Origin of the sequence: Pseudomonas orientalis (assembly GCF_002934065.1) — a bacterium.
GTDB lineage: Bacteria > Pseudomonadota > Gammaproteobacteria > Pseudomonadales > Pseudomonadaceae > Aquipseudomonas > Aquipseudomonas orientalis_A.
The window spans coordinates 2354712-2470054 of the sequence record NZ_CP018049.1 but is presented as its reverse complement, the minus strand read 5'-3'; the positions used below and the strand labels follow the sequence as shown (position 1 = coordinate 2470054).

The following is a 115343-nucleotide window of genomic DNA, read 5'->3' as shown; positions in this document are numbered from 1 at the left end:
CAGATCGAAATGGCACAGCCGGCGGTGCGTCGCCTCCCTGCTTTCGCGCACGGCGTGGCTTTGTGGCAACAGGTCATAGCAGCGATACAAAAGCCTGCCGACGTGCAGGGCGAGTTCCGGCTCCCAGCGGTCCAGGCCTGCGCGCTGTAATTCGAGGTCCAGCTGTTCCAGTTGAATCCTGCCCAGGTCAGGCTTGCCCGCCCGTATGCACAACCTGGCCAGCGCCAGTCGCCAATGAAAGCGCGCGCGGTCACTGCACGCGCTCTGCAAACCCTGCTTGAGCAGGCCCACTGCTGCCTTGAGCCCCTCCTTGCGCAAGCTCGGCATGGCCGCGTGCAAGGCGGCTTCCCAGGGTTCGCTGCCGACATCGGCGACAGCCGTGAAAGGCTCGGGTTTGTGCAGGTGGCGAATCACGTGCAGCGTGATCCACTCACAGGTCGCGGGGGCCGCAAACGGCGTACCGTCGTCAAAGCGCAATTCAGGCAGGTTCGGCAAACGTTGCAATAACAGCGCGAAGCTCATTTCCAGCTCTGTCATCGCCTGGCTCGCGTGCAAGGCTTCAAGGCATTCCCAGACCATGCGCAGGCCGTCAAACCAGAACAATGCACCCGCCAGGCTGGCCTCGAGTTCGAGCAACAGCTCGGCGTGATGGCCATGATCGAAACGATCCTGGTAACGCTTGAGCTTGTCGGAAGCCGGCGGGCGCAATGCCGTCACCCCCTCGCTGTTGGCGTCGGGATAGTTGACGAGGCTCAGCCAGGCCAGGGTGCGCCCCAGACGCAAGGCTCGCAGGTCGGTGGCATTGTGGCGCAACCACCAGCTACATAACGTTCGGGCCTGTTCCTGTAAGGCGCGCAGCGCTTTGTGAGCATCCTTTTCGTTGTTGATGGGCGATTCAGGCTTGAACAGTTGCGTGCTCGCTTGTCTGACCTGGGCAATGACGCCCGCGATGCCCGCCGGCTCCTCAGAGCCCTGGATAGCGCGAGCCAGACGCTCCGCCAGTTGACGCCGGCTCGGCAACAACAACTGGGCATCGCTGCCCAGATGCTCGTTCAACAACTCATCAAGGCGCACGAGGCGTTCATGCAGCGCCCGGAACAACGGCAACTGGTCGACAAGAGACACGTTGTGCGAGAAGAGCGAGTCGAGGCGCGCCACCAGCCAACCCAACGCGGCAGCGCGGGTGCGTGGCTTGGCGGGATACACGTGTGCCCAGTGGTGCTCACAGAGATAAACCAGCAAGACAAGACCGGCCAGCAGCCCGGGAAATGAATCACGCTGGTGCAACGCCCAGGTGAGCCAGACAGCGACGCGCAGATCCTTGGATTGCTCACGCAGCACGCGCTCACTGATCTCGCAGACCTGCTGCCAATCCGGCAGGCTCGCACCATGTATCGAGTGTGTCTTGGCGACCTCGGTTTCCAGGGTTTCAAACTCACTCGAAAAACGCACGTCGTTGCCGGCGAAATTCCCCGGCGAACAAGGGGTTCGTGCAAGTTCCTGGTAATAAGCGCAAAGCTTTTCTGAATGAACCATTTTTTGGCCGCACACAACTAAGAAGGCTGAATAGGCAAACCAGATACCGTGAAATACGTATCAGAGTGCCGCTAACCCCGCGTTCAACACGCTACGAAGTGAACAAACCTTAGCCACCTTAAAAACAACCAGCAAGCCGCAGGGCGGGACTTAAGGAATTTCCTACAACGCCCTAAAATCGTGGCCTGCGCAATGATTTGCGCACTTAATAAGCGAGAAAAGTCTTCAATTATCCGCACCTGCGCTTAATCACTCACTTACCATCACGAGCAATTAGCTGCGCACTTATGCGCAACTTCAATTACTAAAAAACCACAAAAAAACCATAACTCCCCGGCCTATTAAATTTTCCCAACTGCATCGCCTTGATTTCATTGAGGCGAGCACTTTCAGGCACGCTTTTTGTTATAGGCATTTACCCGCCCGGCAACTTTGCCGTTCGGGAGCACCTACTCAACCAGACAAGGAAACCCGTCATGCCAACACCCGCGTACCTCTCCATCACCGGTGTCAAACAAGGTTTGATCACCGCAGGTACCTTTACCCAGGACTCGGTAGGAAACATTTATCAGGAAGGCCATGAGGACCAGATTCTGGTGCAGGCGTTTGCGCATCAGGTGATCATTCCCCGGGATCCGCAATCGGGGCAGCCTACCGGCCAGCGTGCACACAAACCGCTGATGATCAGCAAGGTCTTCGACAAGTCCTCGCCCCTGCTATTCAGTGCACTGACTTCGGGAGAAGAAGTGTCGTGCCGGCTGGAATGGTTTCGTACCTCTTCGGCAGGCACCCAGGAGCACTACTTCACCGTCGAACTGGAAGGCGCGACGATTGTGGACATCCAGTCGCGCATGCCCAATTGCCAGGACCCGGACAACGCCCATTTCACCCACCTGGAGGACGTGTATTTCAGCTATCGCAAGATCGTCTGGACCCATGAAGTAGCCGGCACGTCCGGCTCTGATGACTGGCGCAATCCCGTGGCCAGCTAACAGCGGCGCAGGCGGGAACGGTCCAGGGAAGGCACCGTTCCTGCTGGGACTACACCATGGCCAGCGGGTGCTTGCGCTTGGGCGCGCCAAACACGCGATCAATGGCATCCAGGTCATGCTCGTCCAATACCAGCTTCGCAGCCGCAGCGTTTTGGCGTATGTGTTCGGGCGTCACTGCCTTGGGGATGGCAATGACACCCTCCTGACGCAAGACCCAGGCGAGGGCGACTTGCGCAGCGGTCGCCTCATGGCGGTGGGCAATCTCCTTGAGCGTCGGGCTCGCCAACAGCGCACCGCCCTGGGCAACAGGACAGTAAGCCATCAGTGGCAAATGGTGTTGTTGCCACCACGGCAACAGGTCGAATTCAATACCACGCTCTTCAATGTTGTAGAGCACCTGGTTGGTCGCACACACGGGGGATGCCAGTTCCTGCAGGTCTGCCACATCAAAATTGGAAACACCCCAACGGCCGATCTTGCCCGCTTCGCGCAAGCGCTCGAACGCCTCGACGGTTTCTTCAAGAGGGTACTGGCCGCGCCAGTGCAGCAGGTACAGATCGATGTAGTCGGTGCCCAGGCGCTGAAGGCTCGCTTCGCACGCTCGGGGCACGCCGGTGCGGCTGGCATTGTGCGGATAGACTTTGCTCACCAAAAATACCTGGTCGCGCCTGCCCTGGATGGCCTCGCCGACCACCTTTTCCGCACCGCCTTCGCCATACATTTCAGCGGTGTCGATCAGGGTCAGGCCCTCGTCGATGCCCAGTTGCAAGGCGCCCACTTCAGCGCGGTGCCGGTCCGGGTCTTCACCCATGCGCCAGGTGCCCTGGCCAATGACAGGGACGGGAACGCCGGCCAGATCGATAGTACGCATGACAACCTCCTGATGAGTTGGCGAATTAACAGTGTGGCATTGACCGGACAAAAGGGTTCAATCGCAGTATGGTTGGCCTTTGATCAATCGCCAGGAATCACTCGCAATGCTGTTTGTTGTCATGCTCGGGGGCAAGCACCCCAGGGCCCGGATCGAAGTACACGATGTGGCGTTTGCCGTGGCGGATACGCTGCAGGCCACCTACCCGCAATTGCGCGACGCCTGGTTTGGCAGCCCCAAGGGCGTGCACATCGATTCGTGGATGGCGGTCGAGGGCGTCGACGGCTGGCAGGTCCAATTCAGCCAACTGGCGCCGCACGGCGATGCGCCGCACTTGTACTTCATCAACCTCGGCGGCTATGAGGCCAACAGCTTTGGCGAGGCCCATCACTACCTGTTGCTGGTCGCGCGCGACAAACGCGAAGCCATGAGCAAGGGCAAGCAGCACCTGTTGCGTCACTGGTCCCAGGCCCACACCGACGCGGTCATGGATATCGACGATTGTCTGCCCATCGACCTGGTGGACGGCCGCTATATCCATCTGGTCAAGGGCCCGCACGCCCCCATCGTCCAGCAGAACGACTACATCGTTTTGGCCTGAAACCCGCAGGCCACGCCGTTCTTCAGCCGGTCAGGCACGCCGGTGGAACTTTGCCGGGAAATAACCGCCTGAATCCGGTAGGCTCACCGTTTTTCACTTAAGGAGTTATTTTCCATGGCCAAAGCCACCGCCCGCCACATCCTCGTTTCCACTGAAGACAAGTGCAACGAACTCAAGACCCAGATCGAAGGCGGCGCTGATTTCGCCGAAATCGCCAAAGCCAACTCCAGCTGCCCATCCAGCCGTCAAGGCGGTGACCTGGGTTCGTTCGGCCCAGGCCAGATGGTCAAGGAATTCGACAGCGTGGTCTTCAGCGCCCCGGTCAATACCGTACAAGGCCCGGTGAAAACCCAGTTCGGTTATCACCTGCTGGAAGTCACCAGCCGCCAGGACTGATCGGTCCTTGCTGATGCTGTAAACAACGGCCCGCCATTTGGTGGGCCGTTGTGCATGTGATGACTGACGACGCTTAAGCCGTTAACGTACCGCTCTCCCTTTATGTTCATCCGCGCTCAAGGCTGATAATGCGATTGGCTTTTCCAAAACTGTTCAGCATCACCCTGGTCCTGTTTATGACCGGCACCACCGTGATCGCGGCGCCACAAGCTTCCCTCACGGTGTACGGCGAGCCGGCCAAATATCCCGACGGCTTCAGCCATTTCGACTATGCCAACCCGGATGCGCCCAAAGGCGGCAGCCTGCGCCGCTCCGCCCTGGAGATCGGGCGCTTTGATCATGTTTTGCCGTATATCGACAAAGGCATCGGTGTGTCTCAGGTTGATGGCTGGCTCTACGCGCCCCTGGCCCAGCGCTCCCTGGATGAGCCCTATACCGTCTACGGCCTGGTTGCCGAAAAAATGGAGCGCGCCGACGACGGGCTGTCGCTGCGTTTCTACCTCAACCCCAAGGCGCGTTTTGCCGATGGCAAACCCATCACCGCCGAAGACGTGCGTTACAGCTTCGATTTATTGATGACCCAAGGCAGCCTGCGTTTTCGCACGCTGTTTGCCGACGTCAAGCATGTCGAAGTCGAAGGCGAGCGCCAGGTGCGTTTCGACTTTGCCAGCAATGAAAACCGCACCCTGCCCCTGGATATCGCGACCCTGCCGGTGTTTCCCGAACATTGGTGGAAGACCCGCGACTTCGCCAATGGCGGCGGCTATGAAGCGCCCCTGGGCAGTGGCCCGTACAAGGTCAGCAAGATCGACTCCGGCAGCACCATCACCTTTACCCGCGATCCCGATTGGTGGGGCAAGGACCTGCCGGTCAGCCGTGGCCTGTACAACTTCGATCACCTGAGCCTGGAATATTTTGGCGACACCGAAGTGGCGCGCCAGGTGCTGCGCGGCGGCGCCTACGATTTCAACCGAGAGTTTTCCGCCACCGGCTACTCCATCGGCTACAACGGTCCGGCCCTGGATGATGGCCGCCTGCAGCGCGCGCACCTGGCCAAGGAAATGCCGCAACCGGCCCAGGGCTATGTGTTCAATGTGCAAAAGCCGATGTTCAAGGACCGCCGCGTGCGTCAGGCCCTGGCCATGCTATGGGATTTCGAATGGGCCAACCGGCAGATGATGCGCAACCTGTACATCCGCCAGCAGAGCTTTTTCTCCAACAGCCCGCTTGCCGCTACCCAGTTACCCAGCCGGGAAGAACTGGCGATCCTTGAACCCCTGCGCGGGCAGATTCCCGATGAAGTATTCACCCAGGTGTTCAAGGCGCCTGTCACCGATGGCAGCGGCGTGATCCGCGACAAACAGCTGCAGGCCCTGGCCCTGCTGGAGCAGGCAGGCTGGAAGCCTGACGGCGACAGGCTGGTCAATGCCGAGGGCGAGCCGCTGGAATTTACCTTCCTCAATGCCCAGGCGGGTGTGGAACGTCTGCTGCTGCCGTACAAGCGCAACCTGGCGCAAATCGGTATCACCTTGAATGTCCGCCGCATCGACTCCTCCCAATACGTCAACCGCCTGATGGCACGGGATTACGACATGATTGTCACCGGCTTTCCGGTCACGGCATCGCCGGGCATGGAGTTGTACAATTTCTTCGGTTCCGCCGCCGCGTTCGATCCGGGCGCCAACAACTACATGGTGCTGCAGGATCCGGCCGTCGACAGCCTGGTCAAGGGCCTGGTCAAGGCCGACACCCAGGCGCAGATGCTCACCTACGCCCACGCGCTGGACCGGGTGCTGCAATGGAACTACCTGTGGATTCCAAACTACTACCCGCCCGGCACTTCCGCGGCGTGGTGGAACCGCTTCGGCCGACCGGCCATCGAGGCGAAAAACGATGAAGCCCTGGAAACCTGGTGGGAAGTCAGCCCGACGCCACTGACAAACGAACAGATGCGCGCCAAGCTGGAAAAACGCGGGGGCGCGCGCTGATGTTTGCCTATATCGTGCGGCGCCTGCTGCTGATCATCCCAACCCTGGTGATCATCCTGCTGGTCAATTTCGTCATCGTGCAAGCCGCGCCGGGCGGGCCGGTCGAACAAGCCATCGCCCACCTGCAAGGCATCGGCGGCGGCGGTGTCGCAGGCGCTGCAGGCGAAGGCATCAGCGGCTCGCGGGCCAGCCGCGGCCTGGACCCGAAACTGATCAAGGACATCGAAAAGCAGTACGGCTTCGACAAGCCTGCGCCGGAACGCCTGTGGCTGATGCTCAAGAGCTACGCCCGACTGGACTTCGGCAACAGCTTCTTTCGCGGCGCAACGGTGATCGACCTGATCCTGGAAAAGATGCCTGTGACCATTTCCCTCGGTTTGTGGGCCACCTTGATTACCTACCTGGTGTCGATCCCCTTGGGGATACGCAAGGCGGTGCGCCATGGCAGCAGCTTTGATGTATGGAGCAGCACCGCCATCGTGATCGGCTACGCCATGCCGGCGTTCCTGTTCGCGATGTTCCTGATCGTGGTATTTGCCGGCGGCACCTCGCTGAACTGGTTCCCGGTGCGCGGACTAGTGTCGGAGAACTTCGAAGAACTGAGCACCGTGGGCAAGATCGCCGACTACTTCTGGCACCTGGTATTACCGGTAACGGCGCTGGTGATCGGCGGGTTCGCCACCTTGACCATTCTCACCAAAAACTCGTTCCTCAACGAAATCACCCGACAGTACGTGGTGACCGCGCGCGCCAAGGGTTTGAGCGAACGCCGTGTGCTCTACGGCCATGTGTTTCGCAACGCGATGCTGCTGGTGATTTCCGGGATTCCCCAGGCGTTCATCAGCGTGTTCTTCGCCGGTTCGCTGCTGATCGAGGTAATTTTTTCCCTCGATGGCCTGGGCCGCATGAGCTATGAGGCAGCGGTGTCGCGGGATTATCCGGTGGTGTTTGGTTCACTGTTTATCTTTACCCTGTTCGGCCTCTTGATCAAACTCATCGGTGACCTCTGCTACACCCTGGTGGACCCGCGTATCGACTTTGCCGCGAGGAACGCCTGATGCTCAATCTGTCTCCCGTGGCGCGTCGGCGGTTCGAGCGTTTCAAAAAGAACCGTCGCGGCTGGTGGTCCCTGTGGCTCTTCATCGGCCTGTTTATCCTGACGTTGGGCGGCGAGTTGATCGCCAATGACAAGCCCCTGGTGCTCAGCTTCAAGAACGAGCTGTATTTCCCCGTATTCAAGCGCTACACCGAGCAGCAGTTCGGCGGGCAACTGCCGTTCCAGGCCGACTACCGCAGTGACTACGTGCAAAAGCTGATAAAGCAGGACGGCGGCTGGATGCTGTTTCCCCCCATCCCCTTCAGCGACGACACCCCCAACTACGAATTGACCCGCCCTGCCCCCAGCCCGCCGTCGACGGTGAACTGGCTGGGCACCGATGACCAGTCGCGGGATGTGCTCGCGCGAGTCATCTTCGGCGCGCGCGTGTCGATCCTGTTTGCCCTGGCGTTGACCGCGATCAGCGCAGCCATCGGCATCGCCGCCGGCGCGTTGCAGGGTTACTACGGCGGCTGGGTGGACTTGCTGGGCCAACGCATCCTGGAGGTGTGGTCGGGCCTGCCGGTGCTGTACCTGCTGATTATTCTGTCGGGGTTCGTCGAGCCGAATTTCTGGTGGCTGCTGGGGATCATGGCGCTGTTTTCCTGGCTGGCCCTGGTGGACGTAGTGCGCGCCGAGTTCCTGCGCGGGCGCAACCTGGAATACGTCAAGGCCGCACGCGCCTTGGGCCTGGGCGACGGCAAGATCATCGCCCGGCATATCCTGCCCAATGCCATGACCGCGACCTTGAGCTACCTGCCGTTCATCCTGACCGGGGCGATTTCGACCTTGAGCGCCCTGGACTTCCTCGGCTTCGGCATGCCGGCCGGCAGTGCTTCGCTGGGGGAGTTGATCGCCCAGGGCAAGCAGAACCTGCAAGCGCCGTGGCTGGGCCTGACGGCATTTTTCACCCTGGCGCTGATCCTGTCGCTGCTGGTATTTATCGGCGAGGCGTTGCGTGATGCCTTCGACCCTCGCTCATGAGTGATCGCGTATGAACCTGATTGAAATCCGTGACCTGTGCGTAGCGTTCGGCGACCAGACCGTGGTGCGCAAGGTGAGCCTGGACGTACGCCCAGGCGAATGCCTGGCGCTGGTGGGCGAGTCGGGCTCGGGCAAATCCGTGACCGCCCATTCGATCCTGCAATTGCTGCCCGAAACCGGTGCGCACAGCACAGGCTCGGTGAAGTACCGCGGCCAGGAACTGATGGGCGCGTCACCTGCGGCCCTGCAAAAGCTGCGCGGCAACCGCATTGCCATGATCTTCCAGGAGCCGATGACCTCGCTGAACCCTCTGCACACGGTCGAAAAGCAGATCGGCGAGACCCTGCTGTTGCACAAGGGCCTGGGCGGCAAGGCGGCGCAGGCGCGCATCCTCGAACTGCTCGACCTGGTGGGGATTCAGAAGCCCCGGGAACGGCTCAAGGCCTATCCCCATCAACTCTCCGGCGGCCAGCGCCAGCGGGTGATGATCGCCATGGCCCTGGCCTGCGAGCCGGAGCTGCTGATTGCCGACGAACCCACCACCGCGCTGGACGTGACCGTGCAGCGCAAGATCCTGCTGTTGCTCAAGTCCCTGCAGCAACGCCTGGGCATGTCACTGCTGCTGATCAGCCATGACCTCAACCTGGTGCGCAGCGTTGCCCAGCGGGTGTGCGTGATGCGCGCCGGGGAGATCGTCGAGCAGGCCGATTGCCAGACGCTGTTCACGTCGCCTCAACATCCTTACAGCCGCCTGCTGCTGGACGCCGAACCGTCCGGCGATGTGTTGTGCAGTGATGAGCGCGAGACGGTCTTGCAGGTCGATGACCTGACCGTGCAGTTTCGCCTCGGCGGCGGGTTGTTTCGGCCCAAGACCTACCTGCGCGCGGTGGACGGCATCAGCCTGAGCGTGCAACGGGGCAAGACCCTGGGGATTGTCGGCGAGTCCGGCTCGGGCAAGTCCACCCTCGGCCAGGCGATTCTGCGCTTGCTGGACTCCAGCGGCAGCATCCGCTTCCAGGGCCAGGCCCTCGACCCGCTCAACCATCAGCAGATGCGGCCGTGGCGCAAGCAGATGCAGGTGGTGTTCCAGGACCCCTATGGCAGCCTCAGCCCACGCATTTCGGTGCAGCAGATCATCAGCGAAGGCCTGGAAGTGCATGCCCCGTGCAGCCTCGACGCGCGCGAAGCGCAGGTGATTCAGGTGCTCAAGGATGTAGGCCTGGACCCCGCCAGCCGCCATCGCTACCCCCATGAGTTTTCCGGCGGCCAGCGGCAACGTATCGCCATTGCGCGTGCGCTGGTGCTCAAGCCGGCGCTGATGCTGCTGGATGAACCCACCTCGGCACTGGACCGTACGGTGCAAAAACAAGTGGTGGCCTTGCTGCGCGAACTGCAGGAGAAATACGGCCTGACTTACCTGTTCATCAGCCATGACCTGGCGGTGGTGCGTGCGATGGCCCACGATATGATCGTGGTCAAGGACGGCAAGGTGGTGGAGCGCGGCGCCAGTCATGATGTCTTTGAGTCGCCGCAACACCCCTACACCAAAGAATTGCTGGCCGCTGCCCACATCCCCCTGTAGGAGCGAGCTTGCTCGCGAAGAAATTGAATGCTCCAGATTCCTCCAGAAGCGCCGCATTATCGTTGACGACCTTCGCGAGCAAGCTCGCTCCTACAGGATCCCGTACCCATGAGTACCAGCCTCAAGGATTACCAACAGGTTCGTGGCCTGGCCATCCAGTCGCTGTTCGAGATCATCGAGCAGTCCAGCGAAGGCACGGTGATTGTCGATCGCGACGCGAATATCGTCTGGATGAACGAACGCTACGCCAGGCGTTTCGGGCTGCAGAGCGCCGAGCAGGCCATCGGCCAACCCTGCGAGCAGGTGATTTCCAATAGCCTGTTGCGCCAGGTGGTGCGCAATGACCGGCCGATCCTGCTGGATATCCAGGACACGCCCAAGGGCCCGCTGGTGGTGATGCGCCTGCCGATCCACGACGAAGCGGGCGCGGTGATCGGTGCGATCGGGTTTGCGTTGTTCGATGAGCTGCGCAACCTGTCGCCGCTGATCGAGCGCTACCTGAGCCTGCAGCAGGAGCTGGCGTCCACACGTTCGCTGTTGCGCTCGCGACAAAGCAAATACAACTTCGCGCACTTTATCGGCACCAGCGCCGCCAGCCTTGACGTCAAGCGCCGCGCACGACGCAGTGCGAGCGCCGAATCGCCGGTGCTGCTGCTCGGTGAAACCGGCACCGGCAAGGAACTGCTCGCCCAGGCCATACACGGCGCGTCGCCTCGCGCCCATAAAGCGTTCGTCAGCATCAACAGCGCGGCGATTCCCCACGATCTGCTCGAAGCCGAGTTTTTCGGCACCGCGCCGGGGGCGTTTACCGGCGCCGACCGCAAGGGCCGGCCGGGCAAGTTCCAGATCGCCCAGGGTGGCACGCTGTTTCTGGATGAGATCGGCGATATGCCGATGCCCCTGCAAAGCAAGTTACTGCGGGTGCTGCAGGAAAAGGAATTCGAGCCGGTGGGTTCCAACGAGATGTTGCACAGCGATGTGCGGGTGATTGCCGCCACCTCCATGGACCTGGAGGCGGCGATCAAGCGTGGCGAATTCCGCGCAGACCTGTATTACCGCCTCAATGTCCTGCCGATCCAGGTACCGCCGTTGCGTGAACGGCTGGAGGACATCCCCGCGCTGAGCGAGGCGATTCTGGAAGAACTGCGCAGCCGCCACGAGTTGAGCCCTGAAGCGCTGACACTGTTGGCCCGGCACGCCTGGCCGGGCAATATCCGCGAGCTGCGCAATGTGCTCGAGCGGGCGGCGTTGTTGAGTGATGACCTGGTGTTGAGCGCCGGGGAAATTCGTGCGGCGATTGGTACGTTCAGCCCGGTGGCACGCGGTGCGGTGGCCACGGTTGAGGGTGAGACGTTTGCGGCGGCGCGGGCGCGGTTCGACCGACAGTTGATCGGTGAGGCCTTGCAGGCGTGCGCGGGGAATGTGGTGGAGGCCGCCAAGCGGTTGGGGCTGGGGCGGTCGACGCTGTACAAGAAAATGATCGCCCTCGGACTAACTCAGTCTCCCTGAAGAGACAGCGCTCTCAATATAAAGACAACCCAATGTGGGAGGGGGCTTGCCCCCGATAGCAGTCTGTCAGCTAGAGCACATACAACTGACACACCGCCATCGGGGGCAAGCCCCCTCCCACATTTGAGCTGTGTTTGTCTCACTATTGAGACACTCTCCGAAAATTCAACGTGAAATCCAATAAATAACCTTTTATTTCAACACGTTAAATACTTGGCACACATCTCGCTATACCTTCCCCAAAGCCCCACCCCACAACAATAACAATCCGATGGAGACACACCATGAGTGTGATCATTGCCCTGGCAGCCCTGGCGCTGCTGATGCTGGCTGCCTACCGTGGCTACAGCGTCATCCTGTTTGCCCCGATCGCCGCCCTCGGCGCGGTGTTGCTCACCGACCCGTCCGCTGTCGCCCCGGCCTTTACCGGGGTGTTCATGGAGAAGATGGTCGGCTTTATCAAACTGTATTTCCCGGTGTTCCTGCTCGGTGCGGTGTTCGGCAAGCTGATCGAGCTGTCAGGCTTTTCGCGCTCGATTGTCGCCGCTGCCATTCGTGTGCTCGGCACGCGCCAGGCGATGCTGGTGATCGTTTTGGTCTGCGCCCTGCTCACCTACGGCGGTGTGTCACTGTTCGTGGTGGTGTTTGCGGTGTACCCGTTTGCCGCGGAGATGTTCCGCCAGAGCAATATCCCCAAGCGCCTTATCCCGGCCACCATCGCCCTCGGTGCGTTTTCGTTCACCATGGACGCCCTGCCCGGCACGCCGCAGATCCAGAACATCATCCCCAGCACCTTCTTCAACACCACCGCCTGGGCGGCGCCGTGGCTCGGGCTGATCGGCACGATCTTCGTGTTCTGCGCCGGCATGCTGTACCTCGCACGCCAGCGCAACAAGGCCCAGCGCGCAGGTGAAGGCTATGGCACCGAGCTGCGCAACGAACCGGAAACCGCCGAAAACCTGACCCTGCCCAACCCCTGGGTCGCGCTGTCGCCGCTGATTCTGGTGGGAGTGATGAACCTGCTGTTCACCCACTGGATCCCGCAGTGGTACGGCAAGACCCACAGCCTCAGCCTGCCCGGCATGAGCACCCCGGTGACCACCGACATCGCCAAGCTCACGGCGATCTGGGCAGTGCAGGCGGCGTTGCTGGTGGGGATTATCGTGGTGCTGGTGTTCGGCTTCGCGGCGATCAAGAACAAGCTGGCCGACGGCAGTAAAAGTGCGGTCAGCGGTGCGCTGCTCGCCGCCATGAACACCGCGTCGGAATACGGCTTTGGTGCGGTGATCGCCTCGTTGCCGGGCTTTCTGGTGTTGGCGGACTGGCTCAAGGGCATCCCCAACCCGCTGGTCAACGAAGCTATTACCGTGACCTTGCTCGCGGGGATCACCGGGTCTGCGTCCGGCGGCATGAGCATCGCCCTGGCAGCCATGTCCGAAAGCTTTATTTCAGCGGCCCATGCGGCCAATATCCCCCTTGAAGTGCTGCACCGGGTCGCGGCCATGGCCAGCGGCGGCATGGACACCCTGCCCCACAACGGCGCGGTGATCACGCTGCTGGCGGTGACCGGGCTGACTCACCGCGAAGCCTACAAGGACATTTTCGGCATCACGATCATCAAGACCCTCGCGGTGTTCGTGGTGATCGGTACTTTCTACGCCACCGGCATTGTGTGAGGTTTTCATGACGACATTGAACGGCAAGACGGCCCTGGTCACCGGCTCCACCAGCGGCATCGGCCTGGGCATTGCCCTGAGCCTGGCCAAGGCCGGCGCCAACCTGATCCTCAACGGCTTCGGCGACGCCAGCGCGGTGATCGCCCAAGTGCAGGCGTTTGGCGGCAAGGTCGGGCATCACCCGGCGGATGTCAGCGACCCGGCGCAGATCGCCGAGATGCTGGCCTATGCCGAGCGTGAGTTCGGCGGCGTCGACATTCTGGTCAATAACGCCGGCATCCAGCACGTGGCGGCGGTGGAAGACTTTCCGGTGGAGCGTTGGGACGCGATCATCGCCATCAACCTGTCATCGGTGTTCCACGCCACCCGCCTGAGCCTGCCGGGCATGAAGGCCAGGGGCTGGGGACGCATCGTCAACATTGCCTCGGTGCATGGTCAGGTAGGCTCGGTGGGCAAGGCGGCCTATGTGGCGGCCAAGCATGGGGTCATCGGCCTGACCAAAGTCGTCGGCCTGGAAACCGCCACCAGCAACGTGACGTGCAATGCCATTTGCCCAGGTTGGGTGCTGACCCCGCTGGTGCAGAAGCAGATTGATGATCGCGTGGCCAGTGGGGTGCAGCCGCAGCAGGCGCAGCAGGATCTGCTGGCGGAGAAGCAGCCGTCGCTGGAGTTTGTGACGCCGTCGCAGTTGGGCGAGTTGGTGCTGTTTTTATGCAGCGAAGCAGGCGCTCAGGTGCGGGGTGCGGCGTGGAATATCGATGGCGGCTGGCTGGCCCAATAACCCCAGACAGTGGAGATTAATGTGGGAGGGGCTTGCCCCCGATGGCAGTGGATCAGTATCACATGTGCCAGCTGAACCACCGCCATCGGGGGCAAGCCCCCTCCCACACTGGAACTCCATTGCTTGGAAGAACGTGCATAAGAACAAGAGATCTCGCTATGTCCGACATCCTCTGGCAACCCTCCCCCGAACGCATCGCCACCACGCGCATGGACCAGTTCCGACGTTTCATCAATGCTCGCCACGACATACAGCTCAGCGACTACCCCGCCCTGCACCAATGGAGCATCGACCAGCGCGCGGACTTCTGGCAGGCCATCGTGGCGTTCTTTGACGTGCACTTTCGCAGCCCGCCCAGCGCCACGCTGATTGAAGGCGATGAAATGCCCAGCGCCCAATGGTTTCCCGGCTCGACGTTGAACTTTGCAGAGCACTTGCTGCGCCGTCGCGACGATCACCCTGCCGTGGTTGCCATCAGCGAAGACGGCCAGCGCGAACAACTGAGCTACGCCGAGCTGGCCGCCCACGTCGCCGGCCTGCAAAACAGCCTGCGCGCGGCCGGGGTCGGCCTCGGTGACCGGGTGGCCGCGTGCATGCCCAACACCTGGCAAACCCTGGTCGGCATGCTCGCCACCACCAGTCTCGGGGCGATCTGGTCGTGCTCCTCACCGGACTTCGGCACCCAAGGCGTCATCGACCGATTCGGTCAGATCGAACCCAAGGTGCTGATCACCTGCGCCGGTTATCGCTATGCCGGCAAGACCCTCGACCAGAGCGCCAAGCTCAATGAAATCCTCGCGCGGCTGCCGTCCCTGGAGCAACTGATCATCGTGCCCTACGCCCGCCCGCAGGCGCAGGTCGGCGACTACCTCACCCAGGCTCGGGTCAGGCTGTGGGACGACGTCTACCAGGCCGGCGGCGAGCCCGGGTTTGTCGCGGTGCCGTTCGATCATCCGCTGTATATCCTCTATTCCAGCGGTACTACCGGCGTGCCCAAGTGCATCATTCACGGCACTGGCGGCGTGTTGCTCACCCACCTCAAGGAACACGGCCTGCACGCCGACCTGTCCCGTGAGGACTGCCTGTTCTACTACACCACCTGCGGCTGGATGATGTGGAACTGGCTGGTGTCGGTGCTGGCGATTGGCGCTACGGCGGTGCTGTATGACGGCTCTCCGTTCCACCCCGGCCCCGAGCGCTTGATCGACCTGATCGATGCGGAAAACATCACTGTGTTCGGTACCAGCCCCAAGTTCCTCGTCACCCTGGAGAAAGCCGGGCTGCAGCCACGCCTGAGTCACCAGCTGAGCAGCCTCAAGGGCCTGATTTCCACCGGGTCGCCGTTGTCGCCCCAGAGCTACGACTATGTGTACCGCGAGATCAAGGGCGAGCTGTGCCTGTCGTCCATGTCCGGCGGCACCGATATCGTCTCCTGCTTCGTGATCGGCAACCCGGTGCTGCCGGTGCGTCGTGGCGAAATGCAGTGCAAGAGCCTGGGGATGGCCATTGAAGTGTGGGACGACCAGGGCCAGCCGCTGCTCGGCGAAAAAGGCGAACTGGTGTGTACCCGGCACTTTCCGGCCATGCCCATCGGGCTGTGGAACGATCCACAGCAGCACAAACTGCGCGCGTCGTATTTCAGCCAGTTCCCCGGCGTGTGGGCCCAGGGCGACTATGCCGAGCAACGTCCCAATGGCAGCCTGCTGATCCACGGTCGCTCCGACGCAGTGCTCAACCCTGGCGGCGTGCGCATCGGCACCGCCGAGATCTATCGCCAGGTGGAAAAAGTCCCCCAGGTACTGGAAAGCCTCGCCATCTGCCAGCGCTGGCAGGACGATGTGCGCGTGGTGCTGTTTGTGCGCCTTGACCACGGTGTGCAACTGGATGAGGCGCTGGAGCAGCAGATTCGCCAGGTGATCCGTGCCAATACCACGCCGCGCCATGTGCCGGCGAAGATCCTCGCGGTCACGGACATCCCCCGCACCATCAGCGGCAAGATCGTCGAACTGGCGGTGCGCAACGTCGTGCACGGTGAGCCGGTGAAAAACACCGATGCGCTGGCCAACCCCCAGGCGCTCGAGCAATTTCGCGACCGCCCTGAGCTGGCGGGATAGATGAAAGGTTTCAGCGCTGATGCGGCGTTTTTGAAAAAATCCGAAAATGCATGCTATTTTCCGAGGTAGCCACCCGTGGTTCTCTCTAGGGATAATAGGTGTTGTCTTTTTTTCAAAGCGTCAAGCGCAGGGCTTTTTCATGAATGGAACATCCACCGGTAGCGAGGCCGCTGCACTGATCGAGCGGCTGGACTGGGCGCAAAGCCCCCTCGGTGAGGCCAATGACTGGCCGCAAAGTCTGCGCACCGCCGTGGATATCGTGGTGCATTCGCCCATGCCGATGCTGCTGCTCTGGGGCGAGCAACTCATCCAGCTCTACAACGATGGCTTCGCCCTGCTGGCCGGCAACAAGCACCCCGACGCCCTCGGCCAGCCGGTACACACCACCTGGCCGGAACTGCAGGGCTTTGCCGCGCCGATCTACGACGCGGTGCTCGGTGGCCAGGTGCGGACCTTCAGCGAGCAATGTTTCGTGCTGCAGCGCAACCAGCGCGACACTGAAATCTGGCTCGACCTGACCTACAGCCCGGTGCGCGATGAAAGCGGCCGCGTGGCCGGCATCCTGGTCACCGCCATCGAAACCAACGAGCGGCGCAGCAAAACCCTCGAACTGCAGCAGCGTTCCGAAGACAGCCTCAAGGCCCAGCACAGCACCGAGCAGCGCCTGCAGCTGGCACTGGCGGCGACCGACGCGGTGGGCACCTGGGACTGGGACATCGGCGAAGACCGCTTTATCGCCGACGCGCATTTCGCTCACTTGCATGGCGTCGACCCGAATGACGCCGGCCTGTTGCCCATCAGCGCCTACCTGCTCGGGGTGCACCCCGAAGACCGTGGCACGGTCACGCGCAGCATCAAGCACTGCATCACCCACGGCACCGAATACGCCGAGGAATACCGCCTGCAGCAAGCCGACGGGCAGGTGCGCTGGGTGTTTGCCCGGGGCCGCTGCTACAAGGACCCGCACGGACGGCCGGCGCGGTTCCTTGGCGCCGCGCTCGACCTCACCGAGCGCAAGCACACCGAACAGGCGCTGCGTCAAAGCCAGACCGAGCTGCAACTGATCATCAACGCCATGCCGGTGTTGATCGGCTACGTCGACCACGAGCAGCGCTTTCGCCTGAACAACAGTGCCTACCTCGACTGGTACGGCCAAACGCCGCAAGAGCTGTACGGCAAGACCATCCGCGAAGTCATCGGCGACGACGTCTACGCCGGACGCGCCGACAAGATCGCCGCCGCGCTCAACGGCAAGGCGTGCAGTTTCATGACCGTCACGCCGCACCGCGACGGGCGCGCGCGCCATGCCTTGATGAAGTACCTGCCGCGCTTCAGCAACGACGGCTCGGTGAACGGTTTCTACATCTTTGTGATCGATGAGACCGAACGCAAGCTTACCGAAGAAGCCCTGCGCCATCTCAATGAGAACCTCGAAGAACGCGTGGCCCAGCGCACCCAGGCACTGGCCGAGGCCAACCAGCGGCTGCAGAATGAGATGTTCGAACGCGAACGGGCCGAAGACGCCTTGCGCCACGCGCAGAAAATGGAAGCGGTGGGCCAGCTCACGGGCGGTATCGCCCACGACTTCAACAATATGCTCACCGGTATCATCGGCAGCCTGGACCTGATGCAACGCTACATTGCCGACGGCCGCAGCGAGGACATCGGCCGCTTTGCCGATGCCGCCGTGACGTCCGCCCACCGCGCCGCCGCCCTTACCCACCGGCTGCTGGCGTTCTCACGGCGCCAATCGCTGGACCGACGCCCCACCGACCCCAACCAGCTGGTGGCGTCCCTGGAGGATCTCTTTCGCCGCACCAAGGGCGCGCATATCACCCTCAACGTGCAGCTTGGCAAAGACATCTGGCCGGTGAACACCGACGCCAGCCAACTGGAAAATGCCCTGCTCAACCTGGTGATCAACGCCCGCGACGCCATGCCCGACGGCGGCGAACTGCTGATCGAAACCGCCAACAGCTATCTGGATGGCACCGATATCACCACCCTGGAGCCGGTCAAGGCCGGCGACTATGTGATGCTCGGGGTGCGCGACAACGGCAGCGGCATGGCGCCGAAAATCCTCGCCAAGGCCTTCGACCCGTTCTTCACCACCAAACCCATCGGCCAAGGCACCGGCCTGGGCTTGTCGATGATCTACGGCTTCGCCCAACAGTCCGGGGGCCATGTGACTATCCAGAGCGAGCCCGGCCAGGGCACGTGCGTGCGCCTGTACCTGCCACGTCTGCATGGCACCGCGCTGGAAAGCAGCCTGCCGGCCAGCCTGGGCGAAGCCCCGGTGGCCCTGGCCGGGGAAGCCGTGGTGGTGGTCGAGGACGACCCGGCGGTGCGCATGCTGGTGGTCAACGTACTCGACGAACTGGGCTATACCGCTCACCAGGCGGCGGATGCCCGGGCCGCGCTGCCGCTGCTGGAGTCGGACCTGCGCGTGGATTTACTGGTGACCGACGTCGGCCTGCCGGGCATGAACGGCAGGCAACTGGCGGAAATCGCCCGCCAGCATCGTCCGGGCCTGCGCGTGCTGTTTATGACCGGTTATGCCGAGAAAGCCGCTGAACGCCAGGGCTTCCTGGAGGACGGCATGGACATGGTGGCCAAGCCATTTTCCATCGACCTGCTGGCCACCAAAATCCGCAGCATGATCGGCGTCGAGGCCTGAGTTCAGGCATAATCGCGCGCCGTCGCACACCTGGTAGAGATCAATGAAAGCCCAAGCCCGCCATATCCTGGTGAAGACCAGCGAAGAAGCCGAACAGCTCAAGCAGCGCATTGCCAAGGGCGAAGCGTTTGACGTGCTGGCCAAGAAATACTCCACCTGCCCGTCGGGCAAGCGTGGCGGTGATCTGGGAGAGGTGCGGCCCGGGCAGATGGTAGGGGTGATCGATGCGGTGATCTTCAAGAAGCCGGTGAAGGTGGTGCATGGGCCGATCAAGAGCAAGTTTGGCTATCATCTGGTGCAGGTGTTTTATCGGGATTGAGGGGGTTGGCTTTACACCGCTATCGGGGGCAAGCCCCCTCCCACAGTTAACCGCGTTTTAGCTGGAAGAATGCAGTCGAATGTGGGAGGGGGCTTGCCCCCGATCCGCTACAGGCGGCCACTCACCTCGGTATCAGCGCCCCCGGCACCTGAATCACCCGACTCGCCAGCCGATGCCCCGCCAACGCCGCCGCTTGCGGCGACCCACCCTTGAGCCGCCCGGCCAGGTACGCCGCACTGAACGAATCCCCCGCCGCCGTGGTGTCCACCACCTTCTCAACCTTCAATGCCGGCACGGCAAAACGCTCCCCCGCGCAACGAATCAAACACGCATCCGCCCCGCGCTTGAGCACCACCTCGGCAATCGCTGGATAGGCTGCAAACACCTGCTCGCTGTCCTCATAGCCAAACAGCGCGCGCTCGTCATCCTCGGTCAACAAGGCGATATCCACTTCGGCCAACACCTTGCGATAAGCCTCACGCGCCGCGTCCACATCGGCCCATAGCCGTGGCCGGTAGTTGTTATCGAACACCACCTTGCCGCCCCGGCGGCGGGTTTGTACCAGGGTGTCCAGCAAGCGTGCGCGCCCAACCTCACCCAGCACCGCCAGGGTGATGCCGCTGAAATACACCAGGTCATACTCCGGCAACGCCGCCAGGATCGGCTCGGCCGCAGGCGTGGTAAAGCAATCGCGCACGGCCGCTTCGTTGCGCCAGTAGAGAAACTTGCGCTCGCCATTGGCATCGGTCTGGATGCAATACAAGCCCGGCAGGCGTCCGGGCAGGCGCTGGACCATGCCCAGGCCAATGCCCTCGGCTTGCCACTGCGCGCACATTGAGTCGCTGAAGCTGTCATCGCCCAGGGCGGTGACGTAGTCGACGCTGCCGATATCGCCCAGTTCGCGGCGCAGGTACACGGCGGTGTTCAGGGTATCGCCGCCGAAGCTCTGGTGCAGGCTGCCATCGGCGCGCTGTTGCAGTTCGATCATGCATTCGCCGATAAGGGCGATGCGCGGTTGAGTGGTCATGGCTGATTTCTCGGTGGGGCTGATGGCCTCATCGGGGGCAAGCCCCCTCCCACATTTGGAATGCATTCCCCTGTGGGAGGGGGCTTGCCCCCGATAGGCGCGACTCGGTCTAGAAGCAGGTACGCAGGGTCTCGATCACCCGCAGTTGCTCATCCACCAGGCAACCCACCTGCCACTTGTCGAAGGTCAGGCATGGATGGGACGTACCCAACGAAATGATGTCGCCAATGCGCAGTTCAATCCCCGGCGCCACGGTCATGAACGCATGCTGGTCCATCACGGCGGTCACCTGGCACGCGCTCACATCATCGCCCTCGGCCGGCACGATGCCGGCCTTGTAGCGCTTGAGCGGCACCGGCAGACCGGCGTCGTAGGCCACGTCGCGCTTGCCCAGGGCAATCACCGCAAAGCCGGGTTCGGGCAACGATTGCACATGGGCCCAGACTTCCAGCGCCGGGCGCAGGCCTTCGTCGAGGTCGCTGCGACGGTCCAGCACACAGCATTGCGCTTGCTTGTAGATGCCATGGTCGTGGGCCACGTAGCTGCCGGGACGCAGTACGCTGAGGAAGCGCCCGGCGGCATTCTGTTGCTCGAAGGATTCGGCGATCAGGTCATACCAGGCCGAACCCGACGCGGTGACGATTGGCTTGGGCAAATCAAAGTAGCCGTTGTCTTGCAGGTCCACCGCCAGGCGCAACAGGCTCGCAGCGAAGTTACGGATGCCACTGATGGCGTGCTCGCCGTGGATTACGCCTTCGTAGCCCTCGATACCGGTCAGGGCCAGCGCAGGCTGGGCCTTGATCGCCTTGGCTAGCTCGCGCACTTCGTGCTCGCTGCGGCAGCCGCATCGACCACCGACCACGCCGTACTCGATCATCACGTTCAGGCGCAGGCCGCGGGCGGCGAAGAACAGGCCCAGGTCCGCGACGTTGTCCGGATGATCGACCATGCAATGGAAGTCGAAATCCTTGTCGGCCAGCAGGTCAGCAATCAACGCCATGTTCGGCGCGCCCACCAACTGATTGGCCATCAGCACACGGCGCACGCCACCGGCATAGGCGGCGCGGGTCTGCACGGCGTTGGCCAGGGTGATGCCCCAGGCTCCGGCAGTGATCTGACGCTGGAACAAGGCGGGCATCATGCTGGTCTTGCCGTGGGGCGCCAACTGCGCGCCGCTGTTGCTGACAAAGTCCTGCATCCAGCGGATGTTGTGCTCCAGGGCTTCGCGGTGCAGCACCAGGGCCGGCAGGCTCACGTCGCGGACCAGATGGGCGCCAATGGCGGCGGCGCCCTTTTCAACGGCATTGAAGGCAGACATGGGAAATTCCTATTCGGTGATGCGCCGGGCCAGGCTGTTGGCGCTGTCGATCAGCACCCGGCGATAATCGTGGTAGTTTTTGCTCGCATCGGCCCGAGGGGCAACGATGCACAGCGTCGCGATGCTGATGCCCTGAGAATCGCGCACCGGGGCGGCAAAGCAGTGGGTAAAGGTGTCGGCCACGCTGTCGAAGGAGAAGAACCCGTCGAGGGTGGCCTGGCGGATCTGTGCCAGGAAGGTCTCCAGGGGCAGGCGCAGGCCATCCGGCAGGATGAAATCGTCGGGGTCGATCAGGTCGATGATCTGCCGGTCGCTCAAATGCCCCAGCAACAGGCGCCCGGAAGCGGTCCAGGGGATCGGCGCGTTTTCACCGATATCCGACGAAATTCGAAAATGCCGCTGGCCTTCGCGCATCAGCGCCACGGTGTACTTGCGCCCGTTGAGCAGGCACATCTGCGCGGTTTCATGGGTCTGGCTGACGATTTCCTGCAAGGCGTGGTCGGCCTCGCGCGTCAGGTCGAAGTGGCGCAGGTGCGCCTGGCCGAGAAAATACAGCTGGCGTCCGAGGTAGACGTGACCGTCCTTGCCCACGGTTTCCAGGATGCGCCGTTCGAGCAGTGAGGCGACCAATTCATAGACCGTGGACTTGGGGCTGCCGATGCCGCTGGCGATATCATTCGGGCGCAGCGGCTGGCCGACTTCCTTGAGAAAATCGAGGATATCGAACGCACGGTCCAGGCCCTTGGCGCGGCGCTTGATGGTGTCTTCGGTCATGGCGGTTCCGGTCCGGTCGAAGTTGTTGTGTACGACAAAGTTCTCCTGTGGGAGGGGGCTTGCCCCCGATAGCGGTGTATCAGTAACAGATGTATGGACTGACACACTGCAATCGGGGGCAAGCCCCCTCCCACATTTGATCTTCAGTGGGCTTTAAGAATGGGGCCAATTTAGCCCTTTTTCTTGTAGGCCACGCAATCGATCTCAACCTTGCAATCGACCATCATGTTCGCCTGCACACAGGCCCGCGCGGGGGCGTGTTCCGGGGTGAAGTATTCGCCGAACACCTTGTTGAAACTCCAGAAGTCCCGCGGGTCTTCCAGCCACACGCCGACACGCACCACGTCTTTCAATTCGTAGCCGGCCTCTTCAAGGATCGCCACCACGTTGCGCATGGTCTGGCGGGTTTGCTCGATGATCCCGCCAGTGATGATTTCGCCGTCCACCGCAGGCACCTGGCCTGAGACGTACAACCAGCCGTCCGCTTCCACTGCGCGGGCAAAAGGACGTGGCTGGCCGCCGCCGGCTGTACTGCCGGCACCGTAACGAGTAATGCTCATAAAATAGCTCCTTGATTAAAAACGAATGTTCTTGAGAAATTCCGCCAGTCGCGGCGACTGCGGGCGTTCGAAAATATCCTTGGCGCTGCCCTGCTCTTCAATGCGCCCCTGGTTCATGAACACGATCTTGTCCGACACTTCATAGGCAAAGCGCATTTCGTGGGTGACCAGCAACATGGTCATGCCCTCCTCCGCCAGTCCCTTGATCACGCTGAGCACTTCGCCTACCAGCTCCGGGTCGAGGGCCGAGGTCACTTCGTCGAACAGCATCAGGCTGGGGTTCATGGCAATCGCCCGCGCAATCGCCACGCGCTGTTGCTGGCCGCCGGACAACTGACCGGGGAAGTGATTGCGACGCTCCAGAAGTCCCACGCGGTCGAGCCATTTTTCCGCGAGCGACACGGCCTCGTCCTTAGGCATTTTCTTAACTTTCAACAAGCCCAGAGTCACGTTCTGCAAGGCGGTCAAATGCGGGAACAGGTTGAACTGCTGGAACGCCATGCCGGTCATGGCGCGGTGCTGGGCGATCACGCGCTCGGGATGGCGCACGCGCTTGCCGGCCACGTCGCTGTAGCCGATGGACTCGCCGTCCAGGGTTATCTGCCCGCCCTGGAATTCTTCCAGCAGGTTAACGCAACGCAACAGGGTGGTCTTGCCCGAACCGCTGGAGCCGATCAGGGTCACCACGTTGCCGCGCTGCAGGCTCAGGTCGACACCCTTGAGCACTTCCACTGCCCCGTATTGCTTGCGCAGGCCACGAATATTCAGCAGCGGTTCGGTTGTTTGAAGTTGATTCATGGCAAGGCCACCCGCTTTTCAATGTAGCGCCCGAATATTTCAATGGCGTAGTTGATGACAAAGAACATAAAGCCTGCGAACAGGTAGAACTCCAGGGTCATGAAGGTGCGTGCGATGACTTGCTGGGTGCTCAGCAGCAACTCGGCCACGCCGATGACCGAGAGCAGGGTCGAGGCCTTGACGATTTCCGTGGAGGAATTGACCCAGGTCGGCAGGATCTGCCGCAGCGCCTGGGGCAACAGCACGTAGCCCAGGGACTGGTAGAACGTCAGGCCAATCGCCTTGCCCGCTTCCAGTTGCCCACGGGGAATGGCCTGCAGCGCACCGCGCACGATTTCCGCGACGTGGGAGCCACAGAACAGCGTGAGCCCGACGGCGCCGGCCTGGAACGCGCTGATCTGCCAACCGAGCGCCGGCAGCATGTAGAAACACGCCAACACCAGCACAAACACCGGCGTGCCGCGAATCAGGTCGACATACAGACGAAACGGCGCACGCATCCAGAACTTGCCGTAAGTGAGCACCATCCCGGCGCAGATACCGATCAGGGTGCCGAACAGAATCGCCAGCGCCGAGCAATAGATACTGGTCTGAAACCCTGCCCACAGCGTCTCCCGGGCAATCCACAATTCATGCAGCCAACTGGGGGATTCGTACATGGAAACCCTCCTTAACGACGGATCGCCAGACGCTGTTCCAGGTAACGGAGCAGCATGGCAATGAGGTAACAGGCAGCCACGTAGAGCGCGGTCGTGACCAGCCAGGTTTCAATCACCCGGTAGCTTTCGACGTTGATCTTGCGGGCGTAATAGGTCAGCTCCGGCACCGCAATCGCAGCGGCCAGGGAGGTGTCCTTGAACAGCGAGATAAAGTTGTTCGACAGCGCCGGCAGCACGTTGCGCAGCATCACCGGCACGGTGATATAGGCGCGGATACGCCACTCACCCAGGCCGATCGCCAAGCCGGCTTCGCGCAGGCCCTTGGGAATGTTCAACAGCCCGGCGCGGAATACTTCGGTCAGATAGGCTCCGGCATACAGCGACAGGGTAATGATGAACGACGGAATTTTATCCAGGCGAATCCCCAGCGACGGCAACGCGAAATAGATCAACAGGATCAACACCAGGATCGGCGTGTTGCGCACCACCGTCACGTACACCGAAGCGAAGATGCGCAACGCGCGGTGCCTGGAGAGCATGGCAAACGCCATCAGCAGGCCGATCACGCAGCCGATCGCGATCGACAGCAAGGCCAACTGCAGACCCAGGCCGAGGCCCGCCAGCAAGGTGTCGAAATCACGCCATACGGCGGCAAAGTTCAACTGATAGTTCATGGTCGGCACTACCTGAATGGGGCGCCATCACGCGCGCCCCGATTGTTGCGGATCACTTGAATTCCACGGGAAAACCAATCGCCGGCTCCGGCAGGTCAACGCCGAACCATTGCTTGAACGAGGCCTTGTAGGTAGGGAATTCGACGCCGGTCATGGCTTCATGCAGCGCGGTATTGACGAAGTTCAGCCAGTCCTGATCGCCACGCTTGACCGCACACGCGTAGGTCTGCGGGCTCCAGGCGTAGGTCGGGCTGCGATAGCGACCAGGGTTTTGCACCATCAGGTATTTGACCGAGGACTGGTCGGTGGCGGCGGCATCGGCGCGACCGGAATTCACGGCCTGGTACATCAGGTCGACGCTGTCGTACTGGTCGACCTTGGCCTTGGGCAGCGCCTGGTGCACCAATTCCTCGGCATACACGTTCTGCAGCACGGCCACGGTGACGCCATCGCCCGCCGCCTGCAGGTCTTCGATTTCCTTGTACTTGCTGGTGTTCGGCAGCAGCAGGCCGACGCCTTCGCGGTAGTACGGCAGGGTGAAGGCCACTTGCTGCGCACGGCTGGCGGTGACGGTGATGAACTGGCAACTCATGTCGACCTTGTCGGTCAGCAGGTTGGGAATCCGCGCGTCGGACGACTGCACCACGAACTCGACCTTGCTCGGGTCATTGAACAGGCCCTTGGCGACGATGCGGCCAATGTCGATATCGAACCCCTGCAACTTGCCATCCGCTCCCTGGAAGTGCCACGGCGCGTTGGTACTGCCTGTACCCACGATCAGGTGCCCACGTTTGAGCACATTGTCGAGTTTGCTGTCCGCCGCCTGCGCGAGGCTGGCAACGCACGCCGAGGCGGCGAAGAGAAAAACACACGCTTTGAACACGGAAGGTCGGTGATGCATGACAAGCACTCCAGGAGATGTGTATTCCGCTATACCGGAACTTGGTATGTAACAACGGAATAGACAGCAGAAAGTGTGCCATATGCTTTCAGGGAAACATACGCACGAGGGAAATTGTTTATGGATCAGCAGGATAGAGATTGAAGAACGGAGCGGCGTTGCGCCATCACCCCATCAGGCTGCTACCGGTTGCCCCACAACGGTGTTACTGCGCACCAACTGCGCACCGTTGGGCTAACCTGTAGAGCGAGCAAGCCCCTACATGGAGGAACCCCCGGATGAAATTGAGCCTTGGCCTGTTAATGCTGTGCTATCTGGTGGCCGGCAACGCGCTGGCGAGCAACGACCGCCGCGATTGCAAGGAACAACTGCGCAAACTCAAGGAAGCCTTCGACACCAACTACACCAGCCAGAATCACCATGCCTACCGCGAGGCCAAGGCATCCCGTGACAATGAGGAATACCGAAAATGCGCCAGCCAGGCGCGCAAGGCCCGGGAGCGGCTGGAGCGCCAGCCCGACCTGTGAAGGTTGACAGTAGACGGGGCTGAATCAACGGCCTAGCGTTGGCAACAACCAACGCCGTCGACAGGAGATCACCATGGGCGCCGCCACGCGAACGATATCCAGTGCCAAGGACTTCCAGCGCGTACTGAATACACCGCGCCCCGTGTTCATTCTGTTCGTCTCGGAGCACTGCCCGGCCTGCGCCAGTGCAGCCCCGTTGTTCGAAAAAGTCGCCTGGCGCCATCCGTGGATAGTCAGCATGGTGCTCGATTGCGCCCATACCCCGAGGCACCCTGACGTCACGGGCACTCCCACGCTGTTGATCTACGAACATGGCGCCAGGGTGGAGCTGCACAAGGGGTTCGGCCCCGTGGAGCAACAACAGCAGTATGTGAACAGCCTGTTCAGTCGCTTTGACCGGAGCAAGGCTGCAAGACCACCTGCGTCACCCGACGCTCTTCAACCGCGGCCACCGTCAATCGCCAGCCTTGATGTTCCAGACTATCGCCTACCACCGGCAGACGATCGAGCAGGCTCATCAGCAGGCCAGCCAGTGTCTGATAATCCTCGGTAGCCACGGCCTTGAAGCCGGTGCGCTGACCGACCTGGCTCAGGTTCAAGGCGCCACTGGCACGAAAACCGTCGCCTTCCTCGACGATATCCGGACCCTCGATTTCACTGGCGTCCGGCAATTCACCGGCGATGGACTCCAGGATGTCGGTCATGCTTAACACCCCCATAAAATCGCCGAATTCGTTGATCACAAAGGCGATGTGCGTGGATTCCTGACGCATCTGTTCCAGGGCGTTGAGGATCGAAAAGCTCTCCAGCAGGTTGATCGCACGGCGCGCCAGATGCGCAAGATTCGGCTCGTTGCCGGCCAGGTATTCCTTGAGCAATTCCTTTTTGTGCACGAAACCCAAGGGCTCATCCACCGCGCCGTTACGGATCAACGGCAGCCGCGAGTAGGACGAGTGCATCAGTTTCAGGCGGATGCTCTCGGGATCGTCCGCCAGATCGATACAGTCGACCTTGGCCCGTGGCGTCATCAGCGTGCGGATCGGGCGTTCAGCCAGTTGCAGCACACCACTGATCATCACGCGCTCGCGTCGATCGAACAACGGACCTTGCGCAGCATCCGACGCGTCCAGCAGGTCGGCCACCTCTTCACCGACCTCCTCCACCGCCAGGCCGCGACCGCCGAGCAGGCGCATCACCGCGTGGGCGGTGCGCTCACGCACCGGCAATACGCCTTGCGCCGACTTCTTGCGCCGCGAACGGGCGATCTGGTTGAACACTTCAATCAGAATCGAGAAGCCGATCGCCGCATAGAGGTAGCCTTTGGGGATATGAAAGCCCAGGCCTTCGGCAGTCAGCGCGAAGCCGATCATCATCAAAAAGCCCAGGCACAGCATGATCACCGTCGGGTGGGCGTTGACGAAGCGGGTCAGCGGTTTGCTCGCCACGATCATCAGGCCGATGGACACGATCACCGCGATCATCATCACCGCCAGCTCATCGACCATGCCCACGGCGGTAATCACCGCATCCAGGGAGAACACCGCATCGAGCACCACGATCTGCGCCACGATCGGCCAGAACATCGCATACGCCACGTTACCTTTGTGCTGGGCCACATGCCCTTCCAGACGCTCATGCAGCTCCATGGTGGCCTTGAACAACAGGAACACACCGCCAAACAGCATGATCAGGTCACGTCCGGAGAAGCTCTTGTCGAACACCTCGAACAGTGGCTGGGTCAGCGTCACCAACCAGGAAATGCTCGCCAGCAGGCCCAGGCGCATCAGCAAGGCGAGGGACAAACCGATCAGCCGCGCACGGTCGCGCTGCTCCGGCGGCAGCTTGTCCGCCAGGATCGCAATAAACACCAGGTTGTCGATGCCCAGCACCAGTTCCAGCACAATCAAGGTCGCCAGGCCGAGCCACGCCGTTGGATCCGCTAACCATTCCATCTATGGGTTCTCTGTATTCAGATTGTTCAGAATGCCGGACACGGCAAAGCGCGGTCATTGGACCGGGACAAGGTTAGTCGACGAAATACGGGGTGTTTGAGCGGGAACAACGACAGCGGGTGTCTTGGGGAAAGACGACTGGGGGGCTCCGAGAGGGCGTTCATGCAAATCCTGAAATAACAAAAGGACTTGAATCCTACAGCCCAAACACAAAATTCCCACAGAGCAAAACTATTACAAAACCTGTCGTTTCTCACCTATACAAACCCAATATGGGACGGGGCTTGCTCCCGATAGCAGGGTGTCAGTCAACAGAAAGCTGGCTGATACACCGCTATCGGGAGCAAGCCCCTCCCACATTGGGTTCACTGGTGTTTTCAGAAGCGGGTTACCAGAACCGTTGCTGGGTCAACCGGCTCCACCAGGTCAGCAACACCCGATCCACCGAACCGCTGGCCGCCAGCCCTACACGCTCCTGCAAGCTCTTACGCTCGGCATAGTGCAGATGGAACACTTCGGCGGTTTTGGCTTTGGTGGCCAGATACTCGTCGCTGGTCTGCAGTTCGTCGACCAATTGCTTGTCGAGGGCGGCAACACCCAACCACACTTCCCCGGTGGCGACCTCGTCAATCGCCAACTGCGGGCGATAACGCGAGACGAAGTTCTTGAACAGCTGGTGCGTGATATCCAGGTCTTCCTGAAACTTTTCGCGGCCCTTTTCGGTGTTTTCGCCAAACACCGTGAGGGTGCGTTTGTATTCGCCGGCGGTCAGCACTTCGAAGTCGATATCGTGCTTTTTCAACAGGCGGTTGACGTTGGGCAACTGCGCAACCACGCCGATGGAACCGAGGATGGCGAATGGGGCACTGATAATCTTTTCACCAATACACGCCATCATGTAGCCGCCGCTGGCCGCAACCTTGTCGATGCACACGGTCAGCGGCACGCCCGCCTGACGAATACGCGCCAGTTGCGACGACGCCAGGCCGTAGCTGTGCACCATGCCGCCGCCACTTTCCAGGCGCAGCACCACTTCATCCTTGGAAGTTGCCAGACTCAGCAGTGCGGTGATTTCATGGCGCAGGCTTTCGGTGGCCGAGGCCTTGATGTCACCGTCGAAATCCAGCACGAACACCCGTGGCTTGGCCTCAGGCTTGCTCTTGCCCTGCTTTTTTTCGGCCTTGCTTTCGGATTTGCGCAGGGCCTTGAGCTGGTCCTTGTCGAGCAGGGTCGATTCCAGGCGCTCGCGCAGGCTTTTGTAGAAATCGTTCAGCTTGCTGACCTGCAACTGGCCGGCGGCTTTACGACGCCCTTTGCTGCGCAGGGCCGCGAAGCTGATCAGCACCACCAGAATAGCGACCACCAGAGTGACAGTCTTCGCCAGAAAGCTCGCGTATTCGGCCAAAAAATCCATATGTCTCCTTAAGAATGCACTGCGCCGGGCGCGGATGGCCCAGCATACCGGCGCCAATGCCTGCGGACCAGTGCCCAAACCGCCACCAGCGCACCTCTAACGAGCTTTTAAAACAAGCGTATGTTTTTTCATTGACAGCTCGCGGGCATCCTCATAACCTCGCCAGACTTTCAACGTACCGGGAAAACGGACGTGGGCAGCATCTACCTGATTCGACATGGCCAGGCCTCCTTCGGTGCAGACGACTATGACGTCCTGTCGCCCGTCGGCGTGGAACAGGCCCAGATACTCGGTCGCCACCTGGCCGACCTGGGGCTGACATTCGATCGCTGCCTGTCGGGTGATCTGCGCCGTCAGCAGCACACTGCCACCGCCGCGTTCGATCAATACAGCGCCCTCGGCCTGCCGGTGCCGCCCCTGGAAATCGACAGCGCGTTCAACGAATTCGACGGCGAGGCGATCATTCGCGGCCTGCTCCCCGATCTCCTTGGCGCCGAACCCAACGCCATGCACATCCTGCGCAATGGCGCGCAGAACCGCAGCGAATTCCAGCGCATCTTCGCCCTGATTATCGAGCGCTGGCTGGCCGGCACCTACGACCCACCGGGGCTGGAAAGCTGGCAGGGGTTTGTCGAGCGTGTCGAGGCCGGCTTGCAGCGCATCCTTGAAGCAGCCGACAACGCCCACAGGATCGCAGTGTTCACCTCTGGCGGCACCATCACCGCCCTGCTCCACCTGATTACCCGAATGCCGGTCGCCCAGGCGTTCGAACTGAACTGGCAAATTGTCAACACCTCGCTCAACCAGCTCAAATTCCGTGGTCGCGAGGTGGCGCTGGCTTCCTTCAACAGTCATGCCCACTTGCAGCTGTTGAAGGCGCCGCAGTTGATCACTTTCCGATGAACTGCGGCCAACCGTGACCCCAAGGTCACTGGACTCTACCCTTAAGGATCGAAACCATGACTGACGTAGCTAAAGCCGTAGAAGCAATGAAAGCCAAATTCAACCCAAGCGCTGCCGAAGGCTTGGACCTGGTATTCGGTTTCCGTATCGACGACACCAAGAATTTCTCGCTGGTGGTCAAGGACAAGACCTGCGAACTGCAGGAAGGCGAAAACCCGGACGCCCAAGTGACCCTGGTCATGGACAGCGAAACCCTGAAAGGCATCGTCGACGGTTCCACCGACGGCATGCAGGCCTTCATGGGCGGCAAACTGCGCACCGAAGGCGACATGATGCTGGCGATGAAGCTGAGCGAGCTGTTCCCGGCCTGATAACGCCGCGCTCAAAAAAATCCCGCCTTCCGGCGTAATGTCGTTCAGTTAAGGCTTTTTGTAGGAGCGAGGGGGGCGCCTAGCTCTTGCTCGCGAAAAACCACAGGCGTCGCGTTCAATCAGGAAACACGCGTTATCGTTGACGTTTTTCGCGAGCAAGCTCGCTCCTACAGAGGGCGATGTACGCTTAACCGAACAGCATCCCGCCTTCCGGCGGGATTTTTCATTTCTGGCCCAAGCCTCGTTATCAACGCCCAGCAGCGGCTTCGACTTTTTTAAACTGCGCCACTTCTTCTGGCGAACCCGGGTTGCCGTATTCATTGAGGAACCGCCAATGGCCCGGTCTCATCTTGAATTCGCCGCTCTCCACGTCCCGGCCAACCGTCACCATGTATTGATTGCGACCTACCCGCACATAGACTTTATAAAAGTCCACAGGTTGATCTTCAGCCATAAAAAGACTGTACGCGTACCGCGCACGACGAGTCAGGTCGGGCCACTGCTGCTCCAATACAGTGCTATCGCGTCCGGAATTACCCATGGCATCGATTGCGTCTACGCTTGCCTGAACCAACGCATCATTTTCATCAATGCCCAGAACCAAAGGTTTGATCCGGGTCATTTTGCGTTTCTCGTCGGCTTCTGCACCCATCTCCTTTTCGTCATCCGTCAGCGTCACTGCGTCAAGACGGTACATGCCGTTCTTAACCCATTTAGTCGCATCGGTCGCAAAGCCGACATCGCATGCCAGGCACATTGCCCTCAGCTCCTGTGCACCGGCGCTGCCAACCGGCAGGCAGGCGAGCAACGCAGCGGCGCTGACCAGCAATGCGCCCAGCAGGTTGGCAGGGCTTGAAACGATGGCAAGGTTTGCCATGATCTACATCCTTGTAAGGGTAAGGCCGGCGAATCTACCTGATTCAAGCCTTTTGGTGGCGGGATTTTTTGCCTGCATTGTCGCAAGCAATGCAGCTCCCACAGAAAAGCGAGTCAGTGGTACGGCTTAGCTTTTCGGCTGCAGCAACAACGCCACCAACGCACTCCACCCCGTCTGATGCGACGCCCCCAGGCCACGCCCGGTTTCGCCGTGGAAATACTCATGGAACAACACCAGATCGCGACTGGCCGGGTCCGCTTCCAATTGCGCATACCCCGCCATCGAAGGACGCAGGCCGTTTTCATCGCGTAGAAACAAGCGCGTGAGGCGCTGGCCGAGGCTGTTTGCCACTTCCTCAAGGGACGCCAGATAACCGCTGCCCGTGGGGTACTCCACCGAGAAATTATCCGCGTAGTAGCGGTGAAACTCGCGCAGCGATTCGATCAGCATGTAGTTCACCGGCATCCACAACGGCCCGCGCCAGTTGGAGTTGCCGCCGTACAGGCGTGAGTCGGATTCGCCGGGCTGGTAGCTGGCGCACAGGGTGTCGCCATTCATCTTCAGCGCCAGGGGTTGCTCGGCGAAGGCCTTGGACAAGGAGCGCACCCCAAAGGCCGACAGGAACTCATTGTCATCCAGCATGCGGCGCAGCAAGTCCTTGGTGCGCTCGCCCCGCAGCAACGCCAACAGCAGACGATTGCCCTGCCCCGGCTCGTTCCAGCGCGAGACCAGTTTGGCCAGGTCCGGCCGATGACGCATGAAGCCCAGCAGCCGTTCGCGCAATCCATCCAGGCCTTCATGTTCGCGCTGCTCCAGCACCAGCACGGCAAACAACGGCATCAGCCCGACGATGGAGCGCAGGCGCACCGGTTCGCTCTGGCCGTCGGGACGGTGCAGTACGTCGTAGAAGAACAGGTCCTGCTCATCCCACAGGCCTTCGGCGCTGTCGTCGACGCGATTGATGGCGCCGGCGATATAGAGGAAATGCTCGAAGAACTTCACCGCAATGTCCACGTACACGACATTGCGCTTGGCCAGCTCCAGCCCGATGCGCATCAGGTCCAGGGCGTAGGCCGCGACCCAGGCGGTGCCGTCGGCCTGATCCAACTGGTAGCCCGCCGGCAACGCGGCCGAGCGGTCGAACAAGGCAATATTGTCCAGCCCCAGGAAACCACCCTGGAACAGGTTGCGGCCCTCGGCGTCCTTGCGGTTGACCCACCAGGAAAAGTTCAGCAGCAGCTTGTGGAAGATCCGCTCCAGAAAATCCAGGTCGCCGACACCGGTCAACGCCTTGTCCTGCTGATACACGCGCCAACTGGCCCAGGCATGCACGGGCGGGTTGGCATCGTCGAAGCGCCACTCATACGCCGGCAATTGGCCGTTGGGGTGCATGAAGCGGTCCTTTACCAGCAGTAACAGCTGTTGCTTGGCGTAGCCCGGATCGATCAGCGCCATCGCCACCGCCTGGAAGCCCTGGTCCCACGAGGCGTACCACGGGTACTCCCAGGTATCGGGCATGGAGAGGATGTCGAAGTTGGACAGGTGCCGCCAATGGGTATTGCGGTTATGCAGGCGCTCGGGCGGCGGCGCAGGCTGGGCCGGATCACCGTCGAGCCACTGGTTGACGTCGAAATAGTACAGCTGCTTGGACCACAACAAACCGGCCAGGGCCTGGCGCTGCACATTGCGTGCATCGTCATCGGCGATGCCTTGCTGCAGCGCCGCGTAAAAGTCGTCCGCCTCCTGGCGCCGCTGTTCGAACAGTTTGCGCGCGTTGACCTCGGGCGCGCCGGCAGGGGCGAAGCGCAGGTACAGGATTTTGCGTTCCTGCCCCGCCAGCTCCAGGCAGAATCGCGCGGCAACCTTGGTGCCTGCGTCCCGGCGAATCGCGCCTTGAACGCCGCCCACCACGTAGTCGTTGATGCCGTCCTTGAATGGCCCCGGCGCCGACGGCCCACCCAGCCTGGTGACATTGGTCTGGTTTTCGCAGAACAGCCATTCCACACCGTCCTGGCCCCAGGCGCTGAGCTGTCGATCATCCAGTTCATGGTGGCGGGCCAGCACGCGGTCGCCGTCCAGGCTCAAGCCGGGCCTGGGTGCGTCGAAGGTCCAGCTCCAGTCATTACGTGCCCATAGCTGGGGCAGCACCTGCAGGCGCGTGGGTTGTTCCGAACGGTTGTGCACGGTGATGCGCATGAAAATATCATCGGGTTGATGCTTGGCGTACTCAACGCTGACGTCGCAGTAGCGGTTGTCGTCGAACACACCGGTATCGAGGATTTCATACTCGGTGTCATCCAGCCCGCGACGGGCGTTTTCGGCGATCAGGTCGGCGTAGGGAAACGCCCCATGGGGATATTTGTAGAGCATGCGCATGTAGGCATGGCTCGGCACGCCATCGACGAAAAAGTACAGTTCCTTGACGTCTTCACCGTGATTGCCCTCGGCATTGTCGAGGCCGAACAGGCGTTCCTTGAGGATCGCGTCGCGCTCGTTCCACAGCGCCAGGCCCAGGCACCAGCGTTGCGCCTTGTCGCTGAAACCGGCCAGGCCATCCTCGCCCCAACGGTAGGCGCGGCTGCGTGCATGTTCATGGGGGAAATAGGCCCAGGCGTCGCCGTCGGCGCTGTAGTCCTCGCGCACGGTGCCCCATTGGCGTTCACTCAGGTACGGTCCCCACTCGCGCCAGCGCTCGGCATCCGCTGTCGCCAGGCGCTGGCCTTCGAGGGTGGCGAGAATCGGGTGTGTGGGTGTGGCCGTCATTGAGTCCTCCATCGCCTGCCGGGTGAGCAGCAGTGTAGAACCCAATGATGCCCGGATGCACATGAAGACTTAGAAGATGGCGTACGTGTAGTTAAAGATCAGGCGAGTCTGGTCCTGGTCGGCGGTGCCGGTGTTTTTGCCGTGGTAGGTACCGGTGCGCAAGGTGGTCCCAAAGCCTTTGAGGGGGCCGGCTTGCACCACGTAGTCCAAGCGCAGATCGGTTTCGTTTTCTTTCTGGTCAGGGCCGCCGGCGACCTTGGACTTGATATCGCTGCCGTTGAGGTAGGCAACCGAGGCTTTCAGGCCTGGCACGTAGGCCTTGAAGTCATACGCATACTGGCCGAAGTTGACCTGCTCGCCCGCACGGGAAAACTGCCCGACCACCGCATCGGTGAACAGGTAGAAGTCGCTGCCACCGGCGCCCTGGGCGTGGGGATCGGCAAGGCTGCCCTGGTTGACCCATACAAAACCGCCGTCATCACCCACGCCAATATGACCGAGCATCAGGCTGCTGCCGCCCAGTTGGTAGGTGAAGGCGGCGCTGTAGGTTTTGTTGTCCACTTCGTTGGCATGCCGGGCATAGCCGCCATTGTTGTTGAACTGGTAACCGCTCTCGCCGTTCTTGCCGTCGCTGCGGCTGTCGAAGTAGCGCAGGTCGGTCTTGAAGGATTGGTCGTTGCCCAGTGGCAGCACATGCACCAGGCCCGCGTAGTTCTGTGTGTAGAAGTCTTGCAGTTGCGCGTAGTAGTACTGCAACGTCAGGTTTTTCGCGACCACGTTGTCGGAAGAACCAAACGGTTTGTAGTCCACGCCACCGAATTTGAAGCTGTCGCTGTCCCGTGTACCACCGGCCACGCTCAAACCCGTGGAGTTGCTGGAGGCGCGGCCCTCGACGCGATTCAACTCACCGCCGGTAAAGGTGACATTGGGAATGTCGTTGGAAGTGAGGATGCCCCCGTCAAAGGTCTGCGGCGCCACACGGCTGTCGTTGGAAACCAGGATCGGCAACACGGGCGCAAGGCCGCCGCCGACGTGCAATTCCGTCTGGGAGATACGGAATTTCACGTTACCCGCGGCGCGACCAAAAGAATCGGCAGGCTCAGTGCCGTTGTTTTTGGTCGGGAAAAAGCTGTTGCCGTTGCCGGCAAGGCCCGGCCCTGCGGTATGCCCATCGCCACCGTCGAGGCGCAAGGCACCGAAGGCCAGGACGTCGAAACCGACGCCCAGGGTGCCTTGGGTGTAGCCGGACTTGTAGTCAAAGCGCAGCATGGTCGCGGCTTCACGCAGGTCGTTATTGCTGCCCGAGCGGTTGTCCGCGCTGTAGTACATGGTTCGTGAACTGACGGCCGCGTGGCTGTCTTCGAGAAAGCCGCTATGCCCGTTGCCGGTGCCGAGCGCGCCAAGGCCGAAGTCATCGGCATAGGCCTGTTGTGCAAGTACGGCGGTGCCGATGGACAACGCGAGTGTAGAAATTTTCATTAACGACGGCCCCTGAATATTTTTTTATGTGAGCGATGTGCGAAACGACGTTTTCATCCCTGCAAACGTGACGATTCTTTCACGCCGGCCGGGACGGGCTCCGTGAAGAATTAGTTAGGAAAAGCGCACGAATATGAAATTTCAGCGCGGCTGTTTTTTGTCATATTCACGTCATCTCATTCATTCGCAGAATGAAGTCCAGAGGATTCTTCGTTTGCAAGCCGGCGTGACGCTCAACAAAATCGGGACAAGGCCATTTTTTCCATCACACCCATCAGGAATTTTTCTATGCACGCCACCGCCCATGTCAGTCCCGACGAGATCCGCAAGGGCTTTTCCAAGGCCATGTCCGACATGTACCGGGATGAAGTTCCGTTGTACGGCGCGCTGCTGGAACTGGTGGCGCAGACCAATGAGCGCGTGCTGGAGGGCGACCAGGGCCTGGCCGAGCACCTGCACCGCACCGGCGAGATCCAGCGCCTGGGCATGGAGCGCCACGGTGCGATCCGCCTGGGCACCGCCGCCGAACTGGCGACCATCAGCCGCCTGTTTGCGGTCATGGGCATGCAACCGGTGGGCTATTACGACCTGACACCCGCTGGTGTGCCGGTGCATTCCACCGCCTTTCGCGCCGTGCATGAGCAGTCACTGCAAGCCAGCCCGTTCCGCGTGTTCACCTCGTTGCTGCGCCTGGAACTGATCGAAAGCCCCGCGCTGCGCAGCTTCGCCGAAGCCGCCCTGGCCAAGCGCTCGATCTTCACGCCTGGCGTCCTGGCGTTGATCGAACAGGCCGAAACCGACGGCGGCCTCGATGCCGACGATGCCGAGGCATTTATCCGCCAGGCGCTGGAGACCTTTCGCTGGCACCACAGCGCCACCGTCACGGCCGCGCAATATCGCCAACTCAGCGACCAGCATCGCCTGATCGCCGACGTGGTGGCCTTCAAGGGCCCGCACATCAACCATCTCACCCCGCGCACCCTGGACATCGATCAGGTACAGGCCGCCATGCCCACCAACGGCATCACCCCCAAAGCCGTGATTGAAGGCCCACCTCGGCGAAACTGCCCGATCCTGCTGCGCCAGACCAGTTTCAAGGCGCTCGACGAACCCATTGCCTTTACCGATACCCAGGGCAGCCACAGCGCGCGCTTCGGTGAAATCGAACAACGCGGCGTCGCGCTCACGCCCAAGGGCCGCGCCCTGTACGACCAGTTGCTCAATGCCGCCCGCGACGAGCTCGGCGCATTCCCCAACGAGGCCAATGCCGCGCGCTATGAGCAGTTGATGGCGCAACACTTCCAGGCATTCCCGGACAACCACGCACAGATGCGCGAGCAAGGCCTGGCCTACTTTCGCTATTTCCCCAGCGCAAAAGGCTTGGCGGCCCGCGGCCAGCCCGACCAGCCGCGCACGCTGCAGGCATTGCTCAGCGCAGGGCACGTGGAGGTGGAACCGCTGGTGTACGAAGACTTCTTGCCGGTGAGCGCTGCGGGGATCTTCCAGTCGAACCTGGGCGATGGCGCGCAGAGCAACTATGCGGCCCATTCAAACAGGATCGAGTTCGAGCGGGCGCTGGGCCGCAGCACGATTGACGAATTGCAGCTGTATGGGCAGACGCAGCAGCGTTCCGTGGATAAGTGCATGAGGATGCTGCTGGTATAAGACGCTGCTGGTAAAAACCGAAAGTGTCCACCCGGCTCAACAACGCAATCCTTGCATCGCAAAAAGCCCCAGAGCCGGGTGGACGGGGCGCATCTTAAGGAGCGAGGTTGAGCTTGTCGCTCAAACTATTCTGAACAAATCTGCCTATTCGAATGGAACAGACCTGGTGTGGCGAGGGGACTTGCCCCTCACCACCGGCTACGGGTTTCACTCAACCCAGCTTCGCGACAATTTCATCTTTGATCAACAACCGTTTCTTCTTCAGCTTTTCCACTTCTTCATCGCTGGCGCTTGCCGATTCAGCCTTAAGCACCTCCCCGTCGGCAGCGTCGTATTGCGTGAGCAGCGAGTCCAGCCGTTTGTCCCCCGCCCTGCGCTCGTGAACGACTTCCTTGCTCAACCCCAAGTCCTGATACAGGTCGTGTTTCACTGGCATGACTTACCTCCACAGTAGTTGATCAATGGCCTACCCTTTGAAGCTAGCCCATTCCCCGGGGTCTTGTCATGTTCGAGGTCAATGCGGCCCCGTTCGTCGTAACCACGGCAATGGAATCAAACCTTTGCCCTGCCCTGCCCTCCACTGTAGATAGCCACTCGAGGGAGACCGGTTTCATGAATCACACCGCAACCGCCGCCGACACGCAATGCATCAACACGATCCGCACCTTGGCCATGGATGCCGTGCAGAAGGCCAACTCGGGCCACCCCGGCACGCCCATGGGCCTGGCGCCGGTGGGTTATACGTTGTGGAGTCGTTTCCTGCGTTATCACCCGGAGCATCCCGACTGGCCCAATCGCGACCGCTTTGTGTTGTCGGTGGGGCATGCGTCGATGCTGCTGTATTCGCTGCTGCACCTGGCCGGCGTGGTGGAGATCGATGCCCACGGCAAGCGTTCAGGGCAGCCGGCGGTGAGCCTGGACGACATCAAGCAGTTCCGCCAGATGAGTTCCAGGACCCCGGGGCACCCCGAGTACCGCATGACCACCGGCGTGGAAACCACCACCGGCCCTCTCGGCCAGGGCTGCGCCAACAGCGTGGGCATGGCCATGGCCGAGCGTTGGCTGGCCAAGCGTTTCAACCGCGACGGCCAGGTGCTGTTCGATTACGACGTCTACACCCTGTGCGGTGATGGCGACATGATGGAAGGCATCAGCAGCGAAGCGGCGTCAATGGCCGGGCATTTGCAGCTCGATAACCTGTGCTGGATCTACGACAACAACACCATCAGCATCGAGGGCCACACCGAGCTGGCCTTCAGTGAAAATGTAATCAAGCGCTTCCAGGCGTATGGCTGGCACACCGTGCATGTCACCGACGCCAATGATCTGCAGGCATTGAGTGTGGCGCTGGAAACCTTCAAGGCCAATACCGGCGCACCGACCCTGATCGTGGTTGACAGCGTCATCGGCTACGGCTCGCCGCACAAACACAACACTGCCGCCGCCCATGGCGAGCCGTTGGGCGAAGACGAAATTCGCCTGACCAAGGCCGCCTATGGCTGGCCACAGGACGCCAGTTTCCTGGTGCCCGATGAGGCGCGCGCAACGTTGCGCGATGCACTCATCGAACGGGCCGAGCCGCTGTTTGCCGAGTGGAACCAGACACTGGCCTGCCTCGATCCGCAACGGGCCGATGAGCTGCAGCGCATGCGCGCCGGGGAAATGCCCGAGCAATGGCAGGCTGCCTTGCCAAGCTTTGCCGCCGATGCCAAGGGCGTCGCCAGCCGAGCGTCGGGCGGCGAGGTGCTGAACGCTTTTGCGCAAAATATCCCGTGGTTGCTGGGCGGCTCTGCGGATCTCTCGCCGTCGACCAAGACCAACCTCACCTTCGACGGCGCGGGGCGTTTCAGTGCCGACGACTACAGCGGGCGCAACCTGCACTTTGGTATTCGCGAGCATGCCATGGGCGCGATTGCCAACGGCATGGCGCTGTCCTACCTGCGGCCGTACACCTCGACGTTTCTGGTGTTCAGCGATTATATGAAACCGCCGATCCGGCTGGCGGCGATTATGGAGTTGCCGGTGATATTCGTGTTTACCCACGACTCCATCGGCGTGGGCGAAGACGGCCCGACGCATCAACCCATCGAACACCTGACTCAACTGCGCGCCACCCCGGGCTTGCTGACCCTACGCCCAGGGGATGCGAATGAAACCCTTGAGTTGTGGAAGGTGGCACTGGCGCAAACCCATCGGCCCAGTTGTGTCGTGCTGTCGCGCCAGCCGCTGCCGACCCTGGACCGCAGCCGCTACGCGTCGGCCGCAGGTGCGGCCAAGGGCGCCTATGTGTTGGCCGGTGCGGATAAGCCAGAGGTGATCCTGATCGCCACTGGCAGTGAGGTCAGCCTGGCGGTCGCGGCCTATGAACAACTCACGGGTGAAGGCATTGCCGCGCAGGTGGTGTCGATGCCCAGTTGGGAACTGTTTGAAGACCAGGACCAGGCTTACCGCGACGGCGTCTTGCCGCCGTCCGTGAAGGCCCGGGTGGTGGTGGAGCAGGCCGGCCCCCTGGGCTGGGACCGCTACGTCGGACAGACCGGCGCCAAAGTGGTGATGAACAGCTTTGGCGCGTCGGCACCCCTGGCAAAGTTGCAGGAAAAGTTCGGCTTCACGCTGGAAAACGTGGTGACGTTGGCCAAGCAGCAAATCCAGCACAACCGGCCTGAATAAACCGCGTCAATGCGCGGGGGGCTTGCTCCCTGCTGCATCTGCGCGTGGCTGGGGATCAGTTTTTATAGTCGGTATCGGTGCGTTCCAACTGCCGAATCAACGCATTCCAATGCCGCGCCACCCCAGGCCCTTCCCCACTGCTGAACACCTTGGCCTGCTGCTCGACCCTGGCCACCACTTCAGCGGGTGGAAACACCAACGCCGCATTCCCGCCCGCCTGCGCCGCAATCTGGATATTGCATGCCCGCTCAAGCCCTTGCAGTTGTTGAAACGCATGCTCCACGCTGATGCCCGCAGTCAACAGCCCGTGGTTACGCAGGATCATCACACTTTTGTCGCCCAGGTCCGACACCAACCGTTCGCGCTCGTCCAGGTCCAGGGCCACCCCTTCGTAGCCGTGATAGGCCACACGCCCGGAAAACGCGATGGAATGCTGCGAGATCGGCAGCAACCCGTCCTTCTGCGCAGACACCGCAATACCGTCGCGGGTGTGGGTGTGCAGCACCGCTTGCAAATCGTGGCGGGCGCCATGAATGGCGCTGTGGATCACATAGCCGGCGTAATTGATGCCGAGCCCGGTGGGGTCGTCGACCAGGGTGCCGTCGAGATCAACCTTGACCAGGTTGGAGGCACTGATTTCATCGAACAGCAGCCCGAACGCGTTGATCAGGAAATGCTCCTCGGGCCCCGGTACCCGGGCGGAGAAGTGCGTGTAGATATGGTCGGTCCATTTGTACAGGGCTGCCAGGCGATAGGCGGCGGCCAGTTTGACGCGCACTTCCCACTCCTCTGGCGTGACGCGCTGGCGGACGGTATTGGCGACGCTGGATAGCGAGGTAACGCTGCTCATGGCAAAACTTCCTGGATGGCCTTAAGGACTTCCAGGCCAGCCTAGGGGATGCCCAAAAATAATAAAAAGCACATTTTAATCTAAGCTAATTATTATTAATTTTCATAAAGAGGTGACAACGACAAAAGACAAATGTGGGAAGGGGCTTGCTCCCGATGGCGGTGGGTCTACCAACATCAGTGTTTGCTGAGCCGACGTCTTCGCGGGCAAGCCCCCTCCCACATTTGGACCGAGGCGTCTCAGTTGGGAAGCTTGGGACACCGTGAAGGGAGCAAGCTCCCGGGGGGTTCAGGCCGCGTTGCGAATCTTGTGCAGCGAATCGGCCACCCATTTGCCAAATGCATCCACCGGCCCCTGCAGGTTGCCAAGAAAGTGCGGATAGATCAGCCATAGATCCATGACCGGCTTGAAATCCTTCAACGGCATCACGGCCAGTTGTTCTCGGTGGGCACTGCGCTCGAGCAACGGCCGTGGTACCAGGCCCAGGCCCAGCCCATCCGCCACCAGCCCCAGTTGCAATTCAGTGCCGAAGGTTTCCAGGTTGACCCGCAAGGCCAGTCCCTGATCCGCCAGGGTGCGCTGCAAGCCGGCACGAAAGCCGCACCCGTCCGGGTTGAGAATCCAGCCGCCCTGGTACACATCGGCCAGCTTGCACGGTTTTTTCGGCAGTTGCGCCCTGGCGCACACCACCACCAGTTCCATCTTGCCGATGGACTCACCGACGACAGTGTCCGCAAAGATCTTGCCCGCCGGGAACAAGGCCACCGCCGCATCCAGCTCGCCGCGTTCGATCTTGCCCACCAATTGGCTGCCCCAGCCCGTGGCCACCTGGGCGCGCAGGTCGGCGTACTCGGTGCGCAAGTGCTTGAGCGCATCGAGCAGCACCACATCGCCGATGGTCTGCGGCACACCCAGTCGCAGCACGCCAGTGGGCGGTGCATCGGCGGCGACCAACTCGCGCAGCGCGTCCATCTCACGCAGGATCAGCCGGCACTGCTCATACACCCGGGTACCGATCAGCGTTGGCTTGAGGGGTTTGGTGTTGCGGTCGAACAACTCCACCCCCAGCGCCTGCTCGAAGTTCTGCACACGGCGGGTGATGGCCGGCTGGGTCAATTGCAACGACTCGGCGGCATGGCTGATGGACTGGCAACGAATCACTTCGACAAAGGCATCGATATCGTCAATTTTCATTTGGGTCGCACATAGAGAACAGTCATTAAGATGTGTGGCAAGCATAGTGGGCACAACCGGGTCTGGATAGCCCGCCCTGTGATCGATAACGTCTAACACTATGCAGAGCGGTTCTAAATTACATGCAGCTATAAGCTAATCATTAAAAAATAGCATATTAACCATTAACATTATGCTTAGATAAGGCCATCAACACCGCCAATGGAATGTTCATGAGCCAGGCCCGACACCCCGAGAGACTGCGCGCCTTTATTGGCGCCTTGGCTGAGCTGATCGACGGCAACCCGCGCGAAGGCGACCTGCTGCACCGCGGCGGCAAGCTGCTGGCGCAACTGGTCAGCCATGACGACTGGCTGCCCGACGAGTTCGCCCAACCCGACCCCGAGCGCTACCAGCAATTTTTGCTGCACGCCGATTCGCGCCAGCGCTTCAGCATCGTCAGCTTTGTCTGGGGCCCGGGCCAACGCACGCCGATTCACGATCATCGAGTGTGGGGGCTGATCGGCATGTTGCGTGGCGCGGAGTTTTCCCAGGGGTTTGCCCGCACGGCCGATGGCGCGCTGGTCGCCGAGGGCACGCCGGTGCACCTGCGGCCGGGCCAGGTCGAAGCGGTGTCGCCCAAGGTCGGTGATATCCATCAGGTGAGCAATGCCCACGCGGACCAGGTGTCCATCAGCATTCATGTGTACGGCGCCAACATCGGCGCGGTGCGCCGTGCGGTGTATCAAGCCGACGGCAGCGAGAAACTGTTCATCTCCGGTTATTCCAACGCCTACCTCCCGAATATCTGGGACCTGTCCAAAGAAAAGAGCCCTGCCCTATGAGCACCGTACCGACCCGCAGCTTTGCCCAGATTCGCCAGGCCCTGCTGAACCGTGAGGAAGTCGCCCTGGTAGACGTGCGCGAGGAAGCGCCGTTTGCCCAAGGCCATCCGCTGTTTGCCGCGAATATCTCGCTGTCCAAGCTGGAACTGGAGGTGTATTCGCGCATTCCACGCCGCGATACCCAGGTTACGCTGTACGACAACGCTGAAGGATTGGCCGAACGCGCCGCCGAACGCCTGGTTGCGCTGGGTTACACGCGGGTCAGCCTGCTTGAGGGTGGGCTTGAGGGTTGGCGCCAGGCCGGTGGCGAGCTGTTTATCGACGTCAATGTGCCGAGCAAAGCCTTCGGCGAACTGGTGGAACACCAGCGCCACACGCCGTCCCTGGCGGCCGAGGAGGTCCAGGCGCTGCTCGATAGCCAGGCCGACGTGGTGGTCCTCGACGCCCGGCGTTTCGATGAATACCAGACCATGAGTATCCCCACCGGCATCAGCGTGCCGGGTGCCGAGTTGGTGCTGCGTGCCCGTGAACTGGCCCCGGACCCGGCCACGCGCATTATCGTCAACTGCGCCGGGCGTACCCGCAGCATCATCGGCACCCAGTCGTTGATCAATGCCGGCGTGGCCAACCCGGTGTCGGCGCTGCGCAACGGCACCATCGGCTGGACCCTGGCCGGGCAGGCACTCGCCCATGGCCAGGCGCGCCGCTTTGCGCCGACCGCCGAGGAGCATCGGCGCAGCGCCGCCCGGCAGGCGCGCGGCGTAGCCGACAAGGCTCGCGTTGGGCGCGCAACCCTCGATGACCTGCAACGCTGGCAGCAGGATGGAACGCGCACCACCTACCTGTTCGACGTGCGCACCCCGGAAGAATTCGCAGCCGGGCACCTGCCCGGCGCCCGTTCCACACCGGGCGGGCAACTGGTGCAGGAAACCGACCACGTTGCCAGCGTGCGTGGCGCGCGCCTGGTATTGGTGGACGATGACGGTGTGCGCGCGAACATGTCGGCGTCCTGGCTCGCGCAATTGGGCTGGGAAGTCTTTGTGCTGGACGAGCTGCAAGACGCGCATTTCAGCGCACAGGGCGCCTGGGTCGCCCCGGTGCCCGCGCCGCACCAGGCCGAACTGATCAGCCCGCAGACACTGGCCGACTGGCTCGAGCATGGCGACACCGTGGTGCTGGATTTCACCGCCAGCGCCAATTACGTGAAACGTCATATCCCCGGCGCCTGGTGGGTGCTGCGCGCGCAATTGCCCGAAGCGCTGGCCAAGGTGCCCACTGCGCAGCGCTACGTACTGACCTGCGGCAGCAGCCAGTTGGCGCGCCTGGCGGTGGCCGAAGTGGAAGCCCTGACCGGCAGGCAGGTGTTCCTGTTGCAGGACGGCACCGCCGCCTGGATCGCCGCGCAACTGCCGCTGGAAGAAGGTGAACGCCGTCTTGCCTCACCGCGCATCGACCGCTACCGCCGCCCCTACGAAGGCACCGATAACCCACGGGAAGCCATGCAGGCCTACCTGGATTGGGAATTCGGCCTGGTCGAGCAATTGGCGCGCGACGCCACCCACGGTTTCTACGTGATCTGATCCACTGCTGCACCGTTCCCGGAAATCCGACCCCTTCTCCAGGCGGAGGCATGTTCCCTTACCCAACGCCTGGAGTCTGTCCCATGCTGTCTACTACCCCATTCAAGCGCCTGCTGCTGGGCGGCGCCCTGGCGCTCGGCCTGCTCGGCAACGCCCACGCCGCCGACCTGCAACCCCTGCGCGTGGCCAACCAGAAATCGACGATCAAAGCGCTGCTGGAAGCTTCGGGCGAAACCCGAAACGTACCGTACGAGATCAAATGGTCGGAATTCCCCTCGGCCTCGCCCCTGGGCGAAGCGCTGAATGCCGGCGCGGTGGATGTCGGCGCCCTGGGCGATGCGCCCTATGTGTTCGCCCTCGGCGCCGGTGCGTCGCTCAAAGTGATCAGCATCATCCACGCCGAAGGGCGTAACACCACTGCCCTGCTGGTGCCGCAGGATTCGCCGATCAAGACCGCCGCCGACCTCAAGGGCAAGAAGATCGTCACCGGGCGCGGCTCCATCGGGCACTACCTGGCGATCAAGGCCCTGGCCAGCGCAGGCCTGACCTCACAGGATGTGCAGTTCATCTTCCTGCTGCCCGCCGAATCGCGGCTGGTGCTGGACAACGGCACCGCCGACGCCTGGGCCACCTGGGACCCCTACACCACCGTGGTCACCTCGCAAAGCAACGCCCGTGTGCTGGTCAGCGGGAAACATCTGTTGAGCAACCACCTGTACTTCGCCGCCACCGAACAGGCCATTGCCGACAAACGCGTGCAACTGGACGACTTTGTCGCCCGGGTTGACCGCGCCTACGCCTGGGCCAACCGCCACCCCGACGAGTACGCCGCGGCCCAGGCCAAAATCACCGGCCTGCCGTTGGCCGTGCACATCGAAGTGGCCAAGGATACCCGTCTGTCCCCGGTACTGATCGACGACGCGGTGATCAGCGGCCTGCAAGCCACTGCCGACACCTACCAGAAAGAAGGTCTGTTGAGCCGGCATATCGACGTGTCGCAAGGCTTCGACAAACGCTTCAACGCCCTGCGCGCCCCCAATTCCCAAGCCTCACGCTAAGGAGCAGCCCATGAGCAAGCCACGTCAATTGAAACTCGGTGCCATGGTGCATGGTGTCGGCCACGGCTGGGGCGAATGGCGCCACCCGCAGGCGCAGCCCGACGCCAGTACGAATTTCGGCTTTTACAGGCAGCAGACCGAATTGGCCGAAGCCTCGCGGTTCGACTTCGTGTTCATCGCCGACAGCCTGCATATCCACGCCAAGTCCAGCCCGCACTACCTCAACCGCTTCGAACCGCTGACGATCCTGTCGGCCCTGGCCGCGCTGACCAGCCATATCGGCCTGGTCGCCACCGTGACCGTCAGCTACACCGAGCCCTACCAGGTGGCGCGCCAGCTGGCCTCGCTGGACCATATCAGCGGTGGTCGCGCCGGATGGAATGTGGTCACCTCGTGGCTGAGCGGCACCGCCGACAACTTCGGCAAGGCCGAACACCCGCCTCACGCCGTGCGCTACCGCATCGCCAAGGAACACCTGAACGTGGTCAAGGGCCTGTGGGACTCCTGGGAGGACGACGCCTTTGCCTATGACAAGCAAAGCGGCGAATTCTTCACCCCGCACAAGTTGCATGCACTCAACCACAAGGGCGAATTCTTCGCGGTCAAGGGCCCACTGAATATCGCGCGTTCGCGCCAGGGCCAGCCGGTGATTTTCCAGGCCGGCACCTCCGAAGACGGGCGCAACTTTGCCGCGCAGAACGCCGACGCGATCTTTGTGCATGCCGAGGACATCGACGAGGCCAAAGCCTACACGGCCGATTTGAAACGCCGCGCCAGGGGCTTCGGGCGTGACGCCGGCAGCCTGTCGATCTTGCCGGGTATCCGGCCGATCGTGGGACGCGATGCCGCCGAAGTGGAAAGCCGGTACCAACAGGCGTTGGAGCTGGTCAGCGTGGAAGATGCGATCGTCGCCCTCGGCCGTCCGTTCAACGACCATGACTTCAGCCAATACCCGCTCGATGCGCCGTTCCCCGAACTGGGCGACCTGGGCGCCAACAGCCAGAAAGGCGGCTCTGAACGCATCAAGCAACTGGCCAGGGACGAGGGGCTGACCCTGCGTGAAGTGGCGCTGCGGTTCTCGCGGCCCAGGCGCGATTTTGTCGGCACGCCGGAACAGGTCGCCGATACGATCCAGCGCTGGTTCGAGGCGGGTGCCAGCGATGGCTTCATCATCAACTCGGTGCTGCCCGATGGCTTGCAGTACTTCACTGAGTTGGTGGTACCGGTGTTGCAGCAGCGTGGGCTGTTCCGTACCGAGTACAGCGGGCAGACGCTGCGCGACAACCTCGGCCTGCAAGTGCCGGCCAACCGCTACAGCTCGGTTGAAGCCGCCGAAAAAGCCCTGGCCTGACACTATCCCCTGTGGGAGGGGGCTTGCCCCCGATGGCGGTATGTCAGGCGATACATACCCTGACTGAACCACCGCTATCGGGGGCAAGCCCCCTCCCACATTTTTAACCGAGTACATGCTTATGACTCAATCGTCTCTACGTGCCGTGGAAGCCGTCGATTTCGACACCACCCTCGAACGACTCAGCGCCGAGCTGGCCGGCACCGCACACCTTTATGATCAAAGCGGCGCTTTCCCCCACGCCAACTTCACGTTGCTGCACGCCCACGGCCTGATCGCGCTCACGGTGCCCAAAGCCCTCGGCGGCGGCGGTGCCGGCCTGCCTCTGGCGCGCAAGGCCATCCGTGCAATTGCCAGGGGCGAGCCCTCCACCGCGCTGATCCTGGTGATGCAATACCTGCAACACACCCGCCTGCAAGACAGCACAACCTGGCCCCGGCACTTGCGTGTGCGCGTCGCCGAAGACGCGGTACACAAGGGCGCGCTGATCAATGCCCTGCGCGTCGAACCGGACCTGGGCACACCGGCCCGGGGTGGCCTGCCGGCGACCACCGCCGTGCGCAGCGCCGAAGGCTGGCGCATCAGCGGACACAAGATCTACTCCACCGGCAGCCATGGCCTGAGCTGGTTCAGCGTGTGGGCGCGCAGCGACGATGCCGACCCGCTGGTGGGCGCCTGGCTGGTGCCCAGGGACAGCCCCGGCGTGAGCATCATCGACACTTGGGATCACCTGGGCATGCGCGCCACCTGCAGCCATGAAGTGGTGCTCGACAACGTGCTGGTACCGCTGGACCACGCGGTCAGCGTCAGCCCCTGGAGCGCGCCGCAGCCGGAGCTGGATGGCGAGGGATTTCTGTGGATGTCAGTGCTGCTGTCATCGGTGTACGACGCCGTGGCCCAGGCCGCACGGGACTGGCTGGTGCACTGGCTGGAAGAACGCCAGCCGTCGAATCTCGGTGCGGCGCTGTCGACCCTGCCGCGTTTCCAGGAGACCGTCGGCCATATCGACACCCTGTTGTTCGCCAACCGCAGCCTGCTCGATGCCGCCGCCGACGGCCACACCCCGGCCGCCAACGCAGCGCAATTGAAGTACCTGGTGACCGGCAACGCCATTCGTGCGGTCGAGCTGGCCATCGAAGCCTCGGGCAACCCCGGCCTGTCACGGCACAGCCCACTGCAACGGCATTATCGCGATGTGCTGTGCAGCCGCGTGCATACCCCGCAGAACGACGCCGTGCTGCAAGGTGTCGGCAAAGCCGTGTTCGCCCAACGTCAGAAGGACCGCACATGAGCCAGGTGATCATTGCCAGCCAGTTGGACGAAGACTACAACGACGTGATCCGCGCGCGTCTCGCCACGCTGCATCCCCAGGCCCAGGTGATCGGGGTGCCGGTCGGCGTACCGAGCGACCTGCCGCCCCAGGCGAATATCCTGCTGCTGCGGCCCATCAACGTACGCGGCTACACCGCACCGGATACGCCGCCACCAGGCTGGCCCTACGGAGCGCAATGGGTGCACCTGGTGTCATCGGGCATCGACTTCTACCCGCACTGGCTGTTCAACGGCCCGCCGGTGACCACGTCACGGGGCAGCGCGGCCGACAATCTGGCCGAGTTCGCCCTGGCGGCCATCTTTGCCGCGTCCAAGCATATGCCCGCCATCTGGGTGCAGGATTCGCAGTGGCAATTTACCGCGTTGCGCCCGCTCAAGGGCACGACCCTGGGCATTCTCGGGTTTGGCGCGATTGGCCAGCGCCTGGCGCAAAAGGCCCTGGGCCTGGGCATCCAGGTGGTAGCGCTGCGCCAGAGCGCGACGCCCTTTGGCGTCGACGGGGTGGAAGCGGCCAGGGACATCCACGACCTGTTCGCCCGTGCCGATCACCTGGTGGTGGCGGCACCGCTCACCGACGCGACGCGGCACATCATCAACCGCGACGTACTGGGCAGCGCCAGGCCGGGGCTGCACCTGATCAATATCGCGCGGGGTGGGCTGCTGGATCAGGAGGCGCTGCTGGAGGCGCTGGATAACGGCCGGATCGGGCTGGCCTCACTCGACGTGACGGAGCCTGAGCCGTTGCCGGATGGGCATCCGTTGTATACCCACCCGAGGGTGCGGTTGTCGCCGCATACGTCGGCGATTTCGACCAATAGCCAGGAAGAGATTGCCGATACGTTCCTGGCCAATCTGGAGCGGTATGTTTCGGGTATCGAACTGGCGAATCGCGCTAACGCCTGACGCCGTTCAAAAGTGGGAGGGGGCTTGCCCCCGATGGCGGTGGATCAGTCATGGATATAGAGACTGACTCACCGCTATCGGGGGCAAGCCCCCTCCCACATTGGTTCAGTGTTAACCATCATTTTATGCGGTAGTGGAAGGTGTTGCGCACCGCCGGTACGGCGACGGGCTTGCCGTCGACAACCCTGGGCTGATAGCGAAAGGTGTCCACCGCCGCCAGCGAGGGCCGGATAAACAACGGATGACAGCCGTCCAGCACCTTGGGGTTTTCCACCCGGCCCTGGGGATTGACGGTGTATTCCACCGAGCAGTCGCCTTCGATGTTCTTGTCCAGCGCGCGCTCCGGGTAGTCCGGTGCTTCCTTGCTCAGGGGCTGGTACTGGCGGCTGTCGAACGCCGGAGCAGCGGTGGGCGCGGGTACGGCGGCGCGGGCTTTTTCAGCAGCCAACCGCTCCTGGTTCAGACGTTGCTGCTCCAGCTCCCGATTGCGTTGCTCGGCGGCCAGGCGCTGCTGTTCGATGTTCTGCGCTTCAACCCGCTTTCGCGCCAGCGCGGCTTTCTCGAGTTTTTGCGCCTGGATCTGCGGGTCAACCGTTGGTTTGGCCGGTACAGGGACAGCAACAGGCTCAGGCGCTACGGGAGTGAGCGGGGCTACCGGCTCAGGCGCCGGCGCCGGCATCATCACCCACTGCGCGTGCATCACCCTCGGGGCCTCTGCCTGAGGTTTTTCCGGCGCCCAGCCCAGCATCAGCGCCGCCACTACCGCCACATGCAGCGCCACCGCCAGGCCCGCCGCCAGGCTGTTGCGCCACAGCCCGTCGCTGTGGGGCACCTGCGCCCGCGTCGCAGCGTGCATGGTCATCGCGGTCATTGGGGGGCCTCGGTCACCAGCCCCAGATGAGTGACACCCCCCTTTTGCAACACCGCCATGGCGGCCACCACGCTGCCGTACCCGGCGTTATCGTCAGCGCGGATATACACCTGGGTGTCGCTGCGCGCCGCCACCACCTGCATGACCTTGGTGCCCATCTCTTCCAGGCTCACGGCGCTGTCGGTCTGGTGCCGGGTGTCGAGTTCGTCGCCCAGGTTCCAGGAGTAACCGCCGTCCGTCTTCACCGACAGCGTGAGGATCTGCTGGCGGGTGTCGGTGGCCAGCGCCTCGGCGGCGACCTTGGGCAATTCGATTTTCACGCCCTGGGTCAACATGGGCGCGGTAACCATGAAGATCACCAGCAGCACCAGCATCACGTCGATATAGGGCACCACGTTCATCTCGGCCTTGGGCCCGTGCTTGCGTTGCGGCCTGGTCAACATCGGTCTGCTCCTGTTCAGGCGGCCACGGCCAGGTTGATCGAAGTACCGCGCAGGGCCCGGTGCAGGCGCACTTGCAGTTCGTTGCCGAAGGCGTAGTAGCGGGTGAGCAGGGTCTGGCTGCGCGCGGCAAAGCGGTTATAGGCGATCACGGCCGGAATCGCCGCAAACAGGCCAATGGCCGTGGCAATCAAGGCTTCGGCAATCCCCGGCGCCACCGTGGACAAGGTGGCTTGTTGTACCTGGGACAAGCCCAGGAACGAGTTCATGATCCCCCACACGGTGCCGAACAGGCCGATATAGGGGCTGACCGAACCCACCGTCGCAAGAAACTGCAGGCCCTTTTCCAGCTCCAGCTCCTGCTCGGTGATCGCTACCTGCAGCGCACGCTCCACGCCTTCGAGCACCGCCGGGTCATGGGTGTGCAGGTGCTGGTATTCCTGCAGGCCGGCGAGAAAGATCGGCGTCACACCGCCCTCGCCCGCCTGCACGGCGTCGCGGTACAGCGCCTGCAAGTCCGACGCGCCGCGAAAACGCGCCACGAAATCATTCAACTGCCGCTCCAGCCGCCGCAGCACGCTGCCACGCCGAATGATCAGGTACCAGCTGAGCAGGGACGCCAACAGCAGAGTCACCATCACTGCCTTGACCAACAGGCTGGCGTCGCTGATCAAGCTCCAGATCGTCATATGTTCCATCGTCGCGTGCATGGTGAAGCTCCTATTCGATTAAAAACGGATGACTACGTGATGACAGCTCAAGGCAATTTCAGCGCGCGGTTCACCTCGGCCCAGGGCACGAACTTGAAGTTCTGGGCTTGCTCGGGCATGCGCTTGCGCCCGTCCTGCACCACCAGCATGCCCTGGCTCCACGGCCCGCCCAGGTTGATGGCGGTGGCTTCCAGGCCATCGGTTTGCGAGGCGCCATCGATGCCGGCGGCGGCGTTCAAACCGACGCGAAAGGCACCGCGCACGGCGAACGGCGGTTCGGCGTCCAGCACCAGGTAGCTGTCATTGCCCTGGCTCGAGATCACCAGGTAATCCCGTGCGGCGCTCTGGTACAGCGCCAGGCCTTCGACATCCGCGTGCAATTGCGCGCCGACCCTGATCACGCTGGTCAGGGTGGCCGGTTGGTCGGCGCGGGCATCCAGTGCCCATACGCCGACGTCTTCCTCACCCAGGAACAAGCGCTGGCGTTGATCATCGGCCACGCAGCCTTCCGGCTGGCTGTCGACCTTGAACTGGCGCACCAGCTCGCCCTGCACACGCCCGGTCGGGGCACTCAGGCGGTATTGCAGGAAGGTGCCGTCCTTGCCGTTAGCAATCGCATACAGCTCGCCGCCGGCGGGCTGGAACAGGCAGATGCCGTAGATCTCCTTGAGCGGCGTCGGCACTTCGCCGGCTTCCTGCAGCTCGCCGCTCTGGCGGTCGATGCTGAACAGGCTCAGGCTGTTGCGATCGCGATTGCTGGCGACGGCGAGGTCGACGGTCTGCGTGCCCAGCTTGAAGTTGGGGCGTACGTCGACGTTGTTCAGGCGCCCGACCGCCAGTTCCTGCAGCAGCTTGCCGTTGAGGTCATAGGCGAGCAGGCCCTGCTTCTTGTTGGTGCCCAATACGCGGCTGTGCGCGGGTGTGTGCGGGTGAATCCAGATGGCCGGGTCATCCGCCGCGTCGCCCTGGCGTGCCACCGGCTCGGTCTGGCGCAGGGCGGCGACCTGCGCCAGCACCGGAGCGATCGGCACCGGCGTGGCCTGCCAGTCGAGCCGGGCCTGGTAGAGCTGGCCGCTGTCGTCATCGCGCACCAACAGTTGCCGGGCGTTGATCGCCAGCTGCTCCGGCTCCTTGAGACCCGGCAAGGTCAGGCTCGATTGCTCGGCCCAGCGTTCGCCAGTCTGCTGGAACAGATGCACGCGCGCGGTTTTCGGGTCCAGCGCCACCATCCCACCGGGCATCAGCGCCATGGCACCGGCTTCGCGCCCGGGATTGTCGAACAGCGCCACGGGCGTGCGTTTCACTTCGGCTTCCGGTTGCGCCGGGTAGGCCCACCAGCCGACGTTTGCCTCGTTCACCAGCAGACGCTCGGCCGCATCGTCCACCTGGCAGAACTGCGCCGACGGCGGCAGCGGCAGGCCACGCACACGCTGCGCCTGGGCCAGCAGCGTCGCGCCATTGCCCACCAGCCATTGCTCGCCCTTGCCCTCCTCGCCCACCAGGAACACAAACAGATTGTTCGCCGAATCGCGGTACAGGCACAGGCCGTTCACCGGGAAATCGCGGGTGGGCAGATACAGCGGCTTGCCCCAGGTGTTGCCGGCGACATCAAGGTTGATCAACACGGCCTGCTGGCGGTCGTTGTCGAGGCTGGCGACCAGCGATCGGTTGCCGGCGGTGCGGCTGTCGAGGCTGCTGAAATTGCCGTTGAATCGGGCCAGTTCGGCGCCTTTTTCGTCTAGCAGCAACAGGCCATCGCGGGTACTGGCGACTACACGGTCGGTGCGGTTGGGCAGGAATGCGACAGCCTCGGCATTCAGGCCCGGCGCCCAGGGGGTCAGGGCCAGGTCAGTGGCGAATGCATTAGCGCTGATGACCAGCGCGATCAGCAGGTACAGCCTGGAAATTCTCATGAACAGGCAAATCCTTCGAATACGGTGAAGATCCACTGTGGGAGGGGGCTTGCCCCCGATGACGGGGTGTCAGTTGATGCAGCTTTGACTGACCCACTGCTATCGGGGGCAAGCCCCCTCCCACATTGGGAATGGGTTGAATTCAAAAATGGGTGAAGGTCAGGCCCAGCTTGTAAGTGGGCCCGTACTCTTCGTACTGGCCGTTGTAGCTGCGGTGGCCGGTGTAGACGAAGTACGACTCATCCGTCAGGTTCTGTGCCTCGAAGCTCACTTGCAGGTTTTTGCTCAGCGAATAACGCGCGCTGAAATCGACGAAGGTCTGCGCATCCACATGCAGGTCATGGGCCTTGTCGTTGATCGACGCCAGTTCGTACAGGTAGGCCGATTTGTAGTTGGCCGAGAGGCGCAGGCTGAGCTTGTCGTCTTCCCAGCCCAGCATCAGGTTGCCGACGCTGTCCGACTGGTTGGGCAGGCTGATGTTGCGCTTGCGGTTGCGCCCGCTGGCACTGTCGAAGCCCTCGATGTCCGCGCTGGAGCGGCTGAAGGTGCTGTTGGCGCCGATCAGCAGGCCGTTCCACGGCGCGGGCAGCCAGTCGAATTTCTGTGAGTAGGCCAATTCCAGGCCATACAGCTTGGCGCTGTCGCCGTTGGCGAAGGTGTGGGCCTCGGCGAAGTTGATCCAGGCGCCCGTGCCGGCGACGTCGGTGTTGTAGACGAAATTCTGGATGTCCTTGTAGAACACGAACGCCGACACGGTACCGGCGCGGCCCATGAAGTGTTCGATGCCCAGGTCCAGGTTGCTCGACTCCAGGGGCTTGAGGTCCGGGTTGCCGAAGGTGGCTTCGTCATCGTCGATCACGAAACCGGGGGCCAGTTGACCAAAGGTCGGGCGCACCACGGATTTGGTCCAGGCGGCGCGTACCTGAGTGTTCTTGTCGATCTGGTAGCGCGCGTGCAGGCCCGGCAACCAGTGGTGATAACGGCGTTTGGTCTCGGTGGTGCTGAACTGGCCGTCGGTGGCGCCGGTGCCCTTGGCGTTGAATTCGGTGCCCTCGTAGCGCATCCCGGCAATGAACCGCCAGTCGTCGATGTCGACGGTGTTCATCAGGTAGCCGGCGTTGATGTCCTCGCGGATGGTGAAGTCGTTGACCCGCGATTCGGTCGGGTCGTAGAAGTCATCACGGTCGAGGCCACCGATCAACTGGCGGATATTGCCCGCGCTGATGCCTGGGCCAAAGCGGCCGAGACGGTAGTCGACGTTGCCCTTCTGGAACTGCGTGAGGTTGAGCTGCTCGTCAGTGAAGCCCTGTTCATCCAGGTCCTTGTAGGCCCAGGCTTCCAGGTCGTTGTCTTTATGGCGGCGGCTGACCTTGCCGCCGAACTTGAACTGGGACGCGTAGCCACTCAGGTCATAATCGCGGGCCAGGTCCAGGCGCAGGTTTTTCTCGGTGTCCTGGGTGTGCTGTTTCTCCCAGTCGACTTTATCGAGGCTGAAATTGCCGGCGTCGTAGAAGCCGCTGCCGATGATCGGGCGTGGCTTGGCCTTGTCGTAGAAGCCGCTGTCGGCAAAGTCACCGCCGTCAAAGGTGGCCCCGGCGATATGCGCCGGGCTGTCCTCACTGGAGCGGCTGTAGCCGGCCTGGCCGCTCAAGGTCCACAGGCCGAGCATGCGTTCGCCGCCGAATACGTAGGACTGGATCTGCTGGGTTTCTTCGCGGTTCTTGAGCTTGCGCTTGCCCTCGGCCTCGCCCAGTTCGCCCGGCGCTTGTGGTTCCGCGAATTCGAGGCTGGCGGCGTTGCGCGTTTCGGTGTCCTTGTAGCGGCTGTAGAGGGTGCGCAGGTAGTAGCTGCTCAGGTCATCGGGCGTGTAGTCGAAGTTCAGGCCGCCACCGGCGCGTTCGCGGCTGATGTCGTAGTCGCGCTGCTCGAACTCGTTGAGCCTGGCGCCGTTGCGAAAATCCCAGGCGCCGCCGGTTTCGACGTTGTCCGAGCCGAAATCACGCTTCTGCCAGCTGAGGGCCGCCGCCACGCCGAAGTTGTCGATACCCTCGCCAAGGCTGAACCGGTTGCTGGCGGCGCCGGAGAATTTCGGGCTGGTCTGGCGGGTGTTCTTGTCGTAGCCGACCTCGGTGCTGCCGGTATAGAACAGGCCCTTATGGTCGAACGCCGACAGGCTTTTTACCTCGACGGTGCCGCCGAGAGAGTTGGCGTCCATGTCCGGCGTCAGCGTCTTGATCACCGACAGCGACTGCACCAGTTCCGAGGGCAGTACGTCGAGGGCCACGGCGCGGCGCTCGCTTTCGGGCGATGGCACCAGAGTGCCGTTGATGGTCACGCTGTTGAGGTCCGGCCCCAGGCCGCGCACGCTGACAAACCGGCCTTCGCCCTGGTCCCGCTCGACGCTGATCTCCGGCAGGCGCTGCACCGCTTCGGCGACGTTTTCATCCGGCAACTGGGCCACGCCGTCGGCATGCACCACGCTCTTGATGCTGTCGGAGACGCGTTGCTCCTTGAGGGCGCTGCCAATGGCGGCGCCCTGCCCGACCACATCGACATGCTCGGTGGTGGCCGCTTCGGCGGCGTTGAGCCGCTCGCAGGCGATTGCCAGGGCCAAGGCGGTAAGCGTGAAGCTGACGAGCCCGGTGCGCTTGTACATGAAACCCTCCCCAAGAATCCGTTGGCGCCAGGCAAGGGCCCGGCAACTGGGAGGGCAAGCTAGGGGTGGGGGATGACGGTTCTGTGACAGCGTTGGGTAGCGAAGCCCGTAAATCGCGGCTTTGCGGGGACTATTGGCCTGGAATGAGCTGATATGACTTGTGACGATCCCCTGTGGGAGGGGGCTTGCCCCCGATAGCGGTCTATCAGCCAGCTTATTTGCCGCTGACACACCGCTATCGGGGGCAAGCCCCCTCCCACATTTTTGATGCTCATCGCCCGTTAATGTGAGCTGATTCGACCTCCCCCACCGTCATCCAACCGTCACATGCATCTGCTGTGCTGGCGTCCATCGCTTACCTGCCCAAGGACCCGCAGCCATGTTTCGCGTGCTCAAACCTCACCGCTGGAAACTCGCCCTGCTGCTGATCGCGGCCAACCTCGGGCTGATCCTGCACCTGGCCTGCGGCGACCTCAAAAGCGTCAGTGAATGGGTGTGGCTGGATATCGTCGGCGAAGGCGGTTCGGCGCTGCTCGCGCTGATCTGGCTGGGCCTGGTGCTCAAAAGCCGCCCCGCCGGACGGGTCACAAACTACCTGGCACTGGGTTTGTCGTGCATCTTCTTTTCCTGGTGGATCGACAGCCTCGACGAGTTCATCCGCCTGCCCGACAGTATCACCTGGGATCACTGGCTGGAATCGGGGCCGATGCCGGTGGGCATGATCCTGCTGACCATCGGCATCTACCACTGGCACCGCGAACAACTGGCGATCAGTGCGCAGATGGAAAAGCGCGAGCGCCTGTTTCGCGAACATCGGTTGTTCGACAAACTTACGCCCCTGGCCGGTGCCGACTACCTCAAACGCCAATTGGAAGACAGCCTGCAAGAGAGCCGCGACCAGCAGCAACCGTTGTCGCTGCTGGTCCTGGACCTGGACCGCTTCGCCGCCGTCAACCAGGCCTACGGGCATGCCGAAGGCGATGCGGTGTTGCAGGCGGTCAGCCATGTGCTGCTGCTCAACCTGCGCCGCCAGGATCTGTTATGCCGCCTGGCCGGCGACCGTTTTGTGGTGCTGCTGCCCAACACCGGCGAGCGCCAGGCCCAGGGGCTGGCGCAGGAGTTGCGCCAGGCGGTGCAGAGCCTGGCGCACAAAACCCGGCTACAGGGCGAGCGCCTGCAACTGGCGGCGACCACAGCGGTGGTGATGGCCCTGGACGAGCCGCCCCACGACTTGCTCAAGCGCCTGAACCTGGCGCTGGCGCGGGCCAAGCAACCCCTTGCGAAAAGCGCCTGAAATGGCCGTGAGAGCCAACTGGTATGAACGCGACAGCCGCTTCATTCCAGGCCATCACCAACCTGCCACGTTGATCGACCTGGCCCTGTCCCGGGACATCGACAGCCATCGCCTGCTGCGCGGCACCGGGCTGTTCCACGAGGACATCCTGGCCGGCAACGCACGCTTGAGCCCGCAGCAGTTGCTCGGCCTGATCGGCAACAGCCGCAAGCTGCTGGACGCCGATGACAGCAGTTTCCTGTTTGGCCAGCGCCTGCTGCCCGGCCACTACGGCGCGGCCAGCCATGCCCTGGGGCATGCGCAGAACCTGCACCAGGCGCTGGAGATCCTGATCCAGCAGCACGTGCTGCTCAGCCCGCTGGTCACGCCGCACCTGGAGCTGGATGAGCACCACGCCTACCTGTATTGGCTGGACAGTTGCGGCGCCGGCGAGCATTGGCGTTTTGTGCTGGAAGCGAGCATGACCGCGCTGGTTGCCATGAGCCAATGGCTCGGCGGCGAGCGCTTGCCGTGGGTGTGCAGCTTCAGCCATGCAGAGCCGCGGTACGTGGAGCAATACTGGGTGCACCTGGGCGAACAGACGCGCTTCGCACGCCCGCTGGACATGATGTGCCTGCCACGCGAATACCTCACGCGCGCCTGGCCTGGCGCCTCGTCCACGGCCGGCCAGGTGGCGCGCCAGCAGGCCCGCGAACAGATCCAACAGCTGGGTTTTGCCGCCAGCTTTCTCGACTGTCTATACGATTACCTGCGCGAGCACGTGCGCCAGCCGCCGAGCCTGGAACAGGCCGCGCAGGCCTTCGCCATGAGCCCGGCCACCCTCAAGCGCAAGCTGCACAAACACGACACCGGCTATCAGCAACAGGTGGACCGGGTGCGCAAGCACATGGCGTTGCACCTGTATCAGGTCAAGGGACTGAGTAACGACGAGGTGGCCGCCTACCTGAACTTCAACGATGCGGCGAACTTTCGGCGCGCGTTCAAGCGTTGGACCGGCAGTACGCCCAACCTGATCCGGCAGTTGTTCAGCAGCCGCTAGCCAAACGCTCGCGCAGGAATTCGACCAGCGCCTGCACCGGCCGCGAACTCTGCCGGTGCTGGGGGTACACCGCCGACAAGGTCAGGGCTTCGGGGGCAAACTCGTCCAGTACGCTGACCAGACGGCCATCCTTCAACGCATCGCCGACGATAAAGGTCGGCAGGTAGGTCACGCCGAGGCCGGCAATCGCGGTGTCACGCAGCAGGTCGCCGTTATTGACGCGCATGCGCCCGCTCACGTTCAGCGCTTGCAGCTTGCCCTTGAAGCGCCATTGCACCTGGCGACCGTGCCCGTAGGGCAGGCAATCGTGGTCGGCGAGGTCGTCGGGTTTTTGTGGCGTGCCGCGCAGGGCCAGGTAATCGGGGCTGGCGCAGTAGACGCGCGGGATGCTGGCAATACGCCGGGCAATCAAGGTGGAATCTTCCAGGGTGCCGATGCGCAGCACCAGATCATAGCCTTCGCCGATCAGGTCCACCGGGCGGTCGCTGAGGTCGACTTCCACCGCGACTTCCGGATAGCGCTGCAGGAACAGCGGCAGCAGGCAGCCCAAATGCGCCATGGCAAACGACAGCGGCGCGCTGAGGCGAATGGTGCCGCGCGGTTCGCTGTTCTGGCCGGCGATGCCCTGCTCCACTTGCTCGACATCACTGAGCAAACGCAAGGCCGATTCGTAGTAACTCTGGCCCAGCGGCGTGACATCCAGGCGGCGCGTGGAGCGGTTGAGCAGGCGCACGCCCAGGCGGTCTTCCAGCTGGATCAGGCGACGGCTGACGAACTGCTTGGACAGGCCCAGTTGCTCGGCAGCGGCAGTGAAACTGCCGGACTCCATGACCTGGCAGAACAGGCGCATGTCTTCGAAGGGGTTCATTGTCGCTTCTCGGTGGACGATGGGCTGTTTTATAACCGGTCAGTGGCCACACCACAAACCCAATGTAAAACACAATCAAATGTGGGAGGGGGCTTGCCCCCGATGGCGGTGGTTCAGTCGTTACACTGAGACTGACACACTGCAATCGGGGGCAAGCCCCCTCCCACAGGGATTACCGGTAACGTTGAGACCGGGTTACCTGGCGGTGAACGCCGAGTAGCTGTTCATCAGGTTGCGGTAGTTGGGGATGCGCGGCGACAGCAGGTTGGCCAGGCCTTCCATGTCGTTGCGCCAGTCAACCTGCAGCTCGCAGGCCACGGCGAACCAGTTCACCAGTTGCGCACCGGCAGCGGTCATACGCGCCCAGGCTGCTTGTTGCACGGTTTCGTTGAAGGTACCGGAAGCGTCGGTGACCACGAACACCTCGAAGCCTTCATCGAGGGCGCACAGGGTCGGGAACGCGACGCACACATCGGTCACCACACCGGCAATGATGATCTGCTTGCGGCCGGTGGCCTTGACGGCCTTGACGAACTCTTCGTTGTCCCAGGCGTTGATCTGGCCAGGGCGGGCGATGTACGGCGCGTCCGGGAACAGTGCCTTCAGTTCCGGCACCAGCGGGCCATTGGGGCCGCTTTCAAAGCTGGTGGTCAGGATGGTCGGCAGGTTGAAGAACTTCGCCACGTCGGCCAGGGCCAGCACGTTGTTCTTGAATTCGTTGGGGGAGAAATCCTGCACCAGCGAGATCAGGCCGGTCTGGTGATCGACCAGCAGGACAACCGCGTCATCTTTGTTCAAGCGTTTGTAAGTCATGGGTTAACTCCGTTGGTGTTGATTAGAAGGCAAAGCACGAGCAGCCAAACGCCCCCCAGAAACCCTGGAAGTCGCTGACCGGCACGCTGGAAAGACGGGCTTTTTCATGGCTGTGGGCATGCACGCCACAGGGGCCGCTGCACTGGTGTACTTGAGCTTGCAGCGGTGAAGTCGGCCGCCAGTGCCCCGGCACCTTGACCACCGGCGACCAGTCCGGCAGCACCGGAACCCGTGGCGGTGCGTAATCGTCGAAGTCGCCGGCGCCATACACCACCTTGCCGCCGACCACGGTCAGTACCGACTCGATCCACTTGATGGCTTCTTCGTCGACGCTGAAGAAATCCGCCGACAGCGCCGCAACGTCCGCCAATTGACCCACCTTGATCTGGCCCTTCTTGCCCTGCTCGGACGAGAACCAGGCGCTGCCGTGGGTAAACAGCTCCAGCGCGGTGAGGCGCGGCAGGCCCTCGGCGTGCAGCTCCAGGCCACCGACGGTGCGGCCGCTGACCATCCAGTACAGCGATGTCCACGGGTTGTAGCTCGACACCCGCGTGGCATCGGTGCCCGCGCCTACCGGTACGCCCTCGGCGAGCATGCGCTTGATCGGCGGCGTCGCTTCGGCGGCCTTGGCACCGTAGCGCTCAACGAAGTATTCGCCCTGGAACGCCATGCGGTCCTGGATCGCAATACCGCCGCCGAGGGCACGCACGCGCTCGATGTTTTTCGGCGTGATGGTTTCGGCGTGGTCGAAAAACCACGGCAGGCCATTGAACGGAATGTCACGGTTGACCTTCTCGAACACGTCGAGCATGCGCGAGATGGATTCGTCGTACGTGGCGTGCAGGCGGAACGGCCAGCGCTGTTCCACCAGGTGGCGCACCACCGGTTCCAGCTCCTGCTCCATGGTCAGCGGCAGGTCCGGACGTGGTTCGAGGAAGTCTTCGAAGTCGGCGGCGGAAAACACCAGCATCTCGCCGGCACCGTTGTGGCGCAGGTAGTCATCGCCCTGATGCAGGGTGACGCTGCCGGTCCAGTGCTTGAAGTCGCTGAGTTCTTCCTTGGGCTTCTGGGTGAACAGGTTGTAGGCGATGCGCACCGTCAACTGCTGGTCCTTGGCCAGTTGCTCGATCACCGCGTAATCATCGGGATAGTTCTGGAAACCGCCGCCGGCGTCGATGGCGCTGGTCAGTCCCAGGCGATTGAGTTCACGCATGAACTGGCGGGTGGAGTTGACCTGATATTCCAACGGCAGTTTCGGGCCTTTGGCCAGCGTCGAGTACAGAATCATCGCGTTGGGCCGCGCCACCAGCATGCCGGTGGGGTTGCCGTTGCTGTCACGCACGATCTCGCCGCCCGGTGGGTTCGGCGTGTCCTTGGTGTAGCCGGCCACGCGCAACGCCGCACGGTTGAGCAAGGCGCGGTCGTACAGGTGCAGCACGAATACCGGCGTGTCCGGCGCGGCCTGGTTGAGTTCTTCAAGGGTGGGCATGCGCTTTTCGGCGAACTGGAATTCGTTCCAGCCGCCCACCACGCGCACCCATTGCGGCGTGGGGGTGCGGTCGGCCTGGTCCTTGAGCATGCGCAGGGCATCGGCCAGGGACGGCACGCCTTCCCAGCGCAACTCGAGATTGTAGTTCAGCCCGCCGCGGATCAGGTGCAGGTGCGAGTCGTTGAGGCCGGGAATTACGGTACGGCCCTTGAGGTCGATGACCTGGGTGGCACTGCCGCGCAGGGCCATGGCTTCACCGTCGGTGCCCACGGCGACGAAGCGCCCGTCACGAATGGCGACGGCGCTGGCGCGTGGGTTTTCCCGGTCCACGGTGTGGAACTGGCCATTGAACAGAATCAGATCGGCGTTCATAGGGTTTCCTTTACAGAGGCTTCAAGCCAGGGAGCGAACAGGCGAGTGGCCGCCGGCATCAGCAGGTAAACCACCAGCAGCACGATGGTCAGGGTGACCAGGAAGGTGGAGACCACGTAGTTGGACAGAAACGGGTGCAAACGCAGGATCGGCCCCCAGATAAACGGCAGGAGCAGGGTTTGCGGCAGGATCACACACAGGCTGACCACCGCCTGCTTCCAGCGCGGCGGCTTGGCGGCGCCGTCGGCCTGGGGGGCGAACCAGAATTCATTGGCGGCGCCGACTTCAGTCTGGTCGCCGTCGGCCAGCATTGGCGCCGCTTCGTCGATCAGGGCCTGGCGTTGCGGGGAGTCGAGCCACAACTCCAGGGCGTCGGTGGAGCGGTAGCGCAGTACGCAGGTAAACAGGGCCATGCCGCTCTGCTGGCTGCGCACCACGTCGACGCCAAGGTGACCGGGGCGTTCACCGGCGATGCGCACGATGCGGCGCAGCCAGGCTTCGTACTCGGTTTCACGGCCGGGCTTGACCCGGTGCTTGACGACCAGCGTGACGACTTCGTCGGGGCTGGTGTTGGGTGTTGGGTCCATGATGGGTGTTTCCCCCCGGTACATTGAGCGATGGGGGGAGTTTGCCGGGCAAAAGCGGTGGAGAATTGAATGTATGTGCTGTTTGCCGCGACGCTCAGCCTGGCTTTTGGTAACCGACGCCCTGGAACGAGAACTTGAGCGCCTTACCCTCGCCGTTCACTCGAGTCACTTGCAGATCGCCTGTGATCGAATTGCGGAACCGACCATACAAGCCTTCGCTCTTGACTGAACCAACCTTGATATTGCCTTGGTCATCCGTGGTAAAGGGCGCGGAAAAACTGCCTGCGGTCGGTGCTATCTGCGAACTGCGATCGATCTCCTTACCGTAGTGCTCGACGAACCCGCTATAGCTCGTGGTCAAGCTGACCTTGCGATCGACGTAAAGGTCTTTGACGTGTTGCCTGGGCCCGAGGTGCTCGGGGTCCGTGACGTCCTGGATATACCCGCTCAACCGCTGCGGATTCTGCGGGTCTTGTTCCACCGTGAGGTTGTATTGATGGCCGAACGTGAAATCCACCGTTGTGCTGTTGCTCGCCCCCGGGCCACCGTCCGCGTCGCAACTGCCGTCTGGAGCGGTAAAGTGCGACCCGAACCCGGAAAACGGCACCTGCGCCTTGCCGTCCTCCCCTGGCTGCAGCCCGATATACCCGTCGCCAAGGGAATTACCCTGTGCATCATTAATGCCGAACTGCATCGCGTAATAAATCCCCGCAGGCTCGCTAGGGGTTCTTTGCGCGCCCGCGCCAATGCTGATTGGAAAAGTAAGGTTGCTCACCCCCTGGCCTGATCCGGGAACCGTGTAGGAAACGAGGTACATCCCATCGGGTGCTGAGGCCTCCTTCTTAATCTCCAGACGCGGATCACTCACCCTGTCCAGTTTTGACGTCTCGACAGTCACTGGCATCGCCCCCGGCGTGGAGACGACAGAGCGGGTTGAGCCCGCGACGCCAGCGCCCGTATCAGCGCTCGCGGGTATTGACTCCGGGTGCCGCGACGCCGAAGCGGGCGCGTCATGACCCGGTTGTGGTGTAACCGGTGGAATAACCTGTGGCCTCTGAGAGATATACATAGTCGCTACCCGCCCCTGCTTGAAAGTTGACCCATGGTAGGCGGGCCAACCCCAGGCGGGCAGCCGGAAAAAGCGTGCGCATCGTTAGGACTTTGCTGTACATCGAGACCGGCCAGGTGAGACCGCGTTCGGCGCCGGGGACGAACCGCTAAACCTCTGCGGCCATATGTTGCGCAATCTTGCCCCGCAACCAGCGTTCGGCCGGGTCATTGTCATGCACCCCGCTCCACACCATCGACAGCTCTGCGGCATCAATCGCGAACGGCGGGTCTTCGGCCCGCAGGCGGGTGCCCTCGGTCAATGCACACGCCGCGTAATCGGGCACGGTCGCGATAATCTGCGAACCGGCCAGCAATGCGCGCAGCCCGCTGAACTGCGGCACCGCCAGTACCACCCGTCGCGAGCGACCGATGCGCGCCAGGTCCAGGTCGATATTGCCGCTCAGGTCGCCCGAGAACGACACCATGGCATGGGGCCTGGCGCAGTAATCGTCCAGGCTCAGCGGCGCCTCGCCATCATCGCCGCGCAGCACCTTGCAGGGAATATCGCGCAGCTTCCTGCGCTTGGCGTTGGCCGGCAGTTCGGTGGTGTAGCTCACCCCTACCGAGATTTCACCGCTGGCCAGCAACGACGACATCAACAAGTAATTGGCCCGGCGCACCACCACGATGATGCCGGGTGCTTCTTCGCGCAGGTGACTGAGCAAGGGCGGAAACAGCCCGAACTCGGCGTCGTCGGACAGGCCGATGCGAAACACCGCACAACTGGTGGAGGGGTCGAAATCCTTGGCGCGGCTGACGGCGCCTGAAATGGTGTCCATGGCCGGTTGCAGCTCCTTGAGTATCGCCACCGCCCGTGGCGTGGGCTCCATGCCGCGACCGTTGCGCAGCAGCAATGGGTCATCGAACAAATCGCGCAGGCGGCCCAGTGCCGCACTCACCGCCGGCTGGCCCATAAAGAGTTTCTCGGCGACCCGGGTCAGGTTCTTCTCGAACATCAGGGCTTCGAAAATCACCAGCAGGTTCATGTCGACGCGGCGCAGGTCGTTGCGATTCATGGCGGTATCCGGACGGTTTGCAGGGGGTCAGGGAAGCATGCCCGCAACGCCTTCGATTGCATACCTGTGCTGTCTTTTCCACGCCCGCACCTGGCGAAATTAACAACGATTAACTCGTCAGCCAGGCGGTCCGGCAACAAGATGGGCGGCGTCTACACTGCATCCATTCAACGGGAACGCTCCCATCGACTGCGGATATTTGTCATGGCCCGACTCGAGCAATATGCCCCTCGTCTATCCGCCACCGGAGGCCTGTGCCCCCGGCGCGAACGCATTGCCAAACAGCTGATTCTCGCCAACCTCGGCGAAAGCCTGAGCATTACCGAGCTGGCCCAGGCTTGCGCCTTGTCGCGCAGCCACTTTTCCCGCGCCTTCAAGTGTTCCACCGGGGTCTCGCCCCAGGAATGGATTCGCCAGCAGCGCATCCTGCGCGCCAAGGAATTGATTACCGGTTCTTCCCTGAGCCTTACGCAAATCAGCCTGGAATGCGGCTTTTGCGACCAGGCGCACTTCTGTCACATGTTCACGCGTAGCGAGGGCGTGAACCCGATGACCTGGCGAAATCACCACTCGCGCTCCAAGCCCGAGGTGATCGCAGCCTAGTGGTCTTCAAGCACCTGGAATATGCTTGCCCATCCCTTACTTTTGAACCCGGGCAGCCATGAATGATTTGAGCGACCAGGCGGTGCACTTCGGCCCCTACCGCATCCATCCGCGCGAGCGCCTGGTGCTGGATGCCGGTCGCCCGCTGCGCCTGGGACGGCGGGCGGTGGACATTCTGCTGATCCTGCTGGAGCACGCCGGCAATGTGGTGAGCAAGCAGGAACTGATCGCGCGGGTCTGGCCCAGAAGCGTGGTGGAAGACGGCAACCTGCGGGTGCACATGGCCGCGTTGCGCAAGGCCCTGGGCGATGGCCAGGCGGGGCAGCGCTATATCGTCACGGTCGCCCAGCGCGGCTACAGTTTTGTCGCGCCACTGAGCATCGAACCGATGACGCTACCCACCGACGGCGCGCCCCAACGCCCAAGCCACAACCTGCCGCTGCGGCGCACGCGCATGATCGGCCGCCAGGCGCTGATCGATGCGTTGGTGCAGCAGCTGCCGCAGCAACGTTTCATCACCTTGACCGGTGCCGGCGGCATCGGCAAGACCACCGTGGCCCTGCGCGTCGCGGAGTTGCTGATCGGGCATTACCGAGATGGAATTCATCTGCTCGACCTGGCGCCGCTCAGCGCCGCCTCGATGATCCTGCCCAACCTCGCCGCCCTGCTTGGCGCCGCACCTGGCGAGAGCACGCAACTGGTCAGCTTCGCCCGCAGCCTGCAGGCACGCCAGCTGCTGCTGGTAATCGACAACTGCGAGCACCTGCTCGACGACATCGCCCTGATCAGCGAAACCCTGTTGCGCCACGCACCACACCTGCACATCCTCACCACCAGCCGCGAAGCCTTGCGCGCCGAGGGTGAAGCCGTGCAACGCCTGGAGCCGTTGAGCTGCCCGCCCGCCACTGGCAACCGCGCCCAGGCCCTGGGTTACCCGGCCATGCAATTGCTGATCGAGCGGGCCATGGCCCATCAGGACAGCTTTACCCTCAGCGATGCCGAACTGCCGCTGGCGATCGATATCTGCCAGCGCCTGGACGGCATTCCCCTGGCGATCGAACTGGTGGCGGCACAGATCGAGCGTTTTGGCTTGTCGGGGCTGCTGGTGCAGATGCAAGACAACGTCCGCCTGCTGACCCGCGGACGGCGCAGCGCCCTGCCCCGCCAGCAAACCCTGCGGGCCACGCTCGACTGGAGCTTTGACCTGCTCACCGAATGCGAAAAAATCTGCCTGCGAAGGCTCGCGGTCTTTCGTGGCGGCTTCAGCCTGGTCAGCGCGGCGGCGGTAATCGCCGGGGAACACATCGCCCCGGCCGAAGTGCAGGGTTCCATCACGCACCTGGTGGCCAAGTCGCTGCTGAACGTGGACGCCAGCGACGACGAGATGGTCTATCGTCTGCTGGATATCACCCGCACGTACGCCCTGGAAAAGCTCAGCCTCGCAGGCGAACTGCAAGCCACGCGCGAACGCCACGCCGCACGCTGCCTGGCGCTGATGGAACAGGCCCGCGGCGATTGGGAACTGATCGCCACCCAGCCCTGGATCGAGCGCTACGCACCGTTGCGCGAAGACGTGCGCGCCGCCCTCGACTGGGGCTTTGCCGACGACGCGGGGCACTTGCTGGCGATCCGCCTGACGGTCAGTGCGATGCCCCTGTGGCAAGAACTGTCACTGCTGCGCGAGCATGCCGGTTATGTGGACAAGGCGCTGGCACTGATCGATCAGGTCGAGGCGCCCTGCACGCAATTGACCCTGCAACTGCAATTGGCCCTGGGCAGCCTCTCCTATCATGCCCTGGGCGCCGCGCCGCAGACCATTGCGGCGTTTGTCGGTGCCGCACACCTGGCCGAAGAACGCCAGGACCTGGCCGGCCAGTTGCGCGCGGTCTCCGGGCATATGGCGGTGAACCTGTGCGCCGGGCGCTATGGCCAGGCGCTGGAACAGAGCCTGCAATTCGATCGCCTCGACCCGCGCACCGAGCCGCTGCTGGACCTGAGCACCCAGCGTCTGCACGCCCTGGCCCAGCATTACACCGGCAATCAGGCACTGGCCCGACACCAGGCCGAGCAGGTGCTGCAGCGCATGAGCCACAGCGGCCACGTGAACCGCTTCGCCCACGGCGTCGGCGTGCAGTATGACCAGAGCGTCGCGTCCCTGACCGTGCTGGCGCGCATCCTTTGGCTGCAAGGCTTTCCCGAACGCGCCTGGCGCACCGCGAGCCAGGCACTGGAGCTGGCGCTGCAGATCAACCACGGCACCTCGATCTGTTACACCCTGGCCCTGGCCGGTGTAGTGATCGCCCGCTACAACGGTGCCGACGACGAGGCACAGGCCATGCAACGCCTGCTGCTTGAGCAGGCGCACAAGCATTCGGTGCAACTGTTCCAGACCTGGGCCGGGCACTACGCCGGTATCCTGGGCGACCAGGATCTGCAGGGCCTGGGACTGATCGAGGACACCCTGGTCACCTTCGGCATGCGGCAGGTCGATGAGCCGGGCATGCACCGCGCGCGCAGTGGTGCGGCCGGCTGGTGTGCCCCGGAACTCCTGCGGGTGTACGCCGGGCAGGTGGCACTCCAGGGGGATACCCACGATGCTGAAGCGCTGCTGCTTGAAGCCCTTGGCCTGGCGCGCCAGCAAGGTGCCCTGGCCTGGGAGTTGCGCTGTGCGGGCTGCCTGGCGCAACGCTGGCAGCAACAAGGGCGCAGGCAAGCCGCCAGGGATTTGCTGGAGCCGATCTACGCTCGATTTACCGAAGGCTTCGCCACCCGCGACCTACTGCGCGCACGCCGCCTGCTCGACGAGTTGCAGGACAAACGGCCGGCCTGAAAACGCCCCCAGACACTGCCCATAACCTTGCTGCAAGCGCTCGACCTGAAGCGGATCACGCAGTTGCGCCAGGGCATAGCTGCGCACGCAATTGAGCAGGCGATAGCGCATCGGCCCCAGGCCAGGCTCGACGGTGAGCAGCGACAGGTTGACCAGACGCGCCAGCAGGTAAGACAAATCGACGTGTTCAAGCTCGGTACCGCTGACCAGTTCATTCAAGGTGGGCAGGGTTACCGCCATCTTGAACAGGCCCAACTGCAGGAACAGCCAGCACTCCGGCAGGCTCAGGCGCTGGTAGCTCCAGTCCAGCGCGGCAGTCAGTGAGCGATGGCGCTCCACCGCCGTGCGACGGCCACGGCTCAGCCCGTGCAGGCCGGTGCGCAATTGCCGTTGCACACCACCGATGCCCAGTGCGTCAACCTGGGCGGCCGCCAGTTCAAGGGCCAACGGGATACCGTCCAGGCGCCGACAGATATCGCGCAGCGGCGCCAATTCCTGGGGCCGCAACACGAAACTCTGCTGACTGGCGCGCGCGCGTGCAACGAACAGTTGCACCGCAGGACAGGCCATGGCCTGCTCGATACTGCCCAGCGCCGATGGGGGCGGCACGCCCAACTGCGGCACGCGAACGAGGCATTCGCCCGGCAGCAGCAAGGCCTCACGGCTGCTGACCAGCACACTGACCTCGGGCGCCCTGTGGTGCAGCCCGCGCAGCAACTTGCGACAGGCACCGAGCAGCAGGTCGGCCCCATCAAGTACCAGCAACAGCCGGCGCGCGGCCAATCGTCGGCACAGCTCATCAAGGCTGCTGGCGGAGTCCAACTGTAATAGCCTGGCCAGATGCACGAGCAGTTCATCCAAGGTCTGCAGGTCGCCCAGGTCGACCCACCACACCCCGTCGCGATAGCGTGGCAACACGCGCTCGGCCAGCGCCAGGGCCAGGGTACTTTTGCCGATGCCGGCCACACCGGTCAGGGTCAACAGCCGTTGTCCGGCCATGCGTCGCACCAGCACGCCCAGCAGCTCATCGCGACCGACCACCGGGCTGAGCCGCGCCGCCAGGTTGTGCTGTGCCGCCAGTGTCGGCAGCCCGCCGTGCACGGGCGCGGCGAAGCAATACCCGCGCTGCGGGTGATTGAGGATCAGAGATTGCACATCGAGGGCGCGACGCAACGCGGCAATGTGCACGCGCAGGTTATTGTCTTCGACGACGCTGTTGGGCCAGACCCGCTCGATCAAGGTCGCCTTGCCGATGTAGTGCCCCGGCGCTTCCAGCAACACGGCGAGGATATCCAGGGCGCGCCCGCCCAGCGGCACCGGCCAGCCGGCCTTGCTGACCAGACGCTGGTGCCGATGAAACGTATAGGGGCCAAAGCTCACCGCCGCAGCATGATTCATGTCCGTAACAGCGCTGAAACACCCGTGCTTGAGTGCCTGCGCATCCTTTTCCGTGGGCTCGGCGTTATGTTGCCAGCTAGCGGTGACAGGACAATGCTGGCACGGGGAGCGAAACGGACAATCGGGTGCCTCAGACGGACATTGTGTCGCTAACTGAACTGTTGTCGGTATTGAGTAGGGTTCAGGCCGAGCTTTTCACTGAACAGAAAGCGCATGTGCCGCACGCTGCCGAAGCCTGCGTGGAAAGCCACGGTCTTGAGCGGCAGGTCGGTGGTTTCCAGCAACTGCCGGGCACGGTCGATGCGTGCGCCTTGCAGGAACGCCATGGGCGTCATTTGCACCTCCCTGGCGAACAGGCGCGCAAAGTGACGCGCACTCATGCCGGCCAGTTCGGCCATCGACTCGATGGTAAACGGTTGGTCGAGATGGGCCAGCACATGGTGCTGCACCCGGGTGATCGCGGTTTCCTGGGGCGCCACGGCGGCGGTCATCGGGCTGAACTGGGCCTGGCCACCCTGGCGTTTCATCACCACCAGCAACACCTTGGCCACATCCACCGCCACTTGCTTGCCATGGTCCTGGGCGACAATCGACAGGGCCAGGTCGATACCGGCCGTGACGCCACCCGAGGTGATCAGGCGCCGGTCCTGCAAGTAGATGCGATCGGTCTCGACGATGGCATTGGGGAACGCCTTGATCAAGCGCTCGGTGTAATGCCAGTGAGTGGTCACGCGGTGCCCGTCGAGCAAGCCGGCGTGTCCGAGCACAAAGGCGCCGGTGCAGATCGAACCGAAACGCCGCGCCCGGGGCGCCATCGCCTTGAGCCAGGGCAGCAGCGCTGGATGGCATTCGTTATAGGCCCCTGGACCGCCAGGCACCAGCAGCACGTCATAGGCGTCCTGGGCCTGCTCCAGCAGCAGGTCGGTCTGCACCGTGACGCCATTGGAGGCGCGCAACGGCCCGGGCTCGGTGCCGATGGTGAGGATCCGGTAGTGGTCGGCCACCGGCAGGTAGCGGTTGGCAATCGAAAACACTTCAAGCGGCCCGGCCATGTCAAGCAGCAGGAAGTCCGGAAACAGCGCCATGGCCACGGTTTTCATAAGCGGGAAACGTCCATCGAGAAGAAAGGCGACAAGCATTATGGCATGCCTTTTACTGTCAACTCATAAGCGACAGTTATTCGTATTTCATCTTCTTAATGAATTACCCGTTAACCATTAACCTTCTTCTCAACGCAAGCGCCCTGCATCTCGCAGCCCGCGCTCACTTGAGGACTGGACCATGCTGACCCTTCGCAGAGCTTCCGAACGCGGCGCCGCCAATCACGGTTGGTTGAAGTCGTTCCACACCTTCTCCTTCGCCAACTACTGGAACCCCGGGGAACAGGGTTTTTCCGACCTGCTGGTGATCAATGATGACCGCGTCGCCGCCGGCAAAGGCTTCGGCCAGCACCCGCACCGTGACATGGAGATTTTCTCCTATGTGCTCGAAGGCGCCCTGGAACACAAGGACACCCTGGGCACCGGCTCGGTGATCCGCCCCGGCGATGTGCAATTGATGAGCGCCGGCAGCGGCGTGGCCCACAGCGAGTTCAACCACAGCCACCGCCTGGGCGTGCACTTCCTGCAAATCTGGATCGTGCCCAATGAAGCCGGGGCCAAGCCGCGCTATCAGCAGGAGCACTTCAGCGAGGCGCAAAAACGCGGCCGCCTGCAGTTGATCATCTCGCCGGACGGCGCCGACGGTTCGTTGAATGTTCGCCAGGATGCGCGGGTGTATGCCGGGCTGTTCGATGGCGATGAAAGCGCGCAAATGGACTTGCCGCCGGATCGCTACGCCTACATCCATGTAGCGCGCGGCAGCGTCGAGCTCAATGGCCAGCGCTTGCAGGAAGGCGACGGTGTGCGCGTACGGGACGAGCGCCAGATTCGCCTCAGCCAAGGCACTGACGCCGAGGTGCTGGTATTTGACCTGCGCCCCAATGAGCTGCCGCAGATGCCATGACGCTTGCCGTGAGGGTCCCGCGCGGACCATCGCTGGCATCGATAGTCACCATCAGCGCAATGAAGTTCTCTTAAAAACTGCGACGCGTAACATCAAACCCATGCCAAACGGCACCCGACTAAAACACTTGGAGCACACCACCATGAAACGCCAACTCTTGCTTAGCCTCGCTTTCTCGGTACTCGCTGCAAACGCTTTCGCCCACCCCGTAATCGCTGAAGGCGGCGCCGATCGCATGATTGAAACCCGTGTTGCCGAAGGTGGCGCGGATCGCTTGCAGGAACGTGGCCTGGCTGAAGGCGGTACTGACCGCTTGCAGGAACGCGGCCTGGCCGAAGGCGGTGCGGATCGTCTGCAGGAACGTGGTCTGGCTGAAGGCGGTGCGGATCGCCTGCAGGAACGTGGCCTGGCTGAAGGCGGCGCGGATCGCCTGCAGGAACGTGGCTTGGCTGAAGGTGGTGCGGATCGCCTGCAGGAACGTGGCCTGGCCGAAGGCGGTGCTGAACGCCTGCTGAGCAACCACGTATAATCCCTGCTGTTGAAGGGAACCCCAAACCGGCCTGATCAGCCGGTTTTTTTTTCGTCTTCGATTCAGGCTCTTCAAGCAGGTTTGAAAGGCTGAACGTGCGGATGTCAGGCATCTCCCTCGCCACAGGCATTCGGGTTGCCCTTACCCTTCGCGCTTGACCTTCAAATGCCGCGCATACCAGGGTCGTTGCGGCACGCGCTTGAACAGGCCCTTGAGCAGTTCCTCATCGGCGCCAAAGGTGATGCGCAGGGCGAGTTTCATGATTTCCGGGTCCATTTCCATCGAGCGCCCCTGCTGCAACCCCGGCGTGGTACTGCACCCGTGGGTGTCCGGGCCGAGCCAGGGGTCGCCGACTTCAACCCAGCGTCCCGCTGCAAACCAGGCTACGCCGTTGACCTCAAGCCGGGTGACCTCGCCCGGATGGAACCGCTCGTGGGCGCGAAACCAGTCTTCGATGCGGTCGTCGATCCAGCCGTGGAAGTGCCAGAACACCGGGTTCACGTGGGATGAAAACGGATCGCCGAGAAAGTCGTTCTCCGGTGCGTACCAGCGCGGCGCAAAATCCGCAGGATCCCTGGCAAACGGCACCGGCGCGCCGTTGGACGGGTCGCGCGGCACAGAAGCCCAGCGCATGTGCAACCAGTCGTGCAGGCCCAGCTCCATCTCCGAGCCCAATTGGCCCAGGGTCAGCCTGGCCAGGTAGCGTGGGTCGCGGTATTGGGATTCCCACACCTGGAAATTACTGTGGTAGGTCTCGGCCGCCTTGATGTCGCTGACCCACTGGGTGTAATCGGCGTCGTCCGGCGCCGACCAGCACGGCGGCAGCGCAAACCCGTCGTGGTTGTCGAAGTAACGCACGAAGCCCAACCGATCACGCTCCAGCGCCGGCTGGGGCTCGGGAAAGTGCGGCCACGACGGCAGGTCCTGCATGGAGCGGGCAGTCCCAAGCATATGGCGGTGCATGAAGAAAAAGTCGATGCCCGAGCCGTTACGGTCCTTGAGCTTGCCCCGAGCATCGCGCTCCCGGCCACGCGGCCCGGGTTGCCAGCCGATGCCGCGCAAGGCCTCGCGCTTTTCTTCGGACAGCTTGTGCCATTGGTCGCGGGTGGCATGCCACAGCTGGTGAAACAGGCGATGTTCGGGGGCAATCAGCCAGGCCAGCAGGGTCGGGTTGAGGCCGATACGCTGACGGGCTTCGGGGAACAGCTGTTTGTGGGCGATGAATCGGTTGTCGCGCTCGGTCAAAGCCAGGGGCCGTTCAAGGTCGAGGATCTGCCCACTGAGGGTGCCGCTGCCGGCATTGCCGAAGTCAGCCCAGACTTCATCGAGGGTCATCTTGAATTCATAGGCCGGGATACCCGCCGCCGAATCGCGGTCGATCAGCCGCCAGTAGAGCAAGGCGCCCTCGCCCGTCAGCAGATCGCCCAATACGCGGTAGCGCGGCTCGCCGTCGGTGCGCAGGTTCTCGGCAGTGTCCAGATAACCGCGCAAGCCACGGCCACGGGGGGCGATATCCAGCAGCAGCTCCAGGCCTTGCGACGGCAAGCCTTTGAGGCCGGCATCGCGGCCTTCCAGACGCAGACTCCACACACCGCGCAAGGCGTTCGCCAGGTGCTGGCCCTGGGTGTCGGCGAGGTCCACCGTGGCTTCGCCGGGGGTGACCGGGAATTCTTCTTCCCGTGTCAGCTCGCGATGGGCGTAAAAGGCCGCGGGCACCGCCGCGCCGGTCAGCGCCAGGCCTGCGATGAACCCACGTCGAGAGATCGTCATTGTCTACCTTAGGAAACGGCTTAATCAGAGCTAGAACGTTTGCAGCCTGGGGAAATTTACCGCCCGGGCAGCGCCCGCTAAATTTCCCCGGTCATCGCTCGTTCTTCCCTGATAGCAAAGGCCTCAACTGACTGAGATGGCAATGACAAAACCACGTTCGAAAAAGGCGCTGTATATCGGCTTGCCGCTGGCACTGGCGGTCGCTGCCGGGGCCGGCTTTCTGGTCTGGGATCATTGGTTCAAGGGCAACGCCGGCTACCCGCTGGAGGTGATCAAGCAGGCCAATGAAATGCAGGATCGCCTGTTGTCATTCGACAGCCATATCACCGTGCCCATGGATTTTGGCACCGCCGGCAATGAAGCCGACAAGGATGGCAGCGGCCAGTTCGACCTGGCCAAAGCGGCGCGCGGCCGATTATCCGGCGCGGCCCTGACCATTTTCGGCTGGCCGGAAATCTGGAACGGCCCCAACGCCCCGCACAAACCCACCGACGGTTTTGTCGAGGAAGCCCGCCATGAGCAGGAGGTGCGCTACACAATCATCTCCGGCATGGTCCGCGACTTCCCCAACCAGGTGGGCATCGCCTACACCCCGGACGACATGCGCCGCCTGCACGGCGAGGGCAAGTTCGCGATCTTTATCAGCATGCTCAACGCCTACCCGCTGGGCAATGACCTGAACCAGCTGGACCTGTGGGCGGCACGCGGCATGCGCATGTTCGGCTTCAGCTACATCGGCAATAACGCCTGGTCAGACTCGTCGCGCCCGCTGCCGTTTTTCAATGACACCACCGACGCCCTCGAGGGCCTGTCGCCCATCGGCCAGCAAGCGGTGCAGCGCCTCAATGACCTGGGGGTGATCATCGACGTGTCGCAGATGTCGACCAAGGCCCTGGAACAGGTCGCGCAGTTGAGCCGTACACCGATGGTAGCGTCCCACTCGGCCCCCCGGGCGTCGGTGGACATCCCGCGCAACCTCAGCGACAAGGAACTGCAACTGATCAAGCGCAGCGGCGGCGTGGTGCAGGTGGTGGGCTTTCCCGCCTACCTGCGCCCCCTGAGCCAGCCGACCCAGGACAAGCTCAACGCCCTGCGCGCCCGCTTCGACTTGCCGCCGCTGCCGAACCTGGCGATGGCCTTGATGCCGGGCGATGCGATCATCGCCGCGTGGCCCGAACAGCGCTTCGGCCAGTACGCCAGCGAGCTGTACGCGATTCTCGAGGAAGAACCCAAGGCGACCCTCAAGGACTGGGGCGATGCCATCGACTACACCGTGCGCAAGATCGGCATCGACCACGTCGGCATCGCGTCGGACTTCAACGACGGCGGTGGCCTGCAGGGCTGGGAGAACGTTGGCGAAGTGCGCAACGTCACCGCCGAACTGATCCAGCGCGGTTATTCCGAAGCCGATATCGCCAAGCTGTGGGGAGGCAACTTCCTGCGCGTGTGGGAGCAGGTCCAGAAAGCCGCCAAACCCTTGGTCCATCAAGAAGTCAGCCCATGACCGACCGTCGCACATTCCTCAAGCAGGCCGGCGTACTGGCCGCCAGCCTGCCGCTGGGCAACACGCTGATTCCCCAGGCGCTGGCCGCCGCCACGAACGACCCATGGACGGGCTTGAAACAGCTGTTCAACCAGGACCCGGATTACCTGCATTTTTCCAACTTCCTGGTAGCGTCGCACCCCAGGCCGGTGCGCGAGGCCATCGAGCGCTACAGTGCGCAGATCGACCGCAACCCCGGCCTGGCGATGGACTGGGACCTGCAGGAAACCTGGAAACGCGAAGGCCAGGTGCGTGAATGGGCGGGCCGCTACCTGAACGCCACACCGCCACAGATCGCCCTGACCGGCAGCACCTCCGAAGGGCTCGCGATGATTTATGGCGGGATCAAGGTGCGCGCCGATCAGGAAATCCTCACCACCGAGCATGAGCATTACGCGACGCAGAACGTGCTGGATTTTCGCGTGCGCAGGGAAGGCACCCAGGTACGCCGCATCCGGCTGTTCGACAGCGCCAGCGGCGTGTCCGCCGATGAAGTGCTGGGCAATATCCAGCGCAATATTCGCCCCAACACCCGCGTACTGGGCATGACCTGGGTGCAGTCGGGCAGCGGTGTCAAATTGCCGATTGGCGAAATCGGCCAGTTGGTGAATGAATACAATCGCAACCGCGACGACAACGACCGCCTGCTCTACGTGGTCGACGGCGTGCACGGTTTCGGCGTGGAAAATCTCGACTTCCCCTCCATGCACTGCGACTTCTTCATCGCCGGCACCCACAAGTGGATGTTCGGCCCGCGCGGTACCGGCCTGGTGTGCGCTCGCAGCGCCGAAAACGCCTACGTCACACCGATGGTGCCGACCTTCTCCGAAGACAAGGATTTCGCCACCACCATGACGCCCGGCGGCTACCACGCGTTCGAGCATCGCTGGGCCGCCGACGAAGCTTTCAAGCTGCACCTGCAACTGGGCAAGGCAGCGGTGCAAGCGCGTATCCACGCACTCAACACCGAGCTTAAAGCGCAACTGCTGGCGCATCCGCAGATAGAACTGGTCACGCCGCGCAGTCCAGCGCTGTCGGCAGGTTTTACCTTCTTTCGGGTCAAGGGCCAGGACTGCGATGCGGTGGCCAGCTACATGATGAAAAACCGAGTGGTGATCGACGCCGTGGACCGTGATGTCGGACCGGTGATCCGCACCTCCCCAGGCCTGCTCAACAGCTCGGATGAGATCCAGCGCTTCATGGCGTTGCTGAGCCAGCGGCTGTGACCTTTTTTATTTGAACGAGACGCTCACATGACGCCATTTCGACTCAAACCCCTGCCAGCCCTGGCACTGACCGCACTGTGCGGCACCCTGCTCCCCGGCCTGGCCCAGGCGGCGGCACCGCAACCGGGCAAAGTCTTCAAGGACTGCAAGGACTGCCCGGAAATGGTGGTACTGCCCGCCGGCACCTTCACCATGGGCACTCCGGAAGACGAAGTCGGCCGCGAGCCCGACGAAGGCCCGATGCATGAAGTGACCTTCGCCAAGCCCTTCGCCATGAGCCGCTTCCACATTACCGCTGGTGAATGGGACAGCTATATACGCCAGACCGGGGTGAAGATCGCCAATGGCGATGATCGTCCCGGCCGCGAATGCATCGCCAGCAAGCCGCGCTACCCTCAGGGGCCGCGCCAGCCGGCGGTGTGCATGGACATGGACGATATTGAAAACTACGTGGCCTGGCTGTCGAAGAAGACCGGCCAGCAGTACCACATGGTCAGCGAAGCCCAGCGCGAATACGCGGCCCGCGCTGGCACCAGCGGGCCGTTCCCCTTCCCGTTCGATGAAGGCAAGGGTTACAGCATCGCCAGGCACGCCAACACCTACGGCCCGGCGGACGGCTACAGCTACTCTTCACCGGTGGGCAGCTATCCGCCGAATGCGTTCGGCATGTATGACATGCACGGCAACGTGTATGAACGGGTTGCCGATTGTGAACACCCGAACTACATCGGTGCACCGACTGACGGCAGTGCCTGGAGGGAGCCGAACTGCCAGTCCTACCAGATTCGCGGCAATGACTGGGGCGAGGCGCCAGTGTTTTCCCGCTCCGGCAACCGCAACAACATCTACCCGCAGACGCGCGGTGACTGGATTGGTTTCCGGGTAGCGCGCGACCTCTAAGCCCTACACCAACCCAATGTGGGAGGGGGCTTGCCCCCGATGAGGACTGTCAGTGCATGCATCTGCGCCTGATACTCCGCCATCGGGGGCAAGCCCCCTCCCACATTTGAACGCCATGCGTCAGGAGGAATGTATTCACCCGCAGACGCGGCGTGACTGGATTGGTTTTTCGGGCAGTGCGCGAGCTCCAGGCCATACACCAATCCAATGTGGGAGGGGGCTTGCCCCCGATGAGGACTGTCAGTGCATGCATCTGCGCCTGATACTCCGCCATCGGGGGCAAGCCCCCTCCCACATTTGAACGCCATGCGTCAGGAGGAATGTATTCACCCGCAGAGGCGGCGTGACTGGATTGGTTTTTCGGGCAGTGCGCGAGCTCCAGGCCATACACCAATCCAATGTGGGAGAGGGCTTGCCCCCGATGAGGACTGTCAGTGCATGCATCTGCGCCTGATACTCCGCCATCGGGGGCAAGCCCCCTCCCACATTTGAACGCCATGCGTCAGGAGGAATGTATTCACCCGCAGAGGCGGCGTGACTGGATTGGTTTTTCGGGCAGTGCGCGAGCTCCAGGCCATACACCAATCCAATGTGGGAGGGGGCTTGCCCCCGATGAGGACTGTCAGTGCATACATCTGCGCCTGATACTCCGCCATCGGGGGCAAGCCCCCTCCCACATTTGAACGCCATGCGTCAGGAGGAATGTATTCACCCGCAGAGGCGGCGTGACTGGATTGGTTTTTCGGGCAGTGCGCGAGCTCCAGGCCATACACCAATCCAATGTGGGAGGGGGCTTGCCCCCGATGAGGACTGTCAGTGCATACATCTGCGCCTGATACTCCGCCATCGGGGGCAAGCCCCCTCCCACACTTTGAATTTCATACCCCTCGAAGAGTGTATTCAGCCCTTCCGGGCCAACAGCTCCAGGCCTTCATGCAACGCCGGGAACAGGCTGTTGTTGAAGTTGTTCCAGCGCAGCTCAAGGATGGTATCCTCGGGCGAAATCTCGGTCTTCAATACGTCGTGGAACACTTCGCCGGAATCAATGCCGTTATCCACATAGTGAAATGACGCGCCGGTGAGGTACAGCGGCTCCGAGGGGGTGGTGGCCCTGGTCGTCCAGTCCACCACGGTCTGCCCACGCGCGCCATACAAGGCGTTCCAGGTGGCATAGGCCCCACGGCGTTCGTACGGCGATTCGATACGCGTGATACCCGGATGGATGTTCATGATGCGCCGCGCAAACGGCGCACCTGGGCGCACCAGTTCATCGAGGATCACCAGCAGGCCATCGAGCACCACGATGTCGGCCTTCAACTCGACCAGCACGTCATGCAGGCGCCGTTCGAAATCCTGTTTGCCGGCGATATGCTCGGCGCTGCCCCGGGGCAGGCGACGATAGGTCGACGGTACGCTCAGCAACAGGTCGTTGACCAACTTGCCCTGTACGCGCAGGTCGGCCGGGTACAACCACTGGCCGCCAGGCTTGTAGGCGAAACCATAATCGGCGACCAGCGCCTGATCCCGTGGATTCTGCTCATCGTCGTCGTACACCACCCCGACCAGGTTGTAGGCATCGCCCAGCGCGGTGTCGTTGAGCGAGCCCACCAGAAACTCCAGCACCGACTTCATGTAGCGCTCGTGGTCCTTGTAGGCCACCGGCTGCCCGGCCTTGTCGGCGGCGGCATTTCTCAGGGACCAAACATACACCAGGTTCTTTTTCGTCATTGTTTCGCTCTCGCAGAAGGAATACGTACGGCGTGAATACCCGTGCGCCTACCCAACAAGAACGAACCAGCCCTCGCGCAATTTATCCAGCGCCGCCACCGCCCGGCACACTGAGCTAAATAGTCGCGCCGACACTTCGTTTGTCATGGGTAAGGGTGTGTGTGCCCAGCCCCTCTTTTCACTCTCCGGGATGTATTTATGACCGACCCCAAACGCGGCGCCTTCAAAGGCTTGCTCGCCCTGCTCCGGCCCTTTCGCACCATTGTGACGGTCTCCGTCGCCCTCGGCATGGTGGGCGGCCTGGCCATTACGTTGCTGCTGGCGACCATCAATAACGCGCTGCACTCGGCGGCCGGCATGACCCAGGGCGTGGTCCTGACCTTCGCGGCGCTGTGCGTGGTGGCGCTGCTCAGCTCGATCATTTCCGACATCGGCACCAACTACGTCGGCCAACGGATCATCGCCGCCCTGCGCAAGGACCTCGGTGAGAAGGTTTTATCGGCACCCATCGGGCAGATCGAGCGCTATCGCTCCCACCGCCTGATCCCGGTGCTGACCCACGACGTCGACACCATCAGCGACTTTTCCTTCGCGTTCACGCCGCTGGCCATCGCGGCCACAGTCACCCTCGGCTGCCTGGGCTACCTGGCCTATCTGTCGGTGCCGATGTTCCTGATGATGGTGGTGGCGATCATTATAGGCAGCGCCGTGCAGTTCATCGCCGGCGGCAAAGGTATCCAGGGCTTCGACCTGGCGCGCGGCCATGAAGATGAGTTGCAGCGTTACTACAGCGCCATAGCGTCCGGCGCCAAGGAACTGCGCATGCACCGGCCACGGCGGTTTCGCATGAACACCCATCGCATCCAGGAAACCGCCGACCGCATCAGCGATATCCAGGTGCGTTCGGTCAACATCTACATCCTCGCCAAGACATTTGGCTCGATGCTGTTCTTCGTGGTCATCGGCCTGGCCCTGGCGATGCAGGCGTACAACCCCAACCCCGACCCGACGGTGATCACCGGTTTCGTGCTGGTGCTGCTTTACATGAAAGGCCCGTTGGAACACCTGCTGGGTTACCTGCCCGTGGTCGGCAAGGCCAAGATCGCGTTCGGCCGCATCAGTGAACTGTCGGAGCGTTTTTCGTCCCCGGAACCGCACCTGTTGATGGACGACAGCGAAGCGCCGAAACCGGTGGTCAACAGCCTCGAACTGCGCGACGTAAGCTACAGCCCACCCGCGGTCGAGGGCAGCGAGCCGTTCCACCTGGGGCCGATCAACCTGAGCATCCAGCAAGGCGACATCGTGTTTATCGTCGGCGAAAACGGCAGCGGCAAAACCACCCTGATCAAACTGCTGCTGGGCCTGTACCCGCCCCAGGCCGGCGAGATTCGCCTGAACGGCGAAGCGGTCACTGATCCTGAGCGCGACGACTATCGCCAGCTGTTCACCACGGTGTTTTCCGACTACTACCTGTTTGACGACCTGGTCCAGGGCAGTGCCGCCCAGTCCCTGGACAGCGCCACCAAATACCTGGAACGCCTGGAAATCGCGCACAAGGTCAGCGTCAAGGACGGTGTGTTCAGCACCACCGACCTCTCCACCGGCCAGCGCAAGCGTCTGGCCCTGGTCAACGCCTGGCTGGAAGAACGTCCGGTGCTGGTGTTCGACGAATGGGCCGCCGACCAGGACCCGGCCTTCCGCCGGATCTTCTACACCGAGCTGCTGCCGGACCTCAAGCGCCTGGGCAAGACCATCATCGTGATCAGCCACGACGACCGTTATTTCGACATCGCCGACCAGTTGGTGCGCCTGCGCGCGGGTAAAGTCGTTGCAGAACTGGAACCGGCATAAATTTTTCCGGTTTATGCGAGTGGGAACGTCTCATATGCACTAATGAGAATTGACCGCATTAAGAACTCATCTGCCAACACTCAAAAAGAGAAAAATCCATGCCAGTACGGTTTGCCTTCAGCCCGTTGAGCAGCGCAGTCACCATGCGCCGGGCCTTGAAATTAAACGTTCTGCCCAGTGCCCTGGCTCTTGCGGTCAGCCTGCCGGTGGCGGGTTATGTTCAGGCGCAAGCGTTCGAATTGAACATTCCGGCGCAACCTTTGAGCACGGCACTTCAGGTGTTCGGTCAACAGGCTAACCTGCAGGTCCTGTACAGCCCGGATACCGTCAAAGGCAAACAGAGCAGCTCCGTCAACGGCAAGATGGAGGCAGTGGCCGCAATCGAACGCCTGCTGAGTGGCACAGGCGTCAGTTACAGCCTGCAAGGCAGTTCGGTGATCATCAACGCGCCCGGCTCAGGCACCGGTGCCTTGGAACTGGGTGCGACCCAGATTAATGCCAACCAACTGGGCACTATCACCGAAGGCTCCGGTTCCTATACACCGGGCACCATCGCCACCGCCACCAAGATGGTACTGACGCCGCGCGAAACACCGCAGTCAATTTCCGTGGTCACCCGCCAGACAATGGACGACTTCGGCCTGAACGGCATTGATGACGTGATGCGCCACACCCCAGGTATCACCGTTTCCACCTTTGACAGCGAGCGAACCAACTACTATTCCCGCGGCTTCCCGATCCAGAACTTCCAGTATGACGGTGTGCCCACTACGCGTAACGAAGGCTATTCGGCCGGCCAGACATTGAGCGACATGGCGATCTATGACCGGGTCGAAATCCTCAAGGGCACCACTGGCCTGATGACCGGCGCCGGCGGCCCCGGGGGCACCATCAACCTGGTGCGCAAGAAGCCAACCGCTGAGTTCCAGGGCCATGCGAGCCTCGGTGCAGGTTCGTGGGACAACTACCGCTCGGAGCTGGATGTAAGCGGTCCGCTGACCGACAGCGGTAACGTGCGCGGCCGCGCAGTAGTGGCGTATCAGGACAAGCATTCGTTCATCGACCACTATGAGCGCAAGACCAATGTCTACTACGGCATCCTTGAGTTCGACCTGTCGCCGGACACCCTGTTGACCGTCGGCGCCGACTATCAGAACAACGACCCCAAAGGGTCCAGCTGGTCGGGGAGCCGTTCACTGTTTGATGGGCAGGGTAACGAAATCAAATTCGACCGGGGTTACAACAACGGCCCCAAGTGGAGCAGTTGGGGCCAATACAGCCGCAGCGTATTCGCGACCCTGGAACATGCCCTGGATAACGGCTGGATCGCCAAGGCCAACTACAGCAACCAGTTGAATGGCTATAACGCGCCATTGGGTTACGCATCACCCATTTCGGGCACCACCGACAGAGCGTCAGTCTACGGCTCCAAGTTCACCGGCAAGACCATCAGCAACAACGGTGACTTCTATCTTTCCGGGCCGTTCAACCTGGGAGGACGTGAGCATCAACTGGTCGTCGGCTCTTCGGTCTCGCGCTCCCATTGGGAAGGCAATGACTATTACGGCTATGAAGCGACTTACCGGGACAGCAACGACTTCCCTCTCTATGAGTGGGACGGTGACAGCCTGGAACCGGCATGGGGCGCGGCCCATGAGAAGGACGACATTACCCGCCAGGCAGCAGTCTACTTCTCGACACGCCTGAGCCTCACCGACGACCTGTCCCTGTTGCTTGGTTCACGCTTGACCGACTACAGGGTGACCGGCACCAACGACTCGCGCGAGACCGGTAAACTCATCCCTTATGCGGGGGTGGTGTACGACCTCAACAAAAACTTCTCAGTGTATGGCAGCTATACCTCTATCTTCATGCCGCAACAGCTGCGACCGGACCGCAACAACAAAATGGTCGAGCCCGACGAAGGCGAGAACTATGAGCTGGGCGTGAAGGGTGAGTTTTATGATGGCCGCTTGAACGCCAGCCTCGCCTACTTCGAGATTCACGAGTCCAATCGCGCAGAAGAAGACACCGAGTACAACAACAACATGCCGGCCAACTCGCCCGTCGAGTGGGCCTACAAGGGCGTCCAGGCCACAACCAAGGGCTATGAAGCCGAGATTTCCGGTGAACTCTTGCCTGGCTGGCAAGTACAGGCCGGTTACACCCACAAAGTGATTCGTGATGACGATGGCAAGAAGTTCTCTACGTGGGAACCTCAGGACCAACTGAACTTCTACACCAGCTACAAGTTCACCGGTGCGCTCGACAAGCTCACACTCGGCGGCGGTGCTCGCTGGCAAGGTGAAGCCTGGCAAGATGTCTACAACCGTGGCAAGAGTGTCACCCAGCGGTTCTCCCAGGACCCATACTGGCTGGTGGACGCAATGGCGCGCTACCAGATCAGCAAAAACCTGTCCGCCACGGTCAACGTCAACAACGTGTTCGACAAGCGGTACTACACCAACATTGGCTTCTACACCTCGTCGTACGCTGGCGACCCACGCAATGTGATGCTGTCGACCCGCTGGGACTTCTGATCTGACGGGCTGAACATCCGCAACACCCAACACCCTGCGCAGGCCAAGCCTTCGCAGGGTGTTTTTTTATGGGTGAAGGTTCGTCAACCGCCGCCCGTAAAAAAGCCCCAGGTCACTGCATGTGACCTGGGGCTTTCTGGTTTTCCGGCGATTACTCCATGGCCGTCACAAAGCTGCGCACGAACTCGGCGTTGTCGATGATGCGTTCATGGTCCACGTCAATCACCACCGATCGCGCCACACACGCCCCGCCAATCGTCCTTTGCATACTGGCTTCGATCAACGCCTTGTGCTGGCCTGCACGGCTCTTCGCCGCCCACCAGCAGCTCACCGGCGCCTTGAGTGGTTTGAAATCAGCCTGCTCCATACGCTTGAACAATGCACGGTCAACCTCCCAGGAAACCTGTGCCTCACTGCCGGCCAACAGTTCTTGCTTGATGTCGCCGAAGGCTTCACCCAGGGTTGCGTCGGCCCACTCGACGAAGCGTGCCCACTGCTCGTCCTGATCAACGCGGGTCACCTGCACGTCCTGCCAGGTCGCGTGGATTGCATCGGCAAACGCCGGGAACATCACCCCGAGCAACGCCACGCGCCGTTCATTATCGCCAATCTCGCGGTCATCGGTGGTGATGGCCGCGTCCCAATATTGGGTGAGCCAGCGTGGTGGCGACGCGTCGATCCAGCCGACGAACTCCACCTGCCGCCCCGCTTGCTCCAGGCCGTAAGCGACCTCGACCGCCAGGTTGCCACCCAATGACCAGCCGGCCAGACGGAAGCCCCCCTCAGGCTGCGCCTCCAGCAACTGCGCGGTGTAATCCTCAATCATCCCGGACCAGGAGGGTACTTGTGCCCCCTGCTCGGCCAATGCCCGGCAGATCACCCCCACCACCGGCCGTTGTTCACGCAACGCCAGGGCGACGGCCTTGTAGCAGTGCACCGAACCGTAGCTGGGGTGGAACAGGTACAGCGGCGTGCCATGGGTGCGGCTGTTAAGCGGTACCAGAAGCGAACGACGCGTCGTGCCTTCCAGGCAACCGACCTGAGCGCGCACGGTCGGATTGAGCATTAACTGGCTGACCGAAAGGCCGATACCGCTGGCTTTGCGAATCCGTTCCTTGAGCATTAACACCAGCAGTGAATGGCCGCCCAACTCGAAGAAGTTGTCGTTCATACCCACCGACTCCACGCCCAGGACTTCACTCCAAACAGCAGCGACTTTGCGTTCCAGGTCAGTCTGGGGTGGCTCGAAACGCCGGGTAGACTGCGTGTCCGGCTTTGGCAATGCCTTGCGGTCCAACTTACCATTGGGGCTCAGCGGCATCTGATCCAACACCAACCATTGCGCTGGCACCATGTAATCCGGCAGATGAACCGCCAAATGCGCGCTGAGGATTTCACGCCAGTCATCACCCTGCACCTGCAACACCAGGTAACCCACCAAGTGTTTGCCGTCCACTGCCAGTACCGCCGCCTCACGCACCCAATCGTGCTCCAGCAACCGCGCTTCGATTTCTCCCAGCTCAATGCGCAAGCCACGCAGCTTGACTTGGTGGTCGATACGCCCGGCGTATTCGAGCACGCCATCCGCGCGGTAACGGGCCAAGTCGCCGGTACGGTAAAGGCGCTCGCCCTGGATGAACGGGTGGGCGATAAAACGTTCGGCAGTCAAGCCTGGCCGACGGTGATAACCGCGTGCCAGCCCCACACCGCCGAGGAACAACTCTCCCAACACGCCAGTCGGGACCGGCTCGAAATTGCTGTCCAACACATAGCAGCCCAGGTTGGCGATCGGCTTGCCGATCGGTACAGCATCACGCCCTTCGTCCAGGCAGGTCCAGTGGGTCACGTCGATGGCGGCCTCGGTCGGGCCATACAGGTTGTAGAGCCCCGCCTGCGGCAACTTGGAGAATACTTGTTGTTGCGCATCCACCGGCAACGCCTCGCCACTGCATATGACACGCTGCAGACTGGTGCAGGAGGACACGTTGGCATCGAGCAAGAACGATTGCAGCATGGACGGCACAAAATGCAGGGTCGTCACCTGTTCCCGATTGATCAGTTCAACCAGTTTGCCCGGGTCACGATGGTCACCCGGCGCCGCAACCACCAGGCGCGCACCGGTCATCAGTGGCCAGAAAAACTCCCATACCGATACGTCAAAACTGAACGGGGTTTTCTGCAACACGGTATCGCACGCATTCAGGGCATACGCCTCCTGCATCCAGCACAGGCGGTTGGTCAATGCGCAATGACGGTTGCCAGCGCCTTTGGGCTGACCGGTGGAACCGGAGGTGTAGATTACGTAGGCAAGGTTTTCGCCATCGAGCGTGATAGCCGGGTTTGCCTCGCTGTAAGCCTCCAACCCGTCGTCGCCCAGCTCCAGGGTTTCCAAGCTTTGTGGGATAGGCACTCGCTCGCGCAGGTGCGCCTGGGTCAGCAGCAATTTCACGTCGCTGTCATTGAGCATATAGGCAAGGCGCTCGCGCGGGTATTGCGGATCGAGCGGCACATAGGCGCCACCAGCCTTGAGCACCGCCAACAGGCCGACGACCATCTCGATTGAGCGCTCCATGGCCAAACCGACCAGCACGTCCGGCCCCACGCCCGCTTCAATCAAACGATGGGCCAGGCGGTTGGCGCGGCAGTTCAGTTGGGCGTAATTCAGGCGTTGCGTCCCAAATACCAGGGCGGGAGCCTGCGGCGTCAGCGCGACCTGACGTTCGATCAGCTCGTGCACGCCGCGTTGCAGTGGAAACGCGCGTGCCGTCGCATTCCAGTCGTCCACGATCAGTTTACGCTGGGCATCCGGCAAGGAGGGCAGGTCCGTCAGCCGCTCTACGTGCGCCAGTGTCAGCGCCTGTAGCAACTGCTGAAAATGCTCGGCCAGATGGGCAATATCCTGCTCACCGAATGCAGCGCGGTCATAGTTGAACTCCACGGCAAGGCTGTCGCCCATGGCGAGCAATACGGTCAAGGGATAGTGAGTCTGTTCCAGGCTGTCCATCGCACCAAAACGCAAGCCGGCCGGGGCTCCATGCTCCAGCGCTTCGGACACCGGGTAGTTCTCGAACACCAGAATGCTATCGAACAACGCTTCACCTGCCAGGCCGGCCCAGCGCTGGATGTCGAACAGTGGTGTGTGTTCCTGTTCACGCAAACGCAGGTTTTGCGCCTGCACCTGCTGCAACCAGGCAGCCACGCTCAATTGCGGGCTGGGCGTCGCTATCACCGGCAACGTATTGATGAACAGGCCGACCTGCTGCTCGATACCCGCCAACTCTGCCGGGCGCCCCGCCACTGTCGCGCCGAATGCCACGGTGTCGAGACCGGTATGGCGTTGCAACAACAGGAGCCAGGTGCTCTGCACCAACGTATTGAGGGTGACCTTATGGCGTTGGGCAAACGATTTGAGCTGCTCGGTGGCCGCCCGCCCCAGGTTTAGCCGGTGTATGCCGTTGGCCTGGGCTACGGCCTGCTCACGCCTGCCCCTCCGCGACAGCCGTGTTGGCTCCTGCAGACCGGCAAGCTGTGACTTCCAGAACGTTTCGCTGATGGCTGGATCCTGGGCCTGCAACCAGGCGATGTAGTCACGGTAACGCCCATTCGGCGCACGCGGCGACTCACCGGCGTAGTGCTGCATGACCTCGCCAAACAACTGCGAGGCACTCCAGCCATCCATCAGGATATGGTGATTGGTGTAAACCAGGTGATGAGTATCGGCACTGGTACGCACCACCACCAGGCTCAGCAAAGGTGCCTGCTCAAGCACAAAGCCTTCGGTGCGTGCGGACTCAGCCAGTGCGTCGAGGGCTTCGAGGCGATCAACTCGATGCCGCCAATCATGCTCGACCAATGGCACACGCACCGACTTATAAACCACCTGCAACGGCTGCCCGAGCTCGGTCTGCCAGACAAATGCCGTGCGCAGAATCGCGTGGTGCTCCATGGCCACCTGCCAGGCTGCCTGGAACCGTGCGACATCCAACCCTTGCACATCGACGCGCATTTGGTTGATGTAGTCGCCGGAACCCTGTCCATACAGGGATTGAAACAGCATGCCCTGTTGCATCGGTGACAAGGGGTAGATGTCTTCGACGCGGCTCAACGGCAGCGACAAGCCATCCAACTGTGCCTGACTCAAGTGTGCGAGCGGGAAGTCCGATGGCGTTGCGCCAGCGCTCTCAGGCTGGCAGCAATGTTCGATCAACGCCTTGAGCTCATCGGCATAGGCATCGGCCAATGGCTGGATACTCTGCGGCTCGAACATATCCTGGCTGAAACTCCACGTCAGGTTCAGCTCACCGCCATACACCTGGCCGTTGATTTCCAACCAGTTGCCCAAGGAGGCTTCGGGGCTTTGATCGGTCCCGACGGCATCACCGGATGGCGCGAACAACCCCTGCCCTTCTGCGTCTTCAAAGCTGGTGTCGAACTGGCCCAGGTAGTTGAAGGTAATACGCGGCTCAGGCAAACGCGCCAGGGCATCCCGCACCGGTGCTTGTCCCAGGTAGCGCAACGCACCAAAGCCCAGACCTTTGTCGGGAATTGCGCGCAACTGCTCCTTGATGGCCTTCAGCGAGTCCTCCAGGGTGTGCGCAGGCGTCAGCTTGACCGGGTAGAGGCTGGTGAACCAGCCAACCGTGCGCGTCAGGTCGATATCGTCGAACAAGTCTTCACGACCGTGCCCTTCCAGGCGGACCAGGGTCGAGGTGTGGCCGGTCCAACGCCCGATCACACGAGCCAGCGCAGTCAGCAACAGGTCGTTGATCTGGGTGCGATAGGCTGCCGGCGCATCCTGCAACAGGCGACGGGTATAAGTGGCGTCCAGATGAGTAGTCGCACTGGTCGCATGGCGGTTACTCAAGCTAGCTCCCGGCCGCGCGCCAGGCAGGCCGGCCTCGGCGTCCTGCAACCGGGCTTGCCAACCTTCCAACTCACGGGTCAACGCTTCGCCTTGGGCGTACTGCTGCAAACGCAGGGCCCAGTCGCGGGTCGAGCTGGTCTTGGCCGGCAATACTGCGGCCGCGCCACGGGCGAGCTGGCGGTAGGCGGTCTGCAGGTCTTCAAGCAGGATTCGCCACGACACGCCATCTACCACAAGATGATGGATGACCAGGAGCAAACGCTGGGAACCGTCGTTCAGTTCCACCAGAACCGCCCGCATCAAGGGGCCGTGGCCGAGGTCCAGGCTGCGCTGCGCCTCTTCGCCCAGTAGCGCGAGCTCATCAATATCATGCAGCGCGCTTTGCCAGAGTACGGCGTCAGCCTGATGTTGCTCTGCGTCTCGATAGACGCCCTGCCAGCCGCCTGCGGCCTTGAGGAACTGCGAACGCAGGGCATCGTGATGCACGATCAGCGCCTGCAAAGCCTGAGTCAGCGTCGCCGCGTCGAGACGTTCACCGGGCTGCAACACGACCGATTGGTTCCAGTGATGACGCTCAGCGATCTCATCGGCAAAGAACGCTTGCTGGATCGGTAGCAGCACCATCTCCCCACTCAAGGCGGCCTGGTTGATGTCCGGCCCTTCGACACCCTGGCGCGCAACACCGGCCAGACTCTGTACGGTCTGGTGTTGGAACAGATCCTTGGGCGTAAACCGGATACCGGACTGACGCGCTCGGCTGACCACCTGGATCGAGATGATCGAATCACCGCCCAACTCGAAGAAGTTGTCGTTCAGGCCCACTTGCGGCAGGCGCAACACATCGGCCCAGATCGCCGCAAGACGTTGCTCCAGCTCACTCTGCGGTGCCACGTAGGCTTGCTGCAACAGGCTGACGTCCGGTTGCGGCAAGCCCTTGCGGTCGAGTTTGCCGTTGGGGGTCAACGGCATCTGCGCGAGGAACATGAAGTAAGTCGGCACCATGTAATCCGGCAGACGGGTTTTCAGGGCGCGGCGCAGGCTTTCTCGGAACTCGGTTTGATTGGCCAGGCTGGCGTCTGCCGGTACTACATAGGCCACCAGTTGTTTACCGGTCGGGCCTTCCTGGGCCACCACCACGGTTTCGCCGACGCTGTCCTGTTCGCGCAGGCGCGCTTCGATTTCACCCAGTTCGATACGGAAGCCACGGATTTTCACCTGATGGTCGACACGCCCCAGGTAATCCACCACGCCGTCCGGGCGCCCACGGGTCAGGTCGCCACTGCGATACACGCGGCTGCCGGGCTTGCCGAACGGGTCCGGCACGAAACGTTCGGCGGTCAACGCCGGACGCTCCAGATAGCCCCGGGCCACGCCCTCGCCGCCCAGGTACAACTCGCCGGCCACGCCGATGGGTTGCAGGTTGAGCTGTGCATCCAGCACGTAGCCGCTGCGGTTGCCGAGCAAAGTGCCGATGGGCGCGTAGGCGGCGCCGCATGGGTCGCCCTTGCGCGCCTTCCACAGCAGCGGCGTGACTACGGTTTCCGTCGGGCCGTAGCCGTTGAACAGATAGGTCGGTTTCAGCGCACGCCAGGCCAGGTCGTAGCTGGCCTGGGCCACCGCATCACCGCCGAAGCAGTACACGCGCACCGCTGGAGGGTTGCCGTCGCGCTCGGCGTGTTCGGCCAGTTGCTGCAGGTACACCGGTGGGAACACCGCCATGGTCACGTTGTGCCGGTGCATCTGCTCATAGGTGTATTCCGGCAGCCACAGACTGTCGTCGCGGATCAATACGCTGGCGCCGTTGATCAGCGGGTGCATCCAGCCTTCGTGGGCGCCGTCGAAGGCGAATGACATAAAGTGCAGTTCGCAATCGGCCGGGCTGGTTTCATAGCGCTCGCCGGTGGCAATGATGTGCGCTACCAACGGCCCATGGGACACTGCCACGCCCTTGGGCAAACCGGTAGAACCGGAGGTATAGATCACGTAGGCCAGGTTGTCGCCGTGCAATTGGACCAGCGGCGCCACATCGCTGCAGTGCACCCATGCCTGGAGATCGTCGATGGCCAGGCTGTCCAGGCCCTCGGCAATCGGCAGTTGTTGCTGTACCGCCGAATGGGTCAGCAGCAACTTGGCACGACTGTCTTGCATCATGTACAGCAAGCGATCACGCGGGTATTCCACATCCAGCGGTACGTACACGCCTCCGGCTTTCAGCACGGCGAGGAACGCCACCATGATCTCGGCACTGCGCGGCATGGCGATGGCCACGCGCACTTCCGGGCCGACGCCACGGGCGATCAGCGCATGGGCCAGGCGATTGGCCTGGCGGTCCAGCTCGCCGTAGGTCAGCGTGTGTGCATCGAACTTCACCGCCACCGCATCGGGGTTTTGCGTCGCACGCTCGGCAAACAGTTCGTGCACCTTGCGCTCGGCCGAGAAGCCCGCGCCAGTGTTGTCCCACAGTTGCAGGATCTGCTGACGTTCAGCCAGGTCGAGCAAGTTCAATTGACCGATGCTCTGCCGTGGATCCGCCACCATGCCCTGCAGCAGGTTCAGCCAGTGACGGGCCATGCGCTCGATGGTCGAGGCGTTAAACAGGTCAGTGGCGTAACCCAGCGTTGCCCAGATGTTTTCGGCGCCTTCATGTACATCCAGGTCCAGATCGAAGTGCGCGGTGCGGCTCTCCCATTCCAGCCCTTCGACACGTAATGCAGACAATTGATGTTCGGTGCCACCCAGGCGCGCTTCAGTCTGATGGTTGAACATCACTTGAAACAGCGGATTGAGGCTCAAGCTGCGTTCGGGTTGCAGTGCCTCCACCAGTTGTTCGAACGGCAGATCCTGATGATCCTGGGCTTGCAGCGCACGTTGGCGGGCCTGCTGCAACAGTTGCAGCACTGTGGTTTGCTCGTCGATATCAGCCTTGAGCACTTGAGTGTTGACGAAGAAACCAAGCAACCGCTCAGTCTCTACCCGGTTGCGGTTGGCAATCGGCACCCCGACGCGCACGTCTTCCTGACCGCTGTAGCGGTGCATCAGCGCCTGGAAGGAGGCTAGCAACAGCATGAACATCGTCACACCTTCGCGCTGCGCCAAGCCTTTGAGGTCTACTACCAGATTGGGTGGCAGTTCCACGAACAGACGAGCGCCACGATGGCTTTGCTCGGCAGGACGAAGGTGGTCGAAAGGCAGCTCCAGCACGGGTTGCTCGCCACCCAGCAAGTCCTGCCAGTAGGCCAGTTGCCGCTCTTTTTCACCGGCATCCATCCACTCGCGCTGCCAACGAGCGTAATCGGCGTACTGAATCGGCAAGGGCGGCAGTTGCAGGTCCCGGTCCTGACTGTAGGCGCTGTACAACTGCACCAGTTCGTCGACCATGATCTGCATTGACCAACCGTCAGAGACTATATGGTGCTGGACCAGCACCAACACATGCTCGTCGTCGCTCAGGCGCAGCAGCGTGGCCCGTAGCAACGGCCCCGCCAGCAGGTTGAACGGCCGGGCAATTTCTGCCTCGACCTGTGACTTGACCTGCACTTCATCGCTCGAGACCAAGGCAATCTCGATGCGTGCCTGTGGCAGGATGACCTGCACGGTCTGCTCATCACCCTGATGCAAATGGGTGCGCAGGCTTTCATGACGCGCTACCAGCGCATCGAAGCTGCGCTGCAGCGCATTCAGGTCCAACTGCCCCTTGAGACGCAAGGCACTGGGCACGTGATAGGCCGCGCTTTCAGGGTCCAGCAGCCAGAGGAACCACTGACGCTCCTGGGCATAGGACAATACCAACGGCAGATCGCGCGAAGCCGGCACCAACGCCGGCGCTACCGCACCCTCACGCTTGCCTTCGGTGTGCAGTGCGGCTACGAACCCTTCCAGGCGTGGCTGCTCGAACAGTACCCGCAACGGCAACTCGATCCCCAGGTTATGTCGCAAGCGCGAAGCCACTTGCATAGCCAGCAATGAATGACCGCCCAGTTCGAAGAAGTGATCGCCCAGCCCGATGCGCTCGGCACCGAGAATATCAGCCCAGATCGCAGCAACCTGCTGCTCTAACTGACTGACCGGCGCCACCCACTGTTGCGCCGCCTGGCTCACCTGCGGCCGTGGCAAGGCATGACGGTCCAGCTTACCGTTGGGGCTCAACGGCAACCGTTCCAGAAACATAAAGTGCGCCGGGACCATGTAGTCCGGCAGCTCTTCACACAGGCTTGCGCGAATCTGCTCACGCAATGCCGCCAGTTCCGATGGCGGCTGCTGGGTGACCAGATAGGCAATCAATTGCTGGTCGGCGGCAATCACCAGCGCTTCGCGCACACTGTCCAGGGCGAGCAGGCGCGATTCGATTTCACCCAACTCGATACGGAAGCCACGCACCTTGACTTGGTGATCAATGCGACCGATGTATTCGATCACGCCGTCGGCACGGTAGCGGGCCAAGTCGCCGGTGCGGTACAGACGTCCGCCGCCTGCCGGATCGAAGGGATCGGGGATAAACCGCTCAGCCGTCAGCGCCGCACGATTGAAGTAACCGCGTGCCAGCAAAGGCCCGCCAATCACCAACTCACCGGCTACTCCCACAGGCACCGGATTCAGGCTCGCGTCCAGCAAGTAAATAGCGCGACCGTCCAATACGCGACCGATCGGCATCATCTGCGTAACGGTTTCGCTGCCGTCCACATAGCCTGCGCAATCCAAAGCAGTGACCGTGACGGTTGCTTCCGTGGGGCCATAGGTGTTGAGCAGGCGCACATGGCCCAGCCCGGCAGCACGCCAGGAGGCCAGCCCTTCCGGCGGCATTGCTTCACCGCCTGCATGCACCTGACGCAGGCGACCGTAGTCGCGTACGCCACGCTCGGCAAAATCACGCGCTATCAAGTGCCAATAAGCGGTAGTGAGGTCGACCACCGAAATATCATGTTCGATCAGTTGGCGATAGAACGTGTCGCTGTCCCACAACTCACCGCCGCGCACTACCACGGCGGCACCACAGCACAGCGCCGGGTAGAGCTGTTCGACAAATCCATCGAAGTTAAAAGTGCCGAACTGCAATACGCGATCAGACGCGGTCAGCTCGAACAGCTCGATAAACACTTCCACATGCCGCGCCAAGGAACCCTGGTCGATGCCAACGCCCTTGGGTCGCCCGGTCGAGCCGGACGTGAACATCAAGTACGCCAGGTTAGAGGGGAATGCGCGTGCCGCCGGATTAGTCGATGGGTACTCGGCCAGCCAATCCGGCCCGGGTTCCAGGCAAATCAGCGCCAGACCGGGGTTGATTGGCAGGCGCGCCAGCAGTGCGTCCTGGGTCAGCAATAGCTGCAAACCGCTGTCTTCGATCATGCATTGCAGGCGGTCCTGAGGGTATTGCGGGTCCAGCGGAACATAGGCGCCACCAGCCTTGAGCACCGCCAGCAACGCGACGATCATTTCCAGCGAACGGTCAACGGCCACACCGACCAGGCTGTCGGCGCCCACACCCTGCTCGATCAGTCTGTGCGCCAGGCGGTTGGCCCGCAGGTTGAGATCGGCATAGGTCATACGCCGCTCATCCATGATCAACGCGATGGCGCCGGGCTGGTTCGCCGCCTGTCGTTCGAATTTATGTACCACGTTGTTGTGAGCGGCCCGTGTCGGTTGCGGCGGATTCCACTCGTGCAGGATCTGCGCCTGTTCACGGCCACTCAGGATCGGCAAGTCGGCGACACACATATGCGCCCCATGCACCACACTGTTGAGCAAGTTCTGCCAGTGCGCGGCGAAGCGCTGCAAGGTACTGGCGTCGAAAAGCGCGGTGGCGTAAGTCAACGAAGCCAGCAGACCTTCGGCAGACTCTTCGGTGTCCAGACTCAGGTCGAAATGTGCCGTATGGCTGTCCCACGCCAGCCCCTCGACGCACAGTCCAGGCAACTGCTGGCTGTCACGATTGGCGTCGGCTGCGGACTGATGGTTGAACATCACCTGGAACAGCGGGTTGTGGCTCAGGCTACGCTCCGGCTGCAAGGCCTCGACCAATTGTTCGAATGGCAAGTCCTGATGGGCCTGTGCCCCCAGCGCCCGTTCCTTGACCTGCTGCAACAACTGGGCAAAGGTCATGTGCCCGTCGATTTGGGCCTTGAGCACCTGGGTATTGACGAAAAAGCCGATCAGTTGCTCGGTTTCCAGACGATTGCGGTTGGCGATGGGCACGCCGACACGAATATCCGACTGGCCGGTGTAGCGGTAGAGCAGCGACTGGAAGGAGGCGAGCAGCACCATGAACATCGTCACGCCCTCGCGCTGCGCCAGCGCGCGCAAGCCCTCGACCACCGAAGTCTCCAGTACCAGATCCAGGCGCGCGCCCTGATAGCTCTGCATGGCCGGGCGCGGACGATCCAGCGGCAATTCGAGTACCGGCTGCACATCGCCCAGGAGCGCACGCCAGTAGGCCAATTGGCGGTCCTTTTCACCCGCCTCCATCCAGGTGCGCTGCCACTGGGCATAGTCGGCGTATTGTATCGGCAGATCCGCCAATGTCGGCGCAAGGCCCTGGCTGTAGCCGGCATACAAGCTCACCAGCTCATCCACCATCACTTGCATCGACCAGGCATCCGACACGATATGGTGCTGAACCAGCACCAGTACGTGTTCGTTCTCGCCCAGTTGCAACAGCTTGATGCGTAGCAGCGGCCCAGCCTGCAAGTCAAAGGGCCTGGCGATTTCGCCTTCCACCAAGGCCTGCAAGCGAACGGGATCGGTCGAGCCCAGCGCTTGATAGTCGATGACCGCAGCAGCCTGCTCCAGCACGCGCTGGACGGTCTGCTCCGGGCCGGCGAAAAACACCGTGCGCAGGGTTTCATGGCGTTGAATCAAAGTATCAAAGGCCCGTTGCAGGGCGCTACGATCGAGCGTGCCCACCAGGCGCAATGCGGCCGGAATATGATAGGCCGCGCTTTGCGGCTCCAACTGCCAGAGGAACCACTGGCGCTCCTGGGCATACGACAGCAGCAACGGCTGCTCGCGATCGGCCAGGGTCATCTGTGCAATGGCTGCGCCCTGCTCACCCAGCGCCTGCACAAACGCGCCCAACACCGGCTGCTCAAACAGGCTTTTGAGTGCCACGTCGATAGCCAGCGCCTGGCGTACCCGCGACACCACGCGAGTCGCCAGCAGCGAGTGACCGCCCAGCTCGAAGAAGTGATCCTCCAGGCCGACCTGTGGCACACCCAGTACTTCGGCCCAGATCGCCGCCACTTGTCGGGCCTTCTCACCGACCGGTGCGACATAACGTTTTTGCAACAAGCTGGCGTCTGGCCTGGGCAATGCCTTGCGGTCCAGCTTACCGTTCGGCGTCAACGGCAAACGTGCCAGGAACAGCATGTGCGCCGGCACCATATAGTCCGGCAGTACCCCGCGCAATGCGACCTTGAGTGTTTCACGCAACGCTTGCTGCTCGACCTCCGATGTCGCTGCATGCGTGACCAGATACGCCAGAAGCTGGTCGTTTTCGGCCACCACCACGGCTTCACGGATAGCATGCTGCTCGCGCAGGCACGCCTCGATTTCGCCCAGCTCGATACGGAACCCCCGCACCTTGACCTGATGATCGACACGACCGATGTACTCGACCACGCCATCCCCGCGATAACGCGCCAGGTCGCCCGTGCGATACAGCCGCTCGCCACTGCGGGCGAACGGATCAGGTACAAAGCGCTCGGCGGTCAACGCCGCACGGCCGTGATACCCCCGCGCAAGGCCGACACCACCGATCAGCAGTTCACCGCTGACGCCTACCGGGCATGGCGAGAGCTCGGCATTGAGGATAAACAGGGAGGTGTTGGCAATCGGCCGACCGACAAAAGGCAACGGTTCCACCAGTGAGTGGGCCGCCGACCAGATAGTGGTCTCCGTCGGGCCATACAGATTCCATACCGTGCCCTGTTGGGCCAGCATGCGTTGGGCCAGGTCGGCCGGTAATGCCTCGCCGCCGCACAGGCACTTGATCCCGTGCAGCAAAGCGCGGCGCTCGCTGTCCATGAGCATGCGCCAAGTCGACGGGGTGGCTTGCACCACGTTAATTGCCTGGTCATCCAGCAGATTCAGGATCGCCTCAGGGTCCTGGGACACCGCCTTGTCCGCCACGACTACGGTGGCGCCCACCGACAGCGGAACGTAGAGTTCAAGGGCGAAAATATCGAAAGAGAACGTGGTCAACGACAGTAGCCGCACCTGGGCGTCAATGCTCAGGGTATCGGTCATGCCCTGGGTGAAGCTGCTCAGCGCGCCATGGCGCACCATTACGCCCTTGGGCTTGCCGGTGGAACCGGAGGTATAGATCACATAAGCCAGGTGCTCGCCGGTCAGCTCCACGTGCAGGTTGTCGCTGCTGTAGTGCGCGTCGTCCTGCTCGCTGATAAACAGCAACTGCTGGTCGGCCGCCAGCGGCAGGCGTTGGTGCAGGTCGCCGGCAGTCAATAGGACACGTGCGCAGCTGTCTTCAAGCATGAACGCCAGTCGCTCGACCGGAAACTGCGGGTCAAGCGGCACATAGGCACCCCCGGCCTTGAGCGTCGCCAGCAAGGCCAGCACCATGTCCACCGAACGATCCAGGGCCACGGCTACCAGCACGTCCGGGCCGACACCGCACGCACGCAAGCGATGGGCCAGGCGATTGGCGCGTTGGTTCAGTTCTGCGTAGCTCAGCGCCTGACCCTTGCAGATCAGCGCCGTCGCGTCCGGACGGGCCTGCGCCTGGGCTTCCAGCAGGTGATGCACCCCTGCATCCTGCGCGAATGCCTGGTGCGTCTGGTTCCAAACGTGCACCAGTTGCTGCCATTGGGCATCGTCCAGCAACGGCAGTTCACCGACCCGGCCGTTGCAGTCCTGGACCACCAGGTGCAGCAAGCGGTGCCAATGCGCGAGGAAGCGTTGCATACCCGGCGCGTCGAACAGGTCGGTGGCATAGGTCAGTGACGCCTGGATACCCTCAGCTGACTCCTGGGTGTCGAGGTTAAGGTCGAACTGCGAGGTTTTGCTTTCCCACTCCAGACCCTGCACGTGCAGGCCTTTGACGCTGCCGCCACTGCGCTGCGCGTCGGTCTGGTGGTTGAACATTACCTGGAACAATGGGTTGTAGCTCAGGCTACGCTCCGGCTGCAGCGCTTCCACCAATTGCTCGAAGGGCAAGTCTTGATGAGCCTGGGCTTGCACCGCACGCTGGCGGGTTTGTTGCAGCAGCTCGCGGAAAGTCATCTGGCCGTCGATATCGGCCTTGAGAATCTGCGTATTGACGAAAAAGCCGATCAGGCGCTCGGTTTCCACCCGGTTACGGTTGGCCACCGGCACGCCGATGCGGATGTCACCCTGGCCGCTATAGCGATGCAGCACGGCCTGCAATGATGCCAGCAGGAGCATGAAAACCGTCACGCCCTCGCGCTGTGCCAGGCTCTTGAGGCCCGCCACCAGCGACGCTTCGAGTGTCAGGTCGAGCCGCGCACCACGGTAGCTCTGCACGGCGGGCCGTGGTCGGTCCATCGGCATTTCCAGTACCGGTTGCTCGCCGCCGAGCATGTCGGTCCAGTAACCCAGTTGGCGTTCGCGCTCACCGGCCTCCATCCAACTGCGCTGCCAGAGCGCATAGTCGGCGTACTGGATCGGCAAGGCCGGCAATTGCAGGTCCTGGCCCTGAATACAGGCGGCATAGAGCTGGACCAACTCGTCGACCATCACCTGCATCGACCAGCCATCGGACACGATGTGATGCTGTACCAGCACCAGCACGTGCTCCTCGGGTGCCAGGCGCAGCAGCTTGACCCGCAACAGCGGGCCTTGCTGCAAATCGAATGGCTGGGCGATTTCAGCTTCTATGAGGTCTTTGAGTTGCCCTTCCCGGGCGTCGACCAGCGCAATTTCAACCCGCGCCTGCTCGGCAATGACTTGCAAGGCGCTGTCGCCGTCCGCCTGTAAATACGTGCGCAGGCTTTCATGGCGCATCACCAGCGTGTCAAAACCGCGCTGCAACGCAGCCACGTCCAGGTGGCCGCTCAGGCGCAGGGCCCTTGGTACGTGGTAGGCGGTGCTCTGCGGCTCCAGTTGCCACAAGAACCACTGCCGTTCCTGAGCATAAGAGAGCCGCAGCGGCTCACCTTCCTGGCGCTTGAAAACCGGGGCAATCTCAAACAGGTTGATGCCTTGCTGCTTGAGCATTACCGCCAATGCTTTCTTTTGTTGCGCCGAAAGTGAACCTACCGACTCGATTAATGCTTGCACGCCACGCCCCTCAGGAAATCAATTTATCCAAATCTTCTGCTGATAGACGTTTGAGGGCCTCCAAGGATTTAGCCAATGCGTCCTGCACCGGCGAATTATTTGCCTGTTGGGCCGCCACATAGGCACTGAAGTCGGCCAGGGTCGGGGTGGTGAAAATCGATTTGACGTCGAATTCAGCGTGCAACTGCTCGCGCAGGCGCACCACCACCTGGGTCGCCAGCAGGGAGTGCCCACCCAACTCAAAGAAATTGTCGTTCAGGCCCACCCGGTCTACTTCCAGTACCTGCGCCCAGATAGCGGCGATCTGTTGTTCCAGCTCGTTACGCGGGGCGACGTATTCCCGGGCTTGCAGATTGGCGTCCACCTCCGGCAGAGCCTTGCGATCCAGCTTGCCGTTGGGGCTCAGAGGCATGTGCTCCAATAGCACCCACTGTGCCGGGACCATGTAGTCCGGCAGATGTTGAGCCAGATGGGCACTGAACACATCACGCCAGTCATCGCCGGCATGTTGCAACACCAGGTAACCCACCAGGTATTTGCCGTCGACCGCCAGCACGGCGGCTTCACGCACCAGCTCATGCTCCAACAGGCGCGCTTCGATCTCGCCCAACTCGATACGCAGGCCGCGCAGCTTGACCTGATGGTCGATACGCCCGGCGTACTCAATCACCCCGTCTTCGCGGTAGCGCGCCAGGTCACCGGTGCGATACAGGCGCTCGCCCTTGACGAAGGGGTGTGCGACGAAGCGCTCGGCAGTCAGGGCCGGACGGCGGTGATAACCACGGGCCAGGCCGACACCGCCCAGGTAAAGCTCACCGAGCACACCGACCGGTACCGGCTCGAAGTTGCCGTCGAGAATGTAGCAGCCGAGGTTGGCAATCGGGCGGCCAATCGGCACCGCGTCACGGCCTTCTTCGACACAGGTCCAGTGGGTCACATCGATGGCGGCTTCGGTTGGGCCGTAGAGGTTGTAAAGCGCGGCTTGCGGCAGTTTGGCAAAGACTTGTTGCTGCGCATCCACCGGCAACGCCTCGCCACTGCACACAATGCGCCGCAAGCTTTGGCACGTGGACGCTGTCGAATCTTGCAGGAATGCTTGCAACATCGACGGTACGAAGTGCAGCGTGGTGACGTTCTCCTGATTGATCAGGCTGATCAGCCTGGCCGGGTCGCGGTGATCGCCAGGGGCTGCGACCACCAGGCATGAACCCATCATCAGCGGCCAGAAAAACTCCCACACCGACACGTCGAAGCTGAACGGGGTCTTTTGCAGCACGCTGTCGCCGGCCTCCAGGCCGTAGGCCTCCTGCATCCATTGCAGGCGGTTCGTCAGCGCGCAATGGCGGTTGCCGGCGCCTTTGGGCTGGCCGGTAGAGCCAGAGGTGTAGATCACGTAGGCGAGGTTTTCGCCGTCCAGGGTGATCATCGGGTTGGCATCGCTGTAGCCTTCGAAGCCGTTTTCACTCAGCAGCAGGCTATCCAACGCGTCTGGAATCGGCAGTTGCTCACGCAAATGCGCCTGGGTCAGCAGCAGTTTCACACCACTGTCTTGCAGCATGTAGGCCAGGCGCTCACGGGGGTATTCCGGGTCCAGCGGTACATAGGCGCCACCGGACTTGAGGACCGCCAGCAAGCCAACGACCATTTCTATGGAGCGCTCGACCGCCAGGCCCACCAGCACGTCCGGCCCCACGCCAGCCTCGATCAAACGATGAGCCAGGCAGTTGGCACGACGGTTCAGCGCGGCATAGCTTAGACGCTGCCCGGCAAAAACCAGGGCCGCAGCGTCTGGCGTGCGCGCCACCTGCTGCTCAATCAGTTGATGCACGCATTGCTGCAACGGGTAATCCCGCTCGGTAGCGTTCCAGTCCTGTAGCACCTGCTGACGTTCAGTCAAATCCAGCATCGTCAGGTCGCCCAGGCGTTGCTGACCGCTCTGGAGCATGGCTTGCAGCAAATTGACGAGATGACGACCAAAGGTTTGTATTGTGCTTGCAGTGAAATACGCACGGGCAAAGCTGAACTGCACCGACAGCGTGTCACCGACGTCTACCAGCACGGTCAGCGGGAAATTGGTTTGCTCGCGGGAATCGGGCAGGCCAAAACGGATACCGCTGCCACCACTTTGCTCCAGGGCCTTGGACACCGGGTAGTTTTCAAACACCAGGATGTTATCGAACAAGGCCTCACCACCCTGCCCGGCCCAGCGCTGGATATCGTACAGCCCGGTATGTTCATGCTCGCGCAAGGCCAGGTTCTGTGCCTGCACCGCTTGCAACCAGTGCGTCACGGACTGCTGATCATCCACTGCGCAGATCACCGGCAAAGTGTTGATGAACAGACCGATCTGCTGCTCTACCCCCGCCAGATCCGCCGGGCGCCCGGCCACCGTGGCGCCGAAGGTCACCACTGACTGCCCGCTATGGCGCTGCAACAGGACCAGCCACGCCGCCTGGATCAGCGTGTTGAGGGTGACCTTCTGGCTGCGCGCAAAGGTCTCAAGGCGTCCCGTCAGTTGCCGATCCAGGCTCAACAGGTGTTCGCCATGCCCGTCTACTGCCATTGGCTGATTGCTGCCCAAGCGAGTCGGTGTTTGCAGTGCACTCAACTGCTCACGCCAGAAGGCTTCGGTCGCACCCGCATCACGCTGCTGCAACCAGCCTATGTAATCGCGATAGCGCCCAACCGCTTCAGGCACCGCTACACCGGCATAACGCTGCAGGACTTCGCCGAACAGACGCGAATTGCTCCAACCATCCATCAAAATGTGATGATTGGTGTAAATCAACTCATGGCGCTGCTCATCGGTACGCACCAGCACCAGGCGTACAAGGGGCGCTTTGGTCAGGTCAAAGCCCTGACGACGCTGAGCTTGCTGCAGATTTTGCAGCGCCCGTTCAGGCTCCGGCATTGTGCGCCAGTCCAGGTGCTCGATCGGCAAGCGGGCCTCGCGGTACACCACCTGGCACGGCCATTCCAACTGACCCTCCCAGAAGAACCCGCTGCGCAGCACGTCATGGGCGTGTACCGTGGCCTCCCAGGCCCGCTGGAACCGTGCCACATCCAGGCCCTCGGCCGTCACGCGGATCTGGTTGATGTAGTCGCCGGCCGCCTGTTCGTACAAGGTATGGAACAGCATGCCCTGCTGCATGGGCGACAAGGTGTAGATGTCTTCAATGGCCTCAGCCGCCAGGGGCAAGGATTCCAGCTGCTGCTGGTTCAGGCGCGACAATGGGAAGTCGGACGCCGTCACGCCGTGGTTGCCGGGGGCGCAGCAATGCTCCACCAAGGCCATCAGTTCACGGGTAAATGCCTGGCTCAAGGCTTCGATCTGCGACGCTTCGAACATCAGCGGGCTGAACGTCCAGCCCATGTGCAGCTCTGCGCCGAATACTTGACCGTTGAGTGTCAACCAGTTACCCAGCGGTGCATCCGGGCTTTGCTCGGCACCCGCGCTTTCCGCTGCCGGCACGAACAAGCCTTCCGGCTGATCAAAGCTGCCGTCGATCTGGCCCAGATAATTGAAGGTGATGCGCGGCACCGGCAACTCACTGAACGCCTGGCGCGTGGCATCATCCCCCAGGTAGCGCAGCACGCCGAAGCCCAGGCCTTTGTTGGGCACGGCGCGCAATTGCTCCTTGATCTGCTTGATTGACGAGGCAAGCGATTCGGCCGGAGTCAGGCGCACCGGAAACAGGCTGGTGAACCAGCCCAGGGTGCGGGTCAGGTCGATGTCGTCGAACAGTTCTTCGCGGCCATGGCCTTCCAGTTGGATCAGGCTGCACGCCTGCCCGGTCCACTGGCAGATGACGCGCGCCAGGGCCGTCAGCAGCAAGTCGTTGATCTGCGTGCGATAGGCCGTGGGCGCCTGTTGCAGCAATTGCCGTGTGTGCTCGGCGTCCAGTTGGCTGACCACCGTTTGCGCCAGGTGGCCGGGACGCGCGCCTTGCGGATCAAGGCACGGCAAATCGGTAGGTACGCCCTGGAGCTGTTGCAGCCAGAAGTGTTTTTCCTGCTCCACCGCCGCGCTGCGGGCATAGCCCTGCAACCGCTCGGCCCAGGTCTTGAACGACGTGGTCTTGGCCGGCAATGTCTGTTGGCGATACAGGCTTTGCAGGTCCTCAAGCAATACCCGCCAGGACACACCGTCGACCACCAAGTGGTGCATGACCAGCAGCAGGCGCTGAGAACCGTCGGCCATGTCAGCGAGTACCGCGCGCAGCAACTGACCTTGTTGCAGGTCGAGGCTGCGCTGGGCGCGCTCGCACAGGGCTTGCAGCTCGGCGGCGTTGTGCACGCCCACTTGCCACAGCAACGTTGTGGCTGGCGCGTCATGGCGTGCGGTCCAGCCCTCAGCGTGCGGTGTGAAGCTCAGGCGCAGCACATCGTGGTGCTGGACGAGCGCCTGCAGCGCAGCTTCCAATTGGCCGCCCTGCATGGCCTGGCGTGGCGTCAGCAGCAGGGACTGGTTCCAGTGGTGCCGATCGGGCAGGTCCATCTCGAAAAACAACTGCTGGAACGGTAGCAGCAACGTCTCGCCCCGCACCGGCCCCTGATCGATCACGTGCGCAGTCTGCAATTGCGCCACGCGAGCCAGGCTGCGTACCGTCTGATGCTGGAACAGCGCCTTGGCGGTGAAATGGATACCGGCGGCACGGGCGCGGCTGACCACTTGAATAGAGATGATCGAATCACCGCCACGCTCGAAGAAATTGTCGTTCAAACCCACTTGTTCAACGCCCAGCACGTCGGCCCAGATCGCGGCGATCTGCTGCTCCAGCAGACTGTGCGGGGCTTCGTAGTGGTGCGTGGTTTCGGGTTTGGGCAGCGCTTTGCGGTCGAGCTTGCCATTGGGGCTCAGGGGCATCCGCTCCAGCAGCATCCACTGTGCGGGGATCATATAGTCCGGCAGGTGGTTGCCCAAATGGGCGCTCAGCACGTCACGCCAGTCATCGGCGGCGTTTTGCATCACCAGGTAACCCACCAGATATTTACCATCGACGGCCAGCACGGCTGTCTCGCGTACCCAGTCGTGTTCCAGCAGGCGCGCTTCGATTTCACCCAGCTCGATCCGCAGGCCGCGCAGCTTGACCTGATGGTCGATACGCCCGGCGTACTCGATCACGCCGCTTTCCCGGTAGCGTGCCAGGTCGCCGGTGCGGTACAGACGCTCGCCCTTGACGAAGGGATGGGCAACAAAGCGTTCGGCGGTGAGTGCCGGGCGGCGGTGATAACCTCGGGCCAGGCCAATACCGCCCAGGTACAGCTCGCCCCGTACACCCACCGGGACCGGCTCGAAATTGCTGTCGAGGATGTAACAGCCCAGATTGGCAATCGGGCGGCCAATCGGCACGGCGTCGCGGCCTTCATCGACGCAGACCCAGTGGGTCACATCGATGGCGGCTTCGGTCGGGCCGTACAGGTTGTAGAGTGCCGCCTGCGGCAGCTTGGCCAATACCTGGTTCTGGGCATCCACCGGCAAGGCTTCACCGCTGCACACAATGCGTCGCAGGCTTTGGCAGGTCGACACCGCCGGCTCCTGCATGAACGCCTGCAACATCGATGGCACAAAGTGCAGTGTGGTGACTTGCTGATGATTAATCAGGTGGATCAGCCTGGCCGGATCACGGTGATCACCCGGTGCCGCCATCACCAGGCGGGCGCCGGTCATCAACGGCCAGAAAAACTCCCACACCGACACGTCGAAGCTGAACGGTGTCTTTTGCAGCACCGTGTCGCGGGTGTCCAGTGTGTAGGCTTCCTGCATCCATTGCAGACGGTTGAGCAGCGCTGAATGACGGTTACCGGCGCCTTTGGGTTGGCCGGTGGAGCCCGACGTGTAGATGACGTAGGCAAGGTTTTCGCCGTCCAGGGCAATGCCTGGATCGATGTCGCTGCAGGTCTCAAATGCAGACTCGCCCAGCACCAGGGTTTGCAGCCCTGGGGGAATCGGCAATTGCTCACGCAGATGCGCCTGGGTCAGCAGCAATTTCACGCCACTGTCATCAAGCATGTAGGCCAGCCGTTCACGCGGGTATTCCGGGTCCAGCGGTACATAGGCTCCACCGGCCTTGAGCACGGCCAGCAGGCCGACCACCATTTCGATGGAACGCTCCACGGCCAGCCCCACCAGCACGTCCGGGCCCACACCGGTTGCGATCAGGCGATGAGCCAGGCGGTTGGCGCGACGGTTCAGTTCGGCATAGCTCAGGGTCAGGTCGTGGAAACACAACGCTGGCGCATCGGGCTGTGCCCGCGCCTGGGCTTCGATCAACTGATGCACCCATTGCCCTTGCGGGTAATCGCGCTCAGTGGCATTCCAATTGTTGAGGATGTGCTTGCGCTCATGGGCGTCGAGTGTTGCCAGGTCCTGCACAGGTGACGCGCTATTCGCCACGGCAGCACGCAACAGGCTCAGCCAATGCTGCGCCATGCGCGCTACCGTGGCGGCCTCAAACAGGTCGGTGGCATACGTCAAGGAAGCCCAAATGGCATCGCCGCTCTCCTGGGTATCCAGACTCAGGTCGAACTGGGCGCTGTGGCTGTCCCACTCCAGGTTGGCCACGCGCAGGCCCGGTAGCTGCCGGGTAACGACGGGTGAATTGGCCTGGTGGCTGAACATCACCTGGAACAGCGGGTTATGGCTCAGGCTGCGCTCCGGTTGCAGCGCTTCTACCAACTGCTCAAAGGGCAAATCCTGATGGGCCTGAGCCTCCAGCGCACGACGCTTGGTCTGCGCCAGTAACTGGGCGAAGCTCATCTGACCATCGACGTCGGCCTTGAGCACTTGCGTGTTGACGAAAAATCCAATCAGCGATTCGGTCTCGACACGGTTGCGGTTGGCAATCGGCACGCCAACGCGAATATCCTGCTGGCCGCTGTACCGGTACAAAAATGCCTGGAAGGATGCCAGCAGCAGCATGAACATCGTCACACCTTCACGCTGGGCCAGGCCTTTCAATCCTGCAACCAGTGAAGGCTCCAAGGCAATCTCCTGACGAGCCCCCCGAAAGCTCTGCTGCGCCGGACGCGGCTGGTCGAACGGCAATTCCAGCACCGGCTGCGTGCCGCTGAGCAGTTCGCGCCAGTACGCCAATTGACGCGCCTTCTCCCCCGCCTCCATCCAGCTACGCTGCCACAACGCGTAGTCGGCGTACTGGATCGGCAGCGGCGCTAAAGTACAGTCCTGGCCTTGACTGTAGGCGGCATAGAGTTGCATCAGTTCCTGCACCATCACGCCCATCGACCAACCGTCTGAGACGATGTGGTGCTGCACCAGCACCAGCACGTGTTCCTCTTCACTCACGGCAAGCAAGCTGACCCGCAGCAACGGCCCTTGCTGCAAGTCGAAGGGACGGGCAATTTCGGCTTCGACGCGGGCCTTGAGCTGCGTTTCGTCGACTGAGCTTTCGGCGATCTCGATCACTGCGTCATCCAGTACTTCCTGGGTGCGCTGCTCAGCGTCCAGATGCAGGCGAGTACGCAGGCTTTCATGCCGCGCCACAAGGCTCTCGAAGCAGCGTTGCAGTGCTGCCTTGTCCAAGCGGCCGCTCAGACGCAACGCGCCGGGTACGTGATAGGCGGCGCTGTCCGGGTCCAGTTGCCAGAGAAACCACTGGCGCTCCTGGGCATAGGACAGCGGCAGGCGTTGGCCGTCCTCACGGATTGCAGCAATCGGCAGTTGAGCGAAACTCATGCCCCGGCTTTGCAGACGCTGATAAAACTGCTGGCGCTGTTCCAGAGGCAAGCGAAGAAAGCGCGACACCAGGTCGATGTTAGGGTTGGAAAGCATGGTTCAAATCGCCTCTAGTTCGCTCAAAAAGTCACGAAGATCATCAAAATCTTCCACGCTGCCGGCGCGGAAAGTGGCTGCGGCCTGCACGTAGGCGCGCAGTGATTCGGTCTGGAACAGTTCCATCAGCGGGACGTCCAGGCCCAGCTCGGCCTGCACCCGCGAGGTGATCTGGATGGCCAGCAGGGAATGCCCGCCCACTTCGAAGAAGTTGTCGTTCAGGCCCACTTGCGCCAGGTGCAGCACGTCGGCCCAGATCGCGGCGATCTGCTGCTCCAGTTCGGTGTGCGGAGCCACGTACTGTTGCTGCATCTGGCTGGCGTCCGGCAACGGCAGGCCCTTGCGGTCGAGCTTGCCGTTGGGGGTCAGCGGCATCTGTGCGAGGAACACGAAGTGCGCGGGCACCATGTAGTCCGGCAGGCCGCTTTTCAGGGCGCGACGCAAGCTGTCGCGGAATTCGGCCTGGTCGGCCAGGGTGGCATCGGCCGGCACCACATAGGCCACCAACTGCTTGCCGGTCGGACCGTCCTGGGCCACCACCACGGTTTCGCCGACGCTGTCCTGTTCACGCAGGCGCGCTTCGATTTCACCCAGTTCGATACGGAAGCCACGGATCTTGACCTGATGGTCGACACGCCCCAGGTAATCCACCACGCCGTCCGGGCGCCCACGGGTCAGGTCGCCGCTGCGATACACGCGGCTGCCAGGCTTGCCGAACGGGTCCGGCACAAAACGTTCGGCGGTCAACGCCGGGCGCTCCAGATAGCCCCGGGCCACGCCCTCGCCGCCCAGGTACAACTCGCCGGCCACGCCGATGGGTTGCAGGTTGAGCTGCGCGTCCAGCACGTAGCCGCTGCGGTTGCCGAGCAAAGTGCCGATGGGCGCGTAGACGGCGCCGCATGGGTCGCCCTTGCGCGCCTTCCACAGCAGCGGCGTGACCACGGTTTCCGTCGGGCCGTAGCCGTTGAACAGATAGGTCGGTTTCAGCGCGCGCCAGGCCAGGTCGTAGCTGGCCTGGGCCACCGCATCACCGCCGAAGCAGTACACGCGCACCGCTGGAGGGTTGCCGTCGCGCTCGGCGTGTTCGGCCAGTTGCTGCAGGTACACCGGTGGGAACACCGCCATGGTCACGTTGTGCCGGTGCATCTGCTCATAGGTGTATTCCGGCAGCCACAGGCTGTCATCACGGATCAGCACGCTGGCGCCATTGATCAACGGGTGCATCCAGCCTTCATGGGCGCCGTCGAAGGCGAATGACATAAAGTGCAGTTCGCAATCGGCCGGGCGGGTTTCATAGCGCTCGCCGGTGGCGATAATGTGCGCCACCAGTGGCCCGTGGGACACCGCCACGCCCTTGGGCATGCCGGTGGAACCGGAGGTGTAGATCACGTAGGCGAGGTTGTCGCCGTCCAGCGCCACGTTCGGCGCGCGGTCACTGCAGTGCGCCCATTGCTCGCTGCAGTCAATTGCCAGGGTCTCCAGCCCATCGGGAACCGGCAGTTGCGCCAGGGCGCGGGTATGGCTGAGCAGCAGTTGCGCCCGGCTGTCCTGCATCATGTACAGCAGGCGATCACGCGGGTATTCGATATCCAGCGGCACGTACACGCCACCGGCCTTGAGCACCGCGAGGAACGCCACCATGATCTCGGCACTGCGCGGCATGGCAATCGCCACGCGCACTTCCGGGCCGACGCCACGGGCGATCAGCGCATGAGCCAGGCGGTTGGCCTGGGTGTCGAGTTCTGCGTAACTGAGGGTGTGCGCATCGAGCTTCACCGCGACAGCATGCGGGGTCTCCCGGGCACGGTCGGCGACCAGGTCATGCACCAGCCGCTGGGACGGGTAGCCGGCATCGGTGCGGTTCCACAGTTGCAGGATGTGCTGCTGCTCGTGCTGATCCAGCACGCGCAACTGGCCGATGGCTTGAGTCTGATCGGCCACCATCGCCTGCAACAGGTTCTGCCAATGCCCGGCCATGCGCGCGATGGTGGCGGGTGCAAACAGGTCGGTGGCATAGCTCAGGGAGGCATGCAGCGCCGTCGGGCTTTCTTCCACGTCCAGCGCCAGGTCGAACTGGGCCACGCCGTCATCCCAGCCCAGGACCTCGATGTGCAGGTCGGTCAGCTGCTGCAACTGACGCTCGGCGGACGTTACACGGTGGTTGAACAGCACCTGGAACAACGGGCTCAGGCTGAGGCTGCGCTCCGGATGCAGCGCTTGCACCAGTTGCTCGAACGGCAGGTCCTGATGGGCCTGGGCGTCCAGGGAGCGCTGGCGCACCTGGCGCAGCAGCTGCTCGACGCTCATCTGCCCGTGAAGGTCGGCCTTGAGCACTTGGGTGTTGACGAAGAAGCCAATCAGACCCTCGGTCTCCAGGCGGTTGCGGTTGGCAACCGGCACGCCGACGCGCACGTCTTCCTGGCCGCTGTAGCGATGCAACAGCGCCTGGTAGGACGCCAACAACACCATCGGCAAGGTGACGCCCGCGTTGCGGGCCAGGGTGCGCAGGCCTTCCAGCAGTCCTGGCGCCAGGTCGATGCCCAGGCGCGCACCGCGATGGCTTGGCAGCGCCGGGCGCGGGAAGTCGAACGGCAGCTCCAGTACCGGTTGCTCGCCGCCCAACTGCTCACGCCAATAGGCCAGTTGACGCGTTTGCTCGCCGGCCTCCATCCAGGTGCGTTGCCATACGGCATAGTCGGCGTACTGGATCGGCAACGCCGGCAGATCCGCGGTCTGACCCTGGCTGAACGCGGCGTACAGCTGCACCAGCTCTTCGACCATCAGTTGCATCGACCAGCCATCGGAGACGATGTGGTGCTGCACCAGCACCAGCACGTGGTCGTCCTCGGCCAGGCGCAACAACGTGACCCGCAACAGCGGCCCGCGCAGTAAATCGAAGGGCCGTGCGACCTCGGCGGCGACGGTGGCCTTGAGGTCGGCATACTCGCAGGCGCTCCGGTCGATAGCGATCCGGCCGACCGCTTCGATGACCTGCACCGCACCCGTGGCCTCCTGGCGCAGGTGAGTGCGCAGGCTTTCATGGCGGGCCAGCAAGGTGTCGAAACTGCGTTGCAACGCGGCTTCGTTCAATGGGCCATGCAAACGCAAGGCACTGGGGATGTGATACGCCGCGCTCTGCGGGTCCAGTTGCCAGAGGAACCATTGACGCTCCTGGGCATAGGACAACGGCAAGGGTTGCGTGCGGTCGGCCTTGAGCAGCGCCGGTGCGGTGCTGCCCTCCTCGCCCAGAGCGCGCACGAAATCGCCGAGCAAGGGCTGCTCGAACAGGGTCTTGAGCGCAACTTCCAGCGCCAGCGCCTGACGCACCCGCGACACCACCCGCGTGGCCAGCAGGGAATGCCCGCCCAGTTCGAAGAAGTGATCGTCGAGGCCGACCTGCGGCACCTCCAGCACCTCGGCCCAGATGGCCGCGACCTGTTGTTCGCGCGCGGTGACGGGCGCCAGATGGCCCTTGCGCAACTGACCGGCATCGACCTTGGGCAAGGCCTTGCGGTCGAGCTTGCCGTTGGGGGTCAGCGGCAGGCGCTCGAGGATAAGAAGGTGCGCCGGCACCATGTAGTCCGGCAGCCGCTCGCGCAGCGCGGTTTTGCAGGCCTGTGAATCCACCGCCGTGGTGGTCACCAGGTAGGCGATCAAGCGGTCGTTGTCCGCCAGCACCACGGCTTCACGCACGCCTGGGTACTCACGCAGGCAGGCTTCGATTTCACCCAGCTCGATACGGAAGCCGCGCACCTTGACCTGATGGTCGACACGGCCGATGTACTCGACCACGCCGTCCTCACGGTAACGCGCCAGGTCGCCGGTGCGGTACAGGCGTGCGCCTGGCGGGCCGAACGGGTCCGGCACAAAACGCTCGGCAGTGAGTGCCGGCCGTGCGTGATAACCCCGCGCCAGGCCGACCCCGCCGATCAGCAGCTCGCCGGCCGCGCCCTGCGGGCAGGGGGTAAGCCCGGCATTGAGGATAAACAGCGAGGTATTGGCGATAGGCCGCCCGACAAACGGCTGCGCCTCGTGCAAGCGATGGGCCGCCGACCAGATGGTGGTTTCCGTCGGCCCGTAGAGGTTCCACACCGGGCCTTGCAGATCGAGCAGGCGCTGGGCCAGGTCAGCCGGCAGCGCTTCGCCGCCGCACAGGCACTGGATGCCGCGCAGCAGGTGCGCACGCGGGCTGTCGAGCAGCATGCGCCAGGTCGACGGCGTGGCCTGCAGCACGTTGGCTGCCTGGTTGTGAGCCAGGTCGAGGATGGCTTCCGGGTCAAGGGCCATGGCCTGCTCGCTCAGCAGCACCGTCGCGCCGACACTCAGCGGCACGAAGAGCTCCAGGGCGAAGATGTCGAATGAGAACGTGGTCAACGACAACAGGCGCGCATCGCCGCCAATGGACAAGGTATCGGCCATGCCGCAGGTAAAGCTGCACAACGCCCGGTGCCGCACCATCACGCCTTTGGGCGTGCCGGTGGAGCCGGAGGTGTAGATGACGTAGGCCAGGTGCTCCGGCGTAACCTCCACCTGAGGGTTGTGCGCGTCACCGTCGCAGTCGTCGGTCAGCAGCACCTGCAGGTCCTGGGGCTGTACGAGACGACCGCGCAAATGCGCCTGGGTCAGCAGCACCCGGGCATTGCTGTCTTCGAGCATGAACGCCAGGCGCTCTGCCGGGAACTGCGGGTCGAGCGGCACGTAGGCGCCACCGGCCTTGAGGGTTGCCAGCAGGCCGACCACCATGTCCAGGGAGCGCTCCACATGCACCGCCACCAGCACGTCGGGGCCGACGCCCGCCGCGATCAACCGGTGCGCCAGGCGATTGGCCCGGCGGTTGAGTTCGGCGTAGCTCAGGCTGTCGCCATTGAAGCGCAGTGCGATGGCATCCGGCCGGGCGAGCGCTTGCGCCTCGAACACCTGGTGCACGCATTGCTCGTGCGGGTAGTCGGCGGGCGTGTGATTCCAGTCTTCAATCATTTGCTGCCACTGCGGCGCACTGAGCATCGCCAGTTCGTTGAGCGCCTGTGATTCATCGCGTACCACGGCGCGCAGCAGGTTATGCCAGTGCCCGGCCAGGCGTTCCAGGGTCGCCGGCTCGAACAGGTCGGTGGCGTACGTCAGCGACGCCCACAGGCCATCGGCGGATTCTTCGGTTTCCAGGTTCAGGTCGAACTGGGTGGTGTGAACGGCCCAGTCCAGCGGCTGCAATGCCAGGCCCGGCACGTGCACGGCGCCGGCGCGCAAGCTGTCCTGGTGGTTGAACATGACCTGGAACAGCGGGTTATGGCTCAGGCTGCGCTCGGGCTGCAAGGCTTCCACCAGCTGCTCGAATGGCAGGTCCTGATGCGCCTGGGCCTCAAGGGCGCGCTGTTTGACCTGGGCCAGCAACTGCGCGAAAGGCATTTGCCCCTGCAGCTCGGCCTGCATGACCTGGGTATTGACGAAGAAACCCACCAGCCGTTCGGTTTCCAGGCGCGTGCGGTTGGCGATCGGCACGCCGACACGGATCTCGGACTGTCCGCTGTAGCGATGCAGCACGGCCTGGAACGAGGCCAGCAACAGCATGAACAAGGTCACGTCCTGACGCTGGGCCAACGCCTTGAGTTCGGCCACCAGCGTGCTGTCCAGATGGATCTTCTGGCGCGCGCCGCGATGGCTTTGCACCGCCGGGCGCGGATGGTCCAGAGGCAGCTCCAGCACCGGGTGTTCACTGCCCAGGCGCGTGCACCAGTAATCGAGCTGGCGCTGTTTTTCCCCGGCCGCCATCCAGTCACGCTGCCATTGGGCATAGTCGGCGTACTGGACCGGCAACGCCGGCAATGGGCTGTCGCCCTGGTAGAGCGCCACCAGCTCATCGACCATCACCTGCATCGACCAACCGTCGGAGATGATGTGATGCTGAGTGATCACCAGCACATGGTGCTGCGCCGCGACTTCCAGCAATTTGACGCGCATCAGCGGGCCACTGCGCAGATCGAACGGGCGCTGAATTTCCTCGGCCACCGCCTGTTCGATCGCCGCCACCTCGACGCGCTGGCGCTCGATGGCCACTGTCAGGGCGGGATGGATGAGTTGCAGGGTCTGCTCGCCCTGCTCGACAAAGGTGGTGCGCAGCGGCTCATGGCGCTGTACCAGCGCCTGGAACGCCTGCTCCAGTGCGGCGATGTCCAGCTGACCGCGCAGGTGCAGGGCGGTGGGAACGTGATAGGCCGCGCTGGCGGGGTCCAGTTGCCAGAGGAACCATTGGCGTTCCTGGGCGAAGGACAACGCCAGCGGATGGTCGCGCTCCAGCGCCACCAACGGCTGCGCCGCGCTCACCTGCAACGCCGCGCAGGCGTCGGCAAACGCGTGCAGGGTCGGCTGTTCGAACAGCGCACGCAATGGCACTTCCAGGTTGAGCGCATGCCGTACCCGGGAGATGACCTGGGTGGCCAGCAACGAGTGGCCGCCGCGCTCGAAGAAGTGATCCTCCAGGCCGACCTGCTCAACTTGCAACACCGCCTGCCAGATCGCCGCCAGTTGGATCTGCAGTGGGCTGTGGGGCGCCACGTAGGCCTGGGTGTGCTGGTTCAGATCCGGCGCCGGCAATGCGCGGCGATCAAGCTTGCCGTTGTTGTTCAACGGCAAGGCATCGAGCACCACCCACTGCCCGGGCACCATGTAGTCCGGCAGCGACTGACGCAAACGGGCCGCCAGTGCCTGTGTGTCCAAGGCGATGCCCGCAGCGGGCACCACGTACGCCACCAACTGCGTACCGGTGGCGCTCGGCAGCGCCAATACTGCCGCCTCACGCACCTGCGGCAAGGCTTGCAGGCCGGCTTCGATTTCGCCCATTTCGATACGCAAGCCGCGAATCTTTACCTGATGGTCGATACGCCCGACGTACTCCAGCGCACCCGCTTCGTTGTAACGGGCCAGGTCGCCACTGCGATACAGTCGGGCGCCGGGGACTGCGGAAAACGGGTCAGGCAGGAAGCGCTCGGCGGTCAGCGCCGGGCGGTCGAAGTAGCGCTGGGCCAGACCGGCTTCGGCGCCGATGCACAACTCGCCTACGCCATCGGTCGCCAGCAATTGGAAACCGCTGTCGAGCACGTAGAGCGAGCGCCCTTCAATCGCGCGCCCGATCGGCACACCGAACGCGTCGCTGGCATCATCCAGTTGGCACGCGTGCACGCTGGACACCACCGTCGCCTCGGTCGGCCCATACGTGTTGACCAGCCGCACACCGCCCAACCCGGCAGCATGCCAGGCGCGCAGGCCTTCCACGGACATCGCCTCACCGCCCACATGCACCTGGCGCAGTCGGCCCAGGGAGCGTTGGTGCATGGCGCATTCCTTGGCCAGCAGGTACCAGTATGCGGCAGGCAAGTCGGCCAGGGTCACGCCCTGTTCAACGATCTCGCGCGCCAGTTGCCCGGCGTCCCACAGGTCATCGCCACGCATGATCAGCGCCGCGCCCACGCACAGCGGCGGGTAGCACTGCTCGACAAAGCCGTCGAAGCTGAAGGTTGCGAACTGCAGCACGCGGTCCTGTGCGCTCAACTGGCTGTACACCACGGCGCTGTCGCAGAACTGGCCGAGGGCGGCATGGTCGATGGCCACGCCTTTGGGCTGGCCGGTGGAGCCGGAGGTGTAGATCACATACGCCAGGTCCGCCGCCGCCGCGTGATTGGGTGGATTGGTTGCCGGGCAGTCGGCCAGTTCATCGCCCGTGGCGCTGAAGTCGACACGGGTCAGCCCGACCGGCAACGGCACATCGGTCAGCAAGCCGGTTTCGCTGAGCAGCAAGTCCAGGCGACTGTCCGCGAGCATGTAGGCCAGGCGCTCGGCCGGGTATTTAGGGTCCAGCGGTACATACGCCGCGCCGCTCTTGAGTACCGCCAGCAGGCTGACGATCAGTTGCGGACCGCGCCGCGACGCCAGGCCCACGCGCTGGCCGGGGCCCACGCCCAGTGCCAGCAGGCGATGGGCCAGGCGGTTGGCCCGGGCGTTGAGTTGGGCGTAGCTCAAGCGTTCGCTGCCGGCCTGCACCGCCAGTGCGTCCGGCGTGGCCTGGGCCTGGGCCGCGATGCGCTCATGGGCGTGTTGATGACCTCGGGCGGTGGCCGGCAACTGGCTGAGGGCAAGCACGTCGCGCTGCGCGGTGGCGTCGAGCAGGCGCAGATTGCCCAGGGGGACGTGAGCGTCGGCCAACAGTTGCGCCAGCAGATGGTGCAGGTTGTCCCCCAGCCGCGTGACCTGAGACGCGCTGAACTGCGCGCGGTCGTAGCTGAATTCCAGGCGCAGGCCAGTGCCCAGTTCGATGCCAAGGGTCAATGGGTAATGGGTGCGCTCATGGTTATGCAGCGGCCCGAAGGTCAGGCCGGCCGGCGCGCCTTGTTTCAGGGCTTCGGCCACCGGGAAGTTTTCAAACACCAGCAGCGTGTCGAACAGCGCGGCGCCTTGCTGGCCGGCCCAGCCCTGGATGTCGTAGAGCGGCACATGCTCGTGATCACGCAGGCTGAGGTTCTGCGCCTGCAACTGGCTGAGCCAACTGGCGGCGGATTGCGCCGGCGAGGCGGCGCTGATGATCGGCAAGGTATTGATGAACAGGCCCAACTGCTGCTCGATCCCCGGCAACGGCGCGGAACGCCCGGCCACGGTGGCGCCGAAAGCCACGCAAGCCTGCCCGGTGTAGCGTTGCAGCAGCAGGCTCCAGGCGCCCTGCAACAGGGTGTTGAGGGTCACTTTATGCTGGCGGGCGAACTCACCGAGGCGCTGGGTGAAGTCACTGCCCAACACGACGTGATGCTC

At 62.6% G+C, this 115343-nt stretch carries 71 protein-coding genes and 1 pseudogene (2 of these 72 cut by a window edge); 36 read left to right on the top strand and 36 right to left on the bottom strand.

What is annotated here, in order from left to right; all coding sequences use genetic code 11:
- A protein-coding gene (tssA, locus tag BOP93_RS11110; protein ID WP_104502639.1) for a type VI secretion system protein TssA crosses the window boundary here: on the bottom strand, positions 1 to 1536 show its 5' portion. It extends 18 nt beyond the left edge of the window; only the first 1536 of its 1554 coding nucleotides appear in the window; the start codon lies at positions 1534 to 1536; the stop codon falls past the left edge of the window.
- A 476-nt stretch (positions 1537 to 2012) separates the two neighbouring features.
- Here tssA and BOP93_RS11105 point away from each other — a divergent pair, with 476 nt between their 5' ends.
- The gene (locus BOP93_RS11105) at positions 2013 to 2528 is read left to right on the top strand and encodes an Hcp family type VI secretion system effector (protein ID WP_065952467.1); all 516 of its coding nucleotides are present in this window, start codon (positions 2013 to 2015) and stop codon (positions 2526 to 2528) included.
- 49 nt (positions 2529 to 2577) lie between these two features.
- Here BOP93_RS11105 and BOP93_RS11100 read toward each other — a convergent pair whose 3' ends face one another.
- Entirely contained in the window at positions 2578 to 3399 is an 822-nt protein-coding gene (locus BOP93_RS11100) for an aldo/keto reductase (RefSeq protein ID WP_104502638.1), read from the bottom strand.
- Positions 3400 to 3505: 106 nt separating this feature from the next.
- Here BOP93_RS11100 and BOP93_RS11095 point away from each other — a divergent pair, with 106 nt between their 5' ends.
- The 12 genes from BOP93_RS11095 (at position 3506) to BOP93_RS11040 (ending at position 19122) form a co-directional block, all read left to right on the top strand.
- Positions 3506 to 4000 carry a DUF1543 domain-containing protein gene (locus BOP93_RS11095; protein WP_065887452.1) on the top strand — a complete coding sequence of 165 codons (495 nt, stop codon included), beginning with the start codon at positions 3506 to 3508 and terminating at the stop codon, positions 3998 to 4000.
- 114 nt (positions 4001 to 4114) lie between these two features.
- Positions 4115 to 4396: a peptidylprolyl isomerase gene (locus tag BOP93_RS11090; protein ID WP_104502637.1), complete on the top strand. Its 282-nt coding sequence runs from the start codon at positions 4115 to 4117 to the stop codon at positions 4394 to 4396.
- A gap of 128 nt (positions 4397 to 4524) precedes the next feature.
- Positions 4525 to 6384, top strand: coding sequence for an extracellular solute-binding protein (locus tag BOP93_RS11085; protein WP_104502636.1), 1860 nt, complete (start codon positions 4525 to 4527; stop codon positions 6382 to 6384).
- Positions 6384 to 7442: a microcin C ABC transporter permease YejB gene (locus BOP93_RS11080; RefSeq protein WP_057722105.1), complete on the top strand. Its 1059-nt coding sequence runs from the start codon at positions 6384 to 6386 to the stop codon at positions 7440 to 7442. The genes BOP93_RS11085 and BOP93_RS11080 overlap by 1 nt, the downstream gene beginning before the upstream one ends.
- Positions 7442 to 8464 (top strand): ABC transporter permease, encoded by a 1023-nt coding sequence (locus tag BOP93_RS11075; RefSeq protein ID WP_162303213.1) that lies wholly within the window; start codon positions 7442 to 7444, stop codon positions 8462 to 8464. Before BOP93_RS11080 ends, BOP93_RS11075 begins: the two co-directional genes overlap by 1 nt.
- A 10-nt stretch (positions 8465 to 8474) precedes the next feature.
- Complete coding sequence (locus tag BOP93_RS11070; protein WP_104502634.1) at positions 8475 to 10046, top strand: ABC transporter ATP-binding protein; 1572 nt, start codon at positions 8475 to 8477, stop codon at positions 10044 to 10046.
- 108 nt (positions 10047 to 10154) lie between these two features.
- A complete protein-coding gene (locus BOP93_RS11065; RefSeq protein WP_065893089.1) occupies positions 10155 to 11555 on the top strand; it encodes a sigma-54 interaction domain-containing protein in 1401 nt (466 codons plus the stop codon).
- 284 nt (positions 11556 to 11839) lie between these two features.
- Positions 11840 to 13231, top strand: coding sequence for a GntP family permease (locus BOP93_RS11060; RefSeq protein ID WP_104502633.1), 1392 nt, complete (start codon positions 11840 to 11842; stop codon positions 13229 to 13231).
- Positions 13232 to 13238: 7 nt separating this feature from the next.
- The gene (locus BOP93_RS11055) at positions 13239 to 14012 is read left to right on the top strand and encodes a 3-hydroxybutyrate dehydrogenase (protein ID WP_104502632.1); all 774 of its coding nucleotides are present in this window, start codon (positions 13239 to 13241) and stop codon (positions 14010 to 14012) included.
- A 158-nt stretch (positions 14013 to 14170) separates the two neighbouring features.
- On the top strand, positions 14171 to 16126 hold the full coding sequence (locus tag BOP93_RS11050; RefSeq protein WP_104502631.1) for an acetoacetate--CoA ligase: 1956 nt from the start codon (positions 14171 to 14173) through the stop codon (positions 16124 to 16126).
- Between the two features lie 139 nt (positions 16127 to 16265).
- Entirely contained in the window at positions 16266 to 18803 is a 2538-nt protein-coding gene (locus tag BOP93_RS11045; protein WP_104502630.1) for a PAS domain-containing protein, read from the top strand.
- Positions 18804 to 18846: 43 nt separating this feature from the next.
- Complete coding sequence (locus tag BOP93_RS11040; protein ID WP_010564624.1) at positions 18847 to 19122, top strand: peptidylprolyl isomerase; 276 nt, start codon at positions 18847 to 18849, stop codon at positions 19120 to 19122.
- A gap of 121 nt (positions 19123 to 19243) precedes the next feature.
- Here the strand turns inward: BOP93_RS11040 and BOP93_RS11035 are convergent, their stop codons facing one another.
- The 8 genes from BOP93_RS11035 to BOP93_RS11000 all read right to left on the bottom strand — a co-directional run bounded on the left by BOP93_RS11035 (position 19244) and on the right by BOP93_RS11000 (position 25833).
- Complete coding sequence (locus BOP93_RS11035) at positions 19244 to 20149, bottom strand: sugar kinase (protein ID WP_104502629.1); 906 nt, start codon at positions 20147 to 20149, stop codon at positions 19244 to 19246.
- A gap of 109 nt (positions 20150 to 20258) precedes the next feature.
- On the bottom strand, positions 20259 to 21467 hold the full coding sequence (locus tag BOP93_RS11030; protein WP_104502628.1) for an amino acid deaminase: 1209 nt from the start codon (positions 21465 to 21467) through the stop codon (positions 20259 to 20261).
- A 9-nt stretch (positions 21468 to 21476) separates the two neighbouring features.
- On the bottom strand, positions 21477 to 22241 hold the full coding sequence (locus tag BOP93_RS11025; protein WP_065934653.1) for an IclR family transcriptional regulator: 765 nt from the start codon (positions 22239 to 22241) through the stop codon (positions 21477 to 21479).
- A 170-nt stretch (positions 22242 to 22411) separates the two neighbouring features.
- On the bottom strand, positions 22412 to 22801 hold the full coding sequence (locus tag BOP93_RS11020; protein ID WP_010210958.1) for a RidA family protein: 390 nt from the start codon (positions 22799 to 22801) through the stop codon (positions 22412 to 22414).
- A gap of 15 nt (positions 22802 to 22816) precedes the next feature.
- The gene (locus BOP93_RS11015; protein ID WP_065893096.1) at positions 22817 to 23599 is read right to left on the bottom strand and encodes an amino acid ABC transporter ATP-binding protein; all 783 of its coding nucleotides are present in this window, start codon (positions 23597 to 23599) and stop codon (positions 22817 to 22819) included.
- Positions 23596 to 24258: an amino acid ABC transporter permease gene (locus BOP93_RS11010; protein WP_104502627.1), complete on the bottom strand. Its 663-nt coding sequence runs from the start codon at positions 24256 to 24258 to the stop codon at positions 23596 to 23598. Before BOP93_RS11010 ends, BOP93_RS11015 begins: the two co-directional genes overlap by 4 nt.
- 11 nt (positions 24259 to 24269) lie before the next feature.
- Positions 24270 to 24932, bottom strand: coding sequence for an amino acid ABC transporter permease (locus BOP93_RS11005; protein WP_017737242.1), 663 nt, complete (start codon positions 24930 to 24932; stop codon positions 24270 to 24272).
- Positions 24933 to 24984: 52 nt separating this feature from the next.
- Positions 24985 to 25833, bottom strand: coding sequence for a transporter substrate-binding domain-containing protein (locus BOP93_RS11000; protein WP_065887468.1), 849 nt, complete (start codon positions 25831 to 25833; stop codon positions 24985 to 24987).
- A 278-nt stretch (positions 25834 to 26111) separates the two neighbouring features.
- Here BOP93_RS11000 and BOP93_RS10995 point away from each other — a divergent pair, with 278 nt between their 5' ends.
- Together BOP93_RS10995 and BOP93_RS10990 are read left to right on the top strand one after the other, a co-directional pair.
- Entirely contained in the window at positions 26112 to 26360 is a 249-nt protein-coding gene (locus BOP93_RS10995) for a hypothetical protein (RefSeq protein WP_065893099.1), read from the top strand.
- A 73-nt stretch (positions 26361 to 26433) separates the two neighbouring features.
- Positions 26434 to 26712 (top strand): annotated as a pseudogene (locus tag BOP93_RS10990) (thioredoxin family protein); the annotation flags it as partial.
- Between the two features lie 31 nt (positions 26713 to 26743).
- Here BOP93_RS10990 and BOP93_RS10985 read toward each other — a convergent pair.
- Together BOP93_RS10985 and sohB are read right to left on the bottom strand one after the other, a co-directional pair.
- Entirely contained in the window at positions 26744 to 28312 is a 1569-nt protein-coding gene (locus BOP93_RS10985) for a TerC family protein (protein ID WP_065897792.1), read from the bottom strand.
- Positions 28313 to 28700: 388 nt separating this feature from the next.
- On the bottom strand, positions 28701 to 29726 hold the full coding sequence (gene sohB / locus BOP93_RS10980) for a protease SohB (protein ID WP_104502626.1): 1026 nt from the start codon (positions 29724 to 29726) through the stop codon (positions 28701 to 28703).
- A gap of 192 nt (positions 29727 to 29918) precedes the next feature.
- Between sohB and BOP93_RS10975 the strand changes: the two genes are divergently transcribed.
- Both BOP93_RS10975 and BOP93_RS10970 read left to right on the top strand, forming a co-directional pair.
- On the top strand, positions 29919 to 30629 hold the full coding sequence (locus tag BOP93_RS10975; RefSeq protein ID WP_104502625.1) for a histidine phosphatase family protein: 711 nt from the start codon (positions 29919 to 29921) through the stop codon (positions 30627 to 30629).
- A gap of 56 nt (positions 30630 to 30685) precedes the next feature.
- Entirely contained in the window at positions 30686 to 31000 is a 315-nt protein-coding gene (locus tag BOP93_RS10970; RefSeq protein WP_104502624.1) for an SCP2 sterol-binding domain-containing protein, read from the top strand.
- A gap of 247 nt (positions 31001 to 31247) precedes the next feature.
- Here the strand turns inward: BOP93_RS10970 and BOP93_RS10965 are convergent, their stop codons facing one another.
- The 3 genes from BOP93_RS10965 to BOP93_RS10955 all read right to left on the bottom strand — a co-directional run bounded on the left by BOP93_RS10965 (position 31248) and on the right by BOP93_RS10955 (position 36119).
- Complete coding sequence (locus BOP93_RS10965) at positions 31248 to 31877, bottom strand: hypothetical protein (protein WP_104502623.1); 630 nt, start codon at positions 31875 to 31877, stop codon at positions 31248 to 31250.
- A 126-nt stretch (positions 31878 to 32003) separates the two neighbouring features.
- Positions 32004 to 34640, bottom strand: coding sequence for an MGH1-like glycoside hydrolase domain-containing protein (locus BOP93_RS10960; RefSeq protein ID WP_104502622.1), 2637 nt, complete (start codon positions 34638 to 34640; stop codon positions 32004 to 32006).
- A gap of 69 nt (positions 34641 to 34709) precedes the next feature.
- Positions 34710 to 36119, bottom strand: a complete 1410-nt coding sequence (locus BOP93_RS10955; protein WP_104502621.1) for an OprD family outer membrane porin — start codon at positions 36117 to 36119, stop codon at positions 34710 to 34712.
- Between the two features lie 288 nt (positions 36120 to 36407).
- Between BOP93_RS10955 and hglS the strand changes: the two genes are divergently transcribed.
- Positions 36408 to 37784, top strand: coding sequence for a 2-oxoadipate dioxygenase/decarboxylase HglS (hglS, locus tag BOP93_RS10950; RefSeq protein ID WP_104502620.1), 1377 nt, complete (start codon positions 36408 to 36410; stop codon positions 37782 to 37784).
- 211 nt (positions 37785 to 37995) lie between these two features.
- On the opposite strand, the gene BOP93_RS10945 is transcribed toward hglS, so the two are convergent.
- Positions 37996 to 38220: a DUF465 domain-containing protein gene (locus tag BOP93_RS10945; protein WP_104502619.1), complete on the bottom strand. Its 225-nt coding sequence runs from the start codon at positions 38218 to 38220 to the stop codon at positions 37996 to 37998.
- A 176-nt stretch (positions 38221 to 38396) separates the two neighbouring features.
- On the opposite strand from BOP93_RS10945, the gene tkt reads away from it, so the two are divergent.
- On the top strand, positions 38397 to 40454 hold the full coding sequence (gene tkt, locus BOP93_RS10940) for a transketolase (RefSeq protein ID WP_104502618.1): 2058 nt from the start codon (positions 38397 to 38399) through the stop codon (positions 40452 to 40454).
- A gap of 55 nt (positions 40455 to 40509) precedes the next feature.
- Here tkt and BOP93_RS10935 read toward each other — a convergent pair whose 3' ends face one another.
- Both BOP93_RS10935 and BOP93_RS10930 read right to left on the bottom strand, forming a co-directional pair.
- A complete protein-coding gene (locus tag BOP93_RS10935) occupies positions 40510 to 41304 on the bottom strand; it encodes a class II aldolase/adducin family protein (protein ID WP_104502617.1) in 795 nt (264 codons plus the stop codon).
- Between the two features lie 288 nt (positions 41305 to 41592).
- On the bottom strand, positions 41593 to 42498 hold the full coding sequence (locus BOP93_RS10930) for a LysR family transcriptional regulator (protein WP_104502616.1): 906 nt from the start codon (positions 42496 to 42498) through the stop codon (positions 41593 to 41595).
- A 212-nt stretch (positions 42499 to 42710) separates the two neighbouring features.
- Here BOP93_RS10930 and BOP93_RS10925 point away from each other — a divergent pair, with 212 nt between their 5' ends.
- From BOP93_RS10925 to BOP93_RS10900, 6 genes are all read left to right on the top strand, one after another.
- Positions 42711 to 43322 (top strand): cysteine dioxygenase, encoded by a 612-nt coding sequence (locus tag BOP93_RS10925; RefSeq protein WP_104502615.1) that lies wholly within the window; start codon positions 42711 to 42713, stop codon positions 43320 to 43322.
- Positions 43319 to 44902, top strand: coding sequence for a rhodanese homology domain-containing protein (locus BOP93_RS10920; RefSeq protein WP_104502614.1), 1584 nt, complete (start codon positions 43319 to 43321; stop codon positions 44900 to 44902). The genes BOP93_RS10925 and BOP93_RS10920 overlap by 4 nt, the downstream gene beginning before the upstream one ends.
- Positions 44903 to 44985: 83 nt before the next feature.
- Entirely contained in the window at positions 44986 to 45960 is a 975-nt protein-coding gene (locus tag BOP93_RS10915) for an ABC transporter substrate-binding protein (protein ID WP_104502613.1), read from the top strand.
- Positions 45961 to 45970: 10 nt separating this feature from the next.
- The gene (locus tag BOP93_RS10910; protein WP_104502612.1) at positions 45971 to 47311 is read left to right on the top strand and encodes an LLM class flavin-dependent oxidoreductase; all 1341 of its coding nucleotides are present in this window, start codon (positions 45971 to 45973) and stop codon (positions 47309 to 47311) included.
- A gap of 121 nt (positions 47312 to 47432) precedes the next feature.
- The gene (locus BOP93_RS10905; RefSeq protein ID WP_104502611.1) at positions 47433 to 48602 is read left to right on the top strand and encodes an acyl-CoA dehydrogenase family protein; all 1170 of its coding nucleotides are present in this window, start codon (positions 47433 to 47435) and stop codon (positions 48600 to 48602) included.
- Positions 48599 to 49546, top strand: coding sequence for a D-isomer specific 2-hydroxyacid dehydrogenase family protein (locus tag BOP93_RS10900; RefSeq protein WP_104502610.1), 948 nt, complete (start codon positions 48599 to 48601; stop codon positions 49544 to 49546). Before BOP93_RS10905 ends, BOP93_RS10900 begins: the two co-directional genes overlap by 4 nt.
- Positions 49547 to 49664: 118 nt before the next feature.
- Here the strand turns inward: BOP93_RS10900 and BOP93_RS10895 are convergent, their stop codons facing one another.
- From BOP93_RS10895 to BOP93_RS10875, 5 genes are all read right to left on the bottom strand, one after another.
- The gene (locus BOP93_RS10895) at positions 49665 to 50417 is read right to left on the bottom strand and encodes an energy transducer TonB (RefSeq protein ID WP_104502609.1); all 753 of its coding nucleotides are present in this window, start codon (positions 50415 to 50417) and stop codon (positions 49665 to 49667) included.
- On the bottom strand, positions 50414 to 50860 hold the full coding sequence (tolR, locus tag BOP93_RS10890; RefSeq protein ID WP_104502608.1) for a protein TolR: 447 nt from the start codon (positions 50858 to 50860) through the stop codon (positions 50414 to 50416). The genes BOP93_RS10895 and tolR overlap by 4 nt, the downstream gene beginning before the upstream one ends.
- Positions 50861 to 50874: 14 nt before the next feature.
- Positions 50875 to 51567 (bottom strand): protein TolQ, encoded by a 693-nt coding sequence (gene tolQ / locus BOP93_RS10885; RefSeq protein ID WP_104502607.1) that lies wholly within the window; start codon positions 51565 to 51567, stop codon positions 50875 to 50877.
- 47 nt (positions 51568 to 51614) lie between these two features.
- Entirely contained in the window at positions 51615 to 53480 is a 1866-nt protein-coding gene (locus BOP93_RS10880) for a phytase (RefSeq protein ID WP_104502606.1), read from the bottom strand.
- Positions 53481 to 53622: 142 nt separating this feature from the next.
- Positions 53623 to 56136 carry a TonB-dependent receptor gene (locus tag BOP93_RS10875; RefSeq protein ID WP_104502605.1) on the bottom strand — a complete coding sequence of 838 codons (2514 nt, stop codon included), beginning with the start codon at positions 56134 to 56136 and terminating at the stop codon, positions 53623 to 53625.
- Positions 56137 to 56515: 379 nt separating this feature from the next.
- Here BOP93_RS10875 and BOP93_RS10870 point away from each other — a divergent pair, with 379 nt between their 5' ends.
- Positions 56516 to 57430, top strand: coding sequence for a GGDEF domain-containing protein (locus BOP93_RS10870; protein WP_104502604.1), 915 nt, complete (start codon positions 56516 to 56518; stop codon positions 57428 to 57430).
- A 1-nt stretch (position 57431) separates the two neighbouring features.
- A complete protein-coding gene (locus BOP93_RS10865; RefSeq protein WP_104502603.1) occupies positions 57432 to 58469 on the top strand; it encodes an AraC family transcriptional regulator in 1038 nt (345 codons plus the stop codon).
- Here the strand turns inward: BOP93_RS10865 and BOP93_RS10860 are convergent.
- The 6 genes from BOP93_RS10860 to BOP93_RS10835 form a co-directional block, all read right to left on the bottom strand.
- Positions 58456 to 59337, bottom strand: coding sequence for a LysR family transcriptional regulator (locus BOP93_RS10860; protein ID WP_104502602.1), 882 nt, complete (start codon positions 59335 to 59337; stop codon positions 58456 to 58458). The two genes, BOP93_RS10865 and BOP93_RS10860, sit on opposite strands and share 14 nt — an antisense overlap.
- A 195-nt stretch (positions 59338 to 59532) precedes the next feature.
- The gene (gene ycaC / locus BOP93_RS10855; RefSeq protein WP_104502601.1) at positions 59533 to 60150 is read right to left on the bottom strand and encodes an isochorismate family cysteine hydrolase YcaC; all 618 of its coding nucleotides are present in this window, start codon (positions 60148 to 60150) and stop codon (positions 59533 to 59535) included.
- 22 nt (positions 60151 to 60172) lie between these two features.
- Positions 60173 to 62011 (bottom strand): amidohydrolase, encoded by a 1839-nt coding sequence (locus BOP93_RS10850; protein WP_104502600.1) that lies wholly within the window; start codon positions 62009 to 62011, stop codon positions 60173 to 60175.
- On the bottom strand, positions 62008 to 62598 hold the full coding sequence (locus BOP93_RS10845) for an antibiotic biosynthesis monooxygenase (RefSeq protein ID WP_104502599.1): 591 nt from the start codon (positions 62596 to 62598) through the stop codon (positions 62008 to 62010). The genes BOP93_RS10850 and BOP93_RS10845 overlap by 4 nt, the downstream gene beginning before the upstream one ends.
- Before the next feature lie 94 nt (positions 62599 to 62692).
- Complete coding sequence (locus BOP93_RS10840) at positions 62693 to 63502, bottom strand: hypothetical protein (RefSeq protein WP_237140410.1); 810 nt, start codon at positions 63500 to 63502, stop codon at positions 62693 to 62695.
- A 313-nt stretch (positions 63503 to 63815) separates the two neighbouring features.
- Complete coding sequence (locus BOP93_RS10835; RefSeq protein ID WP_065888314.1) at positions 63816 to 64724, bottom strand: LysR family transcriptional regulator; 909 nt, start codon at positions 64722 to 64724, stop codon at positions 63816 to 63818.
- A 204-nt stretch (positions 64725 to 64928) separates the two neighbouring features.
- Here BOP93_RS10835 and BOP93_RS10830 point away from each other — a divergent pair, with 204 nt between their 5' ends.
- Positions 64929 to 65327 carry a helix-turn-helix domain-containing protein gene (locus tag BOP93_RS10830; RefSeq protein WP_104502598.1) on the top strand — a complete coding sequence of 133 codons (399 nt, stop codon included), beginning with the start codon at positions 64929 to 64931 and terminating at the stop codon, positions 65325 to 65327.
- A gap of 58 nt (positions 65328 to 65385) precedes the next feature.
- Positions 65386 to 68157 carry an ATP-binding protein gene (locus BOP93_RS10825; RefSeq protein ID WP_104502597.1) on the top strand — a complete coding sequence of 924 codons (2772 nt, stop codon included), beginning with the start codon at positions 65386 to 65388 and terminating at the stop codon, positions 68155 to 68157.
- Here the strand turns inward: BOP93_RS10825 and BOP93_RS10820 are convergent.
- Together BOP93_RS10820 and BOP93_RS10815 are read right to left on the bottom strand one after the other, a co-directional pair.
- The gene (locus tag BOP93_RS10820) at positions 68104 to 69555 is read right to left on the bottom strand and encodes a winged helix-turn-helix domain-containing protein (protein WP_104502596.1); all 1452 of its coding nucleotides are present in this window, start codon (positions 69553 to 69555) and stop codon (positions 68104 to 68106) included. The genes BOP93_RS10825 and BOP93_RS10820 overlap by 54 nt on opposite strands.
- A 149-nt stretch (positions 69556 to 69704) precedes the next feature.
- Entirely contained in the window at positions 69705 to 70655 is a 951-nt protein-coding gene (locus BOP93_RS10815) for a GlxA family transcriptional regulator (RefSeq protein WP_104502595.1), read from the bottom strand.
- Positions 70656 to 70836: 181 nt separating this feature from the next.
- On the opposite strand from BOP93_RS10815, the gene BOP93_RS10810 reads away from it, so the two are divergent.
- Positions 70837 to 71559, top strand: coding sequence for a pirin family protein (locus tag BOP93_RS10810; RefSeq protein WP_104502594.1), 723 nt, complete (start codon positions 70837 to 70839; stop codon positions 71557 to 71559).
- Between the two features lie 142 nt (positions 71560 to 71701).
- Complete coding sequence (locus tag BOP93_RS28045; RefSeq protein WP_104502593.1) at positions 71702 to 72088, top strand: hypothetical protein; 387 nt, start codon at positions 71702 to 71704, stop codon at positions 72086 to 72088.
- Positions 72089 to 72229: 141 nt separating this feature from the next.
- Here BOP93_RS28045 and BOP93_RS10800 read toward each other — a convergent pair whose 3' ends face one another.
- Entirely contained in the window at positions 72230 to 73858 is a 1629-nt protein-coding gene (locus BOP93_RS10800) for a PvdJ/PvdD/PvdP-like protein (RefSeq protein WP_104502592.1), read from the bottom strand.
- Between the two features lie 142 nt (positions 73859 to 74000).
- Between BOP93_RS10800 and pvdM the strand changes: the two genes are divergently transcribed.
- Genes pvdM through BOP93_RS10785 form a run of 3 tightly spaced genes read left to right on the top strand, consistent with a single transcriptional unit; the run spans position 74001 to position 77527 of the window.
- On the top strand, positions 74001 to 75362 hold the full coding sequence (pvdM, locus tag BOP93_RS10795) for a pyoverdine-tailoring dipeptidase-like protein PvdM (protein WP_104502591.1): 1362 nt from the start codon (positions 74001 to 74003) through the stop codon (positions 75360 to 75362).
- Positions 75359 to 76627 (top strand): aminotransferase class V-fold PLP-dependent enzyme, encoded by a 1269-nt coding sequence (locus BOP93_RS10790; protein ID WP_104502590.1) that lies wholly within the window; start codon positions 75359 to 75361, stop codon positions 76625 to 76627. The genes pvdM and BOP93_RS10790 overlap by 4 nt, the downstream gene beginning before the upstream one ends.
- Before the next feature lie 27 nt (positions 76628 to 76654).
- Positions 76655 to 77527 (top strand): formylglycine-generating enzyme family protein, encoded by an 873-nt coding sequence (locus BOP93_RS10785; protein ID WP_104502589.1) that lies wholly within the window; start codon positions 76655 to 76657, stop codon positions 77525 to 77527.
- Between the two features lie 900 nt (positions 77528 to 78427).
- Here the strand turns inward: BOP93_RS10785 and BOP93_RS10780 are convergent.
- Entirely contained in the window at positions 78428 to 79255 is an 828-nt protein-coding gene (locus tag BOP93_RS10780) for a N(5)-hydroxyornithine transformylase PvdF (RefSeq protein ID WP_104502588.1), read from the bottom strand.
- A 198-nt stretch (positions 79256 to 79453) separates the two neighbouring features.
- Between BOP93_RS10780 and BOP93_RS10775 the strand changes: the two genes are divergently transcribed.
- Together BOP93_RS10775 and BOP93_RS10770 are read left to right on the top strand one after the other, a co-directional pair.
- The gene (locus tag BOP93_RS10775) at positions 79454 to 81106 is read left to right on the top strand and encodes a cyclic peptide export ABC transporter (protein WP_104502587.1); all 1653 of its coding nucleotides are present in this window, start codon (positions 79454 to 79456) and stop codon (positions 81104 to 81106) included.
- Positions 81107 to 81204: 98 nt separating this feature from the next.
- Positions 81205 to 83646 (top strand): TonB-dependent siderophore receptor, encoded by a 2442-nt coding sequence (locus BOP93_RS10770; protein WP_104502586.1) that lies wholly within the window; start codon positions 81205 to 81207, stop codon positions 83644 to 83646.
- A gap of 151 nt (positions 83647 to 83797) precedes the next feature.
- On the opposite strand, the gene BOP93_RS10765 is transcribed toward BOP93_RS10770, so the two are convergent.
- The 3 genes in view from BOP93_RS10765 to BOP93_RS10755 are tightly spaced (at most 10 nt apart) and all read right to left on the bottom strand, a layout consistent with a single transcriptional unit that may run on beyond the window.
- On the bottom strand, positions 83798 to 98758 hold the full coding sequence (locus BOP93_RS10765; RefSeq protein ID WP_237140409.1) for a non-ribosomal peptide synthase/polyketide synthase: 14961 nt from the start codon (positions 98756 to 98758) through the stop codon (positions 83798 to 83800).
- A gap of 10 nt (positions 98759 to 98768) precedes the next feature.
- Positions 98769 to 106550, bottom strand: coding sequence for a non-ribosomal peptide synthetase (locus BOP93_RS10760; RefSeq protein ID WP_104502584.1), 7782 nt, complete (start codon positions 106548 to 106550; stop codon positions 98769 to 98771).
- 3 nt (positions 106551 to 106553) lie between these two features.
- Positions 106554 to 115343 carry the 3' portion of a non-ribosomal peptide synthase/polyketide synthase gene (locus BOP93_RS10755; protein ID WP_104502583.1) on the bottom strand. It continues 5247 nt past the right edge of the window, so the window shows 8790 of its 14037 coding nt (coding positions 5248-14037); its start codon lies off the right edge, out of view — the gene reads right to left on this strand; its stop codon occupies positions 106554 to 106556.

What these genes read in the sequence shown, in the direction of transcription:
- BOP93_RS10835 (WP_065888314.1), bottom strand. Translation starts at nt 64,724, where the DNA reads ATGAATCGCAACGACCTGCGCCGCGTCGACATGAACCTGCTGGTGATT.
- BOP93_RS10910 (WP_104502612.1), top strand. Translation starts at nt 45,971, where the DNA reads ATGAGCAAGCCACGTCAATTGAAACTCGGTGCCATGGTGCATGGTGTC.
- BOP93_RS10810 (WP_104502594.1), top strand. Translation starts at nt 70,837, where the DNA reads ATGCTGACCCTTCGCAGAGCTTCCGAACGCGGCGCCGCCAATCACGGT.
- BOP93_RS10850 (WP_104502600.1), bottom strand. Translation starts at nt 62,011, where the DNA reads ATGAACGCCGATCTGATTCTGTTCAATGGCCAGTTCCACACCGTGGAC.
- BOP93_RS10935 (WP_104502617.1), bottom strand. Translation starts at nt 41,304, where the DNA reads ATGAGCAGCGTTACCTCGCTATCCAGCGTCGCCAATACCGTCCGCCAG.
- BOP93_RS11030 (WP_104502628.1), bottom strand. Translation starts at nt 21,467, where the DNA reads ATGTCTGCCTTCAATGCCGTTGAAAAGGGCGCCGCCGCCATTGGCGCC.
- BOP93_RS10965 (WP_104502623.1), bottom strand. Translation starts at nt 31,877, where the DNA reads ATGGCAAACCTTGCCATCGTTTCAAGCCCTGCCAACCTGCTGGGCGCA.
- BOP93_RS10880 (WP_104502606.1), bottom strand. Translation starts at nt 53,480, where the DNA reads ATGAGAATTTCCAGGCTGTACCTGCTGATCGCGCTGGTCATCAGCGCT.
- BOP93_RS10915 (WP_104502613.1), top strand. Translation starts at nt 44,986, where the DNA reads ATGCTGTCTACTACCCCATTCAAGCGCCTGCTGCTGGGCGGCGCCCTG.
- BOP93_RS11000 (WP_065887468.1), bottom strand. Translation starts at nt 25,833, where the DNA reads ATGCATCACCGACCTTCCGTGTTCAAAGCGTGTGTTTTTCTCTTCGCC.
- BOP93_RS11095 (WP_065887452.1), top strand. Translation starts at nt 3,506, where the DNA reads ATGCTGTTTGTTGTCATGCTCGGGGGCAAGCACCCCAGGGCCCGGATC.
- BOP93_RS10785 (WP_104502589.1), top strand. Translation starts at nt 76,655, where the DNA reads ATGACGCCATTTCGACTCAAACCCCTGCCAGCCCTGGCACTGACCGCA.
- BOP93_RS11040 (WP_010564624.1), top strand. Translation starts at nt 18,847, where the DNA reads ATGAAAGCCCAAGCCCGCCATATCCTGGTGAAGACCAGCGAAGAAGCC.
- BOP93_RS10815 (WP_104502595.1), bottom strand. Translation starts at nt 70,655, where the DNA reads ATGAAAACCGTGGCCATGGCGCTGTTTCCGGACTTCCTGCTGCTTGAC.
- hglS (WP_104502620.1), top strand. Translation starts at nt 36,408, where the DNA reads ATGCACGCCACCGCCCATGTCAGTCCCGACGAGATCCGCAAGGGCTTT.
- BOP93_RS10870 (WP_104502604.1), top strand. Translation starts at nt 56,516, where the DNA reads ATGTTTCGCGTGCTCAAACCTCACCGCTGGAAACTCGCCCTGCTGCTG.
- BOP93_RS28045 (WP_104502593.1), top strand. Translation starts at nt 71,702, where the DNA reads ATGAAACGCCAACTCTTGCTTAGCCTCGCTTTCTCGGTACTCGCTGCA.
- BOP93_RS10830 (WP_104502598.1), top strand. Translation starts at nt 64,929, where the DNA reads ATGGCCCGACTCGAGCAATATGCCCCTCGTCTATCCGCCACCGGAGGC.
- BOP93_RS10920 (WP_104502614.1), top strand. Translation starts at nt 43,319, where the DNA reads ATGAGCACCGTACCGACCCGCAGCTTTGCCCAGATTCGCCAGGCCCTG.
- BOP93_RS10970 (WP_104502624.1), top strand. Translation starts at nt 30,686, where the DNA reads ATGACTGACGTAGCTAAAGCCGTAGAAGCAATGAAAGCCAAATTCAAC.
- BOP93_RS11105 (WP_065952467.1), top strand. Translation starts at nt 2,013, where the DNA reads ATGCCAACACCCGCGTACCTCTCCATCACCGGTGTCAAACAAGGTTTG.
- BOP93_RS10770 (WP_104502586.1), top strand. Translation starts at nt 81,205, where the DNA reads ATGCCAGTACGGTTTGCCTTCAGCCCGTTGAGCAGCGCAGTCACCATG.
- BOP93_RS11020 (WP_010210958.1), bottom strand. Translation starts at nt 22,801, where the DNA reads ATGAGCATTACTCGTTACGGTGCCGGCAGTACAGCCGGCGGCGGCCAG.
- BOP93_RS11075 (WP_162303213.1), top strand. Translation starts at nt 7,442, where the DNA reads ATGCTCAATCTGTCTCCCGTGGCGCGTCGGCGGTTCGAGCGTTTCAAA.
- BOP93_RS10955 (WP_104502621.1), bottom strand. Translation starts at nt 36,119, where the DNA reads ATGAAAATTTCTACACTCGCGTTGTCCATCGGCACCGCCGTACTTGCA.
- BOP93_RS11085 (WP_104502636.1), top strand. Translation starts at nt 4,525, where the DNA reads ATGCGATTGGCTTTTCCAAAACTGTTCAGCATCACCCTGGTCCTGTTT.
- BOP93_RS10860 (WP_104502602.1), bottom strand. Translation starts at nt 59,337, where the DNA reads ATGAACCCCTTCGAAGACATGCGCCTGTTCTGCCAGGTCATGGAGTCC.
- BOP93_RS11055 (WP_104502632.1), top strand. Translation starts at nt 13,239, where the DNA reads ATGACGACATTGAACGGCAAGACGGCCCTGGTCACCGGCTCCACCAGC.
- BOP93_RS10845 (WP_104502599.1), bottom strand. Translation starts at nt 62,598, where the DNA reads ATGGACCCAACACCCAACACCAGCCCCGACGAAGTCGTCACGCTGGTC.
- sohB (WP_104502626.1), bottom strand. Translation starts at nt 29,726, where the DNA reads ATGGATTTTTTGGCCGAATACGCGAGCTTTCTGGCGAAGACTGTCACT.
- BOP93_RS10820 (WP_104502596.1), bottom strand. Translation starts at nt 69,555, where the DNA reads ATGAATCATGCTGCGGCGGTGAGCTTTGGCCCCTATACGTTTCATCGG.
- BOP93_RS10840 (WP_237140410.1), bottom strand. Translation starts at nt 63,502, where the DNA reads ATGCCAGTGACTGTCGAGACGTCAAAACTGGACAGGGTGAGTGATCCG.
- BOP93_RS10790 (WP_104502590.1), top strand. Translation starts at nt 75,359, where the DNA reads ATGACCGACCGTCGCACATTCCTCAAGCAGGCCGGCGTACTGGCCGCC.
- BOP93_RS11080 (WP_057722105.1), top strand. Translation starts at nt 6,384, where the DNA reads ATGTTTGCCTATATCGTGCGGCGCCTGCTGCTGATCATCCCAACCCTG.
- BOP93_RS10875 (WP_104502605.1), bottom strand. Translation starts at nt 56,136, where the DNA reads ATGTACAAGCGCACCGGGCTCGTCAGCTTCACGCTTACCGCCTTGGCC.
- BOP93_RS11100 (WP_104502638.1), bottom strand. Translation starts at nt 3,399, where the DNA reads ATGCGTACTATCGATCTGGCCGGCGTTCCCGTCCCTGTCATTGGCCAG.
- tolR (WP_104502608.1), bottom strand. Translation starts at nt 50,860, where the DNA reads ATGTTGACCAGGCCGCAACGCAAGCACGGGCCCAAGGCCGAGATGAAC.
- BOP93_RS10995 (WP_065893099.1), top strand. Translation starts at nt 26,112, where the DNA reads ATGAAATTGAGCCTTGGCCTGTTAATGCTGTGCTATCTGGTGGCCGGC.
- tkt (WP_104502618.1), top strand. Translation starts at nt 38,397, where the DNA reads ATGAATCACACCGCAACCGCCGCCGACACGCAATGCATCAACACGATC.
- BOP93_RS11065 (WP_065893089.1), top strand. Translation starts at nt 10,155, where the DNA reads ATGAGTACCAGCCTCAAGGATTACCAACAGGTTCGTGGCCTGGCCATC.
- BOP93_RS11050 (WP_104502631.1), top strand. Translation starts at nt 14,171, where the DNA reads ATGTCCGACATCCTCTGGCAACCCTCCCCCGAACGCATCGCCACCACG.
- BOP93_RS10760 (WP_104502584.1), bottom strand. Translation starts at nt 106,550, where the DNA reads ATGCTTTCCAACCCTAACATCGACCTGGTGTCGCGCTTTCTTCGCTTG.
- ycaC (WP_104502601.1), bottom strand. Translation starts at nt 60,150, where the DNA reads ATGACTTACAAACGCTTGAACAAAGATGACGCGGTTGTCCTGCTGGTC.
- BOP93_RS11010 (WP_104502627.1), bottom strand. Translation starts at nt 24,258, where the DNA reads ATGTACGAATCCCCCAGTTGGCTGCATGAATTGTGGATTGCCCGGGAG.
- tolQ (WP_104502607.1), bottom strand. Translation starts at nt 51,567, where the DNA reads ATGCACGCGACGATGGAACATATGACGATCTGGAGCTTGATCAGCGAC.
- BOP93_RS10945 (WP_104502619.1), bottom strand. Translation starts at nt 38,220, where the DNA reads ATGCCAGTGAAACACGACCTGTATCAGGACTTGGGGTTGAGCAAGGAA.
- BOP93_RS10900 (WP_104502610.1), top strand. Translation starts at nt 48,599, where the DNA reads ATGAGCCAGGTGATCATTGCCAGCCAGTTGGACGAAGACTACAACGAC.
- BOP93_RS10800 (WP_104502592.1), bottom strand. Translation starts at nt 73,858, where the DNA reads ATGACGATCTCTCGACGTGGGTTCATCGCAGGCCTGGCGCTGACCGGC.
- BOP93_RS10985 (WP_065897792.1), bottom strand. Translation starts at nt 28,312, where the DNA reads ATGGAATGGTTAGCGGATCCAACGGCGTGGCTCGGCCTGGCGACCTTG.
- BOP93_RS11025 (WP_065934653.1), bottom strand. Translation starts at nt 22,241, where the DNA reads ATGACCGAAGACACCATCAAGCGCCGCGCCAAGGGCCTGGACCGTGCG.
- BOP93_RS11035 (WP_104502629.1), bottom strand. Translation starts at nt 20,149, where the DNA reads ATGACCACTCAACCGCGCATCGCCCTTATCGGCGAATGCATGATCGAA.
- BOP93_RS10925 (WP_104502615.1), top strand. Translation starts at nt 42,711, where the DNA reads ATGAGCCAGGCCCGACACCCCGAGAGACTGCGCGCCTTTATTGGCGCC.
- BOP93_RS11045 (WP_104502630.1), top strand. Translation starts at nt 16,266, where the DNA reads ATGAATGGAACATCCACCGGTAGCGAGGCCGCTGCACTGATCGAGCGG.
- BOP93_RS11015 (WP_065893096.1), bottom strand. Translation starts at nt 23,599, where the DNA reads ATGAATCAACTTCAAACAACCGAACCGCTGCTGAATATTCGTGGCCTG.
- BOP93_RS10905 (WP_104502611.1), top strand. Translation starts at nt 47,433, where the DNA reads ATGACTCAATCGTCTCTACGTGCCGTGGAAGCCGTCGATTTCGACACC.
- BOP93_RS11090 (WP_104502637.1), top strand. Translation starts at nt 4,115, where the DNA reads ATGGCCAAAGCCACCGCCCGCCACATCCTCGTTTCCACTGAAGACAAG.
- BOP93_RS10930 (WP_104502616.1), bottom strand. Translation starts at nt 42,498, where the DNA reads ATGAAAATTGACGATATCGATGCCTTTGTCGAAGTGATTCGTTGCCAG.
- pvdM (WP_104502591.1), top strand. Translation starts at nt 74,001, where the DNA reads ATGACAAAACCACGTTCGAAAAAGGCGCTGTATATCGGCTTGCCGCTG.
- BOP93_RS11060 (WP_104502633.1), top strand. Translation starts at nt 11,840, where the DNA reads ATGAGTGTGATCATTGCCCTGGCAGCCCTGGCGCTGCTGATGCTGGCT.
- BOP93_RS10775 (WP_104502587.1), top strand. Translation starts at nt 79,454, where the DNA reads ATGACCGACCCCAAACGCGGCGCCTTCAAAGGCTTGCTCGCCCTGCTC.
- BOP93_RS10960 (WP_104502622.1), bottom strand. Translation starts at nt 34,640, where the DNA reads ATGACGGCCACACCCACACACCCGATTCTCGCCACCCTCGAAGGCCAG.
- BOP93_RS11005 (WP_017737242.1), bottom strand. Translation starts at nt 24,932, where the DNA reads ATGAACTATCAGTTGAACTTTGCCGCCGTATGGCGTGATTTCGACACC.
- BOP93_RS11070 (WP_104502634.1), top strand. Translation starts at nt 8,475, where the DNA reads ATGAACCTGATTGAAATCCGTGACCTGTGCGTAGCGTTCGGCGACCAG.
- BOP93_RS10865 (WP_104502603.1), top strand. Translation starts at nt 57,432, where the DNA reads ATGGCCGTGAGAGCCAACTGGTATGAACGCGACAGCCGCTTCATTCCA.
- BOP93_RS10825 (WP_104502597.1), top strand. Translation starts at nt 65,386, where the DNA reads ATGAATGATTTGAGCGACCAGGCGGTGCACTTCGGCCCCTACCGCATC.
- BOP93_RS10780 (WP_104502588.1), bottom strand. Translation starts at nt 79,255, where the DNA reads ATGACGAAAAAGAACCTGGTGTATGTTTGGTCCCTGAGAAATGCCGCC.
- BOP93_RS10895 (WP_104502609.1), bottom strand. Translation starts at nt 50,417, where the DNA reads ATGACCGCGATGACCATGCACGCTGCGACGCGGGCGCAGGTGCCCCAC.